Origin of the sequence: Streptomyces sp. NPDC086554 (assembly GCF_040686095.1) — a bacterium.
GTDB lineage: Bacteria > Actinomycetota > Actinomycetes > Streptomycetales > Streptomycetaceae > Streptomyces.
In genome coordinates, this window is sequence record NZ_JBFBJK010000033.1 from 1 (window position 1) to 90,852 (window position 90,852).

A 90,852-nucleotide genomic window follows, 5' to 3' on the forward strand; every position below is an offset into this window, starting at 1 on the left:
GGACTGTTTCTGGGGGGCCCGGTATTCGGCCTACCCGCCTCCCCCGGGGTTTTACGGGGGGGCCCGCGGGGGGGCCCCGGCGCCCCGCCGGGGGCGGGCCCGCCTCAACTCATTTGTATGGCGGGTTACTTCACCGGAGTGAAGTCCCGGGCCCCGATGTACTCGGGCCGCCGGATCGGCGCCGCGAACGGCTCCACCGCGGTGTTCTCCACACTGTTGAACACGATGAAGACGTTGCTGCGCGGGAACGGCGTGATGTTGTCCCCCGAGCCGTGCATGGCATTGCAGTCGAACCAGGTCGCGGAGCCCGCCTCACCGGTGAAGAGCCGGATGCCGTAGTCCGAGGCGAGGCTGGTCAGCGTCCCGTTCGAGGGAATGCCCGCGTCCTGCATCTGCAGGGACCGCTTGTAGTTGTCCTTCGGTGTGGCGCCCGCACAGCCGAGGAACGTCTTGTGCGACCCCGGCATGATCATGAGGCCGCCGTTGGTGTCGTGATTCTTGGTGAGCGCGATCGAGACCGAGACGGTCCGCATGTTCGCGAGCCCGTCCTCCGCGTGCCAGGTCTCGAAGTCCGAGTGCCAGTAGAAGCCGGACGCTCCGAATCCCGGCTTCACATTGATCCGGGACTGGTGGACGTAGACATCGGAACCCAGGATCTGCCGGGCCCGGCCCACCACCCGCGGGTCGGCGGCGAGCTTCGCGAACAGCTCGCTGATCTTGTGCACCTCGAAGATGGACCGGATCTCCTGGGAACGGGGCTCCACGATGGAGCGCTCGTTCTCCCGCATCGCGGGATCACCGATCAACCGTTCCAGCTCTGCGTGGTAGACGCTCACCTCTTCGGGGGTGATGAGCTGGTCGATCGCCAGGAAACCGTCCCGTTCGAACCCCGCCAGATCGTCGGCCGCGATGGGCCCCGGTGCACCCGGCTCGGACCACACGACGGGGTCCTTGCGCTCTATGAGGACCTCTTCGGCGCCTCGGGTCGGGTACAGATCGGCGGTGCGTTCGGGTGCGGTGGTCATGGTGTTGCCTGCCTCTCCTCTCGTACGGCCCTTTCCGGGATGTACACCCCCGCCGCCCAGAGGAAGGAGGGCGGCGGGGGAGTTCTGGGGGCTGCTCAGACCGCGTCCGGCTCCGGCTCGGTCAGCAGCGGGTACACGCCGTTCTCGTCGTGGTCCTCACGACCCGTGACGGGCGGGTTGAAGACACACAGGCAGTGGAAGTCTTCCTTGATCCGCATGGTGTGCTTCTCGTGCCCGTCCAACAGGTACATGGTCCCCGGCGTGATCGTGTACTTCTCGCCGGTCGTGTCGTCGGTCAGCTCGGCCTCGCCCTTCGTGCACACGACGGCCTCGATGTGGTTGGCGTACCACATCGACGTCTCCGTACCCGCGTACAGGATGGTCTCGTGGAGGGAGAAGCCGACCCGCTCCTTGGCGAGGACGATGCGCTTGCTCTCCCACGTGCCCGACTTGGCCTTGACGTGCCGGTCGGTGCCTTCAATGTCCTTGAACGAACGGACGATCACGGTGAGTTGGTTCCTTTTCTCTTACGGGGGTGAAGACGCGGGCGGCCGGGCCGCGACGGGGCGGCCCGGCGCACCGCTCAGGCGGTCTCGCGCACCGCGCGGGCGAGCGTGCGAAGGCCCTCGTCCAGCTCGTCGGCGGTGATCGTCAGCGCCGGAAGGAGCTTGACGACCTCGCCCTCGGGGCCCGACGTCTCGATGAGCAGGCCGAGTTCGAAGGCCCGCTTGGCGATGGCGCCCGCGCGCTCCTTGTCGAGGAACTCCATGCCCCAGACCAGGCCGCGGCCGCGGTACTCCTTGATCGCGCCGGGGTTCTCCTCGACGATGGCGGCGAACGCCTCCTCGATCTGCTCACCCTTGGCGCGGGTCTGCTTCTCCATCGCCGGGCCGTCGGTCCAGTACGTCTCCAGCGTGGCGGCAGCCGTGACGAACGCCGGGTTGTTGCCGCGGAAGGTGCCGTTGTGCTCGCCCGGCTCCCAGACGTCGAGCTCGGGCTTGAACAGGGTCAGCGCCATCGGCATGCCGTAGCCGCTGATGGACTTGGACACCGTCACGATGTCCGGCACGATGCCCGCCTCCTCGAAGGAGAAGAAGGCACCGGTGCGGCCGCAGCCCATCTGGATGTCGTCGACGATCAGGAGCATGTCCCAGCGCTCGCAGACCTCGGCGAGCTTGCGCAGCCACTCGGCGCGGGCGACGTTGATGCCGCCCTCGCCCTGCACCGTCTCGACGATCACGGCGGCGGGCTGGTTGAGGCCGGAGCCCTGGTCCTCCAGGAGCCGCTCGAACCAGATGAAGTCGGGGGTCTGGCCGTCGAGGTAGTTGTCGAACGGCATCGGCGTGCCGTGCACGAGCGGGATGCCGGCGCCGGCCCGCTTGAAGGCGTTGCCGGTTACGGCGAGCGAGCCGAGCGACATTCCGTGGAAGGCGTTGGTGAACGAGACGATCGACTCACGCCCCTTCACCTTGCGGGCCAGCTTCAGCGCGGACTCGACGGCGTTGGTGCCCGTCGGGCCCGGGAACATGACCTTGTAGGGCAGGTCACGCGGGCGCAGGATGATGTTCTGGAACGACTCGAGGAACGCGCGCTTGGCGGTCGTCGACATGTCGAGACCGTGGACGACGCCGTCGCGCTCCAGGTAGTCGATGAGGGCGCGTTTGAGGACGGGGTTGTTGTGGCCGTAGTTGAGCGAGCCGGCCCCGGCGAAGAAGTCGAGGTACGAGTGGCCGTCCTCGTCGAACATGCGGCTGCCCTGCGCACGGTCGAAGACAGTGGGCCAACCGCGGCAGTAGCTGCGCACCTCCGACTCCAGGGTCTCGAAGACGCTCAGGTCGGGCTGGGTGATGGTCACAGCAGATCTCCTGGGAGATGGAAAGGCGTGGGAGGTGGGGGGAGTTGACTGAAAGCGAGGGGGGACGCGGGCGACCCGGTGGTCAGCCGCGTGGCGTCGGCGAGGCGGGCGCGATCGGCGGTATCGGCTCGATGAGGAACAGGACCTCCGGCTCGTGGCCGCCGTCGGGGAAGAGCCCCGCGTCGAAGAGCACCGTGCGCTCGACGGACGCGCCGTGGCGCTGCGCGTACGAGGTGAAGAGCCGCTCGGACGCGGTGTTGTCCGGCGTGATGGTCGTCTCGACCGAGACCAGCTCGCGGTCGGCGGCGACCTTCGTGGTCAGCCCGTCGAGCAGCGCACCGGCGAGACCTCGGCCACGGTGCGCGTGGTCGACAGCGACTTGCCAGACCACCAGGGTGCGCGGCCGCTCGGGCCGGATGTAGCCGGTGATGAACCCCGCGAGCTGTCCGTCGGCGTCTCTGGCCACGACGGAGGTGGCCGCGAAGTCACGACACCACAGCAGATAGCTGTACGAGGAGTTGAGGTCGAGCACCTTCGAGTCGCGGGCGATCCGCCAGATCGCGGCGCCGTCGGCGACGGCGGGGGTGTCGAGCCGCAACCCCTCGGGCATTTTCAGGGAATTCGCTTGCAGGTCGGTCGGTAGATCGGCTTGTGCAGCGGTCATGCGTATTGAATTTACCGAGCAATTTCTTGGATTGCATCGCGAGGAGGGGTTACGCGAGAGCGCGTCATGTGTTATCACGCGGGGGTGCGCGCCCGCAGGAAGCTCCGGCGTTTTCGCCCATTTTGAGCGGGATGAAAGGTCTATACCGGACTCGATGTGGAGTACGTCACAGACGCGTAACTCCGACGAGACGTGCCCGAATTACGGCGGTTGGCGCTGTCGAAATCTTGGTGTTTAGGTCCCGGGAAAGCGGGCAGAAGAATACGGGAAGCTGCGCTGATAAAGCGGTTAAAGAAGCGATGAGAAGCGGGTGAGGCGCGGGTGAGAATGCGTCCGTGAATTTACGTAGAGTATTTACGGTGCGGACGCTACGTCGACCCCCCTCCCCGAGGAGATCGACGTACTCGTCGTGCCGCGTTGCGCCCGGCTGTTGCCCGCTGCCTCTGCTGTGGGTCGGCTCAGCCCCAGGCGGCCGTCACCGCGCGGCGGGCCGCTTCCAGGTCGACGGCGAGGCCTGCCTCGCTCATGGCCGCGCCCAGCGCCGCCAGCGACGCGTGCACGACGCCACGGGTCGCGTCCGGGCCGTAGTGATTGACCCGGATCATTTCCTTGGCGAGCGCGCCGCCGCCCGCGACCAGTGGAAGCACCGGATCCGCCGCGAGCGCCTTGGCGACGAGCTCCGCCGCGTCGATACCGGAGGGTGCACGCAGGGTGGTGGCGACCGGGGCCGAGTCCTGGGCCTCGTAAACATAAGGCTCCAGGCCCCCACCAAGCGCCAGCGCACCGGCGCGCGTGGCGGCCGCAGCGGTGGCATGCCGCGCCATCAGGGCGTCGAGCCCCTCCGCCTCGATCCGCTCCACGCACGCCTCGAGGGCGAGCATCTCCAACTGGGCGGGCGCGTGAAGGAGCGCCTTCCTGCCGCCGTCGATCCAGCGCTCCTTCCAGTCCAGGAGGGAGAGATACGAGCGGCGCGGCGCCCGAGGATTGGCCGCGAGCCGCGTCCAGGCGCGCTCGCTCACGGAGACCGCCGAGACGCCCGCGGGGCCGCCCATCGCCTTCTGCGCGCCGATCACGCACAGGTCCACGCCCCACGCATCCGGAAGCAGCGGCTCGGCAGCCACCGATGCGACGGCGTCGAGCATGAAGAGAGCGCCGTGCTCGCGTACGACCTCACCGATCGCGGCGACGGGATTGGTGTTGCCCGTCGCGGCCTCCGCGTGCACGAGTGAGACGAAGTCGATCTCGGGGTGCGCGGCGAGCGCCTCACGGACCTGCTCCGCCGTCACGGCGGTGTGGAACGGAACGGCGAGATCGACGACCGTCGCCCCGCAGTCCCGCAGCCAGTTCCCGAAGGTCTGCCCGTACGGCCCGGTGATGATGTTCAGCGCGGTCGTACCCGGCTGAGCCGCGCCCCGGATGCAGCCCTCCAGGGGCAGCAGCGCCTCGCCCTGCATGATCACGACGTCCTGCGAGGTGGAGAGGAGACCGGCGACGCGCTCCTCGATGGAGGCGAAGTGCCGGGCGCTCAAGGGGGCCAGGTCAAGGAATGGGTGCGTCGTCACAGTGCTGCTCACTTCGCTGCTCACTTCGCTCACGAGTTCGTTCGGGCTGCCGGACCGAGCGTACCGACAGGCTCCTAAGCTGCTGTACATGAGCGATCACACGGTGCTGCACGTGAAGGGGCGGGTGCTCGTCGGCCCGGACGAGGTCCGGGACGAGCTGTGGGTCGTGGGGGGCAGGGTGACGTACGACCGCCCGGCGGCGCCCACCACCACGGTGGAGGGCTGGGTCCTCCCCGGCCTGGTCGACGCGCACTGCCACGTGGGCCTCGACGCGCACGGCCCGGTGGAACCGGAGGTGGCGGAGAAGCAGGCGCTGACGGACCGCGAGATCGGCGCTCTCCTCATCCGCGACGCGGGCTCCCCGTCCGACACCCGCTGGATCGACGACCGCGAGGACCTCCCGAAGATCATCCGGGCGGGCCGTCACATCGCGCGCACGCGCCGCTACATCCGTAACTACGCCCACGAGATCGAGCCGTCCGACCTCGTGGCGTACGTCGCCCAGGAGGCCCGCCGCGGCGACGGCTGGGTCAAACTGGTCGGCGACTGGATCGACCGCGAGGCGGGGGACCTGACGGCGTGCTGGCCGCGGGCGGAGGTGGAGGCGGCGATCGCCGAGGCCCACCGGCTCGGGGCGCGGGTGACGGCCCACTGCTTCGCCGAGGATTCCCTGCGGGACCTGGTGGAGGCGGGCATCGACTGCATCGAGCACGCGACGGGCCTGACCGAGGACACGATCCCGCTGTTCGCGGAGAAGGGCGTGGCGATCGTCCCCACGCTGGTGAACATCGCGACGTTCCCGCAGCTCGCGGACGGCGGCGAGTCGAAGTTCCCGCGCTGGTCGCAGCACATGCGGCGGCTGTACGAGCGCCGCTACGACACGGTGCGGGCGGCGTACGACGCCGGGATCCCCGTGTACGCGGGCACGGACGCCGGTGGCTCCCTCGCACACGGCCTCGTGGCCGCGGAGGTGGCCGAGCTGAGGCTCGCGGGCATCCCGGCGGTGGACGCGTTGTCGGCGACGACGTGGGGGGCGAGGGCCTGGCTGGGGCGCCCCGGGCTCGTGGAGGGCGCCCCCGCGGACCTCGTGGTCTACGAGGGGGATCCACGGGAGGACGTGCGGGTGTTGGGGGCGCCGCGGAGGGTTGTGCTGAACGGGAGGGTGGTGGGTTGACATCCTCTGCCCCATGGATGAGGGCAGAATCCCCCTGAACGGGACTTCTCAGCGGCTGGGTGCCCTCGACCGCGCAGTCGCAGCGCACCGCGATATGGCAGGACGCCTCGTGCACGCCTCGGGAAGGACCCGGTAGCCCACGCCGCCGATGCGCTGCCTGGGGTTGGGCATGTTGAGGAAGATGCCGCCGAGGGGCGCGTCCGTCTTCCCGTCGGGGATGCAGTACGTGCCGAACTTTCCCTGTGGCCTCACGTGAAATTCGGCCTGCGCTGAAGTGCTACAGGCGGCGGAACCAGCCGGTGCCACATCACCCTCGTAAGTGAATCTTCAACTAGCTTGCACCGCAGGCGAGTTGGGGCACTCTCAAGGTGACTGCCGGCGTGCGCACATGGCATGATCCGCTTTCGCGTTACCCGCAGGTAACGCCCCCACCCCCCAAATCCAAAGGTCACACCTACGTGCGCACGCTCTCCAGACGCCTCCTGCTCCCCGGCCTGACCGCCCTCGCACTCGCCGCCACCGGCTGTTCCTCGACGCCGGACACGAATGCAGCCGAGCCCGAAAGCAGCAGCACCACCACCACGCCGACGGCTGACGGCACCCGGCGGCTCGACGTGGGCGCCGCGCCGCAGGCGTCGCCCGCGCCGACCGCCGTGGCCCGCGCCCGCACCGGCAAGGGCCGTCCCCAGAAGTCCTCGCTGAAGGTGGCCTCGTACGACAAGACGAGCCAACGGGCCGTCATATCCACGGCCCCGCAGCGGCACACCGCCACGCCGGGCCATTCCCCCGCGCCTGACAAGCCCGTCGCCGTCGGCGACATCATCGCCAGCGCGCCGGCGCACGGCGCTCCCAACGGCCTGCTCGCCAAGGTCACCGAGGTCGTGGGGAAGACCGACCGCGGCACCGAGGTGAAGACGGCCTCCACGACGCTGGCCTCCGTCCTCCAGGACGACAAGGCCGATGGCAAGGTCCCGGTCGACCCGTCGTCGGTCACGGTCGAGCCTCTGGTCAAGGGCGTCAGCTTCTCCTGGGCAAAGAGCCAGGGCGTGCGTTTCGGGCCCAAGGGCGCAAAGCTCCCCCTCGGTAATCTGCGGCTCGACGTGAACGCCTCGGTGGATACCGCCAAGGATGCCCCCGCATCGGCCGGTGCCTCCGTCTCCGGCTTCGTCCAGCTCGCCCCCGAGGTGGAGTTCTCCTACGAGGGCAACAAGGACGGCGGCTTCGCTCCGAGCTCCGCCTTCCTCGGCATGAGCGGTGACTGGTCCTCGCAGTGGGCGCTCAAGGGCCGCGCCGCCGCGAGCACCGGGGAGCCCAAGCGGATCCCGTTCGCCAAACTGCACAGCACCCCCGTCATCCAGGTCGGCCCGGTGCCCGTCGTCGTCAACCTCGACCTGACGTGCTACATCCAGGTGGAGGCCGACGGCCACGTCACGCTCGACGTCCAGCAGGACGTCAAGGGCGACTTCCGGGTCGGCGGCAGTTACGCCTCGGGCAAGGGCTGGGCCCCGGTCAGTACGTCGGCCGTGCACAGCACCCCGGTGAACGCGAGCGTCACCGCCGCCGGGCGCGTCAAGGGCGCTCTCGGCGCGGAGGCCTCCGTCGGCCTGTACGGGGCCGTGGGTGTCACCGCCGACTTCGCCCCGTATCTACGCGGCGAGGCCGACGCCGAGGCGACCGCGTCCAGCGACGGCAAGACCTCGGCAACCGGCGCCTGGGCGCTGTACGGCGGCTTCGACCTGAGCGGCCAACTCCACTTCCAGCTCTCCCTGTTCGGTACGCCGGTCATCGAGCGCCGCATCCCGCTGGGTACCCTCAACCGCGAGTGGCGCCTCGCGAGCGGGCACTCCGGGCGATAGCCGAGCCAGCAGCCTGTCGCGTCACGCGTGCGGTCAACTCGCAGCCGGAGGAGTCGTATGCCCCGCAATGTCGCCCTGATCACCGCCGACTGGTGGACCCAGGCCGGGTACGGGGTGCGGTTCGAGTGGGGGCCCGAAGGGGCGCGGCGACTGATGGCGGGCGGGGATGTGGCGTGCCTGGTCGTAGTGGACGTGCTGTCGTTCACGACCGCGGTGTCGGTCGCGGTGGACGCCGGGACACAGGTCTTCCCGTACGCGTGGCGGGACGAGAGCGCGGTGGTGTACGCGGCGGACCGGGGCGCCGTGCTTGCGGTGGGACGGCGCGCGGTGACGCCCGATACGCCGTGGTCGCTCTCCCCCGCCGCGCTGCGCCGGGCACCCTTCGCGTCCCGCCTGGTGCTGCCCTCGCCCAATGGGTCCGCGATCGCGGCGGCGGCGTCGGAGGCGGGCGGGGTGGTGGTCGCCGGATGCCTCAGGAACGCGGCGGCGGTGGGCGGTTGGCTGGCCCGGGAGGGCTTCGGTACCACTGACCGGCCGGTCGCGGTGGTCGCCTCCGGTGAGCGGTGGGAGGACGGGAGCCTGCGGCCCGCGCTGGAGGACGCGCTGGGGGCGGGGGCGGTGATCTCCGCTCTGGGCGGGGGGCGGCTGTCGCCGGAGGCGGAGGTGGCGGCGGGCGGGTATGCGTCGTGCGGGGACGTCGCGGTGGCGGTGGCGGAGTGTGCGTCGGGGCGGGAGCTGGCGGCGGGCGGCTTCGCCGGGGATGTGGCGGTGGCGGTGGAACGGGATGCGTCGAGGGTGGTGCCGGTGCTGGTGGACGGCGCCTTCTCTTCCCCGCTGTGTCCATGAGGGCGCTCCGCGCGCGGGCGCCCCTTCCCGAAATCTTCTGGCTTCGCCGGGCTCGAAGACCACCGAATGGGTGGCGGGCAACTGCGGGGTAATCGGGAAGGGGGGTGCCCACCCTGCCCCGCTGCCACCTACAGCATCGCCCCCAGCGCCCCCAGGAACCGATCCGTCGTCTCCCGGTCGCGGACCGCGACCCGCAGCCACTCCGGGCCCAGGCCGGGGAACGTATCGCCCCGCCGCACGGCGAAGCCCCGTTCCCGCAGGCGTTCGCGGAGGGGGAGGGCCTCCGGGGCCCTCAGGAGGATGAAGGGGGCCTCCGCCGCAGGGGGCACCCGGATCCCCGCGGGGGCGAACTCCGCGAGGCCGGCCAGGAGATGGGCGCGGTCCGTGGCGATCTGTTCCGCCGCCACCAGCGCCTCCGCCAGCGCCCGAGGCCGCACACACGCCTCCGCCGCCGCCAGCGCGGGGGAGGAGACGGGCCACAGCGGCTGCGCCCCGGACAGGGCCTCGATCGTCTCCGGGTCGGCGAGGACGTAACCGATCCGCAGGCCCGCGAGGCCCCACGTCTTGGTGAGGCTTCGCAGGACCACCAGGCCCGGCACGTCCGTGCGGCCCGCCAAGGCTTCCCGCTCGCCCGGCACCGCGTCCATGAACGCCTCGTCCACCACCAACACCCGCCCAGGGCGGGCGAGTTCGGCGATGGATGCGGCCGGGTGCAGCACCGACGTCGGGTTGGTCGGGTTGCCGATCACCACCAGATCGGCCGACTCCGGCACCGCGGCCGGGGTCAGCCGGAACCCTTCGGACTCCCGCAGCAGCACCCGACCCACCACATGCCCCGCATCCCGCAGCGCGGCCTCGGGTTCGGTGAACTGCGGGTGCACGACCACCGGCTGACGGATCTTCAGGGCCCGGGCGAGCAGCACGAACGCCTCCGCCGCGCCCGATGTGAGGAGCACCCGGTCCGGCGGGACGCCGTGCCGCGCCGCCACCGCGGCCCGCGCCGCCCGGCCGTCCGGATACGCGGCCAGGCCGTCGAGCGAGGCGGCGATGTGCCGCTTCAGCCAGTCGGGCGGGGTGTTCGCGCGGACGTTGACCGCCAGATCGGTGAGGCCGACGGCGCCCCGGACCTCGGCATCCCCGTGATGCCGCAGGTCCGGTTCGCCGTCGTACCCGGTCTCTTCGCCGTCGTACCCGGTCTCAGTGGGAGTGCGCATGGGATCCGTGGTGGTGACCGTGTCCGTGCCCATGGCCGTGCCCGTGCCCGTGGTCCCCGTCGTCGTCCGGGTGGAAGTGCGGCTGCTGCGGCAGACCCACCTTGTCCTCGAAGCCGGGCAGCGCGATGCGGTAGACGCAGGAGTCGCAGTTCATCCGCAGATCGCCCTGCACCGCCTCCCGGTAGCGCTCCATGACGAGGTCGAGCAACTCCTCCTCGGGGCCGATCACATCCGCCGAGCGCACCTCGATCTCGGGGTGTGCCGCCGCCCAGCCGTCCGTCTGCTGACGGACCCGGTCCGGCAGGATGCCGGTGAAGAGGAAGTAGGGGAGGACCACGACCCGCTTCGCACCCAGGCGTACGCAGCGGTCGAGGCCCGACGGCACGTCCGGCGCCGCGAGCGACACGAACGCCGTCTCCACGCCCGCGTAACCGCGCCCCTCCCACAGCAGCCGCGCCGCCTTGTGCACCTCGGCGTTGGCGTCCGGATCGGTCGAACCGCGGCCGACAAGCAGCACCGTCACGTCCGCGCGGTCCTCGGGCGTGCGCGCCGCGCCGCCGAGCGCCTCGTCCAGGCGGCGCTCCAGGACCTTCAGGAGCGAGGGGTGCGGGCCGAGCGGGCGGCCGTACGTGTAGGAGATGCCGGGGTGGCGCTCCTTCTCGCGGGTGAGCGCCGCGGGGATGTCACCCTTGGCGTGCCCGGCCGACACCAGCATCAGCGGGACGGCGGCGAAGCGTTTGACGCCCCGCTCCACCAGGTCGGTGACCGCGTCGCCCAGCGGCGGCGGCGACAGCTCGATGAAGCCGCCGGCGACCGGGAGTTCGGGGTTGCGGCGGGCGAGTTCCTGCACGAAGTCCCGGAACGCTGCGGCCCCGGCCTCGTCGCGGGTGCCGTGGCCGGCGATGAGCAGTGCGGGCGGGGTGGTCACTGGGACTCCTTGGTTGTTGCGGGTGTTTCGTTCGACGCCGACCTCGACTTCGACTTCGACTTCGGCGACGGCGCGGGGTGGTACAGGAGCGCGTTCAGCGCGGCCGCCGCCACCGCCGAACCGCCCTTCTCCGACACGTTGCTGACGGCGGGAAGGCCGCTCTCGCGCAGCGCTGCCTTGGACTCGGCGGCGCCGACGAAGCCGACGGGCAGGCCGATCACCAGGGCGGGCGCCGCGTCGAGCACGAGCAGCTCCTCCAGGGCGGTCGGCGCGCAGCCGATCACCCAGATCGCTCCGGGGCCCACCTGCTCGTACGCGAGACGGATCGCGTGGGCCGAACGGGTAAGCCCGGACGACGACTTGGCGTCCTTGAGACGGCAGACCGTCTCGCGCTTCGTGATGCCCGCCGCGACCATCTCCACGTCGGCGACGACGGGCGCGCCCGCGTGCAGCGCCGCGTGGGCCGCCACGAGGGTGTCCTCGTCGGTGACGAGGTCCGTCGCGTACTCCAGGTCGGCGGCGGAGTGGATGACCCGTTCCACGACCGCCCGGGTCAGCGGCGCGAAGTGCGAGGTGTCGAGGCGGGCCCTGAGCCGCCGGAACGACTCCTGCTCGATGGGGTGGACGACACGGGTCACTTGGACACCTCCGAAGGGTCCGTGTGCTGCCAGCGGTAGCCGCGCGGTGTCACCATGCGGCCCGCGATCTCACGGGTCGCGGTGTTGCCGACCGTCACGACCGTCATCATGTCGACCGTCGCCGGGTCGAGTTCGCCGATCGTGCTCAGGCGTGCGGACTCGTCCGGGCGGGATGCGTTGCGTACGACACCGACCGGCGTCGTCGGCTCCCGGTGCTCGGCGAGGATCGACAGGGCCTTCGGCAGTTGCCAGTCGCGGCCCCGGCTGCGCGGGTTGTAGAAGGTGACGATGATGTCCGCCTCGGCCGCCGCGCGCACCCGGCGCTCGATGACCTCCCACGGCGTGTGCAGGTCGGAGAGGCTGATGGACACGTGGTCGTGGCCGAGCGGTGCGCCAAGGATCGCCGCCGCCGCGAGCGCGGCCGTCACACCGGGTACGCCGATGACGTCGATGTCGTCGCTCGCCTCGGCGAGGGCGGGCGATGCCATGGCGTACACGCCCGCGTCGCCCGAACCGATCAGCGCGACAGCCTGCCCCTTCTGCGCCTCCGCGACAGCGGTACGCGCCCGCTCCTCCTCGGCGCCGAGGCCCGACTCGATGACCTTCGTGCCGGGGCGAAGGAGGTCCCGGATCTGGTCGACGTACTGGTCGAGACCGACCAGGACCGAGGCCCTGCGCAGCTCTTCGCGGGCGCGCGGCGTCAGCAGATCCCGCGCGCCGGGACCGAGTCCGACGACCGCGAGCCGCCCGCGCGGCGCCCGCCGCACGACGGCGCAGGTGGCCATGGGCGCACGGCCCTCGGGCGCCGACTTCCGCTTGGGCACGAGGAGTTCACCGCCACCGCGCAGCGCGGCGGCCTCCGCGACGGAGGGCGTACCGACGGCGGCGAGCGGCGCGTCGGAGGGGTTCGGCACGTCGACCGCGGCCAGCTCGTCGGCCGCGTACGTCACGACCGGCACGCCGAGCCGCGCGGCGGCCTCGACGATGCCGGGTTCATCGGCCTTCGCGTCGACGGTGGCCAGTGAGGCGACGGAGGCGGGGGAGAGCCCCGCGTCCCGCAGGGTGTCCTGGATGAGCCCGAGGACTTCTTCGGCGGGCGCGCCCTTGCTGGCGCCGACGCCCACGACGAGGGAGGGCGGCCGCAACACGACTTCGCCCTCGGCGAGTTCGAGTACCCGGTCGGTGATCCGGACGGCAGGCAGCTCCCGCTGCTCCCGCTGCTCCCGTGTGACGTTGGGAGGCAGCGCCGGCAACGGATAGTTCAACTCCGCGTCCAGGGCGACGGGTTCCCCGTCCAGAATGCTCCGGGTGACCCCCGCGACATCCCCCTCGACCGGCAGCCCCAGCATGTCGAGACCCGGCACATCCACCGCGTCGGTGGCCGTGGTCACAACAGGCAAGGCCCCCAGAACATCCCCCACCTCGTGGGCAAGGGCATTCGCACCCCCCTCATGCCCGCCCAGCAGGGCAACAGCAAAACGCCCGGCCTCATCGACGCACACGACCCCGGGGTCGACATCCTTGCCCTGGAGCAGCGGCGCGCAGAGCCGAACCACGGCGCCCGCGGCGAGAAAGCACACCACCTGCTCGCACTCCGCGAAGGCCCGCTCCACGGCGCCCCGCACGGGCCCCTCGTACACCCGCGTCCGCGAGGGCCACGCCGCGGCGAGACGGTCGCGTGCCGCGCCGCCCGCCGCCGTGGCGGAGATCAGGCCGATCACTGAACTACTCCTTCAGACAGCGGAGATGAGGGGCGGGTGCCCCACACCAGAAAGACCGGATTGGTCGCCGCGAGCCGCGACACCTCACCCGGCAGCGGCGCAAGACGCGACGACTGCAGCAGTACGCCGTCGCAGTCGAACCCGGCACCGCTCAGCGCGGCCCGCACCGCGGGCACCCGGTCGAGCGCCGCCATGGCGACGACGACGGACCGCCGGGCCCGCCGTGCGCACGCCGTCACGATGGCGGGCAGCTCGCGCCCGCCGCCGCCGATGAACACCGCGTCCGGGTCCGCGAGATCGGAGAGCACGGTGGGCGCCGCACCGTGCACAGCCCGCACGTCGACGCCGTGCGCCGCGGCGTTGGCGCGGATGCGCTCGATGCCGTCGGCGGTCTTCTCCACGGCCACGACGGCCGCGCCGAACCGCGCGCACTCCACGGCGACCGAGCCGGAGCCCGCGCCGATGTCCCACACCAGGTCGCCGAGGCGCGGTCCGAGCCGGGCGAGGGCGAGCGCGCGCACCTCGAACTTGCTGATCATCGAGTCGCGGTGGGTGAACTCGTCCTCGTCCAGGGCCCATTGGGACGGCCCCTGCCGGGGGCCTGCGACGGTGCGCAGCGGTGCAAGAGCGCGCTCTTCGTTCAGGCAGAGCACGACGCTCACCGAGGGCCCCCAGTCGCGGGCCGCGGCCTCGGTCGGCGTGACCCGTTCGACGCGCTCGTGCTCCGGGTCGCCCAGGGCGCTCGCCACGACGAGGGTGCGGGCGTCGGCGCGCCGTACCAGCTCGGCGCCGAGCTCGGCGGGGCCGCTGCCGGGGCCGGTCAGGATGGCCACCTTGGGGTGTGCGCGGCAGGCGTTCGCCGCGGTGCGCAGATCGCGCCCGTGCGCGCTCACCACGACCGCGTCGTCCCACGGGAGCCCGATCCGCGCGAAGGCGGTCGCGACGGACGAGACGCCGGGCCGGATGGCGAGCTCGGCGGGGCCGAACCGCTCGGCGAGCGCCCGCACGATCCCGAAGAACCCGGGGTCCCCGGAGGCGAGCACCACGACGCCGCTGCCCTCCGTCGCCCCGTCGGCCTTCGCCAGCTGCTTCTCGATGGCGTCGAGGGCGGGGGCGAGCGGCCCCATCACCACCCGGGCCGTCCCCGGCGGCAGCCCCGCGGACTCGATGTGCCGCCGGGCGCCCACGACGAGCCCCGCCGCACGCACCGCATCAAGCGCGGCGGCGTCGAGCGGCGCCCCCGTCCCCGTACCGACGACGGTGATCACGATTTCGCCCTCTCCGCGCGCAGAGCGGCCCGCGCCTCGGGGTCGGCCTTGCGGAAGCCGTGGAAGTGGCCCGGGTGGTAGAGGTGCGAGCGGGTGCCGTGCGCGGCGAGGGCCGGGCCGACCAGGAACAGCGTGTGCTTCCACAGGCGGTGTTCCTTGACGGTCTCCTCAAGGGTCTCGATGGTGCAGTTGAGCACCAACTCCTCGGGCCACGTCGCCTGGTACGCGATGACGACGGGCGTGGTCGTCGGGTAGCCGCCCTCCAGGAGCTCACGCACCAGCTGGCCGCTGCGTGCCGCCGAGAGGAACAGCGCCATCGTCGTGCCGTGCCGCGCGAACTCCCGCACCTCCTCGCCGGGCGGCATCGGCGTCTTGCCGCCGCCGAGCCGGGTGAGGATCACGGACTGCGCGACCTCGGGGATCGTCAGCTCGCGCTGCGCGATCGCCGCGACCGCCGAGAACGACGAGACGCCCGGCACGATCTCCGTCGCCACGCCGAGCCCGGCGCACCGGTCGACCTGCTCCTGCGTGCCGCCCCACAGGGCAGGGTCGCCGGAGTGGATACGGGCCACCTTCAATCCTTCGGCGGCGGCCCGCTCGTACACGGCGACGACGTCTTCGAGGGACATCGTCGCCGAGTCGAGGATCTCGGCGCCCTCGCGCGCGTGCTCCAGGACCTCCGCCTGCACCAGGCTGGCCGCCCAGATGACGACATCGGCGTCCGCGATGGCCCGTGCGGCACGGAACGTGAGCAGGTCGGCGGCGCCGGGCCCTGCCCCGACAAAGGTCACCTTGCCGGTGGTGGCTTCGGCGTCGGCCATGGGTGGGTTCCTCTCGTACGAAACAGAAACAGTCAAGGGGGTCAATCGGCTAGCAAGGGCGCATGGCTGTGTTCGTGGCGCTCGGCGCTTTTGTGATGACCCTGGGCATCGCGGACTGACGCCGCGGTGCGGACCGAGGTCACAGTTTCCCGCCCCGGCCGCCCTCGCGCCGCGCGGGGGCGATCAGCGTCGAGAGATAGGGCAGCGGCGTCTCGTCCAGCTCGGCGGCCGAGCGGATGGACTCCTCGGGAAGGCCGAGCGCCGACCCCCACACGGCGTCTTCGATGCGCCCGGTCTCCCGCAGCGCGGCCGCCACCTCAGGGGCAAGGCGCCCGAACTTGTACGCGACGACCGTGCCGGGCCCGGCGAGCGCGTCCTTGAGTACGGCGGCGCCCGCGGTCACCGGCACCAGCGTCAGCGGCTCGGTGCCCTCGGTGAGCACGGCGCCGCTGCGGGCGGCGAGGTCCTGCATGGCGGTGATGCCGGGCACGGTCTCGATGCCGGCCCCCGGCACGAGCTCCGCGATGGTCTGCGCGAGATAGGTGAACGTCGAGTACACATTGGGGTCGCCGATCGTCGCGAATGCCACCGAGCCGTGCTCCCGCAGCAGCTCGGCGACCCGCTCGCCCGCGGCGTCCCAGGCGGCCTCGCGGCGCTGCCGGTCGGTGCGCTCGTTGAGCGCGAACACGACACGTACGACCTTGTCCTCGGGGACGTAGTGCAGCACGGTCGCCTCGGCGCGGCCGCGCTCGCCAGTGTCCATCACGGGTACGACGACGACAGCGGCGGCGCGCAGCGCGTTGACACCCTTGACGGTCACCAGCTCCGGGTCACCGGGCCCGACACCGACTCCGACCAGCGTGTTGCTCATCCCCTGCACCTCTCTACGAACCGACGGGCGATACCGGGTTCGGCGGCCCAATGCGTGTGCAGATAACTCGCGTGCACACCGTGTTGTACGAAGCCTTCGACGCGCCGTTCAGGGGCGTGCAGACCCCAGGCGGGAGCCGCCCCGGCGCCCGGTTCGACGACGGTGCGGTGAAACTCGTGCCCGCGCATCCGGGTCCCGACGGCCGCGAGTGCGCTGTCGGACACGGCGACGGCCTCCCGGTACCCGAGCGTCAGCCGCTCCGACATCCGCGCGCGGGCGTCGAGCACGCCGCACATGGGCTTCCCGTCCAACTCCCGCGTCAGATAGAGCAGCCCGGCACACTCGGCGGCAACGGGCGCCCCACCGAGAGCAAGCTCGGCAACGGCTTTCCGCAACGGCTCATTGCCGGAGAGCTCGGGAGCGTACACCTCGGGAAACCCACCGCCGATGACGAGCCCGGCGGTGCCGGGCGGCAGTTGCTCGTCGTGCAGGGGATCAAACGTGACGACGTCGGCTCCGGCGGCGGCGAGCAGCTCGGCGTGCTCGGCGTAGGAGAACGAGAAGGCGGCACCACCGGCGATGGCGACGACGGGCCTGCGGCTTTCGGCAGGACCCGCACCCGGATCCCACGTGTCACCGGACAACGCAGGCGCACTCCGGGCAAGACCCAGAATCCCCTCCAGGTCACACCCTTCCCGCACCCGCGAGGCCAACGCCGCGACAGACTCCACAGCCTCGGCCCGCCGCTCGGCGACCGGCACAAGCCCCAAGTGCCGTGAAGGAGCCCGAACTTCCCCCACCCGGGCAAGCGCCCCGAGCACCGGCACTCCGGACTCGTCCAACGCCTCCCGCAGTAGCTCCTCGTGCCGCGCGGACCCCACCTTGTTCAAGATGACGCCCCCGATCCGCACCTCCGGGTCCCAGGAAGCGAACCCATGCACAAGAGCAGCCACAGACCGCGACTGCGAAGACGCATCCACGACCAGCACCACAGGCGCCCGCAGCAACTTCGCCACCTGCGCGGTGGAAGCAAGCTCACCCTGCCCGGAGGCCCCGTCGTAGAGCCCCATGACGCCCTCGACCACGGCAAGATCGCATCCACGCGCCCCGTGCGCGAACAGCGGCGCGACCATCTCAGGACCGCACAGATATGCGTCCAGGTTGCGGCCCGGCCGCCCCGTGGCCAGCGCGTGATACCCGGGATCGATGTAGTCCGGCCCCACCTTGTGCGGGGACACGGCAAGCCCGGCCGCCGAGAAGGCGGCCATCAACCCCGTGGCGACAGTCGTCTTCCCGCTCCCGGAGGACGGCGCGGCGACGACGAGCCGAGCTACCACTCGATGCCCCTCTGGCCCTTCTGCCCGGCGTCCATCGGATGCTTGACCTTGGACATGTCGGTGACGAGATCAGCGAATTCGACCAGCTCAGCAGGCGCGTTACGCCCCGTGATCACGACGTGCTGATTCCCGGGCCGATTCCGCAGCGTCTCGACGACCTCGTCCGTGTCGACCCACCCCCAGTGCATGGGATAGGCGAACTCGTCCAGGACGTACAGGCGGTACGTCTCGGCCGCGAGGTCACGCTTGACCTGCTCCCAGCCCTCGCGGGCCTTCTCCTCGTTGCTCAACTCGCCGTCGGCGGGCGCGCGCTGGATCCACGACCAGCCCTCGCCCATCTTGTGCCAGTCGACGGCCCCGCCCTCGCCGGATGCACCGAGCACCTTCAGGGCGTTCTCTTCCCCCACCTTCCACTTCGCGGACTTCACGAACTGGAAGACCCCGATCGGCCAGCCCTGATTCCAGGCCCGCAGCGCGAGCCCGAAGGCGGCGGTGGACTTCCCCTTGCCGATGCCGGTGTGTACGACGACGAGCGGGCGGTTGCGCCGCTGACGTGTGGTGAGTCCGTCGTCCGGCACGATGCTCGGCTGTCCCTGCGGCATTACGCGACGCTCCTCATGCGAGTCATACGAGATCCCGATCCCTGTACGTCCTTGACGAGCCCGGCGATGGACTCCGCCCGCAGCTCGTCGAGCGTCACGGCGGTACCGCCGAGCTCACCGGCAAGCTGCCCGGCGAGCCCGAGCCGCACGGGCCCCGACTCGCAGTCGACGACCACGGAAGCGACGCCCGCCGCCCCGAACAGCCGCGCCGCGCGCCCCGCCTGGGCCACCGGCTCGGGCCCGCCCGTGGCGCGCCCGTCCGTCACGACGACGACCAGCGGCCGCCGTGCCGGATCCCGCAGTCGCTCCACGCGCAGCACCTCGTGCGCCTTGAGCAGCCCGGCCGCGACGGGCGTACGCCCACCCGTGGGCAGCGACTCCAGGCGCGCGGCGGCGGCGTCGACGGACGAGGTCGGGGGCAGCGCCACGTCGGCACTCGTGCCCCGGAAGGTCACGAGCCCGACCTTGTCGCGCCGCTGGTAGGCGTCGAGCAGCAGCGAGAGGACGGCGCCCTTGACCGCGCTCATCCGCTGCCGGGCTGCCATGGACCCGGAGGCGTCCACGACGAACAGGACGAGGTTGCCCTCGCGCCCCTCCCGGGTGGCCTGCCGCAGATCGTCCCGCCGCACCACGAGACCCCGGCCCGACCGGCCGCGCGCCCGCTGATGCGGGGCCGCCGCCTGCACGGTGGCCGCCAAGTGCAGCTTGGTGAGGGCACCTTGGGGCCGCCGGGCTCCGGTGGTCCTGCCGTGCTCGGTCCGCGCCCGCGAGCGCCGCCCGGCGGCACCTTCGCCAAGGCCCGGCACGCTCAGCATCTTCGTACGGAACGGCTCGGCGGCCCGCACGGCCTGCTGCTCGCCGCCACCGCCCGCGGGAGCCTGCGCGGTGGACGACTCGTCCTCCTGCCCCGCCTCGTTCTGCGACCCCGGCGAGCTGGGCGCGTCGGGCCCGCTCTCCGGAGGCTTACCGCCCCCGCCGGGCCCGTCGGGATCCGGGTCGTCGTCGCCACGGTCGCCACCGTCGCCGTCGGACGACTGCTCCAGGGTGTCGTCGAGCTTGTCCTCGTCGAGCCCGGGCGCGTCGAAGGGGTTGCGCCGGCGCCGGTGGGGCAGCGCGAGCAGCGCGGCCTGCCGTACGTCCTCGGCGAGCACGTCCTCGCGCCCGGCCCAGGCGGCGAGCGCGGTCGCGGTACGGGCCATCACGATGTCGGCCCGCATCCCGTCGACCTCGAAGGCCGCGCAGGTGGCGGCGATCTGCCGCAACGCACCGTCGCCGAGCCGGACATGGGGGAGGAGCGCGCGGGCGGCGACGATCCGGCCGCGCACCGCGCTCTCCTCGTCACGCCACCGCGCGGCGAAGCCCTCCGCGTCGTCGTCGTACGCGAGCCGCCTGCGCACGACCTCCACGCGCTGGTCGGTCTCCCGCGACGCGGCCACCTCGACGGTGAGCCCGAAACGGTCGAGCAACTGCGGCCGCAGTTCGCCCTCTTCGGGGTTCATGGTCCCGACGAGCAGGAAGCGCGCGGCGTGCCGCACGGACACCCCCTCGCGCTCCACATAGGAGGCGCCCATGGCGGCGGCGTCGAGCAGCAGATCGACCAAGTGGTCGTGCAGCAGGTTGACTTCGTCGACGTAGAGGATGCCGCGGTGCGCGTCGGCGAGCAGTCCGGGCTCGAAGGCCTTGACCCCCTCGGCGAGCGCCCGCTCGATGTCCAGCGCTCCGACGAGCCGGTCCTCCGAGGCGCCGACGGGCAGTTCGACCATCCGGGCGTCTCGCACGCAGTCCCCGCCGATGTCGTGCGGACCGTCGGGGCAGGCGGGATCGGCCGCGGCCGGATCACAGGAGAACCGGCACCCGGCGACCACCGGCACCTGCGGAAGCAGCGCCGAAAGGGCGCGCACCGCGGTGGACTTGGCGGTGCCCTTCTCGCCGCGTACGAGCACACCGCCGACGGCGGGCGAGACGGCGTTGAGCAGCAGGGCGAGCCGCAGGTCGTCCTGTCCGACGAGCGCGGTGAACGGATAGGGGGTGCTCACAAGGCCTCCATGAGGTGATTCGGGGCGGGACGTGGGGCATCAGAACTCATCCGCACTCATCCGCACTCATCCGTCCCCCTCCAGCTCACCCTCAAGTTCGAGGTACGTGGCCCGCAGCCGCTCCAGCGTCTGAGCATCCGGCTCCGCCCACAGTCCCCGATCGGCCGCTTCGAGCAGCCGCTCGGAAATCCCGCGCAGGGCCCAGGGGTTGGACTTCTGCATGAACTCGCGGTTCTCGGGATCGAAGACGTACTCGGCGGAGAGCTTCTCGTACATCCAGTCGTCGACCACGCCCGCGGTCGCGTCGTACCCGAAGAGATAGTCCACGGTGGCGGCCATCTCGAAGGCGCCCTTGTAGCCGTGCCGGCGCATCGCCGCCATCCACCGGGGGTTGACGACGCGGGCCCGGAAGACCCGGTGGGTCTCCTCGCCCAGGGTGCGCGTCTTGACCTGGTCGGGGGTGGCGGAGTCCCCGACGTACGCCTCGGGCGATTCGCCGGTCAGGTGCCGCACCATGGCGACCATGCCGCCGTGGTACTGGAAGTAGTCGTCGGCGTCGACCAGGTCGTGCTCGCGGGTGTCGACGTTCTTCGCCGCGACCGCGATCCGCCGGAACGCCGTCTCCATGTCCCCGCGCGCGGCCTTGCCGTCGAGCCCACGCCCGTACGCATAGCCGCCCCACACCGCGTACACCTCGGCGAGGTCGGCGTCGCTGCGCCAGTTGCGCGCGTCGATCAGCGGAAGCAGACCCGCACCATAGGCTCCGGGCTTGGACCCGAAGATCCGGGACGTGGCCCGCCGCCGGTCGCCGTGCTCGGCGGTGTCCTCGTCCGCGTGCGCCCGTACGTAGTTGGCCTCCGGGGCCTCGTCCAGTTCCGCCACGGCCCGTACCGCGTCGTCGATCAGGCCGACGACATGCGGGAACGCGTCCCGGAAGAACCCGGAGATGCGCACCGTCACATCGATGCGCGGCCGCCCGAGCTCCGCCACCGGCACGATCTCGAAGCCGGTCACACGGCGCGACGCGTCGTCCCACACGGGGCGGCAGCCGAGCAGCGCCAGGATCTCCGCGATGTCGTCGCCCTGCGTACGCATCGCCGACGTGCCCCACACGGTCAGACCCACGGACTTCGGGTACTCACCCGTGTCCGCCAGGTACCGCGCGATCAGCGAGTCCGCGAGGGACTGGCCGACCTCCCAGGACAGGCGCGAAGGGATGGCCTTGGGGTCGACGGAGTAGAAGTTGCGGCCGGTCGGAAGGACGTTCACGAGACCGCGCGTGGGCGACCCGGAAGGACCGGCGGGAACGTACCCGCCGTCGAGCGCCCGCAGGATGTGCCCGATCTCGTCGGTCGTCCGCGCGAGCCGGGGCACGACCTCCTCGCAGGCGAAGCCCAACACGGCGACGGCGGGCGGGAGTTCGACCCCGAGCACGTCCCGCACGAGGCTGCGTACGGCTTCCAGCTTCCAGCCGCGCTCCTCCATGCCCTCGGCGAGACGTCGGCAGAGCTGCTCCAGAAGGTCAAGGGCGTCGGCGCCGGTCCGGGCGGGCCCGTCGACCAGCGACGTCAGACCGTCCGCCACCTTCACGGCCGCACCCGGCTCGGCGAGCAGCTCCTTCTCGCTGAGCCCGAAGTGCTCGGCGAGACAGGCCCGCAGACCGGGAAGGGCGTTCGCCTGACCGCCCCACACCTGGGAGGCCCGCAGCACGGCGAGCACGAGATTGACGCGCGCCTCGCCCTCGGGCCCGCCGCCGAGGATGTGCAGACCGTCGCGGATCTGTACGTCCTTGATCTCGCACAGATAGCCGTCGATGTGCATGACGAACTCGTCGAACTCGCCGTCGTCGGGCTGCTCGTCGACATGCAGGTCGTGGTGGAGCTCGGCGGCCTTCACCAGCGTCCAGATCTGCGCGCGTACGGCGGGGGCCTTCGTCGGGTCCAGGTCGCTGACGAGCGCGTACTCGTCGAGGAGCTGCTCCAGCTTCGCCAGGTCGCCGTACGTGTCGGCCCGCGCCATCGGCGGCACCAGGTGGTCCACCACCGTGGCGTGCCCGCGGCGCTTGGCCTGGGTGCCCTCGCCCGGGTCGTTCACGATGAACGGGTAGATCAGCGGCAGCTCGCCGAGCACCGCGTCCGGGGCACAACTCCCGCTCAGGCCCAGGCCCTTGCCCGGCAGCCACTCCATCGTGCCGTGCTTGCCCATGTGCACGACCGCGTCGGCGCCGAAGGACAGCTCCAGCCAGCGGTAGGCCGCCATGTAGTGGTGCGAGGGCGGCATGTCCGGGTCGTGGTAGATCGCGATCGGGTTCTCGCCGAAGCCGCGCGGCGGCTGGATCATCACGACGACGTTCCCGAACTGCAGGGAGGCGAGCACGATGTCGTCGCCGTCCACGTACAGGTTGCCGGGCGGCTCGCCCCACGCCTCCAGCATGCCGTCGCGCAGCTCGGGGGCCAGCTTGTCGAACCACGCCTGATAGTCGGCGAGCGGGACGCGCGCGGGCGCGGCGGCCAGCTGCTCCTCGGTGAGCCACTCGACGTCGTGGCCACCGGCGTTGATGAGCCGGTGGATCAGCTCGTCGCCGTTGTCCGGGTGGCCCTCGACGACGTATCCGGCATCGCGCAGGGAGTCGAGCACACGCACCGCCGATGCGGGGGTGTCGAGGCCGACCGCGTTGCCGACGCGCGAGTGCTTGGTGGGATAGGCCGTGAAGACCAGCGCGAGCTTCTTCTCGGCGTTCGGCTTGTGCTTCAACTGGGCGTGGCGCAGGGCGATTCCGGCGACGCGGGCGGCGCGCTCGGGGTCGGCGACGTACACGGGTACGTCGTCGGGGCCCTGCTCCTTGAAGGAGAACGGGACGGTGATGACCCGCCCGTCGAACTCGGGGATCGCGACCTGCATCGCGGCGTCCATGGGGGAGAGCGCGGCGTCCGACGCGTCCCACGTGGCACGCGACGACGTCAGGCAAAGCCCTTGCAGCACAGGGATGTTGAGGTCGGCGAGCGCGCCGATGTCCCAGGCCTCCTCGTCGCCGCCCGCGCTCGCGCCGGAGGCGTGCGTGCCGCCCGCGGCGAGGACGGTGGCGACCAGCGAGTCGGCCTGCCCGAGGATCTCGTACAGGCCCGCGTCCGCGCCGCGCAGCGAACCGCAGTACACGGCAAGGGCGTTGGCGCCCCGCGCCTCGATCGCGTCGCACAGCGTGTCCACGAAGCCGGTGTTCCCGGAGAGCTGGTGCGCCCGGTAGAACAGCACACCGACGGTGGGCCGCCCCTCGACGTGCTCCCGCGTGCCATGCACCCCGTACTCGGGCATCTTCTGCGGCTCGGTACTCTGCCGCTCCTGCGTGTCGCCCGTCGCCCGCCCGCGTCCCGCCGCGAGGACGTCCTCCTTGAGGAACCGCACCAGCTCGCGCAGATTGCCCGTGCCGCCCTCGACGAGATACCGCAGCGCCTCCGCCACGGACCCGGCGTGCACGGTCGACTCGGCCATCAGCTCCGCGTCCGGCACGGCCTCGCCGCCGAGCAGCACCGTCGGGATCCCGGCGGCCTTCAGCGCCGCGAGCCCGTCCTCCCAGGCGCGCTTGCCGCCGAGGAGGCGTACGACGGCGATGTCCGCGCCCTCGATCAGGGCGGGCAGCTCGTCCCGCACGTCGACCCGGGTCGGGTTGCCGATGCGGTATCCGGCCCCCGAGGCACGGGCGGCCAGCAGGTCCGTGTCGGCGGTGGACAGAAGCAGGACGGTCATGAGGGTGCCCCCGGTGCGATGAAGGGGAGACCGGACGGTGTGCCGGTCTCGATCAGGCTGAGCAGCGCGTCCGTGTCCGCGTGTTCTTCGATCAGGTCGCCGAGCAGGTCGAGCTGCTCCTCGCGCAGCGTGTTGAAGCTGGTGTCGGGCGCGGGCACGAAGCGGCGCCCGGCGGCGCGCGCGACCTCGGTGAGGAAGCGCCGCCGGAACGCGTCGCTCTCAAGCGACCCGTGCCAGTGCGTGCCCCACACCTCGCCGACCCGGCAGCCGTCCAGGAAGGACTCCCCGCCAAGCACTTCGGCCACGCCGTGATGGATCTCGTACCCCTCGACGGGCTCGCCGAGGGCCGTGCCGACGGGCCGCGCGAGGGTCTTCTCCCGCTCGAACCGCACGCGCACGGGCAGCAGCCCGAGCCCGTCCACGGCCCCCGCGCGCGACTCGACCTCGTCCTCGATGTGCTCGCCGAGCACCTGGAAGCCGCCGCAGATCCCGAGCACAGGACGCCCCTCGGCGGCACGCCGCGCGATGGCGTCCGCGAGCCCGCGCTCGCGCAGCCACTCCAGGGCACGCACGGTCCCGCGCGTCCCCGGCACGACCACGAGATCGGCGTCGACGAGCTCCTCGGCCCGGTCCACGAACCGCACGACGACACCGGGTTCGGCGGCGAGCGCGTCCACGTCCGTGAAGTTCGACATCAGCGGTACGGCACAGACGGCGACCCGCAGCACGTCCGCACCGACCGGGGGAGCGACGACGGACTCCCGCACGGCACCCCGCAGGGACACCCGGAGCCCGTCCTCCTCGTCGATGCCCAGACCGTGCTGGAACGGCAGCACACCGAACGTGCGCCGCCCGGTGAGTCCTTGCAGCATGTCGAGCCCGGGTTCGAGCAGCGAGACATCGCCCCGGAACTTGTTGACGAGATACCCGGCGACCAGTTCCTGGTCCTCGGCGCTGAGCAGCGCGGTCGTGCCGAAGAAGGAGGCGAAGACGCCACCACGGTCGATGTCGCCGACCACGACGACGGGGAAGCGGGCGGCCCGCGCGATCCCCATGTTCACTATGTCCGTACGCCGCAGATTGATCTCGGCGGGACTGCCCGCGCCTTCGCAGATCACGGCGTCATAGCTGCCCCGAAGTTCCTCAAGACATCCCACGACGGTGGAGAGCAGCGCTTCCTGCCGCCCACCGTGATAGCCCCGCGCACTCATCTCGCCCACGGGCTTGCCCATGAGCACGACCTGACTGCTGCGGTCGCTGCCCGGCTTGAGCAGTACGGGATTCATCAGCGCGGTCGGCTCGACGCGGGCGGCCTGCGCCTGCATGGCCTGCGCCCGCCCGATCTCGGCGCCCTCGCGCGTGACGAAGGAGTTGAGCGACATGTTCTGCGCCTTGAACGGCGCGACGGACACGCCTTTGCGGGTCAGCCACCGGCAGATCCCGGCGGTGACGACGCTCTTCCCGGCATCTGATGTGGTCCCGGCGACGAGCAGCCCGCCACTCATGAGCGTCCTCCCAGCTTGTGCTGCCCGTGCTGTCCTGGCTGTGGGCAGGCGTTCCGCAGGGCGGAACGGGTGGGCACAGCCCCAACTGCCGGGCTCCGCTTCCGACGGGCGGCAATGGCAACCCCCAGCGCCAGCAAGCCGACCCGCCGAGACAGCCGCACAGCCCGCTCGATGTCAGCCACGGCAACGTCCCGCCCACCCCGGTTCAGAACGGGCCGATGCTCAACCCGCCCCCCGTACGAGAGCGTCCCCCCGAGCCGCACCCCCAACGCCCCCGCAAAGGCCGCCTCTACAGGCCCCGCGTTAGGGCTCGGATGCGCAGCGGCATCCTCACGCCAGGCCCGCAGCGCCCCGGACGGCGAATCCCCCGCAGCAGCCGCCAGCAGGGCGGTAAGCCGAGCCCCCGGCCACCCCAGAACATCATCGAGCCGAGCAGACGCCCACCCGTACCGGAGGTACCTCGCGGACTTGTGCCCCACCATCGCGTCCAACGTGTTCACGGCCCGGAACCCCACGAGCCCCGGCACCCCGCCCAACGCCCCCCAGACCAGCGCCCCCACGACGGCGTCGGACGTGTTCTCGGCGACGGACTCGACCACGGCCCGCGCGATGCCGTCGGCATCCAGCGCCTGCGGATCCCGCCCGCACAGATGCGGCAGCCGCTCCCGCGCCACCTCGATGTCCCCGGCGGCGAGCGCACCGCCGACGGCCCGCGCCTCACGCCCGAGCGAGGTCCCGCCGACCACGGCCCAGGTCGCGGCGGCGGTCAGCGCGACCGATCCGGCACGCGAGCGACGACGTACAAGAGAAGAGGCAAGGGCGGCGGCACCCGCAGCCCCGCCGGCGCACACCACGGCATGCAGCGCACCCCACCCGCGGTGATCCCGCCACAGGACACGCTCGACGGCACCCGCCGCACGCCCGAACGCGGCGACCGGATGCCCGCGGCGGGGATCGCCGAGGAGCAGGTCACCGAGGAGCCCGGCGGCGGCGCCGTACGCGAAGTCGCGATCGGCACACATGGGTTCAGCCGACCGCTACGTGAAGGGGAGCGACGGGCCCGGCCCGGAAGGGCGGGGGCACAGGAACCGGCAACGGGCGGCCGCGCATGGCGATATGTCCTCACTCAGGGTGTCCGCGCCCTGGTTCGACGTGATCGGCGGGCGAGAGTTCCTGGCTCACGGGGGACGTCGTCTCCCCGGTGACAGTGGCGGGACCGCGCCGGATTCGCACCGGCTTCCTCTTCTGCCGCCGTAATGGCTCCGGCAGTCCACCACGCCCGCGAACGCCCGTCAACTCGCCGTTGACCTGCGACGGGAGAGTGTGCCAAGGCCCACATACGAAGGTGGGGTGCAAGGCGCCGAAGCGTCCCGCACCCCACCTCGAACTCCGGTCGTCAGGCGACGATCAGATAGATCCCGTACGCCACCGCGGCCGTGCACAGCGCGAAGCACAGGTACGCGCCGGCGCGCGCCGCCACCGCGTTGCCGCCCGTGGCGGAAGAGGCGCCGGAGGTGGCCGCCTCGTGCTTGGAGAGGCCGACGATGCCGAGGGTGAACAGGCCCACCAGGGCCACTGTCACCGCGAGGCTGACTCCGAAGACGGAGCCGAGAGCTGCCCAGTCGATGTCCATGCTGATCTGTCCTTACACCGTGGCGCGGGCGGGATCCGCCACAGGGCCGGTCGGGGCCGGGATGGTGGCCTTGACGTGGTCGTCGTCGGTGGCCGTCGCGGCGGCACCGGTGGGCGGCGGCGTGACGGCGGCGATCGCGGTGGTGACGACGCCCGCGGGCTCCGCGCCGGAGCCGCCGATCTCGTCGTCCGCGACGTTCGTGTGGTCGACGGCGTTGCGCCGGGAGAGCACCCAGATGACGGTCGCGCCGCCGACCAGGAGCGCGGCGGTCGCCCCGATGCCCCAGGGGCCCTGCTTGGTGAGGAACTCGGCCCCCGCGCCGACCAGACCGGCGGCCGGGAGGGTCAGACCCCAGGCGACGAACATGCGGGTCGCCGTGGACCAGCGGACCACACCGCCCTTGCGGCCGAGGCCCGCGCCCATCACGGCGCCGGAGCAGGACTGCGTGGTGGAGAGCGAGAAGCCGATGTTCGACGAGGCGAGGATGACCGTCGCGGCGCTGGTTTGGGCGGCGAAGCCCTGCTGCGGCTGCAGGTCGGTGAGGCCCTTGCCCATGGTGCGGATGATGCGCCAGCCGCCCAGGTAGGTGCCGAGCGCGATGGCCACACCGGCCGAGACGATGACCCACATCGGGGGGTTCGCGCCGGGGTTGAGGACGCCGCCGGTGACCAGGGCGAGCGTGATGATGCCCATGGTCTTCTGCGCGTCGTTCGTGCCGTGCGCCAGCGAGACGAGGCCGGCGGAGGCGATCTGGCCCGCGCGGTAGCCCTTGGCGGTGGCCTTGGTGTCGGTGTTGCGGCCGATCCGGTACGTCAGGCGCGTGGCCGCCATCGCGGCGAGACCCGCCACGAGCGGCGCGGCGATGGCCGGGATCAGGATCTTGGTGACGACGGTGCCGCCGTCGATCGACGACCAGCCCATCGACATGACAGCGGCGCCGATGAGGCCGCCGAAGAGTGCGTGGGAGGAACTGGAGGGCAGGCCCACCAGCCAGGTCAGCAGATTCCAGAGGATCGCGCCCACCAGGGCCGCGAATATGACCTCTGTCTTCAGTCCGTCCTCGTTGACGATGCCGCCGGAGATCGTCTTGGCGACTTCGACGGAGAGGAAAGCTCCGACGAGGTTCAGCACGGCGGACATGGCCACCGCCGTCTTGGGCTTGAGAGCGCCGGTCGAGATGGTGGTCGCCATCGCGTTGGCTGTGTCGTGGAAACCGTTCGTGAAATCGAACACGAGAGCGGTAACGATCACGATCCCGAGGAGAAGCGTGATGTGTTCCATTTACCCAGGCTTCTGTTGGACGTCAGTGGCATGTGGAACGTAGGCAACCTGAGTGAACGGAAAGTGAACTGGGCCGGGCCGTGCGGTGACTCGAACCGAAGTGCCGCCACTCCGCTTCCGTCGGAACCGTGACGGAGATCGTCAGGAGTGGCGGCACGAGGCCCGGAATCCGGGCTTCCAAGGGTGCTGGCTCCCCTCGGGCTACCCGCGGGCGAACCTCTTCAGCTGGCTCATCGAGCCGTTGAAGAGATTCTGATCACCCGGCAGCTTGCCGCTGTTGTCGTACTGCCAGAAGGTCAAGTACGACCAGCCCTTGGGCAGCGTCCCCGACGTCGACGACCAGCGCGCCAGCCACAGTGCGTGATTCACCCCGAAGGCGCGGCTGCCGCCCGTGCAATTGTTCCACCACTTGGTGGTCGTGTAGATCACGGGACGGCGCCCCGTCTGGCGCTGCACCTCGTTGCTGAACGACTTGATCCAGTTCACCATGCCGGTCTTGCTGAGGCCGTAGCACTTGCGTTTGCTGTAGGGGTTGTGCTCGATGTCGAGCGCGGGCGGCAGCGTCCAGCCGTCCGCCCGCCAGCGCCCGCCGTGATGCATGAAGTACGCGGCCTGCTTCTTGCCGGACGACTTGCTCGGTACGGCGAAGTGGTACGCCCCGCGGACGATGCCCGCGTTGCGGGAGTCGTTGTACTGCTGCTTGAAGTAGGGGTTGCGGTACGTGTGGGACTCGGTGGCCTTCACGTACACGAAGCGTGCGCCCTTGCTCTTGGCCTTCTGCCAGTTGACGTTCTTCTGGTGCGATGAGACGTCGTGGCCCTTCGGCTTGCCCGCCGCCGAAACCGGAATCTCGGCGAGGGCGGTCCCGCCCAAGGCCAGTGCTGCCACTGAGGCCGCGATGACGCGGGCACGGCGACGGGACGGTTTGTGATCACGAGCCATATTTCCCCCCGGATGGCGACGTGCACGACAAATCCCCCAGAGGTTACTGGAAGATCACCGCATGCCGGTCGATCGCCAGCCAATCATTGCCAGAGGGGGATGTATGCCCATTCATGCCGTTTCGGACTCCCCGACTCCGCACTGCGCCGACGCGACCCCGGCTGGCAGGATCACGGCATGACTGAGCAGCGGCAGGACGCGGTGGAACGGGCCTGGGGCGATCTCGTCGCGGCGGCTCGCAGGACCGTCTCGGACGGCCTGGTGGTCGGCACGTCGGGCAATGTCTCCGTACGCGTCGGCGGCACGATCCTGGTCACCCCGAGCGGAGTCCCCTACGGCCGCCTCACGCCGCGGGACGCGGTCGGCGTCGACCTCGACGGCGAGCGGCTCTTCGGCGACCTCGCCCCGACCAGCGAACTGCCGATGCACCTCGCGATCTACCGCAACACCTGCGCCGGAGCCGTGGTCCACACCCACGCGGTGCACGCCACCGCCGTCTCCACGCTGCTGCCGGAGCTGCCGCCGATCCACTACATGGCGGCCTCGATGGGCGGCCCCGCCCGCGTCGCCCGGTATGCGCCGTACGGCTCGGACGAGTTGGCCGAGAACATGCTGCACGCCCTGCGCGAGCGCACAGCTTGCCTGCTCCAGAACCACGGAACCATCACATACGGAGACACTCTGGACCAGGCGTACGACCGCACGGCACAACTGGAGTGGATGTGCCGCCTCTGGCTGACGGCAAGCGCGATCCCCGGGCGGGAGCCGACGCTGCTCTCGGGCCCCCAGCTACGGGAAGCGGAGGAGCGGCTGCGGGGGTATGGGCAGGGGTAGCCTGCCGCGGCACTACACCGCCGCTCCGCGGCGGATTTTTCCCGCCCACCCACCCGATTGCCCGGCGGCTGCCCACCCAGGCCGCCCCGTTTGTGGGCAGGCGTTCCGCACGGCGGAACGGGTGGGCACAAACGGCCCACGGCCCGCAGACGAACACCGGGGTCCGGGGCGGAGCCCCGGAGGTACAGGGGAGAGCCCCAGCCGCCAAGCCCCGCGGAGTCACCCCGCAGCCCCCGCCCACTGGCCGTACCAGCCCGCCCCACAGACACTGAAGAAGTGCGCCCAGCCAAAGCGACGGCAACGGCCGTCACCGCCGCAGCGACCGCCCTCCTGGCCGGCGCAGCCGCCATCGCGGCAGGCCGCTTCGCCAGCAACGCCGCCCTCAAGGCCCCGGCAGGCCGCCCCCTGCCGACCGAACCCCGGCTCACGGTCCACGCCACGGCGGCGGGCCAGATCACCCTGACCCGCGCCCTCGCGAGCCTCCGTCCCGGTACATACGGTCTCGGCGGCGACGGCAGCCACGCGGTGATCGGCCCGGTCGTCGACTCCGCACCGCACGAGGCCGACACCGTCGTACGCCGTCTGGAAGCCGTCACCCACGGCACCCTGGACGCCGGCGCACGGGTCCGGCTCACCCCGCAGGTGTACATCGGCGACCCGCACGCCGCGCTCGACATCGACCACGCGGACGTCGACATCCCCGGCGAACTCGGCGGCCTGCCCGCCTGGTTCGTGCCCGGCGCCCGCGACACCTGGGTGATCACCGTGCACGGCCTGGGCACCACCCGCGAGCACCCCATGGTCGTCATGGACTTCCTGCACCGCCTGCAGTTCCCGGTCCTCGACCTCGCCTACCGCGGCGACCTCGGCGCACCCCGCTCCCCGGACGGCCTCGGCCACCTCGGCGAGACCGAGTGGCGCGACCTGGACGCGGCCATCCGCTACGCCGTGCGCTACGGCGCCGAGAACGTGATCGTGCACGGCTGGTCCACCGGCGCCGCCATGGCCCTGCACGCCGCCGCGTACTCGGCCCTGCGCGACCGCATCAGCGGCCTCGTGCTCGACTCCCCGGTGCTCGACTGGGAGGTCACCCTGCGTGCGCTCGCCGCGGCCCGGCGCACGCCGGGCTTCCTGTTGCCGCTCGCGGTGCGCGCCGCCCAGGGGCGGACCGGTCTGCGCGGCGACCGCATCCTGGAGGCCGCGGACCCCGACGTGCTCAAGGTGCCGACCCTGCTTTTCCACGGCCCCGACGACGTCATCGCCCCCTGGGACCTGTCCCGCCAACTGGCCGCCCGGCGCCCGGAACTCGTCACTCTCCACACGGTTCCGGATGCGCCCCACAACGCCATGTGGAACGCGGACCCCGCCGGGTACGAAGAGGCGCTGCGGCGCTTCCTCACGCCTCTGATGTAGCGCCCCGCACACCCCGGACGTAGCGCTCCGGAGCCTCACGAAGGCATTCCGTTTGGGTTTTCGGACCGTCAACAGGAAGACTGCTCCCGTGACGTCCCGTATCCCGCGCGACTCAAGGCTCCGACTCGTCCGTGCTCAGTCCCCGATGGCCGAGAGGCGAGCGGCGGCGGATCGCGGCGCAGCGCGCCCCCTGGCCGCCCCCGGCGCAGTGACCGAGGCCCGTTCGCGCCGTCCCGCGCCCCGGCCGCCCGAGGGCACCCCGGCACCCGCCGAGCTGGCCCGCATGGCCCGCGCCGGTCTCGCCGACGCCGTACGGGTGGCCCGCTGGGCCGACACGTCGCTGCGCCCGGGAAGCGGTGGTGGCGAGCGCGACGGCAAAGGGACCCTCTCCACCGCCACCGCCGAACGGGCCGCGGCAGAGCTCGCGCTGACCGAGGATCAGGTCAGGTCCGACTGGGACACCGCACGCCTCGCGGGACTCATCGAGGTGCACGGCGACAGCGCGCGCCCCGGCTGGCGGCTGCGCGCCTGGGACCGCGACGACGCCGCCGTGCTGCGCGGCTGGGTCGCCCTGTTCGACGCCTGGTCGCTCGCGCACGCGGCATCGCGCGAACTGCCGCCCGCCGTCGTCGCCGAGACCGTCGAGGCCATGCCGCAGCTCCTCACCCTTCTTCAGCTCTCGGCGGGACCCGTCCCCGTGCCGCAGCTCCTGGACCTCCTGGACCAGCGCGTCACGGAACTGCGCACGGAACGCTGCGAGATCCCCTACGGCCCGCAGCCCGAGCCGTTGGACCCCGATGACACCCCCTCGCTGCCCACCCTCCTCGACTGGGCCCTGCGCGGCCTCGCCGCCGTCGGCGCGCTGACGTACGCCGACGGGCAGGCCACGCTCACGCCGCTCGGCAGCTGGGCGGTCTGGGTCAAGCTGGAGCAGATCTGCGTCGCGGCGCAGAGCCCGGCAGGGCACATCGAGCAGGCGGCCGCCGACATGCTGCGCGGCTGCGCACGGCTCCGCCCCAAAGCGGCCCGTTCCGAGTACCGCGCCTGGCTCGCCGCCCGCCCCGTCGGCAGCGCCGTCACCGAGCTCCTTGAGGCCGCGCGCGGCGAGGACGCCCTGCTGCGCGGCCTCGCCTTCGAGGCCCTGCGGGTGGTCGGCGCCCCGGCCGAGGCCGAGGTGCGGGCCGTCGTGGACGAGGCATCGCTGCGGCCGTACGCCCTGATCTGGCTGGCCGAGCAGGAGGGCGCCGACCCCGAGGACGTCCACCTGGTCCTGACCCGTGACGAGTCGACGTGGCTGTGGGTCGACACCGCGGCGGCCGTCGCCGATCACGGGGAGACCCATCTGCTCATCCGCCACCTGGAGTCCGCGGTCCAGCCCACGGTGCCCGCGCTCCTGGACGAGGTGCGCCGGATCGGCCACCCCCGCACCGTCCAGGTCCTGGTCGCGCTGGCCGCCGCGCACCCCGACCCGGCGCTGGCCAAGGCCGTCCGCCGGGCTGCTTTCCAGGTGCACACAGGAGGGGTGTAGCAGCTCATCCCGCTCACCGGAAGGTGTTGCACTGCCCCATGTCGCCGGTGCGGTAGCCCTCGTAGAACCACTGCTGCCGCTGCTCGGCCGAGCCGTGCGTCCAGGTCTCGGGGGTGACCCGGCCCTGGAACCGCTCCTGGATGCGGTCGTCGCCGACCGCGGCCGCCGCGTCCAGGCCCTCGTGGATGTCCGCTTCGGTGAGGCTGGTGATCAGCGGCCTGCCCGTCCGGTCGTCGGGGGTGCGGGTCGCGCGGCGCGCCCACACGCCCGCGTAGCAGTCGGCCTGCAGCTCGACCTTCACCGCGTTGCTGTTCCGTCCCGTGCGCCCGTCCTGGGAGCGCCGCAGCGTCCCCATGAGGTTCTGCACGTGATGCCCGTACTCGTGTGCCACGACGTACGCCTGCGCGAAGGGGCCACCGCTCGATCCGAACTTGGTCCGCAGCTCCTCGAAGAACCCCAGATCCAGATAGACCTTCCGGTCACCGGGGCAGTAGAAGGGGCCGACCGCCGATGACGCGGCGCCGCACGCGGTGCCGACCCGTCCGGTGAACAGGACGGTCTGCGCGGGGGAGTAGGTCCCGCCCCTGAGCTGGAACTCCGGACGCCAGTAGTCCTGCAGGCTGTTGACCACCGCCACGATGCGGCAGTCCTCCTTGGTGTTCGCGTCCTGTCCCGTACGGCAGCTCTGCTGCACCTGCGCGAGGGACGAGGAGGAGGAGGCGGCGGGCTCGTCACTGCCCGAGGAGAGGCCGAGCTGGTCCGGGCCGACCCCGAAGAGCAGCCCGAGCACCAGCGCGATGAGCCCCGCGATGCCGCCGCCGACAGTCGCCTTTCCCCCGGGGATCCGGCTGCCCCGCACGTCCCGCACCTCGGACGTGTCCAGATCGGCGTCGTCGTCGAACTGCATGGGCGCACCACCCTCAGCCTCGCATCCGGGCCGACGTCCGCCGCCCCGCGCGCCTTCATCCTGATACGCCCCTCTCCACCCGGCGCCGGACGGAGGTCCGAACGGGGGACGCCCGCCGAGCGGCGCGCCGGACGCCCGGGTCGCACGCTGCCACCGCCGCTACGCTCTGCGCCTGTTCCGTGGGCACGACCGGGCATGGGTACCAAGGGGGCGCGTCGTGAGGTGGGTACCAAAGGGGGGCGTCATGGCCGCCGCACCGATCAAGGCAGCTGGACCGAGGACGGTGGCGGCCTGCTCGCCGGTCGAGGCGGCTGGATTGGGGGCGGCGGCCTGTGTGTCGATTGAGGCGGCTGGATCGGGGGCGGCGGCCTGTGCGTCGATTGAGGTGACGGGATCGGGGGCGGAGGCCCGTGCGCCGGTCGAGGCGGCCGGATCGCGGGCGGTGGCGGCCTGCGCGCTGGTCGAGGCGGCCGGATCGGGGGCGGTGGTGGCCCGTGCGCTGGTCGAGGCGGCCGGAACGGGGTCGGTGGCCCGTGCGCCGATGGAGGCGGCCGGATCGCGGGCGGCGGTGGCCCGTGCGCCGGTCGAGGCGACCAGACCGCGGGCCGCGGCGGCCCGCCGTGGTTCCCGGCTTGCGCTCCCTGTGGGCCTCGCGCTTCTCGCCCTCCCGCTGATCACCGCCGCCCACCACTCGCGCCCGGCCCCCTACGGAGACCACATCACCGTCCACGCGCGCGTGGACGCCGACAGCGCCGACCCCGAGCTCCGCACGAAGGGGCACACCGTCGAGGCGTACGACCCGGCGACCGGCCGTGCTCGCTGGACCTACGGCCGTGCGGGACACCGGCCGCTCGCGCTGTTCCCCGCCCCCGGTCACGCCGTCGCGCTCTGGAGCGACGGTCTCGTCACCGACACCGCACGGGCCGACGGCAGCGCCGTCCGCTGGCACCGTGCCATCCCCGGCAGCGCCTCCTGGCTGCGCACCCCCGCCGCCCGCGGCGCCGCCGGAGTCCTGCAGTCGCTCGATCCGCGCGGCCGCATGATCGCGGTCGTCACCCCGCACCGCATCGCCGCCTACCGCAGCGCCGACGGCGACCTGCGCTGGGTGCTGCCCGCCCGCGGCGGCTGCGCCTTCGAGCCCGCCCGCTCCGTACGCCACGGCGCGGCCCTCCTGGTCGCCCAGCCCTGCCGCGACGCCGCAACTCCGTGGACCTCGCAGCTGATCGCGATGGACGACCTCGGCCGGATCGTGCCGCGCCGCACCCCGCTGGGCAACGAGCTGCCGGGGGCCGCCCCCGACGGCGTACCGAACCGGGCAGAAAAAGTGTTTGCGCGGCCCCGGTAGAATTGCCGTCATGGCCATTCTCCTCGTGCATTAGACGGCGTGATCGCCCTCCATCAACCCTTCCGCCGTCCTTCCCCCTGCCCTGGAGTCTGTCCGTGATCACCGCTTCCGGCATCGAGCTGCGCGCCGGCGCCCGCATCCTCATCGAGAACGCCACCTTCCGCATCGCCAAGGGCGACCGCATCGGTCTGGTGGGCCGCAACGGCGCGGGCAAGACCACGCTCACCAAGTGCCTGGCCGGTGAGGGCATCCCGGCCGGCGGCACCATCAGCCGCGGCGGCGAGGTCGGCTACCTCCCGCAGGACCCCCGCACCGGCGACCTCGACGTGCTGGCCCGCGACCGCATCCTCTCCGCCCGCGGACTCGACGTACTCATCCGCAAGATGCGCGAGAACGAGCAGCGCATCGCCAGCGGCTCGGGTGCAACGCGCGACAAGGCGATGCGGCAGTACGAGCGCCAGGAGACGGAGTTCCTCACCAAGGGCGGGTACGCCGCCGAGGCCGAGGCCGCCACCATCGCCGCCGCGCTCAACCTCCCCGACCGTGTGCTCGGCCAGCCCCTGCACACGCTCTCCGGTGGTCAGCGCCGCCGTATCGAGCTGGCCCGCATCCTCTTCTCGGACGCCGACACGCTCCTCCTCGACGAGCCCACGAACCACCTCGACGCCGACTCCATCGTCTGGCTGCGGGACTACCTGAAGACGTACCGCGGCGGCTTCATCGTGATCTCCCACGACGTCGACCTGGTCGAGACGGTCGTGAACAAGGTCTTCTATCTGGACGCCAACCGCGCCCAGATCGACGTCTACAACATGGGCTGGAAGCTCTACCAGCAGCAGCGCGAGTCCGACGAGAAGCGCCGCAAGCGCGAGCGCCAGAACGCCGAGAAGAAGGCCGCGACGCTCCACTCGCAGGCCGACAAGATGCGCGCCAAGGCCACCAAGACCGTCGCCGCGCAGAACATGGCCAAGCGCGCGGACAAGCTCCTCGCGGGCCTGGAGGCGGTGCGCCAGAACGACAAGGTCGCCAAGCTGCGCTTCCCGGAGCCCTCGCCGTGCGGCAAGACGCCGCTGATGGCGGAGGGCCTTTCGAAGTCGTACGGCTCGCTGGAGATCTTCACCGACGTCGACCTCGCCATCGACAAGGGATCCCGCGTCGTCATCCTGGGTCTGAACGGCGCGGGCAAGACCACCCTGCTCCGGCTGCTCGGCGGCGCCGAGAAGCCCGACACCGGACAGGTCATCGAGGGCCACGGCCTCAAGCTCGGCTACTACGCGCAGGAGCACGAGACCCTCGACCCGGAGCGCACGGTCCTGGAGAACATGCGCTCGGCCGCGCCCGACCTGGACCTCGTCGAGGTCCGCAAGACGCTCGGCTCGTTCCTCTTCTCCGGGGACGACGTCGACAAGCCGGCGGGCGTGCTCTCCGGCGGTGAGAAGACCCGCCTCGCCCTTGCGACGCTGGTCGTCTCGTCCGCCAACGTCCTGCTCCTCGACGAGCCCACCAACAACCTCGACCCGGCGAGCCGCGAGGAGATCCTCGGCGCCCTGCGCACATACAAGGGCGCGGTCGTCCTCGTCACGCACGACGAGGGCGCGGTGGACGCCCTCCAGCCGGAACGGATCATCCTGCTGCCCGACGGCGTCGAGGACCTGTGGGGCCAGGACTACGCGGATCTGGTCGCACTCGCCTGATCTCCTCTTGATCTCCTCTTCATCCACGGGCCCTCGCGCGAGGGGTCCACTTTGGTTGATCGAATGACTGATCCACTGCGTATGGATCATTCGGCCGATCCGTGATCCTTCATCTGTGTGAGGCCGCCTCGTACCGAGGTGCGGGATACACGGATTTCCCCTGTGCGGCGGGCGTGGACCGCGGTTCTCGCCCGCCACCGCGCTGACCTGGCACTTCTCTCGACAACCCATTCGGTCGTACGGAATTCAATGCGCGGAACCGTTAATTCCGCTCGTGGTGGCCCGTTCTGGAGCGGCAAACCTTGTCGTACGGACCTTGCCGAATGGGTGGCCAGGAAGCCCGGGAGGGGTGATCATGAGAAGTCCAGAGCGCACTTCCCATGAGGAGGCACGGGTGGCCGAGACTCTGAAGAAGGGCAGCCGGGTAACCGGCGCCGCGCGCGACAAGCTCGCGGCAGACCTGAAGAAGAAGTACGACGGCGGTGCGAGCATCCGGGCGTTGGCCGAGGAGACCGGTCGTTCGTACGGCTTTGTGCACCGGATGCTCAGCGAGTCCGGAGTCACGCTGCGGGGACGCGGCGGGGCGACGCGAGGCAAGAAGGCCGCGGCCGGCTGACGGCCGCGGGCAGTTCACCGGCTTCGACGGTGGCCACTCGGCCGATCGTCCCCCGGAGCCCTTAGGGGACCTGGGGGTGACCCCTGATCGGCCGGGTGGTTACTGTGCAGTCACTTACGGGCGCACGCGTGTGCCCGCACCGACCGCACACCACCATCGGAGGCCCCCATGGTTTCGCCCGGCAGTGAACTCGGCGGACCCGCACCGGTACTCGACAAGGACGGCGTACGCCTGACTGTCGACGAGGCCGTCGCCACGGTGACGCTGGCCAACCCGGCCAAGCGCAACGCCCAATCTCCCGCGCTGTGGAGGGCGTTGGCCGAGGCAGGCCGGATGTTGCCGGGCAGTGTCCGCGTCGTGGTGCTCCGAGGTGAGGGCAAGTCCTTCTCCGCGGGCCTCGACCGCCAGGCGTTCACGCCCGAGGGCTTCGACGGTGAGCCGTCCTTCATCGACCTCGCGCGTGGCGACGACGGCGTCCTCGACGCCACCATCGCCGAGTACCAGGAGGCGTTCACCTGGTGGCGGCGCAGCGACATCGTGTCCATCGCCGCCGTCCAGGGGCATGCTATCGGTGCGGGCTTCCAGCTCGCGCTCGCCTGTGATCTGCGGATCGTCGCGGACGACGTGCAGTTCGCCATGCGCGAGACCAGCCTGGGCCTGGTGCCCGACCTCACCGGCACGCACCCCCTCGTGGGTCTTGTCGGCTACGCCCGCGCGCTGGAGATCTGCGCCACCGGGCGGTTCGTCCACGCGCCCGAGGCCGAGCGTGTGGGCCTCGCCAACCTTGTCGTGTCCGCGGACCAGCTCGACGCGTCCGTACGCGACTTGGCGGCCGCGCTGCTCGCCGCGCCGCGCGACGCGGTCATCGAGACCAAGGCGCTGCTGCAGGGCGTCTCCGGTCGTACGTACGAGGAGCAGCGCACCGCCGAGCGGGCCTCGCAGGGGCGTCGGCTGCGGGACCTGGCGGGGCTTGGCGACTGACGCTCCGCTGGGCTGGGCAGATTCCGTCTGCGGGTGTGTTGTGGCTGGGCGCGCAGTTCCCCGCGCCCCTTCGGGGCGCTCACTCCTCGACGGCTGTGATCAGTACGGCCACCGAAGGGTGGTCCGGGAGTGCCTCGCCGACCGCCGTGCGGACCGCGAGTGCCACGTCCAGGGCGCGGTGCTCGCGGGCCGTCGCCAGTTCCACGCGTGCGTGGCGGCGCGGCAGGGCCGCTTCCGCCGCGGGTGACTCCTCGATGTGCACCGCGCGGCCGAGTCCGCCGAGCGCGCCGGTCAGCCTGCGTACGCCGGGCACGCCCAGGGCGGCCGCGGCCACTTGAGCCTCGTCCCCGCTGCCGGAGGGCGGCTGGGCCTCTGCCGGTGGCTGCTCCTGGCCGGGGGAGGCTGCCGCGGGGGCCTCGCCCTCGTCGAGCAGGGCCGTCACGCTGAGGTCCACCTCATCGACCGCAAGGCCGAGCCGGTCGCCGGCCGCCGCGAACAGCGCCTCGCGGAGTCTCGCCGCAGCCGCGGGAAGCGGCTCGGTCGCGGCGGCCGCGAACTCCGCCGTGATCCGCAGCGGCCCCGGCGGCAGCGCGCTCGGCGGCGCCGGCACCGAAGCGACGTACGCATCGGAAGGATCGGCCAGGGCCAGCCGCAGGCTGCCGAGCCGCACACCGCTGACCCCCTGTGCCGCACGGCGCAGCACTCCGCACGCCGCCGACTCCGTAACCCAGGCGCCGTCGCCCGGTCCGCCGAGCGGCAGCACCCGCCCCAGGCCGAGTTGCCGCCGTACCGCCTCAGTCCACCCGTCACCGGTCATTGCTCCAGCCTGCCGCATCCCTGGCGCGCGACGGCGCAACCGCACTTAGTGTGGGCGAAGGAGCACATCCCCTTTTGAAAGGGACGGCGATGACCGACACCGGACAGCGGAAGCGGCCCCAGGAGAGCCTGGAGAAGGAACCCTCGGTTGAGGCGGTGGGGAAGACCGGCGCGACCAGGCGCGGCGGCGGAGATCCCGCGACCAGGGGGCGCACCACCATCGCGGACGGCGTGGTCGAGAAGATCGCCGGGCTCGCGGCCCGCGACGTCGTCGGCGTGCACGCGATGGGCGGCGGCCTCGCCCGGACCTTCGGAGCCGTACGCGACCGGGTACCAGGCAGCTCCAAGTCCGTGTCGCGCGGCGTGAAGGCCGAGGTCGGCGAGGTGCAGACGGCACTCGACCTGGAGATCGTCGTCGAGTACGGGGTCTCGATCGCCGATGTCGCCCACGCCGTACGGGAGAACGTCATCGGTGCGGTCGAGCGCATGACCGGGCTCGAGGTCGTCGAGGTCAACATCGCGGTGAGCGATGTGAAGCTGCCGGACGAGGAAGACGATGAGCCGCAAGGCCGCCTTCAGTGACCCAGTCGGCTTGTTGAGGAGCGCGCGATGAGCATGGCCGTGATCGGCATGGTGGCCGGAATGGCGCTCGGCTTCGCCGGGTACTTCGGCGGGTTCGGGGCGTTCCTTCTGGTGGCGGCCCTCGGCGCCATAGGTTTTGTCGCCGGCCGGTTCCTCGAGGGCGACCTCGACCCGGGCGACTTCTTCCGTACCCGTGGCGACGACCGGCGGCGGTGAGCCGTGGCGGCACAGGTCGCGCCGGCGTGGCGCGGCGCCACCCGGATCGCCGACCGGGTCGTCGCGAAGATCGCCGCGCGGGCGGCGCGCGAGGCGCTGGGCGCGGTCCCCGCCGACGGCTCGCCGCCGCACGCGACGGTCACCGTGCGCCATGATGTCGCGCGCGTGCGCATCAGCGTGGAGCTGGACTACCCCTCGGACATCGGCGCGCAGTGCGAGGCGGTGCGTCGCCGAGTCGCCCAGCGGGTAAAGGCGTTGGCGGGGATGGAAGTGCCCGAGGTCGCGGTCCAGGTCGAGCGGCTGCACTCGGCACAGGTGCGCGCCGCGGCGCAGGGGAGGACGCGATGAGTGAGACCCAGGGGCCGGAGGGCGGGGGCGGTGGTGGCACACAGCCGGTGCCGGTCATCGAGCGGGCCGGCAGCGATCTCGACCAGTCGGCGTCCGCGGCCTCCTACGATCCGCCTCCCACGCTCGCCGACGACACCAAGGCGACCCGCTTCTGGTCGACCCGGCGCGCTCCCGCCACCGTCCTCGCACTGCTGATCCTCGGCGGTGCGGGGCTTCTGCTGTACGACATCGCGGCCGTGCGCGCCGGGCACTCGGCGATGGCGTGGCGGCGTGACCTCGCCCATGAGCTGGCCGAACGGCCGCTGGACAGTACGTCGGTGCTTGCCGGCGCGGGGGTCGCGGCGGCCGCCGGGGTGTGGCTGATCGTGCTCGCCGCGACGCCGGGGCTGCGGGCCGTGCTCGCCATGCGGCGCGAGGACGACGACGTACGGGCCGGTCTCGACCGCGGGGCCGCGGCGATGGTGCTGCGGGACCGGGCCATGGACGTGTCCGGGGTGCAGTCGGTGCGGGTCCGCATGACGCGCTCCAAGGTGGACGTCCGCGCGATCTCGCACTTCCGCGAACTGGACGACGTACGCGGCGACTTGGACGCCACGCTGGCCGACGGCATCAAGGACCTGGGCCTCGGCCGCGGTCCCGCGCTATCGGTACGGGTGGCACGGCCGGGCAGAAAGGGCTGAGCGCGATGCTGAGGACGGTCAACCGCGTGGTGCTCGGCCTGCTGGGACTCGCCCTGCTGGTGATCGGCGGTTCGGTGCTCGCCATCGGCCTCGGCGCGAGCCCGCCCTCGTGGTGGGTGCACGAGGGGAAGCACGATGTCCTGCTCAGCGACGCGGACCGGGAGCAGTGGCGGGACGACGGCTGGTTCTGGCCCACGGTCATCGGTGTGCTCGCGGTGTGCGTGCTGCTCGCCCTGTGGTGGCTCTCCGCGCAGTTGCGGCGGCGCCGCCTTGCGGAGGTGCTTGTGGAGACGGGGGACGGGGAGGGGGCGCTGCTTCGGGGCCGGGCCCTGGAGAGCGTCCTCGCGGGCGAGGCCGAGTCGCTGGAGGGTGTGCAGCGGGCCGCCGTCTCCCTGACGGGCCGTCGCAACGCTCCCGAGGCCCGGGTGTCCCTCCTCCTGGAGCCGCACGCGACACCGGGCGAGGCGCTCCATCGGCTCTCGGCGGAGGCGCTGGCGCATGCGCGCGACTCCGCGGGATTGGCGAGGCTGCCCGCGGTGGTGCAGCTGCGGGCGGTGAAGCACAGGGCGGAGCGGGTGAGCTGAGCGCTGCGCCGGCTTTGGGCACCGTCGATCACCGGCTCCGCCGCGTTCGTCGTCAGACTCCCCCAAGCTCTTAATGAGCAGGGGGACCCCCTCGACGGGCTGGATACTGCCCCGGCCCACCTGCCCGTCAGAACCCCCGCCGAGCCCCGCCATCCACCGGCAGCATGACCCCCGTCAGGTAGGACGCCGCGGGAGAGAGGAGGAACGCGGCCGTGTGGCCGAATTCCTCCGGAGTGCCGTAGCGGCGCAGTGGGATGCGGGACTCGTTCGCCGCCCGCGTCGCCTCGGGATCCGCCGAGAGACCGTCAAGCTCCCGCACCCGATCCGTGTCGATACGGGCCGGGAGGAGTCCGACGACGCGAATGCCCCGCGGCCCGAGCTCGTCGGCCAGCGACTTGGCGAAGCCGGCAAGGCCCGGCCGCAGCCCGTTGGAGATCGTGAGACCCGGAATCGGCTCGTGCACGGACGCGGAGAGGACGAAGCCGATGACACCCCCCTCACCGAGCTCGGCCGCGGCGGCCCGCGCAAGGCGCACCGCCCCGAGGAAGACGGACTCGAACGCCGACTCCCACTGCTCGTCCGTGTTGTCGGCGGCGAACCCCGGCGCGGGACCCCCGACACTGATCAGCACACCGTCGAACCGCCCGAACCGCTCCCGCGCGGCCTCGATCAGCCGCCCGGCGACGGCGGGGTCGCCGTTGTCCGCCGCGATGCCGACCGTATCGGGGCCCAGCGCTTCCGCGGCTTCGGCGACGGTCTTCTCGTCCCGCCCGGTGATGAGTACCTTCGCGCCGTCCGCGATCAGCTCACGCGCGGCGGCGTTGCCCAGGCCGCGGGTGGCGCCGGTGATGACGTAGACACGGTCCTTCAGTCCAAGATCCATGGCCCTATCCTGCCGCGTCACGGCCGGGGAACGCGAGGCCCGTCACACAGCCGCAGGCGTCGCCTCCGGCGCGGACTCATCGGCGGCCGCCGCGCGGTCCCGCACTTCGCGGCGGACCAGGATGACCCAGCCGATGGGGACGCCCGCGCAGAACAGCCACCACTGGACCGCGTACGCCATGTGCGGGCCGATGTCGCCGTGCTCGGGCTCGCCGATCGGCTGGGGGGTGCCGGACGCGGGCTCCGGCGCGGTCAGTTCGATGTAGCCGCCGAGGACCTGCTTGCCGAGGCTGTGCGCCTGCTGCCCGCTGCTGATCAGCATGATCTGACGGTCCGGAAGACCCTGGAGGTCCTTGATGCCGCTCTTCGCGGACGTCTCGTCGGCCATGAGCCTGCCGGTGACGGTCAGCTCGCCCTTGGGTGCCGGGGGAACCTTCGGGAACGCGGTCTGCGGCCCGTTCGCCGGGATCCAGCCCCGGTTGACGAGGAGCACCTTGCCGTCGTCGAGGACGAACGGCGTCAGGACGTGGAAGCCGATCTCGTCGTCGGAGTTCGTGCGGCGCCGCACGACGACCTCGTGCTCCGTGTCGTACGTCCCCTTCGCGCTCACCCGGCGATAGCGCTCGTCGTGCGAGACGGCGTGGCCGGGGGACGTGAGCCGCTCGGCCGGGACGGGCTCGGCGTCCAGCGCCTCGGAGATCTGCGCGTTCTGTGCGACGCGGTCCTCGTGACGGTGCAGCTGCCAGAAGCCCAGCTCGATCATCGTGGGGATGAGAACGAGGGCGATGAGGGTGAGGATCACCCACTGCCGGGACAACAGGAAGCGGTACACCCCACGACGGTACAACTCGGTCGTGGGGTGCACGGGGGTGGGGTACTCCGGAACGGAGCCGCGGAGGGCCGTGGGGGCGCAGGGGAGAGGCCCGGGTCACACCCTGTCGACGATGCCCACCTGCCCCTCCGCCCGCGAGCAGTGCGCACCGCAGTACCACTGCCCGTCGGCCTCCACGCCCTGGCCGATGATCCGGCACCGGCAGTGCTCACAGATGGGCGCCATGCGGTGAATGGCGCAGGAGAAGCAGTCGAAGACGTGCACCGCGCCTTGCGCGTGCACCTCGAAGGACATGCCGTAGTCGTTTCCGCAGACCTCGCAACGTGCCATGCGCCACAGGGTGGGATGCGCGGCGCCCGCATGCGAGCGGGCAGGCGGGGCGCGTCCCGACAATCACCCGTCTGACACCCGCCCGGCGGCTCAGCCCTCCGCCGCCGGAGCGACGTCCTGGAGGAGCTGGCCGAAGGCCGCCTCGTCGATGACCGGGGTGCCGAACGCCCGCGCCTTGGTGGTCTTGGACGTACCCGAATCCGGGTCGTTCGTGACGAGCAGGCTGGTCAGCCGCGACACGCTCGTCGCGATGTGCAGTCCGGCCTCCACCGCGCGGTCCTCGAGCAGCTCGCGCTCGATCGAGGTGTCCCCGGAGAACGCGACACGCATGCCCTGCTGGAGCGGCCTGCCCGGCTCGTACCGCCCCGGGTTGGGGTAGGGGCAGGCGGGCCGCTTGCGTGAGGGGCGCCAACTCCCTTGGCCGTACGAGGAGTACGAGGAGTATGAAGAGGATGACGAGGATGCTGAGCCGGGTCCCGTCGGCTGGCGGACGATGCGCGCCGGGCCGTCGGACCACTCGGTGAGCGGACGGCACTCCAGGAGCGGCAGCCGCACCCCGCCGTTCGCCGCGGCCCGCAGGCTCGGCCGGAAGGCCTCGGCGAGCACGCGCGCGTCGTCGAGCGCGTTGTGCGCGTTGCGCTGCTCGACCCCGAAGTGCGCGGCGAGCGACTCCAGCTTGTGGTTGGGCAGCGGGAGCCGCAGCTCCTTGGAGAGGGCGATCGTGCACAGGCGCTGGCGCACCGGGGCGGTGCGCTCCGCGCGTGCGTACTCCCTGGCGATCATCGACCAGTCGAAGACGGCGTTGTGCGCGACCAGGACGCGGTCGGCGAGGCGCGCGGCGAACTCGTCGGCGATGTCCTTGAAGAGCGGCGCGTCGGCCAGCATCGAACTGGTGAGTCCGTGGATCCAGACGGGGCCCGGATCGCGCTGCGGGTTGACCAGCGTGTACCAGTGGTCCTCCACCTCGCCCTGGGCGTCCACCCGGTAGACGGCAGCCGACACTATGCGGTCGTCGCGGGCAAGACCTGTGGTCTCCACGTCGACGACCGCGTATCCCGTGGGATACGCGGCCGGCCAGGGGGCTGCGGACGCTGCGGTCGTCTGGTCTTCGAGCATGGTCCATGAGGATACGGGCCACGACTGACAGTCAGGTCCCCGGTCCGAGCAGTCCGGCCACCAGCGCGCGCACGGATGTCGTGAACAAGGCCTCCGGGTCAACCGGTGCGGCGAGCGCGCCGGCGAGCTCGGGATCGTCCTCGGCGGTCTCCACCGTCCACAGCTCCTCCTCGCCGGGCCGCTGCACAGGCGCCCGTTCGCGGTTGCGCTCGACCAGGACGTGCCCGACGACATGGACCTGCACGGCGCGCACGGCGTCGGCCGCGCGTGTGCCCCGCAGGCCCGCGGCGTGCACCTCGTGCACCAGGACCCGCTGCGTGGGCAGGAACATCCGCTCGGTGAGGCCGCGTTCGTGGACCATCGCGACGAGGTGCGGATGGTCGCGCAGCTCGCGGCGCAGGGCGCGCGCCACGGAGACGATGCGCCGGTCCGGGGTCTTTCCGGAGGGGCGGATCTCGCGCAGGTCGGCGACGGTGCGCTCGACCAGGGCGTCCAGGAGCGACTCGCGGTTGCCCACGTGCCAGTAGATCGAGGTGACGGCCGTGCCGAGCTCGGCGGCGAGCTTGCGCATCGTCAGGCCCTGCGGGCCGTGCTTCTTGACGAGCGCGGTGGCGGCGGCGAGCACCTGCTCCCGGTTCAGATGCGTGCGCGTTCCTTCGTGACGCGGCTCTTCACTCTTCACGGGTCCTGTTGTAACTGTGTTACAGAACCTTCCGCAAGACCTCCCGCAAGTCCCCGTCGCGGGCCCGACTCCCGCGCTGACGAAGGGTGGTACGACATGGCACGCGTACGTTACGGAGCGCGCACCGAGGCGGAGATCGCCGCGACGCGCACCGCGAGCTCGAAGCTCCCCGACATCTGGTCCACCGGTGTGGTGGCCGTCTGGGAGAGCGACCCGGACGCGGTGGCCGCGGTCCTTCCGCCACCGCTCAAGCCCACGCACCGGCCCCTGGTGCGGGCCAACATCAGCAAGGTCGACCTGCCGGGCTATCCGCTGGGCGCGGGCTCGGTGGCGGTGGCCGCCGAGCACGGGGGAGTGGAGGGCTGGTATCCGCTCGTCATGCCGATGACCCACGAGCGGGCCCTGATCGGCGGGCGCGAGGTCTTCGGGGAGCCGAAGAAGCTCGGCGAGGTGGAGGTGGAGCGCGACGGCCTGGTCGTCGGCGCCCGGCTCGCCCGGCACGGCATCGCCTTCGTCGAGGTGCGTGGCGCGGTCAGCGGCCCGCTGCCGCTCCCGGAGCCGGCCCAGAAGACCGACTTCTACTTCAAGTTCCTTCCAGGAGTGGACGGTTCGGGCTTCGACGCGGACCCGGTGCTCGTGCACTGCGTACGCAACGAGAAGGTCCGCAAGCTGGAGGGCATCACCGGCGACATCGTGCTGCGCGAGTCCATGTACGACCCGATCGCGGACCTCCCCGTGCGCGCGGTCGTCGAGATCACCATCGGCGAGAAGACCACCGACCAGAAGGGCCGCGTCGTCGAGCGGGTCGGCGCGCAGGCCCTGCTGCCCTACATCCACCAGCGCTACGACGACCCGCAGCAGATCCTCGACGGCCCGCCCGAGGGGAGCGTCTGAGATGGAGTTGTGCGATGGGCAGGTCGCCGTCGTCACGGGCGCGGCGAGCGGCATCGGCCTCGCCATGGCACGGCGGTTCGCGGCGGACGGCCTGAAGGTGGTCCTCGCGGACGTCGAGGAGGGTGCCCTGGAGAAGGCGGCGGCCGGGCTGCGCGAGGACGGGGCGAGCGTGCACGCGCGCGTGGTCGACGTCGGCTCGCGCGAGCAGGTCTTCGCCCTCGCCGACGAGGCGTACGAGAAGTTCGGCGCCGTCCATGTGCTGTGCAACAACGCGGGTGTCGGCTCGGGCGCCGAGGGCCGCATGTGGGAGCACGAGCCGAACGACTGGAAATGGGCCTTCGAGGTCAACGTGTGGGGCGTCTTCCACGGCATCCAGGCCTTCGTGCCCCGGATGATCGCGGGCGGCGAGCCGGGCCATGTCGTCAACACCTCCTCCGGTGACGGCGGCATCGCGCCGCTGCCGACGGCGTCCGTGTACGCGGTCACCAAGGCCGCCGTGGTGACGATGACCGAGTCGCTGTACGCCCATTTGAAGGCGGAGCACGCGCGCGTGGGCGCCTCCGTGCTCTTCCCCGGGCCGCACATGCTGCGCACCGGGTTGTGGGAGTCGCACCGCAACCGCCCCGACCGGTACGCCAAGTCCCGCCCCCGCAGGACCCCTTACCGCAGCCTCGACCAGTGGGAGTCCGCGATGAAGGACGCGGGCCAGGAGGTGGAGTTCACCCCGGTCGAGGAGGTCGCCGACTTCGTGGCGGAGGGGATCGCGGCCGGGCGCTTCTGGCTGCTTCCGGAGAGCGAGCACAGCGACCGGCAGATCAAGGCGAGGTCACGGTCGATGCTGGACCGCGCCGATCCGTCGTACTTGGAAAGCTTCATCCTCGACTGAATGAGGGACGTGTGATGACGGCTCAGCAGAACGATCCGTACCTGATCATCTCCTCCGACTGCCACGCCGGGCTCCCCACCGAGGAGTACCGGCCCTATCTGGACAGCCGCTTCCACGACGAGTTCGACCGGTTCCTCGGCGAGCGCGACGCCCGCCGCCAGGAGGCGACCCGGCTCGGCATCCGCAACGACGCGTTCGCCGCCAAGTGGTTCCAGGACAACGAAGAGGGCCTGCGCGGCGGCTGGGACACCGCGCAGCGCCTCAAGGAGCTGGACGGCGACGGGGTGGCCGCCGAGGTCGTCTTCCCCGACGCGGACGCCGTCGACAGCCAGACGGCGGCGCCCTTCGGAGTGGGCCTCGGCCTCTCCGGCGACCAGGACCCCGAGCTCGGCATGGCGGGCGCGCAGGCGCACAACCGCTGGCTCGCCGACTTCGTCTCCGAACACCCCGAACGGCACTGCGGCGTCGCCCTGTTGCCCATCACCGGAGAGGCCGACCGGGTCGTCGCCGAGGTGCACCGGGCCAAGGAGTCGGGGCTCGGCGCGCTGATGATCCCCTCCATGTGGGTCGACAAGGCGCCTTACCACGACCGGCGTTACGACCCGGTGTGGGCGGCGGCGGCCGAGTGCGCGATGCCCGTGGTCACCCACTCCGGGGCTGCGCCCCGCCACGAGTACGGCGACCACCTCGGGATCTACGTCTCCGAAGTGACCTGGTGGCCCGCGCGGCCGCTGTGGTTCATGCTCTGGTCGGGCGTCTTCGAGCGCCACCCGGGGCTGAAGTTCGGTGTCGCGGAGTCCGGCTGCTGGTGGCTGCCGAACCTCCTGTGGTTCATGGACCGCCTCTACCTGGGCGCGCACGGCGGCAAGAAGCTCTCCCCGTTCGCGGAGCTCAAGCGGCCACCGCACGAGTACCTGGACCGGCAGATCTTCATCTGCGCCACCAACACCAAGCGCCGCGAACTCGCCCAGCGCTACGAGATCGGCGTCGACAACATCCTCTGGGGCAGCGACTTCCCGCACCCCGAAGGGACCTGGCCCGACACGCGCGCGTGGCTGAAGAAAACCTTCCACGACATCCCGGTGGGGGAGACCCGCCGGATGCTGGGCCTCGCGGCGGCGGAGGTCTTCGGCTTCGACACCGAGAAACTGGCACCGCTGGCCGCCCGCATCGGCCCGACGCCCGCCGATCTCGGCCAGGCCACCGATGGGGCGGCCCAGGCGGCGGTGGAGGCCTCCTGGGCGCGCTCGCGCGACGTGGGCCGCCACTGGCTGACGGAGAACGACTTCCCTGTACTGGGGGCGGACACATGAGTCAGCAGCGCATGACCGAAGAGCGCACGACCGAAAAGCGCATGACCGAAAAGCGCATGACCGAAGAGCGCTACACCGTCATCTCGGCCGACTGCCACGCAGGCGCCGATCTCCTCGACTACAAGCCCTACTTGGAGTCCCGCCACCACGACGCGTTCGACGCCTGGGCGGCCACCTACGTCAATCCGTACGAGGACCTGCTCGCCGACACCGCCGACCGCAACTGGAACTCGGACCGCCGCGTCGCCGACCTTGAGCAGGACGGCATCGTCGCCGAGGTCGTCTTCCCCAACACCATCCCGCCGTTCTTCCCGAGCGCGTCCCTGATGGCCCCGGCGCCCACGCGCGAGGAGTTCGAGCAGCGCTGGGCGGGCCTGCGGGCCCACAACCGCTGGCTCGCCGACTTCTGCGCCGCGGCTCCCGGCCGCAGGGCGGGCGTCTTCCAGATCCTCCTCAACGACGTCGACGAGGCCGTCAAGGAGATCAACTGGGCGGCCGACGCCGGGCTCAAGGGCGGCCTCCTGCTGCCCGGCACACCGCCGGGATCGGGACTCGCCGAGCTCTACTCGGCGACGTACGACCCCATCTGGGCGGCCTGCGCCGAGCGCGGTGCGCCGGTCAACCACCACGCGGGATCGGCATCGCCGCCGTTGGGCGAGGAACCGGCCGCGCGCGCCGTCTTCATGGTGGAGACGACGTGGTTCTCGCACCGGGCGCTGTGGCACCTCGTCTTCGGCGGCGCCTTCCGCCGTCACCCGGAGCTCAGGCTCGTCCTCACCGAGCAGGGCTCGGGCTGGATCCCGGGCGTGCTCGACATGCTGGACTACTACCACGGGCGCCTGGTCGCGGCGGCTTCGAAGGCGGACACGGCCGAGACCGCGGAGTCGAAGTTCGGTGCGGGCCTTGCCGATTCGATGGGCAAGGGGCCGTCCGAGGTGTGGCGCGAGAACTGTTTCGTGGGCGCGAGCTTCATGCGCCCGCACGAGGCGCAGATGCGGGACCGGATCGGCCTCGACAAGATCATGTGGGGCAGCGACTACCCGCACGACGAAGGCACGCACCCCTTCTCGCGCGAAGGCCTGCGCATCGCCTACGCGGGTCTTCCGAAGGAGGAGATCGCGGCCATGGTCGGCGGCAACGCGGCCCGCGTCTACGGCTTCGACCTGGAGCTCCTTGACGCGATCGCGGCGAAGGCAGGACCGACCGTCCAGGAACTGGACGAACCCCTCAAGGAGACACCCGCCGGCGCGACGAGCCCGGTGTTCGCCCCGGGAGGGTCGGTACGCGTCTGGTGACGGCGTGCCCCGCCGCCCTCGCTCACCCGGGGTGAGACCCTCCCCGGGTGAGCGATCAGGCACCGGAACACGACGAGGCGCACGGCGGCGCGCTCGCCTCCCGGCTCAACTGGCTGCGGGCCGCCGTGCTCGGGGCCAACGACGGCATCGTCTCCACGGCGGGCCTGGTCGTCGGCGTCGCGGGCGCCACCGGGGACCGCGGCACCCTGCTCACGGCAGGACTTGCCGGACTGCTCGCCGGGTCGATGTCGATGGCCGCCGGCGAGTACGTCTCCGTGTCCACCCAGCGCGACTCCGAGAAGGCCGCCCTGGCCATGGAGAAGCGCGAGCTGCGGGAGCAGCCCGAGGCCGAACTGGTCGAGCTGACCGGCCTTCTGGAAGAGCGCGGGCTCAGCCGTGATGTGGCCCGCGAGGCGGCGCAGCAGCTCACCGAGCGGGACGCGCTGCGGGCCCACGCGCGCGTGGAGCTCGGTATCGACCCCGACGCGCTCACCAACCCGTGGCACGCGGCCTGGGCCAGCTTTGTCGCCTTCACCGCGGGCGCGCTCCTTCCGCTTCTCGCGATCGTGCTGCCGCCCGCCGACTGGCGCCTCGCCGTCACCGTCGTCTCGGTTCTCGGCGCGCTCGCCCTCACGGGCTGGAGCGGCGCGCGCCTCGGCTCGGCGGCGGTGCGTCCTGCCGTGGTGCGGAACGTGGGAGGCGGAGCGATGGCCATGGCGGTCACCCACGGGGCGGGCGCACTGCTGGGGGCGGTCGGTGTCTGAGCGTCCGCTTTTGGCGGGGCCCGCCAACATACGCCGTCTTACCAGCGGTAATACTTGTCGGTAACTACGTCTAGCGGCGGCCCGTCAGGGGCCTTTACGGTGCACGCATGCCGCCGAACCTGCCCGATGTCGTGCTGTGGTCCATACCCGCCTTCGTGCTGCTCACCGTCGTGGAGATCGTGAGCCACCGGATCCATCCCGATGAGGACGCCGCCGGGTACGAGACGAAGGACGCCGCCACCTCCATCACCATGGGGCTCGGCAGCCTCGTCTTCGACTTCCTGTGGAAGATCCCGATCGTCGCCATCTACACGGCGATCTACACGCTGACGCCGCTGCACATCCCCGTGCTGTGGTGGACGATCCCGCTGATGCTGCTCGCGCAGGACTTCTTCTACTACTGGTCGCACCGCGGACACCACGTCATCCGCATCCTGTGGGCCTGCCACGTGGTGCACCACTCCAGCCGCAAGTTCAACCTCACCACGGCGCTGCGCCAGCCCTGGACGAGCCTGACGGTCTGGCCGTTCTACGTCCCGCTGATCGCACTCGGCGTGCACCCGGCGGCGCTCGCCTTCTGCTCCTCGGCGAACCTCGTCTACCAGTTCTGGATCCACACCGAACGCATCGACAAGCTGCCCCGGCCCTTCGAGTACGTCTTCAACACCCCGTCGCACCACCGCGTCCACCACGCGTCGCAGGGCGGCTACCTGGACCGCAACTTCGGCGGCATCCTCATCATCTGGGACCGCATGTTCGGCTCCTGGGTGGCGGAGACGGACCGCCCGGTCTACGGCCTCACGAAGAACATCACCACGTACAACCCGCTGCGGGTGGCGACGCATGAGTACGCGGCGATAGCGAAGGACCTGAGGACAGCAACAACTTGGCGCGAACGGGGCGGCAGGCTGTTCAGGGGCCCGGGCTGGCAACCGCAGACACAAACCCCCGCGAGCAAGGCCCCTGAGCCGGTCCCGGAGAGCGCCGCATGAGCCCGTCCTCAGCTGTGGGCAGGCGTTCCGCAGGGCGGAACGGGTGGGCACAGCCCTCACTGCCGGGCACCGGTGAAGCGGGGTCCAGGGCAAGGCTGCTCCTGGCCGCGTTCGCCTTGGCGGCGACAGGTGACCTGGCAGCACTGCTGGCGGACTCAGGCACGGTCCACACCATCTTCAAGCCCCTCCTCATGCCGCTCCTGGCGGCGTACGTAGCCACGGTCAAGGGCCCTCGCCTCCTGATCGCCGCCGTCCTCTTCGGCTGGGGCGGCGACGTCCTGCTCCTCTCCGACGCGGACCCCGCATTCCTCGCGGGCATGGGCTCCTTCGCGGCAGGCCACGTCTGTTACCTCGTGCTCTTCAAGAGGCACGGCAAGGGGTACGGCACGGCACGCGCGCGTGGAGCCGCACTCGTCACGGCGTACGCGGCAGCCCTCATCACGACCGTCGCGCTCCTCTGGCCCGACCTCCCGGCGGACATGCGCGGCCCGGTGGCGGGTTACAGCCTGCTGCTTACCGCGATGGCTTTCGGCGCGACCACGCTGGGCCTCACGGCAGCGGCGGGCGGCGCGCTCTTCCTCCTGTCGGACACCCTCATCGCGACCGGCGTCGCCGAGTGGCCGCAGGCTCCCAGGCCCGACTTCTGGATCATGCTCACGTATATCGCCGCGCAGTTCCTGCTGGTCAGAGGCGTTCTGGCGGCGCTGAACGCGCGGACTGCGCCGCCCCCGACGTACGGTGAAGGGTGGACAAGCACGCCCTGAGGGGGTTCCGGCGTACGACCTGTGGGCGTACTCACCAGCGAATCGGCAGCGGCAGCGCGGTGAGCAGCGCCGACACGACCACGACGAGGCCGAGCGCGATGACCTCCCCGCGCGCGGGGGCGTACGCGGAGACGGGATCGGCGGCCTTGCGCAGCCGGACGCGCGCGAGCAGCGCCATGACGGCGACGGCCACCACCAGGAGCAGCTTGGCGAGCAGCGTGCGTCCGTAGGCCGTGTCCGTCAGCTGGTCGAGCACGGTGCCCGGCGGCATCCGGCGCAGCGTGCTGCACACCCCCGTCACGGTGATCGCGGCGAGCAGGAAGGCGGCCACGCGCGCGTAGAGGCCGAGAAGCGCTCCGCCCTCCCGGGGAGCGGACCTCCGCCACAGCCGCAGCGTGCGCAGCACGTGCAGCAGGCCGCCCGCCCACAGCACCCCGCAGGTCAGATGGATCAGTGTCAGGCCGGACCCGACCAGCGGGGTGTCCTCCGTCGGAGGGTGCGCGCGCAGCGCCTCCGCGACGATCACCGCGGCGAGCGGCAGGGCGGCGGTCGACGGGCGGCGAGACCTCGAGCACAGCAGCGCCACGATGAAGGCGTTGACCTCCAGGAGCGCGAGCCTGCCGTCCCGCGTCTGATAGAGACCGCCGATATCCATGTCGGAGAGCTGATGCGGCACCAGATTGCCGGTGGCCACCACGGAGGCGAGCCCCAGCGTCGCGACGATGCCCGCGCACGCCGCGCAAGCCGCCCAGCTCCGTGGCTCGCGCTCCAGCGGCGCCCCCGGCACCCGGCGGGCAAGGCGGATCGCGTACAGCTCGCCCAACTGCACGCAGAGCGCGGCGAACACGACCGTCCGCAGGAACGTGATCCCCGGCGTGCCCGGCGCCTCGGCCTCCCCGGTGCCGTTCAGCGCGGCCGACGGGCCGAGCAGCGGGATCAGGGCTGCGACGGCCACCAGGACGAGGACGGCGACGGCACGCGCCGTCGACGGGCGGCCGCGCGGCGCGCGGTGGGACGCACGGGGCACGGAGGCGGCCGCTTCGGCGGCTGCCTCGCCCCCGGGTTCGGCGGACGGTTGGATGGGACTCACCACAAGATCTTCACCAGGTGCCCCCTTAACGGGCAAGTCCTGGCAAACAACTGGCGGAATCCCATTCCGCCCGACGGGGTCTCTTCATCGCCACTCGGGCGTATCCGTGCCCCAACGGCCGGGCGGCCGCGACCAGTTGTCAGGACCGCCCGCGAAGGACACCGGCGGCAGCGCGTACCGCAGCCGCCCCAGGGGACTGTCCGTCTCGGCCAGCCAGGGGGTGGGGTCGTACGTGGTGCCGGTGCTGTCCGGGCCTTCCTCGGGCCCGGTCCCGCCCCCGAGGGACGCCCCCGTCAGCCACCCCGCCGTCTGCGCGAGCGTCAGGCTCACACCCCACGCGCCCCCGCCCGCCATCGCCTCGGTGAGCGAACGCAGGACGGCGGCGGCCAGCAGATGGCCCGTGCCGTGGTCCAGGGCCTGGGCGGGCAGCGCGCCAGGCCGCTCGGGTGACCCCTCGACGGATGCGATCCCCGAAGCGACCTGCACCAGACTGTCGAAGCCGCGCCGCCCGGCCCACGGCCCGTAGTCACCCCACGCCGAGAGCTGCGCCACCACGATCCCGGGCCTGCGCTCGGCCAGCGCCCGTGGGGCGAGCCCGAACCGGTCAAGGGCCCCGGGGCGGTAGCCGGTGACGACCACGTCGGCCCCCGCGAGCAGCTCGTCGAACGTCCGCAGGTCCGCGCGCCGCGCCAGGTCCAGCGTCGCGGACCGCTTCCCGAAGCCGGTGTCCGCGTGCTGGTCCGGGAGTTCGGGCAGCCGGGGCGAGTCGATCCGCAGCACGTCCGCGCCGAGCAGCGCCAGCGTGCGGGTCGCGACGGGGCCCGCGATGACCCGGGTGAGGTCGAGGACGCGGAGCCCGGCAGCGGGCAGCAAGGGGTCGCCGGTGAGCGCCGGAAGGGACCGCGCGGGCCCCTCGCCGATCCGCTCGCGGCTCAGCAGCGGCCGCTCGGCGACCGCGGCGCCCTGCCGGTGCTTCGCCCACTCCTCGGGCGTACGCAGCGCCACGGCGAGCCCTCCGGCGGCGTACACGGCGTCCTCCACGTCCACGGCGGGCAGCTCGGCGAGCCGGGCGGCCACGGAGTCCACCGGGTCGGTGGAGTCGGCGGATTCGGCAGAGAGCCCGAGCGCGGCCAGCAGCGCCGCCCGGTGGTGCGGATAGTTGGCGTGCGTCCGCACCCAGCCGCCGTCGCCGGTGCGCCAGAAGCCGGACAGGGGAGCGAAGGTGACGGGCTCGCGGCCGTCCACGAGCAGCTGCCGCTCGCTGGTGAACGCGACGGCCACCGCCCCGTCATCTACCTGGACTTGGGGCACGGCCCGCCCGGTGCGCGCCGCCGTCAGTTCCGCCGCGGCGAGCGCGCAGGCGCCCACGCAGGCGCGGGCCAGCTCACGGACGGGCAGCCGCGCGGGCAACGCCCCCGCGCGTACGACGGGTTCGACACGGGAGAGGAGCGCGGCATCGCCCCCGAGCGCCGCCCAGGCCGCGCGCGTACCGGTCATCGGTGTCTGCGTCATGCATGCACTATGCCTGGCGGTGTCCAGGGTGTGCCCGTGGCCGTCCCACGGAAGTCGCGCCACAGCCACGCCCGATCGCCGCCCGCACCACGTAGGCGCCGCCGACCGCGCGGTAGAACCGTCGAGGCACCCAGCTTTCGATGTCGACCGAGCCGAATGCGGGGTTCCGATAGGCGTACATGGAGCGAGATCCTCTCGCGAAGGGCCGGGCGGTCCGCAACCGCCCGGCCCCTCTGCGCAAGTGAAGGCGAATCCGCTACTTCCGCACGGCGTCCAGCGCGTCGATCATGCCCACGCCGTAGAAGCCGTTCTTGTTCTTGCCGCCCGCGCACACCGCGTCGACCTTGCCGTCACCGTCGATGTCGTACGGATCGGTGCACTTCATGGCGTCGGCCTCGCCGTAGAGCAGCGCCTTCACCTTCGCCGAAGAGGCGTGCGGATGGGCCGACTTGATCAGCGCGGCCACGCCCGCGGCGTGCGGGGACGCCATCGACGTACCCGCCTTGTAGCCGAACTTGCCGCCCGGCAGCGTCGACAGGATGCGCCCGTCGGTGGCCGGCGCGTCCGGCGTCTGGAACTTCGTCGAGTCGCCGCCGGGTGCGGCGATGTCGATGACGCCCTTGCCGTAGTTCGAGAACGAGGACTTGATGCCCTTCGCGCCCGTGGACGAGACGGTCACGACACCCGGAAGCTGCGACGGCAGGTCGAAGCAGTCCGCGGTCTTGATGGTCCGCTCCGTGGGCGTCGTGTCGTCCGGGCTGGAGTCGTCGACGATCTCGTCCTGCGCGAGGTCCGTCTTGGCGTTTCCGGCCGCCGCGACATTCACCGCACCCTTGCGCTCCGCGTACCGGGTGGCCCGCCCGACGGCGTCGACCAGGGCCTTCTGGTCGTCGTCCGTCTTGCAGTTGAACAGCCACGGGTCCGTGTAGTAGCTGGAGTTGGTGACGTCGACTCCGTGATCGGCAGCCCACATGAAGCCGCAGACCACGGCCTCCGTGTAGTACATGCCGGTCGCAGGCTCGGCCACCTTCAGGCTCGCCACCTTCACGCCAGGAGCGACACCGGTGACGCCGGTGCCGTTCTTCGCGGCGGCGATCGTGCCCGCCACGTGCATGCCGTGGTCGCTCTCCTTGGCCACCGGACGCCACGCGTTGTCCTTCTGCACGGGCACACCGCCCAGGCAGCTCGCGGACGCCTTCGCGTCGAAGTTCGGCGCGATGTCCGGGTGCGTGTCGTCCACGCCGGAGTCCAGGACGCCGACGGTGACATCGGCGCTGCCGAGCGACTCCTTGTGGGCCTTGTCCGCCTTGATGGCGGGCAGGTCCCACTGGAGCGGCTCGAGCTCGTCCTGGCCCGCGCCCGCCTGCCCTGCGGCCTTCTCGGCCTCGTCGGCGGTCAGCGGCCGGTCGGCCTCGAGCGCGTCGTCGGACTGCGCGGACAGCGGCGCCGTCCGCGTGGCGCCCGCCGACTGGACGCCCTTGGCCTTGCGGATCTCCTTGGCGAAGTCCGCGTTCGACGAGTGGACGACGATCACGCCGATCCTGTCGTACGCGATGACGACGGTGCCGCCCGCCTTGGCGATGGCCTTCTTCACGTACGCCGATGTCTTGGCGGACGGTGAACTGCCGGGACCCGAGCGGACATTGACGACGTAGCTCATCGACGTGCCGTCCGCGAGGGAAGCGCCCAGGGCGTCCACGACGGACGAGACCGGGCCGCCGGTCCGGGACACGGCGTCCGGCTGGGCCGACGCCGTCCCCGGCAGGAAGGCGACGGCCGAGGCCACCGCCATGCCGAGGGGGAGTGCGAGCACGCGGCGGGAGCGCGTGAAGGGTGCGGTCATGGTGCGGGAGCCCCTCACTTCTTCACGGCGTCGAGCGCGTCGACGATCCCGCTGCCGTAGAAGCCGTTCTTGTTCGTGTCGCCCTCGCAGACCGCGTCGACATCGCCGTCACCGTCCGGGTCGTACGGCTCCGTCGGGCAGCCCGGGTTGTCGGCCTGCTTCTTAAGAAGGCGCTGGAGTTCGGCGGGGCTCGCCTTGGGGTGCGTCGACTTCAGGAGCGCGGCGACGCCAGAGGCGTGCGGCGATGCCATCGACGTGCCCTGCAGCCAGCCGTACTCGCCGCCCGGCATCGTGGAGAGGATGCGGCCGTTCTTCGACGGGGTGTCGCCCGGGATCTGGTACTTGTCGCCGCCGGGGGCCGCGACGTCGATGACACCCTTGCCGTACGTGGAGTAGTACGACTTGAGGTCCTTCACGCCCGTCGCGCTGACCGTGACCACGCCCGGCAGCTGCGTCGGGACGTCGAAGCACTCGGAGGGGTCGATGGTGCGCGGCACCGGCGTCGAGTCGTCCGGGCTTGAGTCGTCCAGGATCTCGTCGGAGGCGAGGTCATGGTTGGAGTTGCCCGCGGACGCCAGGTTCAGGGTGCCCTTGCGCTGTGCGTACAGCTGGGCCCGGTTGACCGCGTCCACGATGGCCCGCTGGTCCGGGTCGTCCATGCAGTTGTAGAGCCACGGGTCCACGTAGTAGCTGTTGTTCGTGATCTCGATGCCCTTGTCGGCGGCGAACACGAAGGCGCAGACCACGCTCTCCGGGAAGAACAGCTCGCTGACCGGGTCGGCCACCTTGATGCCCGCGACCTTCACGCCGGGCGCGACACCCGCGACGCCCACGCCGTTGCGCGCGGCGGCGATCTCGCCGGCCACGTGCGTGCCGTGGTAGTGCTCCTTCTTCTCCGGACGCCAGGCGCCGGGCGAGGTGTCCGCCTTGCCGCCGACACAGCTCGCCGACTGCGAGGCCGAGAAGCTGGGAGCGAGGTCCGGGTGGGTGTCGTCGACTCCGGTGTCGATGACGCCGACGGTGACCTTGCCGCTGCCGGGGTTGATCTTCGCTGCCTTGTCGGCGCCTATCGCGCGCAGGTCCCACTGGTCGGCTTCCATCGGCTCGGCGTCCGGACCGGCCTGCTTCTGGAGCGACTTGGCCTCGGCCTTCGACACGAAGGTCGGGGCGCCCTCCTCCGTGGTGCCCGCGGCGGTGAGGGGCGATGTGCGCGTCGCGCCCGCCGACTGGACCCCCTTGACCTTGCGCATCTGCTTGCCGAACTCGGGGTTGGCCGAGTGCGCGACGATGACGCCGATCTTCTCGTAGGCGACGACGACGGAACCGTCCGCCTTGGCGATCGCCTTCTTGACGTACTCGATCGTCGCGTGGTCCGGGCGGGTGTTGACGACGTACGCGAGCTTCGGGGCCTCGGCGTTCGCCGATGCGCCTGCGGTCACGGGGGCGTCGGCGGGGACCGCGGTCGCGACGCCGGGGGCGAAGCCGACCGATGCCGCGAGTGCGATACCGAGCGGCACGGTGAGCGCGACGCGGCGTCTGGAGCGCAGATGAGCCATGGGATCTCCACATCATCCGGATACGTGAACTGCCCGAACACAAAAGGTGGTCGGGCAGGTACATGACGGGTATTGCAGAGTGAAGCTATCCCCAGAACTCCCAGGCCAGCAACGGGTTCTTGAAGAAATCGGGGAGTGTGGCCGGGTCGACGTCGCCGTGATGACGTTGAAAAGGAAACGGAAGCAACATCAACCCCCCTGTCGGATCACGTCCCGTGGCCTTAGCATCGCCATCCGTGGCTCACGTGATCCGCGTCACGCGGGATCAGAACGCAGGATCAGAGAGGGCCCATGGATCAGCTGAATGTCCCCACCGCACCCGCACCACGAGGAGACTCCGTGGCCACCGATGCACCGCCGCCTTCGAAGGGCGGCGCAGACACTCCCCATGCCCCTTCCACGGAGGAGTTCATCCAGGAGCAGGAGAGCCCGGAGTTCGGTGAACTCCGCCGGGCGCACCGCTCCTTCGCCTTCCCGCTGACCGTCGCGTTCATCGTCTGGTACCTGGCTTACGTGCTGCTCTCGAACTACGCGGGCGACTTCATGGGCACCAAGCTGTTCGGCAACATCAATGTCGCCCTGGTGCTCGGCCTCGCGCAGTTCCTGACCACGTTCCTCATCGCCTGGTGGTACTCCCACCACGCGGCCACCAAGCTCGACCCCAAGGCCGAGGCGATCAAGTCCCGTATGGAGGGCGGCGCATGAGCCCCGCGCTGAACACCACAGTCCTGGCCGCGGGTGAGGCGAGCGAGCACCGGCCGCTGATCATCTCCCTGTTCGCCGTCTTTGTCGTCGCCACCCTGTTCATCACCGTCTGGGCAGGACGCCAGACCAAGAGCGCCGCCGACTTCTACGCGGGCGGCCGCCAGTTCACCGGCTTCCAGAACGGCCTCGCGGTCTCCGGCGACTACATGTCGGCGGCGTCCTTCCTCGGCATCGCGGGCGCGATCGCCCTCTTCGGGTACGACGGCTTCCTCTACTCCATCGGCTTCCTGGTCGCCTGGCTCGTGGCACTGCTCCTGGTCGCCGAGCCGCTGCGCAACTCCGGGCGCTACACGATGGGCGACGTGCTCGCCTACCGGATGCGCCAGCGCCCGGTGCGCACGGCCGCGGGCACCTCCACGATCATCGTGTCGATCTTCTACCTCCTTGCGCAGATGGCGGGCGCGGGCGTCCTCGTCTCGCTGCTGCTCGGCATCACCTCCGACGCGGGCAAGATCGGCATCGTCGCCCTCGTCGGCGTACTGATGATCGTGTACGTCACCATCGGCGGCATGAAGGGCACCACCTGGGTGCAGATGGTCAAGGCCGTCCTGCTCATCGCGGGCACACTCCTGCTGACCTTCCTGGTGCTGCTCAAGTTCAACTTCAACGTCTCCGACCTGCTCGGATCGGCCGCGTCCAACAGCGGCAAGGGCACGTCGTTCCTGGAGCCGGGCCTGAAGTACGGCGCCACGTCCACCTCGAAGCTGGACTTCATCTCGCTCGGCATCGCCCTGGTCCTGGGCACCGCCGGATTGCCGCACATCCTGATCCGCTTCTACACGGTGCCGACCTCCAAGGCCGCGCGTAAGTCCGTGAACTGGGCGATCGGCATCATCGGTTCCTTCTACCTGATGACGATCGCGCTCGGCTTCGGCGCCGCGGCGCTCATCAAGCCGGCCGAGATCATCGAGTCCAACCCGGCGGGCAATACGGCGGCACCGCTGCTCGCGCTGCATCTGGGCGGCGTCGACTCCTCGTGGGGCGCGATCCTGCTCGCCACGATCTCGGCGGTCGCGTTCGCCACGATCCTCGCGGTCGTCGCGGGTCTGACGCTGGCCTCGTCCTCGTCGTTCGCGCACGACATCTACGCCAACGTCATCAAGAAGGGCAAGGCGTCGGAGAAGGAGGAGATGAAGGCGGCCCGCTGGGCGACGGTCTTCATCGGCATCATCTCCATCGCGCTCGGCGCGCTCGCCCGCGACCTGAACGTGGCCGGTCTGGTCGCGCTCGCCTTCGCGGTCGCCGCGTCCGCCAACCTGCCGACGATCCTCTACAGCCTCTTCTGGAAGAGGTTCACCACCCAGGGCGCGCTGTGGTCGATCTACGGCGGCCTCTTCACCGCGGTCTTCCTGGTCCTCTTCTCGCCCGTCGTCTCCGGCAATCCGAAGACCTCGATGTTCAAGGGCGTCGACTTCCACTGGTTCCCGCTGGAGAACCCGGGCCTCATCTCGATCCCCGTCGGCTTCCTGCTCGGCTGGCTCGGCACGATGCTGTCGAAGGAGGAGCCCGACAAGGGCAAGTACGCGGAGCTGGAGGTACGGTCCCTGACCGGCACCGGAGCCCACTGATTCCGGCTCATTCCGCCCGAACACGCACGTCAGCGGCCGCGTCGTAGATCGTTTGGTAGATCTCTACGACGCGGCCGCGCCGCTCCTCGTGGGATCGGGCCCGCCTCGATGTCGGTCCCGTCACGTAGGCTCGTCAACATCTGAACCGGATTGGCCGAACAGGATCAGGGAGGGGGCCCACGTGCTCATCGACACCTACGGCCGAGTGGCCACCGATCTGCGGGTTTCACTGACCGACAAGTGCAATCTTCGGTGCACGTACTGCATGCCCGAAGAGGGCCTGCAGTGGCTGTCCAAGTCCGAGCTCCTCAGCGACGACGAGATCGTCCGCCTCATCCGGATCGCCGTGACACAGCTCGGCATCAAGGAGATCCGTTTCACCGGCGGCGAGCCCCTCCTGCGCCCCGGCCTCGTCGGCATCGTCGAGCGCTGCGCCCAGCTGGAGCCGCGCCCCAAGATGTCCCTGACGACGAACGGCATCGGCCTCAAGCGCACCGCGAAGGCCCTCAAGGCCGCGGGCCTGGACCGGGTCAACGTCTCCCTGGACACGCTGCGGCCCGACGTCTTCAAGACCCTCACCCGCCGCGACCGGCACAAGGACGTCCTCGAAGGCCTCGAGGCCGCGCGCGACGCGGGCCTCACCCCGGTCAAGGTCAACACGGTCCTGATGCCGGGCCTGAACGACGACGAGGCCCCCGACCTCCTCGCCTGGGCCGTCGAGAACGAGTACGAGCTGCGCTTCATCGAGCAGATGCCCCTCGACGCCCAGCACGGCTGGAAGCGCGACGGCATGATCACCGCAGGTGACATCCTGCAGTCGCTGCGTACGCGCTTCGAGCTCACCGACGAGGGCTCCGGCGAGCGCGGCTCGGCGCCCGCCGAGCGCTGGATCGTGGACGGCGGCCCGCATCGCGTAGGCGTCATCGCCTCGGTCACCCGCCCCTTCTGCTCGGCCTGCGACCGTACGCGGCTCACGGCCGACGGCCAGGTCCGCACCTGCCTCTTCGCCACCGAGGAGACGGACCTGCGGGCGGCCCTGCGCTCCGACGGCGAGGACGGCTCGGACGAGAACATCGCCCGGATATGGAAGCTCGCCATGTGGGGCAAGAAGGCGGGTTCGGGCCTCGACGACCCGACGTTCCTGCAGCCCGACCGCCCGATGTCGGCGATCGGCGGCTAGGCGGCCGCAGCCGCCGCTAGCCCTCCCGCGCTTCCCACTCGGCCAGCGTGACGACGTCCTTCAACATGCCGCGTACGCCCAGGAATTGGGAGAGGTGCTCGCGGTGCTCGTCACACGCGAGCCAGGTCTTGCGACGCTCCGGCGTGTGGATCTTCGGGTTGTTCCAGGCGAGCACCCAGACCGCGTCGGCGCGGCAGCCCTTGGCGGAACAGATCGGTGTTTCGTCGCTCACAGGTAACGTCCAAGTGCGTTCAAAACAAGGCGACGCCGAGCAGCCACGGGGGGAGCTGCCCGGCGTCGGTCTGTCGCTCCGACGGGGGATGCGGAGCGCGTACGAAGTATGTCACGGGGGACCCGGTGCCTGGCACCGGAACTACATGATTGATCTGAGCTTTTCTTGAGCTTGGCGCAACGTCGACGGTCAGTTCTGGTGGCCGGAAGGTGCGTCGGGCTCACCGGACTTGGGGCCCGTGCCGGCTTCCGGGAAGGGTTCCGCGGACTCGGTCCTGGCGGCCGGTGGAGCGATCATCGGCCGTGACGGCGCCGGTACGAAGGTCGACGGCAGCGAGGGCGCGTTCTCCCGGCCGGCGTTGGCGATCACGACGGAGATGTACGGGAGGAGGATCCCGAGCACCAGAGCAACGAAAGCGACATGCCGCTCGACGTTCCACAGGACGGCGGCGGCAATGACCGAAAGAGTACGGACCGACATCGAGATCACGTAGCGTCGCTGCCTGCCGCGCACGTCCTCCGCGAGGCCCTGCCGGGCTCCGGTGATCCGGAAGACCTGGGCACTGCTCTGCTTCCGCATCACATTCCACCGCCTGCTCACAAGACGCCGGACTCTCCCCGGCCCGGACCCGTTCAACGTTACGCCGGGGCTGCGCAGGCTACGAGACCGGGGCCTGTCCCATCTCGGCGCACTTCCTGCGCCATGCCACGTATGGGGGTTCCCGACATGCGCCGTATGGCGGACAGGCCGACACTGACCGTAACGCTCATGTTGAGCCGTATGAGGAGGCAGCTATGGGCTGGTTGTGGGCCATCATCGTGGGGTTCGTGCTGGGGCTGATCGCCAAGGGGATCCTGCCCGGAAAGCAGCACAGCCCGCTCTGGCTGACCACGATCTTCGGCATCATCGGCGCGATCATCGGCAACTCACTGGCCGCCGGCTTCGGCATCGACGAGACCAGAGGCATCGACTGGGGGCGGCACGCCCTGCAGCTGGGGGCCGCGCTGGTCGTCGTGGGTCTCGGCGACATGGCGTACAAGATGGTCAAGGGAAGCAAACAGTCGGCGTAGGCGCCCTGCCTCGCCGCATGCCGAAGGGGCCGGTCCACGCGGACCGGCCCCTTCGACGTGCGTACGGTTCAGCGGGTCAGCCCGCGGTGACCTCGACCGCGGCCAGGTTCTTCTTGCCACGTCGAAGGACGAGCCAGCGACCGTGAAGCAGCTCGTCGCGGGACGGCACGGCGTCCTCGGCGGCGACCTTCACGTTGTTCACGTAGGCACCGCCCTCCTTGACCGTGCGCCGGGCCGCGGACTTGCTGGCCACCAGGCCGACCTCGGCGAAGAGGTCCACCACCGGGCCGAGCTCGGCGACCTCGACGCGCGGCAGCTCCGAGAGCGCCGCGCCTAGCGTCGCCTCGTCAAGATCGGCGAGATCGCCCTGGCCGAAGAGCGCCTTGGACGCTGCGATGACCGCGGCGCACTGGTCGGCGCCGTGCACCAGCGTCGTCAGCTCCTCGGCGAGCGCACGCTGCGCGGCGCGCGCCTGCGGACGCTCCTCGGTCTGCTTCTCGATCTCCTCGAGCTCCGCGCGGGGCTTGAAGGACAGGATCCGCATGTACGTCGAGATGTCCCGGTCGTCCACATTCAGCCAGAACTGGTAGAACGCGTACGGCGTGGTCATCTCCGGGTCGAGCCAGACGGCGCCGCCCTCGGTCTTGCCGAACTTGGTGCCGTCCGCCTTGACCATCAGCGGCGTGCCCATGGCGTGCACCGTGGTGTCCGGCTCCAGGCGGTGGATCAGGTCGATGCCCGCCGTGAGGTTGCCCCACTGGTCGCTGCCGCCGGTCTGGAGCGTGCAGCCGTACCGCCGGTAGAGCTCCAGGAAGTCCATGCCCTGCAGGAGCTGGTAGCTGAACTCCGTGTAGGAGATGCCCTCCTGGGACTCCAGGCGACGGGCGACGGACTCCTTGGTGAGCATCTTGTTCACCCGGAAGTGCTTGCCGATGTCGCGCAGGAACTCGATGGCGGAGAGCCCCGCGGTCCAGTCCAGGTTGTTGACCATCGTCGCGGCGTTCTCGCCCTCGAAGGACAGGAACGGCTCGATCTGGGTGCGCAGCCTGCCCACCCAGTTCGCGACCGTCTCCGGGTCGTTCAGGGTGCGCTCGGCGGTCGGCCTGGGGTCACCGATCTGACCCGTCGCGCCGCCGACCAGGGCGAGCGGGCGGTGCCCCGCCTGCTGGAGCCGGCGCAGGGTGAGGACCTGCACGAGGTGCCCCACGTGCAGGCTCGCCGCGGTCGGGTCGAACCCGCAATAGAACGTGACGGGACCGTCCGCGAGCGACTTGCGCAGTGCATCTTCGTCAGTGGACAGGGCGAAAAGTCCCCGCCACTTCAGCTCGTCGACGATGTCCGTCACGGTCCTGTGTCTCCTTGAAAGGTTCGAATGGGTACGCGTCACTCTTACGCGTCAGTCTATGGGCGTCACACGCCCTGGCTGACCGAGCTCATGTTGAAGTCGGGGATGCGCAGGGCGGGCATCGCAGCCCTGGTGAACCAGTCGCCCCACTCCCTGGGCAGCGTCTTTTCCGTGCGCCCGGCCTCGGCGGCCCGCGACAACAGGTCGACCGGCGACTCGTTGAAACGGAAGTTGTTCACCTCGCCCACGACCTCGCCGTTCTCGACGAGATAGACGCCGTCCCGGGTGAGCCCGGTGAGCAGCAGCGTCGCCGGGTCGACCTCGCGGATGTACCAGAGGCAGGTGAGCAGCAGGCCCCGCTCGGTGCCCGCGACCATCTCCTGAAGGGAGCGGTCGGAGCCGCCGTCGAGGACGAGGTTGTCGATCGCCGGGGCGACCGGAAGCCCGGTCAGGGCCGCGCTGTGCCGGGTGCTCGTCAGATGTGTGAGTTCGCCCGCCCGCACCCAGTCGGTCGCGGCCAGCGGAAGCCCGTTGTCGAAGACCGACGAGTCGCCGCCGGACGCGTGCGCGAGCACGAACGGCGCGGACTCCAGGCCCGGCTCGTTCGGGTCGCTGCGCAGGGTCAGCGGCAGCTCGGCGAGCCGGTCGCCGACGCGGGTGCCGCCGCCCGGCTTGGAGAACACCGTGCGGCCCTCGGCCGCGTCCCGGGCCGATGCCGACCACAGCTGGTAGATCAGCAGGTCGGCGACGGCGGTCGGCGGAAGCAGCGTCTCGTACCGGCCCGCCGGCAGATCGATACGCCGCTGGGCCCACCCCAGGCGCTGCGCGAGCTCCGCGTCGAGCGCCGCCGGATCGACGTCCTTGAAGTCCCGGGTGGCCCGCCCGGCCCACGCCGACTTCGTCCGGTCCGGGCTCTTGGCGTTGAGCTCAAGCGTCCCGTTGGGCTGGTCGTGCCGCAGCCTCAGCCCCGTCGACGTACCGAGATAACTCGATACGAGCTCGTGGTTCGCGAAGCCGTACAGCTCGCGCCCGCCCGTGCGGGCCCGTGCGAAGGCCTCGCCGAGCGCGGGGGCGAAGTCGGCGAAGACCGCGGACGAGGTCTCGGCGGGGGCGTCCCTGAAGTCCGCGGACTCCTCGCCGCCGGTCACCAGCGGCTGCGCGTCCTCGGCGGGCCCGGCCCCGCGCGCGGCATGCTCGGCGGCACGCACCAGCGGCTCGAGATCGTCCGCGGTCACGGCCGAGCGCGAGACGACTCCGGATGCGGTGCCCTCCTTGCCGTCGACGGTGGCGATGACGGTGAGGGTGCGGCCGCGGGTGACGCCGTTGGTGGTCAGGGCGTTGCCCGCCCAGCGCAGATTCGCCGTCGACGCCTCGTCGGCGATCACGACGCAGCCGTCGGCGGTGGACAGTTCGAGGGCGCGCTCGACGATCTCGTGCGGCTTGGTGCTGCGACTCGACGAGCTCATCGCCCCGCCTCCTGGGTGGTGTTGAGGATGTTCACGCCCCGGAACAGGGCGGACGGGCAGCCGTGCGACACCGCGGCGACCTGTCCGGGCTGGGCCTTGCCGCAGTTGAACGCGCCCCCGAGGACATAGGTCTGCGGACCGCCGACCGCCGCCATCGAACCCCAGAAGTCGGTGGTCGTCGCCTGGTACGCGACATCGCGCAACTGGCCGGTGATGCGGCCGTTCTCGATGCGATAGAAGCGTTGCCCAGTGAACTGGAAGTTATACCTTTGCATGTCAATTGACCATGAACGGTCACCAACGACGTAAATGCCCCGGTCGACGCCCGAGATCAGGTCCTCGGTCGAGAGCCCGCCCGGATCCGGCCGCAGCGACACGTTCGCCATCCGCTGCACCGGTACATGTCCGGGGGAGTCCGCGTAGGCGCAGCCGTTGGAGCGCTCGAAGCCGGTGAGCTTCGCGATGCGGCGGTCCAGTTGGTAGCCGACCAGCGTGCCGTCCTTCACCAGGTCCCAGGACTGCGCGGCCACGCCCTCGTCGTCGTACCCGATGGTGGCCAGGCCGTGCTCGGCGGTCCTGTCGCCCGTCACGTTCATCAGCGACGAGCCGTAGGCGAGCTTGCCGAGCTGGTCGAAGGTGGCGAAGGAGGTGCCCGCGTACGCCGCCTCGTAGCCGAGCGCGCGGTCGAGCTCGGTGGCGTGGCCGATGGACTCGTGGATCGTCAGCCAGAGGTTCGAGGGGTCGACGATCAGGTCGTACAAGCCCGCTTCCACGCTCGGCGCCCGCATCTTCTCGGCGAGGTGCTCCGGGATGCGCGCGAGCTCCGCGTCCCAGTCCCAGCCGGTCCCAGTCAGGTACTCCCAGCCGCGGCCGACCGGCGGCGCGATCGTCCGCATCGAGTCGAACTCGCCGCTCGTCTCGTCCACGGCGACCGCGGTGAGCTGCGGGTGGAGGCGCACCCGCTGCTGCGTGGTCACCGTCCCCGCCGTGTCCGCGTAGAACTTGTTCTCGTGCACCGTGAGCAGCGAGGCGTCGACGTGCGAGACCCCGTCGGCGGCGAGCAGCCGGGAGCTCCACTCGGCGAGCAGCCCGCTCTTCTCCTCGTCCGGCACGGAGAAGGGGTCGATCTCGTACGAGGAGATCCAGGTCTTGTCCGCGTGCACCGGCTCGGCCGCGAGCTCGACCCGCTCGTCCGACCCCGCGGCCTTGATGACCTGCGCCGACAGCTTCGCCATCGCCACGGCCTGGGACGCGACCTTCGCCGCCGCGTCCATCGTCAGATCGACGCCCGATGCGAACCCCCAGGTCCCGCCGTGCACCACACGGACCGCGTAACCGAGGTCCGTGGTGTCCGACGAGCCGGACGGCTTGGCATCCCGCAGCCGCCAGGACGCGCTGCGCACCCGCTCCAGGCGGAAGTCCGCGTGGTCGGCGCCCAGCGCACGCGCGCGGGCAAGCGCGGCGTCCGCGAGGGCCCGCAGCGGCAGCGCAGCGAAGGCTGCATCGATGGAATGAGGCACGGAATGTCTCCCTGCTGTCGGCACCGGTCAGGTCAGATCATGTCGCGCGTGTGGGCCCGTGGGCCACAGTTTTCTGTAGGGACCCGACAGCGAGTCCGGTACGCCACTGTCGGTCGCCGATTCTCCGTATGGAGCACCGTACCGATAGGTTTTCGAGGTACCAGACAGCTATCGAAAGGGTGATCCGTTGAGCCGCTCGGTTCTCGTCACCGGAGGAAACCGGGGCATCGGCCTCGCCATCGCCCGCGCCTTCGCCGATGCCGGTGACAAGGTCGCGATCACCTGCCGCTCGGGTGAGCCGCCCCAGGCACTCGCGGAGCTCGGTGTCCTCGCCGTCAAGTGCGACATCACCGACGCGGAGCAGGTGGAGCAGGCCTACAAGGAGATCGAGGAGAAGCACGGTCCGGTGGAGGTCCTGGTCGCCAACGCCGGGATCACCAAGGACCAGCTCCTCATGCGCATGTCCGAGGAGGACTTCACGTCCGTCCTCGACACCAACCTCACCGGCACCTTCCGTGTCGTGAAGCGCGCCAACCGCGGCATGCTGCGCGCCAAGAAGGGCCGTGTCGTACTGATCTCCTCGGTCGTCGGCCTGATGGGCGGCCCCGGGCAGGCGAACTACGCCGCCTCGAAGGCTGGTCTGGTCGGCTTCGCGCGCTCGCTCGCCCGTGAGCTCGGGTCGCGCAATCTCACTTTCAACGTCGTGGCGCCCGGGTTTGTCGACACCGACATGACCAAGGCGCTGACGGACGAGCAGCGCGCGAGCATCATGGCGCAGGTACCGCTCAACCGTTACGCGCAGCCCGAGGAAGTCGCCGCCGCGGTGAAGTTCCTCGCCTCGGACGACGCCTCGTACATCACTGGAGCCGTCATTCCCGTTGACGGCGGATTGGGCATGGGTCACTGATCACCATGAGCGGAATTCTCGACGGCAAGAAGATCCTGATCACGGGCGTTCTGATGGAGTCCTCCATCGCGTTCCACGCGGCCAAGGTCGCGCAGGAGCAGGGCGCCGAGGTCATCCTCACTGCCTTCCCGCGGCCCACGCTCACCGAGCGCATCGCCAAGAAGCTGCCCAAGCCGGCCAAGGTCATCGAGCTCGACGTGACCAACCAGGAGCACCTGGACCGGCTCGCGGGCCTGGTCAAGGACGAGCTCGGCGGCCTGGACGGCGTCGTCCACTCCATCGGCTTCGCGCCGCAGGACGCGCTCGGCGGCAACTTCCTGAACACGCCCTTCGAGTCGGTCTCCACGGCCATGCACGTCTCGGCGTTCTCCCTGAAGTCGCTGACCATGGCCTGCCGTCCGCTGATGAACGACGGCGGCTCGGTCGTCGGCCTCACCTTCGACGCGCAGTTCGCCTGGCCGCAGTACGACTGGATGGGCCCGGCCAAGGCCGCGCTCGAGGCCACCTCGCGCTACCTCGGGCGTGACCTCGGCAAGGACAACATCCGCTGCAACCTCATCTCGGCGGGCCCGCTCGCCTCGATGGCCGCGAAGTCCATCCCGGGCTTCTCGGAGCTGGCCGACGTGTGGAACACCCGCTCCCCGCTGGAGTGGAACATGGCCGACCCGGAGCCCGCGGGCCGCGGCATCGTCGCGCTGCTCTCGGACTTCTTCCCGAAGACGACGGGCGAGATCATCCACGTCGACGGCGGCGTGCACATGATGGGTGCCTGACCTTCTGATCAGGTCTTTCGTACGTTCTCGACGCCCCGTTTCCCGCTTTGTGCGGGGAGCGGGGCGTCACCCGTTCGGCCCACCGGCCGGGCGGCGGCGCGGCGGGGCGGCACACCCTGAGGTGTGCGCCCGTCTCCTGCGGTGCTCGCCGCTCTCACTCTGCTGATCGCCCTGCCGTACGGCGCCGCGTCGCATGCCGTCGGAGAGGCGAAGCACCCCCACGCGCGCGTGCAGGCGGTCGAGCCCCGGCCGTTCGGCGCGGAGTGCCGCACCAGCGTCGAGGGTTCGGACGCCGTCGCGTACTGCCACAACCCGTACCCGGAGACCGACCGGATGCGGCTGCACGTGGAGTGCGACCGGTGGTGGGACATCGATAGCGACGGCGTCCTGGTCGAGGCGGGGCCCGCCATGACCGTGCGGCTCACCGGTCGGTGTTGGAAGGAGATCCGGTCGGTCTGGGTCAGCCACCAGAGGTGAGAGCCGGGCTTGGGCTCGGGCTCAGGCGGGATTGCGGGGGGTGTCCAGCCGCTCCGGGCGGCACATGAAGGGGTAGCCGGCGGCCTCCTTCGCCGCGGCCTCCTCGTCGTGCCCGCGGATCGCTTCGACGAGCCGGGCGTGGTCCATGTGGCTCTCGGGGGTCAGCTCCTCGCCGACGTCCTCGCGCAGCCAGTCACGCAGCACCTCGCCCAGGTCCGCGTACATCGCCATCATCACGTCGTTGTGAGACGCGGCCACGACGGCCAGGTGGAACGTCGCGTCGGCCGTCACGAACGCCTCCGCGTCACCGGAAGCCCAGGCCTCCTCGCGGCGCTTCAACAGGGCGTCGAGCTGCTTGAGGTCGCGCTCCGTGCGCCGCTGCGCGGCCAGCCGCGCCGCGCTCGACTCCAGGGTGCTGCGCAGCTCCGCGATGTGCCGGGGCTCCGCGTCGGCGAACCTGCGCTGCATGACGCCGGCGAGCTCGCTCGTCGCGACCACATAGGTGCCCGAGCCCTGCCGGATGTCGAGGAGGCCGTTGTGCGCGAGGGCGCGGACGGCCTCCCGGACGGTGTTGCGGGCCACGCCCAGCTGCTCGACCAGTTCGGGCTCGGTGGGGATGCGGGAGCCCACCGGCCACTCTCCGGAGGAGATCTGGTTGCGCAGCTCGGCGATGACCTGCTCGGAGAGCGCTGAGCGGCGAGGGGTGGTCAGCGGCATGACGTTCCTTCGTACGCGGGATGACGGGAGGGCTGAGGGCAGAGGTTACGGGCGGTGTGTGAGCCAGAGATTAAGGGTGGTGTGACGGAATCGGATTGGACAGCCAATCATCCCATGATTCTATGATGGCTCCATGGCTAGTGAGGAAACCAGCGCGATGACGTCTGCGCAGACGCAGACGCAGACGCAGACGCAGACGCAGACGCGGACGCGGACGCGGACGCCGGCACCGATACGCACCGACGCGACGGACGGGGCGGGCGGCGCGGGCGGCGCGGCGGCGAAACAGCCCGCCACGCGCGCGTGGGCGACGCGTCTCGTCATCGTCGGCATCGTCCTCGCCGCGCTCAACCTCCGCCCGGCCATCACCAGCCTCGGCTCCCTCCTGGAGGAGGTGCGCGACGGGCTCGGCATGAGCGGCACGCTCGCCGGCCTGCTCACCTCCGTCCCGCCGCTCTGCTTCGCGATCTTCGGCGTGATGGCCCCGCGCCTGGCCCGCCGCTTCGGTCCCAGTGCGGTGGTCTGCGCGGGCATGGTCGCGATCGCCACGGGCCTGGCGATCCGTCCCTTCCTGGGCGGCACGGCCGGCTTCCTCGCCGCGACCGCGCTGGCCCTCATGGGCATCGCGGTCAGCAACGTCCTGATGCCGGTGATCGTCAAGCGCTGGTTCCCCGAGAAGGTCGGCTCGATGACCGGCCTGTACTCGATGGCCCTCGCACTGGGTACGTCGATGGCGGCCGCCGTCACGGTGCCCATGACCGGTGCGCTGGGCGGCAGTTGGCAGACCGGGCTCGCCGTGTGGGCGGTGCTCGCGGTCGTCGCCGTCGTGCCGTGGGTGCCGCTCGTGCGCGACCGGGGCGCGGGCTCTTCCGCTTCCGCCTCCGCCTCTGCCTCTGCCGAGCATGTCTCGGCCGCCGTGCGGCGGGAGGACGCCGGTCTGCGCATCACCCGGAGCCGTACGGCATGGGCGCTCGCCTGCTTCTTCGGACTCCAGGCCACCGCCGCGTACATCACGATGGGCTGGATGCCGCAGATCTTCCGTGACGCGGGCGTCCCGGCCGGGGAGGCGGGCGTGCTGCTCGCCGTCACCATGGCGATGGGCGTACCGCTGGCCTTCGTCATCCCCCGGGTCGCAACGCGGCTGCCCAACCAGGGCCCCGTGGTGATGGTCCTCGGCGCGTGCGGTCTCGCCGGGTACGCGGGTCTCTACCTCGCCCCGGCGGGCGGCGCCTGGGTCTGGGCACTGCTGCTCGGCGTCTCCAACTGCGCCTTCCCGCTGGCCCTGACGATGGTCGGGATGCGGGCCAAGAGCAGTGTGGGCGTCGCCAAGCTCTCCGCCTTCGCCCAGAGCACGGGCTACCTGATCTCGATCCCGGGCCCGCTCCTGGTCGGCGTCCTCTACCAGCACAGCGGCGGCTGGGAGCTGCCGATCGTGCTCATGGCCGCCCTGATGGTGCCCCAGATCGTGGTGGGCATCCTGGCGGGCCGCAACCGCACGGTCGAGGACGAGGTCGCCGCGGCGTCCTGATCCGGAGGGGGCGGTGCGACCCCGTCGGACAAAGGGTGCGAGACTCGTCGTATGCCAGTGCTTGACCCGAACCCCCAGAACGGCCAGAAGAAGCTGCTCATCGTGCTCGGCGCGATGCTGGCCATCACCGTGATCATCGGGATCGTCGCCTCCGTCGCCTCGCCGTGAACTGCCCCCGGCGGGGCGGATGGTGGGGCTAGCCCCACCATCCCCTAGGGGGTCAGTGTCAGGGTCAAGTGGGTGGATCACCGGATGTGCTGAGGGTCGCCGAGTCCGTAGTTTCGAGATGTGGCCGCGAAGACGCGGCACGGGAGACTCGAAGACCACGGAGGCGGCATGTCGGCCCGCTCGCACACCCGGCGCGACCTGGGAGCCCCCAAGGACTCAGCGAGCGTGGAGACCCAGCTTCCCTGGTGGGCCATCGCCCTCCCGGCCATCGCCTTCGCGGCACTGCTCCTGCTGATACTGAACCCGGCCGACGCGCACGCGGCGAGCGGCGACCCGGTGGTCACCCATCTGCTCGAGCGCGTCCAGGAGACGGTCTTCGGCGCAACGTCGTGACCTGCCCCCGGCAGGGGCCGTCACCCGTGCCGGGGGAGCGCGTCAACTCCCTGCGCCCGGCCGCGCGTTTCATGCGAAGCTGGGACGCATGAGCGTCGCAGAACCCCGCAGGATTGTCCTTTTCCGGCATGCGAAGGCCGATTGGCCTCAGGTGTCCGACCATGATCGGCCGCTCGCGGAGCGAGGCCGCAAGGATGCCCCTGTCGCCGGGCGCAAGCTCGCCGACAGCGGCATCCCCTTCGATCTGGCCCTCTGCTCGACCGCGGCCAGGACCCGCGAGACATGGAAGCTCGCCGTCCACGAGTTGCCCCACAGGCCCAGGACGGTCTACGAGGACCGGCTGTACGAGGCCTCTCCGGGCGAGCTGATCGCCGTGCTCAACGAAACCCCGGACGACGCGCAGAACGTCGTCCTGATCGGCCACAACCCCGGAGTCCAGGGCCTCGCCGACATCCTCGCCGGGGAGACCGAGGGCGATGCGCGTACGCGGATGGACCGCCGCGGCTTCCCGACGTCGGCCTTCGCCGTCCTGACGTACTCCGGCTCGTGGAAGGCCCTGGAGCCGGGGGTCGGCACGCTGGTCGACTACTGGGCGCCTTCCGAGTGACCCTCGCTCTCCGTACGACGAAAGGCCCGGTACCGCAGGTGGTACCGGGCCCCTTCTCGTAGACGGGGGAGGTGCGGGAGTCGTCAGTCGGCGTGCGTGTCCGCCGCCTCGACCTCTTCGCGGGTGACGCCGAGGAGATAGAGCACGGTGTCGAGGAAGGGGACGTTCACGGCGGTGTGCGCGGCCTCGCGGACGACGGGCTTGGCGTTGAAGGCGACGCCGAGACCGGCCGCGTTCAGCATGTCGAGGTCGTTGGCGCCGTCGCCGATCGCGACGGTCTGCTCCAGCGGGACCCCGGCCTCCGTGGCGAAGCGGCGAAGCAGCCGGGCCTTGCCCGCGCGGTCCACGATCATCCCGGTCACCTTGCCGGTGAGCTTGCCGTCGACGATCTCCAGGGTGTTGGCCTGGGCGAAGTCGAGGCCGAGACGTTCCTTCAGGTCATCGGTGACCTGGGTGAACCCGCCCGAGACGACGCCCACTTGGTAGCCGAGGCGCTTGAGCGTACGGATGAGGGTGCGGGCGCCGGGGGTGAGGCGGACCTCGGAGCGGACCTTGTCGACGACCGAGGCGTCGAGCCCGGCAAGCAGCTCCACGCGGGCGTGCAGCGACTGCTCGAAGTCCAGCTCTCCGGCCATCGCGGCGGCCGTCACCTCGGCGACCTTGTCCTCGCAGCCCGCGTGCGCCGCGAAGAGCTCGATGACCTCGTCCTGGATGAGGGTCGAGTCGACGTCCATCACGATGAGCCGCTGGGCGCGGCGGTGCAGGCCCGCCGCGACGACGGCGACGTCCACGCCGAGCTTCGCCGCCTCCAGGGCCAGGGCGGTGCGCAGCGGCTCGGTCTCCGTGCCGGACACGGCGAACTCGACTGCGGTGACCGGGTACTTGGCGAGCCGGAAGATGCGGTCGATGTTGCCGCCGGTCGCCGTGATGCTCGCGGCGATCGCGGCGGTCGACTCCGCCGTGAGGGGGTGCCCGAGCACGGTCACGTGGGAACGGCCGAGGCCGCGCGGGCGGTTGTCGCCGATGCCCGAGATGATCTCGGCCTGCATCTTCAGGGAGTCGGCCCAGCTGTGCACGGTGGACCGCAGGTCGCCCTCCAGGCCGGGCGGCGGCGCGGTCACGAGCGCGCACAGCACTATGCGGCCGCGGGTGACGACCTGCTCGATGTCGACCACGTCGACGGAGTAGGCGGCGAGGGTGTCGAAGAGGCCGGCGGTGATGCCAGGGCGGTCCTTGCCGAAGATCTTGACGAGGAGCGTCGGGGTGTCGGCGGGAGAGGTCTCTTGGGGCTGCGAAGCACTCATGGTGTTCCCACCGTATCCGCAGGCCGCGGCTTGCCGCGGGGGTGGTCCGCTTGCCGGACACCTGCACCTTGGCGGTGGGGGGCGGGTTCTTCGTCTGCCGGCCGGGGGCTTCCTGTTCCGCCCGCTTCGCGGCGGATCTCTCCCACCCACCCACCCGATTACCCAGCAGCACCGGGTTTCGGGCGGGTGGGCGGGAAAGGCTTGTTCGGCGGGCGATGCCCGCCGGGTGCCCGGCAGCGTGGCGTCCGTTACCGCCCCCGTGGGCCCGGCTTCGGTGGCGGTGGCGGTGGCGGTGGCGGTGGGGGCGGAGGCGGTGGCCAGTCTCCGTTGCCCGAGGAGCGGGGGCGAGGCTTCGGCCTTGGTGACGGGGGAGGGGTGATCGGTCCCACCACCGTCGGCGCACCGTACACATCCCCCGGCGGCCGCAGGTAAGGGTTCGTGTCCGGGTTCGCGGGCCGGTAGGGCTCGCTCGGACTGTACGGCCCCGAAGCCCCCGCCTCGGGCGAGGCCGAAGCGGAAACCGGAGCCGAGGCCGGCACCTCGGAAGCCGCCCCGCCCCCGGCGACCAGCACCGAAACCCTCCCACCCGCAGCCCCCGTGGCCACGGCAAGCAGCGCCCCCACCGCCCCCGCCCCGGCGCCCCACGCCGCGCCCAGCAGCACCGCCACCCCCAGCTGCCCATGCAGTTCGATCCCCGCCCCGAACGCGTCGAAGCCGAGGACGGAGAGCGAGGCATCGGCGGACACCCCGGTCAGCCACACCATCAGCGGAAGCGCCAGCGCCGTCACGACCCCCAGCCGCACCGCACAGACGCCGGCGAACCGCAGAGCGCCCACCTCGCCCCGTACGAAGGGCGAACGCACGGCGGCAAGCACCCCCGCGAACAGCATCATCAGCGCCGCCGCAACCCCGAGCAGCCACACCCGGCCGTCGAGCTCGGCAAGTCGTCCCAGCGTCACCGCCTCGTTCCCCGAGGCCCCCGGCCCCGTCAGGAGATCGTCCAGCGGGTCGGGAAGCAGCTTCGCCAGCTCACCCGTGGCCTCGCCGTCCCACGGCACGAAGAGCCCGATGGGCACCCCGAGCCACACCCCGTTCGGCGCCCCGAGCAGCGCGGCACCCGCGATCCGCTTCGGATGGGCGTCGCCGACCATCGCGTACAGAGCCGCCGCGAGCCCGGCGAGCACCGCCACGAGCACCACCGTGACCAGCGCGGACACGGCAGGCCGCACCGCCCGGTGCACGACGTCCCACCCGCGCGGCAGCGGCGTGCGCCGCGAGGCGAGCAGCGCGATCAGGAGCACACCGATCACCCACACCGCGCCCCCGAGCAGCGTCGGTCCCGTGTCCACGGTGAAGCCGACGGCCGCCTTCGCCTGGGCGAGATCGCCGAGCCGGTCGGGCAGCAGACCGCCGATGTCGCCGAGACCGTCGGGCAGTTTGTCGGTGATGTCGTCGGGGAGTTGATCGATCCCTTTGTCGATTCCCTTGTCGATGCCCAGTTGCTCGCCGTCGATCGTGATGATGTCGTGACCGGCCCAGGCGAGCCCGGCGAGCATCGCGAGGAACAGGGCGACCACCGAGCCCACGCGCGCGGCCAGTTCGGCGGGCGTGATGGTGACTCCCGCCGTACGTAAGGAACGCAGGAAGAAGTACGCGAGGAGGAGCGCGCCCGCGAGCCCGACGCCCAGTGGTGCGATGTCGATCGCGGTGGTCGCCTCCGCGCCTTCGAGGCCGAACGCCGACACATCGCCGGACGGCGTGACCGCACCGCCCGCGCCAAGCGCCACCACGGCCGCCGTCATCGGCCCGAGCGACGCGACGGCGTCCGCGCCGAGCAGATGGAGCCCCAAGGCCGCCGTACCGACCATGCCGATCAGGGCCCAGCTGACCGAGGCGATCGCGGAGAGCAGTACGTCGCCCCACCGCACACCCCGGCCGTCGACCTCTTTGCCGCCGGTCTCCATCAGGCCCCCCTGATTTGCACAGCCCTCACACGGCGTCGCCCCGTTCATGCGAGATGTGCGCAATGCGCATGATCCGTATGCACTGATGGGCGGTTACTACTCTCCGGGCGGATTTCTGCCCCGTCAACGGGGCAACCAAAGAGGCCCGTACGCAGTCTTCACAAGGCCCGACTTTCGGTCAGAGGCCTCCGCCTGAAATAGTTCCTCCCGATGTTCGACATCCCTAGACTCCCCATCGATGGGGGCTAGCTCGGGGGACAACTCAGTGGGGCTGGAGTGCCGGAACTCGTACTGGAATTGAATGGAAGGACCTGGACGCTCGATCCGTCCAGGTCGTACACCCTCGGACGTGATCCGCAGGGAGATCTCTCGCTTGACGACGCCAGAGTGTCCTGGCGTCATGCCACGATCAGCTGGAGCGGCCGCAGTTGGGTCATTGAGGACCACGGCAGCACCAACGGCACCTTTGTGCAGGGCCAGCGGATCCACCAGATGGAAATCGGCCCGGGCTCGGCCGTGAACCTCGGCAACGCGACCGACGGTCCGCGGCTCAACGTGTCCGGCAGCGCGTCGGGCGCCGCCGCTGCCGCCGTTTCCGCGCCGCAGCAGCACGCCCAGCAGCAGGCCGCGCCGCAGCAGGCGCCCCAGCAGGAGGCTCCCGGCTGGGCCGCCCAGCAGCAGGCTCCGCACCAGGCACCCCAGCAGCAGGGCTGGCAGCAACAGCAGCCCCAGCAGCACCAGCCGCAGCAGCAGCCGCATGTGCCCCCGCAGCAGGGTGGCTACGCGCAGCAGCCCCCCGGTTCCGGCGGCGTCGCGGGGGCCCCGCCGGTCTACGGCGACCGCAGCCCGACGACGTTCCACCAGCTCTCGCTCGGTCGCAAGATGCGCATCGGTCGTGCCCTGGAGAACGAGCTGGTCGTCTCCGACCTGCAGGTCTCGCGGCACCACGCCGAGTTCACGGCCACTCCGGACGGCCGCTTCGAGATCCACGATCTCGGCTCGCACAACGGCACGTACGTCAACGGTCAGCCGGTCGCGAAGTCGGGCTCGGCCCTCATCGGCCCGAACGACATCGTCAGCGTCGGTCACTCGACCTTCCGTCTGGTCGGCGACCGGCTCGAGGAGTTCGTCGACACCGGTGAGGTCTCCTTCTCCGCCCGCCACCTGACGGTGACGGTCGACGGCGGCAAGCAGATCCTCAAGGACGTCTCCTTCGGCGTCCCGGAGAAGTCGCTCATCGCGGTCATCGGCCCCTCGGGCTCCGGCAAGTCCACCCTGCTCAAGGCGCTCACCGGCTACCGGCCCGCCAACCAGGGCGACGTCCTCTACGACAACCGGAACCTGTACAAGCAGTTCGCCGAGCTGCGTCAGCGCATCGGTCTGGTCCCGCAGGACGACATCCTGCACAAGGAGCTGACCGTCAAGAAGGCCCTCAAGTACGCGGCCAAGCTCCGCTTCCCCGGTGACACCGCGGAGGCCGAGCGCGAGGCCCGTATCGACGAGGTCCTGCGCGAGCTCAAGCTGGACATCCACAAGGAGAAGAAGGTCACCTCCCTCTCCGGTGGCCAGCGCAAGCGTGTCTCGGTGGCTCTGGAGCTGCTGACCAAGCCGTCGCTGATCTTCCTGGACGAGCCGACCTCCGGCCTCGACCCGGGCATGGACCGCGACGTCATGCAGCTGCTCCGCGGCCTGGCCGACGACGGCCGTACGGTCCTCGTCGTCACGCACTCGGTCGCCGAGCTGGCGATCTGCGACAAGCTCCTGGTGATGGCGCCGGGCGGTTCGGTGGCGTACTTCGGTCCGCCGGAGGAAGCGCTGAACTTCTTCGGCTACACCACCTGGGCCGACGTCTTCTCGGCGTTCGAGAACTACCGCGACTACGACTGGGCGGGCCGCTGGAAGGGTTCGCAGCACTACCAGATGTACGCCGCGGACATCGACGCCGTCGCCGCACAGTCCGTACAGATGCCGCCGCCGCAGGCGGTCCGGCCGCCCAAGCCGCAGGGCTGGGGCTCGCAGCTGTGGACGCTGATCCGCCGCTACTCCGCGGTGATCGCCTCCGACAAGGGCTTCCTGGGCCTGATGGTGATCCTGCCCGCGGTCCTCGGCATCGTCAGTGTCGTCATCCCGGCCGACTTCGGGCTCGGCCCGCCCAAGCCGCCGTCGAAGTTCAACGGCGACGCGGGCACGATCATGCTGATCCTCGCGGTCGGTATGTGCTTCTCGGGCGCGGCCAACTCCGTGCGTGAGCTGATCAAGGAGCGGGTCATCTACGAACGGGAACGGGCCACCGGCCTGTCCCGCTCGGCGTACCTGATGTCCAAGGTCATCGTGCTCGGCGTGATCACGGCCTTCCAGGGCGTCATCATCTGCGGCATCGGCTTCGCGACGCGCGACATGCCGGAAGAGGGCCTGATCATGCCCCCGGCCGTCGAGATCTGCCTGGTCATCATCGCTCTGGGCTTCACCTCGATGATGTTCGGTCTGGTCATCTCCTCGCTGGTGAAGACCGCCGAGAAGACCATGCCGCTCCTGGTGATGTTCGCGATCGTCCAGGTCGTCTTCACCGGCGTGCTCTTCCAGGTCTACGGCTCGCCGGGCCTTGAGCAGTTCGCCTGGCTGATGCCGTCGCGCTGGGCCATCGCCGGCGCGGGCTCCACGCTGGACCTCGCGCACCTGATGCCGCCGTGGGACCCGAAGAACCCCACCGATCTCGACCCGCTGTGGGAGCACTCGGCCGGGCAGTGGGGTCTGAACATCACGATCCTGCTCCTGATCGGTATCGCCTGCGGCTTCGCGGTCGCGCGACTGCTGCGCCGCCACGAGCCGGAGGTCATGCGCAAGTAAGCGCGTCCCGGAATCGAGTCCCGGAACGCGGAGAAGGGCGGCACCCCCTGGGGGGTGCCGCCCTTCGGCGTCCGCCGAGCCTCGGTGAAGAGGTCCGTTGATCAGGCGATCAGGCTCAGTAGGCGCCGTTCACGTTGTCCATCGAGCCGTACTTGTCGGCCGCGTAGTTGCAGGCGGCGACGATGTTGGCGACCGGGTCGTAGATGTTCGTGGACGTGCCCGCGACGTGGTACGCGTCGAAGGTCGGCTTGATGACCTGGAGCAGGCCGATCGACGGGGTGCCGTTGATCGCGTTGATGTCCCAGCCGTTGACGGCGTTCGGGTTGCCCGTGGACTCACGCATGATGTTGCGGTGCAGGCCCTCGTAGGAGCCGGGTATGCCCTTGGACTTCATGATGTCCAGGGACTGGCGGATCCAGCCGTCGAGGTTGTTGGCGTAGACCGGCTTGCGCGCGGCAGCACGGCTCGCGGCTTCCTTGGCCTTGCGCGCGTCCTCGGCCTTCTTCTTGGCCGCGGCCTCTTCGGCCGCCTTCTTCTTCGCGGCGGCGTCGGCATCGGCCTTCTGCTTCGCCGCGACGGCGTCCTTGGCCTGCTTGCCGGCGGCGGTGTGCTGCTTGATGACACCGGCCTCGACGGCCTGCTGGGCGTCGACGTTCTGCTTGAAGGCCACCGGGGCGGCCGCGACGCTCTGGGTTCCGGCATCGGCGCTGCCCGGCACGAGGGAGAAGGCGAGGGCGGCGGCGCCGAGCGTGGCGACACCGGCGATCGAGAACTTCTGGGTCTTGGTCAGCGCGGGGCGACTATGACCAGGAGTGTTGTGCTTGGGCATGACTGATGGACCTCTTCAAATCGCGGAGGTCGCTCTGGTCCGGTGGGGGACATTGCTTCTCCGGCACAAACGCCGCGGTGCGAGACCGCGGCGCCGAGCGACGGGAGCAATTCTTAGCGGCCGCAAAATTCTGTGGCAAAGCAGTGACGTACGATGCCGGGTAGTGGATCAGGGGGTGCGCCGACGGCCCTGGCGACCATGTACCCCGTGTCCCTAAAGGTCCCTCTTATCCACTAGGGACCTTCGTACGTGACGTGCGTCCTATGCGCGGCCTCACATCGGACACGTAACGGTCTTACCAACAGTTGCCGGAGCAACTCTCAGCGTGAGGACCGTCCTCCCGGAGGAGGAGATGGACGTCGCCGAACTCATGCCAGAGGTAGAGACGGCGTACCGCCTCGGTGTATCCGCGGTCCACGGCCGCCCGGCCTGCGACCGCCTCCAGCATCAGCAGATGCGAAGCCCCCGGCTCGTGCAGCCCGGTGAGCAGACGGTCCACCACGCGTACGCCGCGCTCCGGCATCACCACGAGCTCCGTACGCCCCTCGGCCGCCCCGATGGCGCGGCGCCCGTCGGCCTTGGCCGCGTTGATGAGCCGCGCCGACGTCCCGGGCACCGCGAAGCGCTCCGGTACGGCGGCTCGTGCGCCTCGGGCGAAGCGACCCCCGTGTGCAGGGTGACCGCCGCGAACTGCACACCCCGGCTCACCAGGTGCGCCACCAGGTGCTCGGTGAACGGCCGGGCCGCGTACAGGAGTAACGGATGGGGCGCCCGTGCCGGTGCAGCAGCGTGGGCACGTCGCCGGACACCCGCGCCCACCACGGCCGCCCGCTCCCCGGGGGCAGCGGCTCCTCGCATGCGAGGTGTACGTCGCCGGGGAGCTGTACGTATGAATCTGCAGACCCACCCGCACACACGCGCGTAGTGCACCAATTGTCCGGATCGCGCAACTCGGCGGCCGCACGATAGAGGTCCGTCTGCAGGTCACCGGGGTCCACGGCCCACACCCGGATCCCCGACTCCTCCATGGCGAGGACCGCCGAGAGCTGATCGAGGGCGGCCTTGGATGCGCCGTACCCGCCCCACGTCTCGTACGCCTCTGCGGCGGCGTCGGAGCTGACGTTCAGGACCGCACCGCCGGACGCCCGCAGCAAGGGCAGTGCTTCTTGCGCGAGCCCGAGCGCCGCCGCCACTCCGTAAGACCGTCCCTCACCGGAAGGCAGGGGTCGGTGAAGCAGGAACTCAAGGTGGTACCGCGTGGCGGTACGGACCGGAATCGCCGCCCCTCGGGGTGTCGAGGGGACGCGGCCGCAACGGCGCAGGGCCCTTGGGCCTACGCCCACGGTCCTAGGCGGGGGCCGCCACAGGTCCGATACGCACTGTCACACCCCGCCGGTACGGTGAGGCCATGAGTCAAGGTCCACGGTCCGGCCTGAACGCGGTGAGCTCCGCGCTCCTCGCCATGAGCAGGCAGCTTGAGGTGCGCGACGTCCTCAAGACGATCGTCGCCTCGGCCCGCGAGCTGCTCGACGCCGAGTACGCGGCGCTGGGCGTCCCCGACGACCACGGCGGCTTCGCCCAGTTCGTCGTCGACGGCGTCAGCGAGGAGCAGTGGCGCGCCATCGGCCCGCTGCCCCGTCAGCACGGCATTCTCGCCTCGATGCTGCACAGGGCCGAGCCCGAGCGCCTCGGCGACGTGCGCGAGGACCCCCGCTTCGAGGGCTGGCCGTCCGCCCACCCGGAGATGTCCGACTTCCTGGGCCTGCCGATCCGGTACGGCGACGAGACGCTGGGCGCGCTCTTCCTCGCGAACAAGCAGTGCCCCAAGCCGGCGGGCGGCTGCGGCTTCACCGCCGACGACGAGGAGCTCCTGTCGCTCCTGGCCCAGCACGCCGCGATCGCCCTCAACAACGCCCGGCTCTATGAACGCAGCCGCGAGCTGACCATCGCCGAGGAGCGCTCGCGCCTGGCCCATGAACTGCACGACGCCGTAAGCCAGAAGCTGTTCTCCCTGCGCCTGACGGCCCAGGCAGCGGCCGCTCTGGTGGACCGCGACCCCTCCCGGGCCAAGGGTGAACTCCAGCAGGTGGCCGTGCTCGCGGCCGAGGCGGCGGACGAACTGCGCGCCGCTGTCGTGGAGTTGCGCCCCGCCGCCCTGGATGAGGACGGCCTGGTGGCCACCCTGCGGACCCACACCCAGGTCCTTGACCGCGCGCACTCCGCCGAAGTCACCTTCGACAGCTGCGGAGTCCGGGCGCTGCCCGCCGCCCAGGAGGAGGCGATGCTGCGGGTCGCCCAGGAGGCCCTGCACAACGCCCTGCGCCACTCGGGGGCGGCCCGCGTCGACGTGACCCTCGCACGGCGCGGTGCGGGCGCGGTGCTGCGCGTCAGCGACGACGGCAGCGGCTTCGACCCGCGCGGAGTCCGGCGCGCGGGGCGGCACTTGGGCCTGGTCTCCATGCGGGACCGGGCCGGCGGGGTCGGCGGACGGCTGACCGTGGAATCGGAGCCCGGAAAGGGCACGACGATCGAGATGGAGGTTCCCGGTGGCTGACGCCGCGTCACAGAAGGCAGGGATCCGGGTGCTGCTGGTCGACGACCACCAGGTCGTCCGCCGCGGTCTGCGTACGTTCCTGGAGGTGCAGGACGACATCGAGGTCGTGGGCGAGGCGTCGGACGGCGCCGAAGGTGTCGCGCAGGCCGAGGAGTTGAAGCCGGACGTCGTCCTGATGGACGTCAAGATGCCCGGCATGGACGGCGTCGAGGCGCTGCGCAAGCTCCGCGAACTGGCCAACCCCGCGCGCGTGCTCATCGTCACCAGTTTCACCGAGCAGCGCACCGTCGTCCCGGCCCTGCGCGCGGGCGCCGCGGGGTACGTCTACAAGGACGTCGACCCGGACGCACTCGCCGGAGCCATCCGCTCGGTGCACGCCGGTCATGTGCTCCTGCAGCCCGAGGTGGCGGGGGCGCTGCTCTCCCAGGAGGAGGCCAACACCGGGCAGGGGAGGGGCGGTTCGCTCACCGAGCGGGAGCGCGAGGTCCTCGGCCTGATCGCCGACGGCCGCTCGAACCGCGAGATCGCCCGCGCCCTGGTCCTCTCCGAGAAGACCGTCAAGACCCACGTCTCGAACATCCTGATGAAACTGGACCTCGCCGACCGCACGCAGGCGGCGCTGTGGGCCGTAAGACACGGCGTGACCGGCTGATTCCACACGCCGGCGCACACCGTCAACGGTCAGAGCGGACCGTCGCGTTCCGGGCTGAGATTCATACCGTCGTGTGGATGTCCCCCGAATGGCGCAACCTACGGGCCGCCCCGCCGTTTTCCAGTGCGTGCTGCGGCGGCTGGCCGCGGCGATCGCTAGGAGGGTCCAGAAGTGAAGAACCTGAAGAAGGCCGCGGCTGTCACGATGGTGGCGGGTGGCCTCGTCGCCGCCGGCGCCGGTCTCGCCTCCGCCACGGACGGTGCGCACGCCGACGGCAAGGCCGTGAAGTCCCCGGGCGTCGGCTCGGGCAACCTCGTCCAGGCGCCGGTACACATCCCGGTGAACGCCGTGGGCAACACCGCGACCATCATCGGCGCCCTCAACCCGGCCTTCGCGAACGACGGCCTGAACGCCTGACGCTGGCACTAGGCCCAGCGCGACCACCGGCCCCCCGGGTATCCCGGGGGGCCTCGCGGTTTGCGCTGCCGGGACTGGTCGTTTCGCGGCTGCCGACGCGTCGTGGCTTGTCGCGCCCACGCGGCGGAGCCGCACATGTCACAGCCCCGCGCCCCTTCGGGGGCGCTCCAGCGCCCCCGAGCTACATCAGCCCCGTTCCCGCTCCTCGACGTACGAGTTGTACGCAGCCACCTGTGCCCGCCGAGCCGTCTGCTCCACCGGACGCAGCGCCGCGCCCCGCGCCGCCATCTCCGAGGCGCTCACGGCCCCGCCATGGCCGTTCTCGTACGCCACCGAAATCAGCAGCCCGACCCGCTGAGCCAGCTCCAACACCCGTACCGCCCGCGGCGGATACCCGGGTGCGAGCGCCTCACGCCCCCGCTCCGCCCGCGCCCGGTAGGCGTCCACCGCGGCCTCGGCGACCGGCCCCGAGCCCGCGACGTCGAGCCGCGACAGCACCGCCGTCGCCTCCCGCAGCGCCTCCGCCAGCTCACGCTCCGCCTCACCCAGCGAGGGCACATCGGCGGGCGGCGCCTCCCGCACCGGAAGGCAGTGCCAGACGACCTCCACATGAAGGTCGCCGTCGGGCCCGGCCTCGCACACCTCGGGAACGAGCCCGTACGGCGCGCCGAACGCGACGACGGCCTCCTCCGCGTCGAGGGCACGCGCGTTGAACTCCGGCGGCCCGCTCAGCCCGAGCGGATGCCCGGGCGCGGGCAGCGCGACCCGGAACCCGGTCACCCCGAGCGAGCGCAATCGTCCGAGGGCGAGCGTGAGTCCGACGGGCCCCGACTCGCCGGGGAGACCTTCGACCCGGTGCACGGCGTCGTCGCCGACCACCGCGAGCACCGCGTCATCCGGTGAGACAAGTCCGGCAAGAAGGGCATTTCCCCATGCTGCCAAGCGTCCTGAGCGTGGTTCCGAGAGCATGCCTACAGCCTAAGGACCGGGCTAACGGCTGGACCGCCCGACCGGTGGCGTAGGTTTTCTCCAGGGGACTGCGTCCACAGACGCAAGCGACAGCCGAGACTGCAATGGGAGACAACGCGCTCATGAGCGATGTACTGGAGCTGGAGGACGTATCCGTGGTCCGCGAGGGCCGGGCTCTGGTGGACCAGGTCTCCTGGTCGGTCAAGGAGGGGGAGCGCTGGGTCATCCTCGGCCCGAACGGCGCGGGTAAGACCACCCTCCTGAACGTCGCGTCGAGCTACCTCCACCCGAGCTCCGGCTCCGCCACCATCCTCGGCGAGACCCTCGGCAAGCCCGGCACGGACGTCTTCGAACTCCGCCCCCGCATCGGCGTCGCCGGTATCGCGATGGCCGAGAAGCTCCCCAAGCGCCAGACCGTCCTCCAGACGGTCCTCACGGCCGCGTACGGCATGACCGCCGGCTGGCACGAGGACTACGAGGACGTCGACGAGCAGCGCGCCCGCGCCTTCCTCGACCGCCTCGGCATGAGCGACTACCTGGACCGCAAGTTCGGCACCCTCTCCGAGGGGGAGCGCAAGCGCACTCTGATCGCCCGCGCCTTGATGACCGACCCCGAGCTGCTGCTCCTGGACGAGCCCGCCGCGGGCCTCGACCTGGGCGGCCGCGAGGACCTCGTGCGCCGTCTCGGCCGCCTCGCCCGCGACCCGATCGCCCCCTCGATGATCATGGTCACGCACCATGTCGAGGAGATCGCCCCCGGCTTCACCCACGTCCTGATGATCCGCCAGGGCAAGGTCATGGCCGCGGGCCCGCTGGAGCTCGAGCTCACATCCCGCAACCTCTCCCTCTGCTTCGGCCTGCCCCTGGTGGTCGAGGAGCGCGGCGAGCGCTGGAGCGCCCAGGGCCTGCCGCTCGGCTGACGCACTCCAACCCGCCCCCGGGCGGGAGATCGCGGGGCCCTGTCCGGGACGGGCCCGCGGTCCTACCATGACCATGTGGAGAACATCGACGCATGGGTGTGGTGGCTGATCGGCGCGGTCGCACTCGGAATCCCGCTCGTAATGACCGCCATGCCGGAGTTCGGCATGCTCTCCGTGGGCGCAGTGGCCGGCGCCGTGACCGCCGGACTCGGCGGCGGCACGGTGCTCCAAGTCGTCGTCTTCGCCGCCGTTTCGGTCGCGCTCATCGCGGTCGTACGCCCTGTCGCGGCCCGGCATCGCGCCCAGCGCCCCGAACTGGTCACGGGCATCGAGGCGTTGAAGGGGAGGACGGCCGTCGTCCTGGAACGGGTCGACGGGTCCGGTGGACGGATCAAGCTCGCGGGCGAGACCTGGTCGGCGCGCTCACTGGACAAGGACCAGAGCTACGAGGCGGGGCGCGAGGTCGATGTGGTCGAGATCGACGGAGCGACGGCCATCGTCATGTGAATGCCCCACGGCGCGCGCAGCGGTCTGACAGACTCGACCAGCAAGATCTTCAACAGCTCAGCAGAGTCCGCAGAGATCTTCCGGAAACGCCGAGGCAAGAGGGGTACGGGGAACAACGATGGAACCAATCATCATCGTCCTGATCATTCTGGTGGTGCTGGTCTTCATCGCCCTGATCAAGACGATCCAGGTCATCCCGCAGGCCAGCGCCGCGATCGTCGAGCGCTTCGGCCGTTACACCCGCACGCTGAACGCGGGCCTGAACATCGTCGTCCCGTTCATCGACTCGATCCGCAACCGCATCGACCTCCGTGAACAGGTCGTCCCCTTCCCACCCCAGCCGGTGATCACCCAGGACAACCTGGTGGTCAACATCGACACGGTCATCTATTACCAGGTGACCGACGCGCGGGCAGCGACGTACGAAGTCGCCAGCTACATCCAGGCGATCGAGCAGCTCACCGTCACCACGCTCCGCAACATCATCGGTGGCATGGACCTCGAGCGGACCCTGACCTCCCGCGAGGAGATCAACGCGGCGCTCCGCGGCGTCCTCGACGAGGCCACCGGCAAATGGGGCATCCGCGTCAACCGCGTAGAGCTCAAGGCCATCGAGCCGCCGACCTCCATCCAGGACTCGATGGAGAAGCAGATGCGCGCCGACCGTGACAAGCGCGCCGCGATCCTCCAGGCCGAAGGTGTCCGGCAGTCCGAGATCCTGCGCGCCGAAGGTGAGAAGCAGTCCGCGATCCTGCGCGCCGAAGGTGAGGCCAAGGCCGCGGCCCTGCGCGCCGAGGGCGAGGCCCAGGCGATCCGTACGGTCTTCGAGTCCATCCACGCGGGCGACCCGGACCAGAAGCTGCTCTCCTACCAGTACCTCCAGATGCTCCCGAAGATCGCCGAGGGCGACGCGAACAAGCTCTGGATCGTGCCCAGCGAGATCGGCGACGCCCTCAAGGGCCTCGGTGGCGCGCTCGGCAACTTCGGCCCCCTGGGCAGCGGTTCGAGCGGCTCGGCACCCACAGAGCGCCGCGAGCAGCCCCCGATCGACTGAAGCGCCCCGTAAGGGGCGCGGGGAACTGCGCGACAAGCCCGATAGAGCCCGCAGCCAGACACGAAACGTCTGACTGCGGGCTCTATCGGGTGCGGGGCTAGGCCGCAGGCTGCGCCAGCCAGCCAGGCAGCGAGGCCAACTCATCCCGCCCAAGCGACAAGAGCATCGCGTCCGCCGGCGTCGGCTCGAACGGCTGCCGCAACAACGGCATTCCCGCCTCCTCCGGCGTACGGTCCGCTTTGCGGTGATTGTCCATCGCGCAGGAAGCGACCGTGTTCAGCCACGAGTCCGCACCGCCCTGCGCCCGGGGCACCACGTGGTCGACCGTCGTCGCGCGCCTGCCGCAGTAGGCGCACCGGTGCTGGTCCCGGACCAGCACACCCCGCCTGGACCACGGAGCCTGTCTTCGGAAGGGCACCCGTACATACCTGCAGAGTCTGATCACCCGAGGCACGGGTATGTCGACCGCCGCCGCGCGCACACGGAGTCCGGGGTGGGCGTGCTCGACCACGGCCTTGTCCTGGAGCACCAGAACGACGGCTCGGTTGAGCGTCACCGTAGAGAGCGGCTCGAAGCTAGCGTTCAGCACCAGCGTGTCCCGCATCAACCTGCCCACCTCCCGTATGCACCGGCCCACCGCCTGGCGGGCTGGGATCAACTCTGGCCGGGCACGCCGAGATGGACAACGCAATAAAAAATGCCCGTCTCTGATCACTTCCATGACCAGAGACGGGCAAACAATCGATGAACGCTCAGTTCTCCGCGGGAGCGGCGTACTGGGCGAGCACCTGCGCACGCGCGAGCGTGTGGAACCGGAGATTGAAGCCGACAACAGCGGGCGAAGCATCCGAATCCGGACCCAGCTTCTCCTGGTCGACGGCGTACACGGTGAACACATACCGGTGGGCCGGGTCCCCGGGCGGCGGCGCAGCGCCTCCGAAGTCCTTCGTCCCGTAGTCGTTGCGCACCTGCACCGCACCCTCGGGCAGCCCTTCGAACTTGCCGCTGCCCGCACCACCCGGCAGCTCGGTGACCGAGGCCGGGATGTCGAAGACGGTCCAGTGCCAGAATCCGCTGCCCGTAGGGGCGTCCGGGTCGAAGCACGTCACGGCGAAGCTCTTGGTCCGGGTCGGGAACCCCTCCCACCGCAGCTGCGGCGAGGTGTTCCCGGCCGCGTAGACCTGAGCGTCCTTGAGGACCGCACCCGGCTCGAAGTCCTCGCTCACGACCGTGAACGACGGCACGGACGGGTGGAAGTCATGGGGAAGCGGCGGCCTCTTGAGCTCGGTCACGTCGGCACCTCCTGGTTGATGGCTGATCCGCTCCGAGCCTAGAACCAGTTGCGCTTGCTGCCGACCTGGGACAGCCACTCGTTCAGGTACGCAGCCCAGTCCGTGCCCTGGAAGTCGTTCAGACCCACCTTGAACGAACGGAACGAGTCGCTGCCCTCACTGAAGAGCCCGGGCTTCTTGTCCATCTCCAGGATGACGTCCATCTCGCGGTCGTCCGCCACGAAGCTCAACTCGACCTGGTTCAGGCCGCGGTACTGCTGCGGCGGCAGGAACTCGATCTCCTGGTAGAACGGCAGCTTCTGACGCGTCCCGCGGATGTGACCGCGCTCCATGTCGGCGCTCTTGAAGCGGAAGCCCAGCTGGATGAAGGCGTCCAGGATCGCCTGCTGCGCCGGCAGCGGGTGCACGTTGATCGGGTCCAGGTCGCCCGAGTCCACGGCGCGCGCGATCTCCAGCTCGGTGGTCACACCGATGTTCATGCCGCGCAGCTGCTGCCCGTCGATGCTGGTGACCGGCGTCTCCCACGGAATCTCGAGCCCGAAGGGCACCGCGTGCACCTGGCCGGCCTGCAGCGTGAAGGCACCGCCGAGCTTCAGCTTGGTGAACTCGATGTCCTGCTTCGTCTCCTGGTCCTGGCCCTCGACCTCGACCCGTGCCTGCAGACCGACGGAGAGACCCTCGATCTCCTGGTCCACGGACCCGCCCTGGATCCGCACCTCACCCTGGACGACACCGCCGGGTACGACATTGACCTCGGTCAGCACCGTCTCCACCGAAGCACCGCCGGCACCCAGGCTCGCAAGCAGCTTCTTGAACCCCATGACTCTCCTCCCCAGGCCCCGCCTGTGGCTCGACTCGACTTGAATCCTTGATCCATACAAACGCGATGGACGCACGTCCGGTTCCGCGTCTTCACCCTGGCAACAGGTACGAGCGGTGACCACCCACCCGTACGGACCGTCTCCACTAAGCTCGGACGCCATGATCGCGGCCCCTGACCGTACGCCTCTCCCACGCGACTTCTTCGACCGCCCTGTCCTGGAGGTCGCCCCGGATCTCCTGGGCCGCGTCCTCGTGCGCACTTCACCGGACGGTCCGATCGAGCTGCGCCTGACAGAGGTGGAGGCGTACGCGGGCGAGGTCGACCCCGGGTCGCACGCCTATCGCGGCCCCACCGCCCGCAACAGCGTGATGTTCGGTCCGCCCGGACACGCGTACGTCTACTTCACCTACGGCATGTGGCACTGCCTCAATGTGGTGTGCGGCCCCGAGGGCACCGCGAGCGGTGTCCTGCTCCGCGCCGGTGAGATCACGACGGGCGCCGAGCTCGCCCGCAAACGTCGACTCTCGGCCCGCAACGACAAGGAACTGGCCAAAGGCCCTGCCCGCCTGGCCACGGCCCTGGATGTGGACCGCGACCTCAACGGCACGGACCTCTGCGTCGGCCATGGCGCCCCGCTGACCCTCCTGACCGGCACCCCCGTCGACCCCGACCAGGTCAAGAGCGGCCCTCGCACAGGAGTGGGCGGAGACGGTGCCGTCCACCCCTGGCGCTTCTGGACCCCCAACGACCCGACGGTGAGCCCTTATCGGGCCCATACGCCGAGACGCCGTTCAACTTGACGCAGCCTTGAGGTCTCCGTAATGTAGCCCGAGCCGCTTGACCCGGGTACGGCAATCTGCCAGCAGCCGGAAGCGGCCAACCACTACCTACGACTTCCCCTCGGCGGGGTCTTATTTCGCATGCCTGCATGCCGAAATTCGAACTCGCAGAACTCGATTATGAGTTGCGGAGGGAATCCGCTAACGTAGTGAACACGCCGAAAGGCAAAGGCCCTTCAACGGCCACCGGAAATGAAATCCGAACCGGGAACGGAACGGAAAACGGATCTGGTAAGGTTGGAAACACGAAATACCGAAGGGAAGCGCCCGGAGGAAAGCCCGAGAGGGTGAGTACAAAGGAAGCGTCCGTTCCTTGAGAACTCAACAGCGTGCCAAAAGTCAACGCC

The 90,852-nt window shown here is 70.9% G+C and carries 88 protein-coding genes, 1 pseudogene and 1 riboswitch; of the genes and pseudogenes, 41 read left to right on the forward strand and 48 right to left on the reverse strand.

The features are described from left to right. Positions 1-125: 125 nt before the first annotated feature. From thpD to AB0O76_RS37740, 5 genes are all read right to left on the reverse strand, one after another. Entirely contained in the window at positions 126-1,025 is a 900-nt protein-coding gene (gene thpD / locus AB0O76_RS37720) for an ectoine hydroxylase (protein WP_360763733.1), read from the reverse strand. 95 nt (positions 1,026-1,120) lie between these two features. Continuing rightward, on the reverse strand, positions 1,121-1,531 hold the full coding sequence (locus AB0O76_RS37725; RefSeq protein WP_365501162.1) for an ectoine synthase: 411 nt from the start codon (positions 1,529-1,531) through the stop codon (positions 1,121-1,123). A gap of 77 nt (positions 1,532-1,608) precedes the next feature. Then, positions 1,609-2,880 (reverse strand): diaminobutyrate--2-oxoglutarate transaminase, encoded by a 1,272-nt coding sequence (gene ectB, locus AB0O76_RS37730; RefSeq protein WP_365501164.1) that lies wholly within the window; start codon positions 2,878-2,880, stop codon positions 1,609-1,611. Positions 2,881-2,962: 82 nt separating this feature from the next. Beyond that, positions 2,963-3,544 (reverse strand): diaminobutyrate acetyltransferase, encoded by a 582-nt coding sequence (gene ectA, locus AB0O76_RS37735; protein ID WP_365501166.1) that lies wholly within the window; start codon positions 3,542-3,544, stop codon positions 2,963-2,965. 458 nt (positions 3,545-4,002) lie between these two features. Then, positions 4,003-5,118, reverse strand: coding sequence for an aminotransferase class V-fold PLP-dependent enzyme (locus tag AB0O76_RS37740; RefSeq protein ID WP_365501168.1), 1,116 nt, complete (start codon positions 5,116-5,118; stop codon positions 4,003-4,005). A 76-nt stretch (positions 5,119-5,194) separates the two neighbouring features. Here AB0O76_RS37740 and AB0O76_RS37745 point away from each other — a divergent pair, with 76 nt between their 5' ends. From AB0O76_RS37745 to AB0O76_RS37755, 3 genes are all read left to right on the forward strand, one after another. Next, positions 5,195-6,280: an amidohydrolase family protein gene (locus tag AB0O76_RS37745; protein ID WP_365501170.1), complete on the forward strand. Its 1,086-nt coding sequence runs from the start codon at positions 5,195-5,197 to the stop codon at positions 6,278-6,280. Between the two features lie 458 nt (positions 6,281-6,738). Further along, positions 6,739-8,136, forward strand: coding sequence for a hypothetical protein (locus AB0O76_RS37750; RefSeq protein WP_365501172.1), 1,398 nt, complete (start codon positions 6,739-6,741; stop codon positions 8,134-8,136). Between the two features lie 57 nt (positions 8,137-8,193). Next, on the forward strand, positions 8,194-8,982 hold the full coding sequence (locus AB0O76_RS37755; RefSeq protein ID WP_365501174.1) for a 2-phosphosulfolactate phosphatase: 789 nt from the start codon (positions 8,194-8,196) through the stop codon (positions 8,980-8,982). 128 nt (positions 8,983-9,110) lie between these two features. Here the strand turns inward: AB0O76_RS37755 and cobC are convergent, their stop codons facing one another. The 16 genes from cobC to AB0O76_RS37835 form a co-directional block, all read right to left on the reverse strand. Then, positions 9,111-10,196, reverse strand: coding sequence for an Rv2231c family pyridoxal phosphate-dependent protein CobC (gene cobC, locus AB0O76_RS37760; RefSeq protein ID WP_365501176.1), 1,086 nt, complete (start codon positions 10,194-10,196; stop codon positions 9,111-9,113). Further along, positions 10,180-11,124, reverse strand: a complete 945-nt coding sequence (locus AB0O76_RS37765) for a sirohydrochlorin chelatase (protein WP_365501177.1) — start codon at positions 11,122-11,124, stop codon at positions 10,180-10,182. The genes cobC and AB0O76_RS37765 overlap by 17 nt, the downstream gene beginning before the upstream one ends. Continuing rightward, positions 11,121-11,762 carry a precorrin-8X methylmutase gene (locus tag AB0O76_RS37770; protein ID WP_365501179.1) on the reverse strand — a complete coding sequence of 214 codons (642 nt, stop codon included), beginning with the start codon at positions 11,760-11,762 and terminating at the stop codon, positions 11,121-11,123. The genes AB0O76_RS37765 and AB0O76_RS37770 overlap by 4 nt, the downstream gene beginning before the upstream one ends. Beyond that, positions 11,759-13,483 carry a precorrin-3B C(17)-methyltransferase gene (cobJ, locus tag AB0O76_RS37775; protein ID WP_365501181.1) on the reverse strand — a complete coding sequence of 575 codons (1,725 nt, stop codon included), beginning with the start codon at positions 13,481-13,483 and terminating at the stop codon, positions 11,759-11,761. Before cobJ ends, AB0O76_RS37770 begins: the two co-directional genes overlap by 4 nt. Next, on the reverse strand, positions 13,480-14,751 hold the full coding sequence (gene cbiE, locus AB0O76_RS37780) for a precorrin-6y C5,15-methyltransferase (decarboxylating) subunit CbiE (protein WP_365501183.1): 1,272 nt from the start codon (positions 14,749-14,751) through the stop codon (positions 13,480-13,482). Before cbiE ends, cobJ begins: the two co-directional genes overlap by 4 nt. After that, on the reverse strand, positions 14,748-15,572 hold the full coding sequence (gene cobM, locus AB0O76_RS37785) for a precorrin-4 C(11)-methyltransferase (RefSeq protein ID WP_365501185.1): 825 nt from the start codon (positions 15,570-15,572) through the stop codon (positions 14,748-14,750). Before cobM ends, cbiE begins: the two co-directional genes overlap by 4 nt. Positions 15,573-15,711: 139 nt before the next feature. Further along, positions 15,712-16,443, reverse strand: coding sequence for a precorrin-2 C(20)-methyltransferase (gene cobI, locus AB0O76_RS37790; protein WP_365501187.1), 732 nt, complete (start codon positions 16,441-16,443; stop codon positions 15,712-15,714). Beyond that, the gene (locus tag AB0O76_RS37795) at positions 16,440-17,780 is read right to left on the reverse strand and encodes a cobyrinate a,c-diamide synthase (protein ID WP_365501189.1); all 1,341 of its coding nucleotides are present in this window, start codon (positions 17,778-17,780) and stop codon (positions 16,440-16,442) included. The genes cobI and AB0O76_RS37795 overlap by 4 nt, the downstream gene beginning before the upstream one ends. Next, a complete protein-coding gene (gene cobO, locus AB0O76_RS37800) occupies positions 17,774-18,382 on the reverse strand; it encodes a cob(I)yrinic acid a,c-diamide adenosyltransferase (protein ID WP_365501191.1) in 609 nt (202 codons plus the stop codon). Before cobO ends, AB0O76_RS37795 begins: the two co-directional genes overlap by 7 nt. Then, positions 18,382-20,418 carry a putative cobaltochelatase gene (locus tag AB0O76_RS37805; protein ID WP_365501193.1) on the reverse strand — a complete coding sequence of 679 codons (2,037 nt, stop codon included), beginning with the start codon at positions 20,416-20,418 and terminating at the stop codon, positions 18,382-18,384. The genes cobO and AB0O76_RS37805 overlap by 1 nt, the downstream gene beginning before the upstream one ends. Positions 20,419-20,484: 66 nt before the next feature. Further along, complete coding sequence (cobN, locus tag AB0O76_RS37810; RefSeq protein ID WP_365501195.1) at positions 20,485-24,162, reverse strand: cobaltochelatase subunit CobN; 3,678 nt, start codon at positions 24,160-24,162, stop codon at positions 20,485-20,487. Continuing rightward, positions 24,159-25,667 carry a cobyric acid synthase gene (locus tag AB0O76_RS37815; RefSeq protein WP_365501197.1) on the reverse strand — a complete coding sequence of 503 codons (1,509 nt, stop codon included), beginning with the start codon at positions 25,665-25,667 and terminating at the stop codon, positions 24,159-24,161. The genes cobN and AB0O76_RS37815 overlap by 4 nt, the downstream gene beginning before the upstream one ends. Further along, positions 25,664-26,689 (reverse strand): cobalamin biosynthesis protein, encoded by a 1,026-nt coding sequence (locus AB0O76_RS37820; protein ID WP_365501199.1) that lies wholly within the window; start codon positions 26,687-26,689, stop codon positions 25,664-25,666. The genes AB0O76_RS37815 and AB0O76_RS37820 overlap by 4 nt, the downstream gene beginning before the upstream one ends. A gap of 122 nt (positions 26,690-26,811) precedes the next feature. Continuing rightward, positions 26,812-26,965, reverse strand: a riboswitch (cobalamin riboswitch). Between the two features lie 98 nt (positions 26,966-27,063). Next, positions 27,064-27,300 carry a hypothetical protein gene (locus AB0O76_RS37825; protein ID WP_365501200.1) on the reverse strand — a complete coding sequence of 79 codons (237 nt, stop codon included), beginning with the start codon at positions 27,298-27,300 and terminating at the stop codon, positions 27,064-27,066. A gap of 12 nt (positions 27,301-27,312) precedes the next feature. Continuing rightward, on the reverse strand, positions 27,313-28,581 hold the full coding sequence (locus AB0O76_RS37830; RefSeq protein WP_365501201.1) for an inorganic phosphate transporter: 1,269 nt from the start codon (positions 28,579-28,581) through the stop codon (positions 27,313-27,315). A gap of 201 nt (positions 28,582-28,782) precedes the next feature. After that, positions 28,783-29,523, reverse strand: coding sequence for a lysozyme (locus AB0O76_RS37835; RefSeq protein WP_365501203.1), 741 nt, complete (start codon positions 29,521-29,523; stop codon positions 28,783-28,785). Between the two features lie 177 nt (positions 29,524-29,700). Here AB0O76_RS37835 and AB0O76_RS37840 point away from each other — a divergent pair, with 177 nt between their 5' ends. The 3 genes from AB0O76_RS37840 to AB0O76_RS37850 all read left to right on the forward strand — a co-directional run bounded on the left by AB0O76_RS37840 (position 29,701) and on the right by AB0O76_RS37850 (position 33,298). Beyond that, positions 29,701-30,357, forward strand: coding sequence for a class II aldolase/adducin family protein (locus AB0O76_RS37840; RefSeq protein WP_365501205.1), 657 nt, complete (start codon positions 29,701-29,703; stop codon positions 30,355-30,357). 276 nt (positions 30,358-30,633) lie between these two features. Continuing rightward, complete coding sequence (locus AB0O76_RS37845) at positions 30,634-31,770, forward strand: hypothetical protein (protein ID WP_365501207.1); 1,137 nt, start codon at positions 30,634-30,636, stop codon at positions 31,768-31,770. Positions 31,771-31,858: 88 nt separating this feature from the next. Beyond that, entirely contained in the window at positions 31,859-33,298 is a 1,440-nt protein-coding gene (locus AB0O76_RS37850) for a hypothetical protein (RefSeq protein WP_365501209.1), read from the forward strand. Between the two features lie 13 nt (positions 33,299-33,311). Here AB0O76_RS37850 and AB0O76_RS37855 read toward each other — a convergent pair whose 3' ends face one another. After that, entirely contained in the window at positions 33,312-34,205 is an 894-nt protein-coding gene (locus AB0O76_RS37855) for a neutral zinc metallopeptidase (RefSeq protein ID WP_365501211.1), read from the reverse strand. A 244-nt stretch (positions 34,206-34,449) separates the two neighbouring features. On the opposite strand from AB0O76_RS37855, the gene AB0O76_RS37860 reads away from it, so the two are divergent. The 4 genes from AB0O76_RS37860 (at position 34,450) to AB0O76_RS37875 (ending at position 38,841) form a co-directional block, all read left to right on the forward strand. Beyond that, entirely contained in the window at positions 34,450-35,550 is a 1,101-nt protein-coding gene (locus AB0O76_RS37860; protein WP_365501213.1) for a hypothetical protein, read from the forward strand. Between the two features lie 95 nt (positions 35,551-35,645). After that, positions 35,646-37,244 carry a ribosomal protection-like ABC-F family protein gene (gene abc-f / locus AB0O76_RS37865; RefSeq protein ID WP_365501215.1) on the forward strand — a complete coding sequence of 533 codons (1,599 nt, stop codon included), beginning with the start codon at positions 35,646-35,648 and terminating at the stop codon, positions 37,242-37,244. Between the two features lie 394 nt (positions 37,245-37,638). Beyond that, positions 37,639-37,860 (forward strand): helix-turn-helix domain-containing protein, encoded by a 222-nt coding sequence (locus AB0O76_RS37870; protein ID WP_055550175.1) that lies wholly within the window; start codon positions 37,639-37,641, stop codon positions 37,858-37,860. Between the two features lie 168 nt (positions 37,861-38,028). After that, positions 38,029-38,841, forward strand: a complete 813-nt coding sequence (locus tag AB0O76_RS37875; protein ID WP_365501217.1) for an enoyl-CoA hydratase/isomerase family protein — start codon at positions 38,029-38,031, stop codon at positions 38,839-38,841. A 79-nt stretch (positions 38,842-38,920) separates the two neighbouring features. Here AB0O76_RS37875 and AB0O76_RS37880 read toward each other — a convergent pair whose 3' ends face one another. Then, positions 38,921-39,658, reverse strand: coding sequence for a nucleopolyhedrovirus P10 family protein (locus AB0O76_RS37880; protein ID WP_365501219.1), 738 nt, complete (start codon positions 39,656-39,658; stop codon positions 38,921-38,923). Positions 39,659-39,747: 89 nt separating this feature from the next. On the opposite strand from AB0O76_RS37880, the gene AB0O76_RS37885 reads away from it, so the two are divergent. From AB0O76_RS37885 to amaP, 5 genes are read left to right on the forward strand one after another with little or no spacing between them, the layout of a single operon-like run. Beyond that, the gene (locus tag AB0O76_RS37885) at positions 39,748-40,239 is read left to right on the forward strand and encodes an Asp23/Gls24 family envelope stress response protein (RefSeq protein ID WP_365501221.1); all 492 of its coding nucleotides are present in this window, start codon (positions 39,748-39,750) and stop codon (positions 40,237-40,239) included. A 27-nt stretch (positions 40,240-40,266) separates the two neighbouring features. Next, the gene (locus tag AB0O76_RS37890; protein ID WP_135335341.1) at positions 40,267-40,455 is read left to right on the forward strand and encodes a hypothetical protein; all 189 of its coding nucleotides are present in this window, start codon (positions 40,267-40,269) and stop codon (positions 40,453-40,455) included. 3 nt (positions 40,456-40,458) lie between these two features. Continuing rightward, on the forward strand, positions 40,459-40,803 hold the full coding sequence (locus tag AB0O76_RS37895; protein WP_365501223.1) for a hypothetical protein: 345 nt from the start codon (positions 40,459-40,461) through the stop codon (positions 40,801-40,803). Beyond that, positions 40,800-41,483 (forward strand): DUF6286 domain-containing protein, encoded by a 684-nt coding sequence (locus AB0O76_RS37900; protein ID WP_365501225.1) that lies wholly within the window; start codon positions 40,800-40,802, stop codon positions 41,481-41,483. Before AB0O76_RS37895 ends, AB0O76_RS37900 begins: the two co-directional genes overlap by 4 nt. A gap of 5 nt (positions 41,484-41,488) precedes the next feature. After that, positions 41,489-42,067 carry an alkaline shock response membrane anchor protein AmaP gene (gene amaP, locus AB0O76_RS37905; protein ID WP_365501227.1) on the forward strand — a complete coding sequence of 193 codons (579 nt, stop codon included), beginning with the start codon at positions 41,489-41,491 and terminating at the stop codon, positions 42,065-42,067. A gap of 127 nt (positions 42,068-42,194) precedes the next feature. Here the strand turns inward: amaP and AB0O76_RS37910 are convergent, their stop codons facing one another. The 5 genes from AB0O76_RS37910 to AB0O76_RS37930 all read right to left on the reverse strand — a co-directional run bounded on the left by AB0O76_RS37910 (position 42,195) and on the right by AB0O76_RS37930 (position 45,909). Further along, positions 42,195-42,950 (reverse strand): SDR family oxidoreductase, encoded by a 756-nt coding sequence (locus tag AB0O76_RS37910; protein ID WP_365501229.1) that lies wholly within the window; start codon positions 42,948-42,950, stop codon positions 42,195-42,197. Positions 42,951-42,992: 42 nt separating this feature from the next. After that, on the reverse strand, positions 42,993-43,781 hold the full coding sequence (locus AB0O76_RS37915; RefSeq protein WP_365501311.1) for an SURF1 family protein: 789 nt from the start codon (positions 43,779-43,781) through the stop codon (positions 42,993-42,995). Between the two features lie 96 nt (positions 43,782-43,877). Continuing rightward, positions 43,878-44,111 (reverse strand): hypothetical protein, encoded by a 234-nt coding sequence (locus AB0O76_RS37920; protein WP_135331724.1) that lies wholly within the window; start codon positions 44,109-44,111, stop codon positions 43,878-43,880. Positions 44,112-44,201: 90 nt separating this feature from the next. Continuing rightward, positions 44,202-45,227: a DEDDh family exonuclease gene (locus AB0O76_RS37925; RefSeq protein ID WP_365501231.1), complete on the reverse strand. Its 1,026-nt coding sequence runs from the start codon at positions 45,225-45,227 to the stop codon at positions 44,202-44,204. Positions 45,228-45,258: 31 nt separating this feature from the next. Beyond that, entirely contained in the window at positions 45,259-45,909 is a 651-nt protein-coding gene (locus AB0O76_RS37930; RefSeq protein WP_365501233.1) for a TetR family transcriptional regulator, read from the reverse strand. 96 nt (positions 45,910-46,005) lie between these two features. Here AB0O76_RS37930 and AB0O76_RS37935 point away from each other — a divergent pair, with 96 nt between their 5' ends. The 7 genes from AB0O76_RS37935 (at position 46,006) to AB0O76_RS37965 (ending at position 52,817) form a co-directional block, all read left to right on the forward strand. Beyond that, on the forward strand, positions 46,006-46,803 hold the full coding sequence (locus AB0O76_RS37935; protein WP_365501235.1) for an acetoacetate decarboxylase family protein: 798 nt from the start codon (positions 46,006-46,008) through the stop codon (positions 46,801-46,803). Position 46,804: 1 nt separating this feature from the next. Then, entirely contained in the window at positions 46,805-47,689 is an 885-nt protein-coding gene (locus AB0O76_RS37940) for an SDR family NAD(P)-dependent oxidoreductase (protein WP_365501237.1), read from the forward strand. A gap of 14 nt (positions 47,690-47,703) precedes the next feature. Then, the gene (locus tag AB0O76_RS37945; protein WP_365501239.1) at positions 47,704-49,002 is read left to right on the forward strand and encodes an amidohydrolase family protein; all 1,299 of its coding nucleotides are present in this window, start codon (positions 47,704-47,706) and stop codon (positions 49,000-49,002) included. Between the two features lie 56 nt (positions 49,003-49,058). Next, positions 49,059-50,297, forward strand: a complete 1,239-nt coding sequence (locus tag AB0O76_RS37950; RefSeq protein ID WP_365501313.1) for an amidohydrolase family protein — start codon at positions 49,059-49,061, stop codon at positions 50,295-50,297. Between the two features lie 47 nt (positions 50,298-50,344). Further along, on the forward strand, positions 50,345-51,061 hold the full coding sequence (locus AB0O76_RS37955) for a VIT family protein (RefSeq protein WP_365501241.1): 717 nt from the start codon (positions 50,345-50,347) through the stop codon (positions 51,059-51,061). A 107-nt stretch (positions 51,062-51,168) separates the two neighbouring features. Then, positions 51,169-52,053, forward strand: a complete 885-nt coding sequence (locus AB0O76_RS37960; RefSeq protein ID WP_365501243.1) for a sterol desaturase family protein — start codon at positions 51,169-51,171, stop codon at positions 52,051-52,053. Beyond that, the gene (locus tag AB0O76_RS37965; protein ID WP_365501245.1) at positions 52,050-52,817 is read left to right on the forward strand and encodes a lysoplasmalogenase; all 768 of its coding nucleotides are present in this window, start codon (positions 52,050-52,052) and stop codon (positions 52,815-52,817) included. Before AB0O76_RS37960 ends, AB0O76_RS37965 begins: the two co-directional genes overlap by 4 nt. 31 nt (positions 52,818-52,848) lie before the next feature. Here the strand turns inward: AB0O76_RS37965 and AB0O76_RS37970 are convergent, their stop codons facing one another. The 4 genes from AB0O76_RS37970 to AB0O76_RS37985 form a co-directional block, all read right to left on the reverse strand. Beyond that, positions 52,849-53,844 carry a CopD family protein gene (locus AB0O76_RS37970; protein ID WP_365501315.1) on the reverse strand — a complete coding sequence of 332 codons (996 nt, stop codon included), beginning with the start codon at positions 53,842-53,844 and terminating at the stop codon, positions 52,849-52,851. A gap of 147 nt (positions 53,845-53,991) precedes the next feature. Further along, positions 53,992-55,419 (reverse strand): CoA transferase, encoded by a 1,428-nt coding sequence (locus tag AB0O76_RS37975; RefSeq protein WP_365501247.1) that lies wholly within the window; start codon positions 55,417-55,419, stop codon positions 53,992-53,994. 256 nt (positions 55,420-55,675) lie between these two features. Then, complete coding sequence (locus AB0O76_RS37980; RefSeq protein ID WP_365501249.1) at positions 55,676-57,262, reverse strand: S8 family serine peptidase; 1,587 nt, start codon at positions 57,260-57,262, stop codon at positions 55,676-55,678. A gap of 14 nt (positions 57,263-57,276) precedes the next feature. Next, entirely contained in the window at positions 57,277-58,818 is a 1,542-nt protein-coding gene (locus AB0O76_RS37985; protein WP_365501251.1) for a S8 family serine peptidase, read from the reverse strand. A gap of 339 nt (positions 58,819-59,157) precedes the next feature. Here AB0O76_RS37985 and AB0O76_RS37990 point away from each other — a divergent pair, with 339 nt between their 5' ends. The 3 genes from AB0O76_RS37990 to moaA all read left to right on the forward strand — a co-directional run bounded on the left by AB0O76_RS37990 (position 59,158) and on the right by moaA (position 62,331). Continuing rightward, on the forward strand, positions 59,158-59,523 hold the full coding sequence (locus AB0O76_RS37990; protein ID WP_365501253.1) for a DUF485 domain-containing protein: 366 nt from the start codon (positions 59,158-59,160) through the stop codon (positions 59,521-59,523). Continuing rightward, positions 59,520-61,151, forward strand: coding sequence for a cation acetate symporter (locus AB0O76_RS37995; protein ID WP_365501255.1), 1,632 nt, complete (start codon positions 59,520-59,522; stop codon positions 61,149-61,151). Before AB0O76_RS37990 ends, AB0O76_RS37995 begins: the two co-directional genes overlap by 4 nt. A 181-nt stretch (positions 61,152-61,332) precedes the next feature. Further along, complete coding sequence (gene moaA, locus AB0O76_RS38000) at positions 61,333-62,331, forward strand: GTP 3',8-cyclase MoaA (protein ID WP_365501257.1); 999 nt, start codon at positions 61,333-61,335, stop codon at positions 62,329-62,331. A 16-nt stretch (positions 62,332-62,347) separates the two neighbouring features. On the opposite strand, the gene AB0O76_RS38005 is transcribed toward moaA, so the two are convergent. Together AB0O76_RS38005 and AB0O76_RS38010 are read right to left on the reverse strand one after the other, a co-directional pair. Next, positions 62,348-62,563 (reverse strand): hypothetical protein, encoded by a 216-nt coding sequence (locus AB0O76_RS38005; protein WP_365501259.1) that lies wholly within the window; start codon positions 62,561-62,563, stop codon positions 62,348-62,350. Positions 62,564-62,752: 189 nt separating this feature from the next. Then, positions 62,753-63,142, reverse strand: coding sequence for a DUF3099 domain-containing protein (locus AB0O76_RS38010; RefSeq protein WP_365501261.1), 390 nt, complete (start codon positions 63,140-63,142; stop codon positions 62,753-62,755). A 215-nt stretch (positions 63,143-63,357) separates the two neighbouring features. On the opposite strand from AB0O76_RS38010, the gene AB0O76_RS38015 reads away from it, so the two are divergent. Next, the gene (locus tag AB0O76_RS38015) at positions 63,358-63,633 is read left to right on the forward strand and encodes a GlsB/YeaQ/YmgE family stress response membrane protein (protein ID WP_365501263.1); all 276 of its coding nucleotides are present in this window, start codon (positions 63,358-63,360) and stop codon (positions 63,631-63,633) included. 76 nt (positions 63,634-63,709) lie between these two features. Here AB0O76_RS38015 and tyrS read toward each other — a convergent pair whose 3' ends face one another. The 3 genes from tyrS to AB0O76_RS38030 all read right to left on the reverse strand — a co-directional run bounded on the left by tyrS (position 63,710) and on the right by AB0O76_RS38030 (position 67,964). Next, complete coding sequence (gene tyrS / locus AB0O76_RS38020; protein WP_365501265.1) at positions 63,710-64,978, reverse strand: tyrosine--tRNA ligase; 1,269 nt, start codon at positions 64,976-64,978, stop codon at positions 63,710-63,712. A gap of 65 nt (positions 64,979-65,043) precedes the next feature. After that, positions 65,044-66,444: a TldD/PmbA family protein gene (locus tag AB0O76_RS38025; protein ID WP_365501267.1), complete on the reverse strand. Its 1,401-nt coding sequence runs from the start codon at positions 66,442-66,444 to the stop codon at positions 65,044-65,046. Next, a complete protein-coding gene (locus AB0O76_RS38030) occupies positions 66,441-67,964 on the reverse strand; it encodes a TldD/PmbA family protein (RefSeq protein ID WP_365501269.1) in 1,524 nt (507 codons plus the stop codon). The genes AB0O76_RS38025 and AB0O76_RS38030 overlap by 4 nt, the downstream gene beginning before the upstream one ends. A 187-nt stretch (positions 67,965-68,151) precedes the next feature. Between AB0O76_RS38030 and fabG the strand changes: the two genes are divergently transcribed. The 3 genes from fabG to AB0O76_RS38045 all read left to right on the forward strand — a co-directional run bounded on the left by fabG (position 68,152) and on the right by AB0O76_RS38045 (position 70,121). Next, complete coding sequence (gene fabG / locus AB0O76_RS38035; RefSeq protein ID WP_360763827.1) at positions 68,152-68,871, forward strand: 3-oxoacyl-[acyl-carrier-protein] reductase; 720 nt, start codon at positions 68,152-68,154, stop codon at positions 68,869-68,871. A gap of 5 nt (positions 68,872-68,876) precedes the next feature. Continuing rightward, a complete protein-coding gene (gene fabI / locus AB0O76_RS38040) occupies positions 68,877-69,644 on the forward strand; it encodes an enoyl-ACP reductase FabI (protein ID WP_365501272.1) in 768 nt (255 codons plus the stop codon). A 123-nt stretch (positions 69,645-69,767) separates the two neighbouring features. Next, entirely contained in the window at positions 69,768-70,121 is a 354-nt protein-coding gene (locus tag AB0O76_RS38045) for a hypothetical protein (RefSeq protein WP_365501274.1), read from the forward strand. A gap of 21 nt (positions 70,122-70,142) precedes the next feature. Here AB0O76_RS38045 and AB0O76_RS38050 read toward each other — a convergent pair whose 3' ends face one another. Further along, positions 70,143-70,838 (reverse strand): FadR/GntR family transcriptional regulator, encoded by a 696-nt coding sequence (locus AB0O76_RS38050; protein WP_365501276.1) that lies wholly within the window; start codon positions 70,836-70,838, stop codon positions 70,143-70,145. Between the two features lie 133 nt (positions 70,839-70,971). Here AB0O76_RS38050 and AB0O76_RS38055 point away from each other — a divergent pair, with 133 nt between their 5' ends. The 4 genes from AB0O76_RS38055 (at position 70,972) to AB0O76_RS38070 (ending at position 73,534) form a co-directional block, all read left to right on the forward strand. Beyond that, complete coding sequence (locus tag AB0O76_RS38055; RefSeq protein WP_365501278.1) at positions 70,972-72,366, forward strand: CynX/NimT family MFS transporter; 1,395 nt, start codon at positions 70,972-70,974, stop codon at positions 72,364-72,366. A gap of 51 nt (positions 72,367-72,417) precedes the next feature. Next, a complete protein-coding gene (locus tag AB0O76_RS38060) occupies positions 72,418-72,534 on the forward strand; it encodes an SGM_5486 family transporter-associated protein (RefSeq protein ID WP_107102012.1) in 117 nt (38 codons plus the stop codon). A gap of 168 nt (positions 72,535-72,702) precedes the next feature. Then, entirely contained in the window at positions 72,703-72,927 is a 225-nt protein-coding gene (locus AB0O76_RS38065; protein WP_365501317.1) for a hypothetical protein, read from the forward strand. An 88-nt stretch (positions 72,928-73,015) separates the two neighbouring features. Further along, positions 73,016-73,534 carry a histidine phosphatase family protein gene (locus AB0O76_RS38070; protein ID WP_365501280.1) on the forward strand — a complete coding sequence of 173 codons (519 nt, stop codon included), beginning with the start codon at positions 73,016-73,018 and terminating at the stop codon, positions 73,532-73,534. Positions 73,535-73,617: 83 nt separating this feature from the next. Here the strand turns inward: AB0O76_RS38070 and serB are convergent, their stop codons facing one another. Then, positions 73,618-74,838 (reverse strand): phosphoserine phosphatase SerB, encoded by a 1,221-nt coding sequence (gene serB / locus AB0O76_RS38075; protein ID WP_365501282.1) that lies wholly within the window; start codon positions 74,836-74,838, stop codon positions 73,618-73,620. Positions 74,839-75,086: 248 nt separating this feature from the next. Further along, positions 75,087-76,802, reverse strand: a complete 1,716-nt coding sequence (locus AB0O76_RS38080; RefSeq protein WP_365501284.1) for a streptophobe family protein — start codon at positions 76,800-76,802, stop codon at positions 75,087-75,089. Between the two features lie 276 nt (positions 76,803-77,078). Between AB0O76_RS38080 and AB0O76_RS38085 the strand changes: the two genes are divergently transcribed. Then, a complete protein-coding gene (locus AB0O76_RS38085) occupies positions 77,079-79,649 on the forward strand; it encodes an FHA domain-containing protein (protein WP_365501286.1) in 2,571 nt (856 codons plus the stop codon). Positions 79,650-79,764: 115 nt separating this feature from the next. Here the strand turns inward: AB0O76_RS38085 and AB0O76_RS38090 are convergent, their stop codons facing one another. From AB0O76_RS38090 to AB0O76_RS38100, 3 genes and pseudogenes are all read right to left on the reverse strand, one after another. Then, a complete protein-coding gene (locus tag AB0O76_RS38090) occupies positions 79,765-80,478 on the reverse strand; it encodes a transglycosylase SLT domain-containing protein (RefSeq protein WP_365501288.1) in 714 nt (237 codons plus the stop codon). 295 nt (positions 80,479-80,773) lie between these two features. Continuing rightward, positions 80,774-81,094, reverse strand: coding sequence for an S-adenosylmethionine:tRNA ribosyltransferase-isomerase (locus AB0O76_RS38095; protein ID WP_365501290.1), 321 nt, complete (start codon positions 81,092-81,094; stop codon positions 80,774-80,776). A gap of 340 nt (positions 81,095-81,434) precedes the next feature. Further along, positions 81,435-81,665: pseudogene (locus tag AB0O76_RS38100) on the reverse strand (SDR family NAD(P)-dependent oxidoreductase); the annotation flags it as partial. 221 nt (positions 81,666-81,886) lie between these two features. Between AB0O76_RS38100 and AB0O76_RS38105 the strand changes: the two are divergent. From AB0O76_RS38105 to AB0O76_RS38115, 3 genes are all read left to right on the forward strand, one after another. Then, positions 81,887-83,032 carry a GAF domain-containing sensor histidine kinase gene (locus AB0O76_RS38105; RefSeq protein WP_365501291.1) on the forward strand — a complete coding sequence of 382 codons (1,146 nt, stop codon included), beginning with the start codon at positions 81,887-81,889 and terminating at the stop codon, positions 83,030-83,032. Further along, complete coding sequence (locus AB0O76_RS38110) at positions 83,025-83,684, forward strand: response regulator transcription factor (RefSeq protein WP_365501293.1); 660 nt, start codon at positions 83,025-83,027, stop codon at positions 83,682-83,684. The genes AB0O76_RS38105 and AB0O76_RS38110 overlap by 8 nt, the downstream gene beginning before the upstream one ends. Before the next feature lie 171 nt (positions 83,685-83,855). Then, a complete protein-coding gene (locus AB0O76_RS38115; protein ID WP_365501295.1) occupies positions 83,856-84,101 on the forward strand; it encodes a chaplin in 246 nt (81 codons plus the stop codon). 186 nt (positions 84,102-84,287) lie between these two features. Here AB0O76_RS38115 and AB0O76_RS38120 read toward each other — a convergent pair whose 3' ends face one another. Next, on the reverse strand, positions 84,288-85,070 hold the full coding sequence (locus AB0O76_RS38120) for a hypothetical protein (RefSeq protein ID WP_365501297.1): 783 nt from the start codon (positions 85,068-85,070) through the stop codon (positions 84,288-84,290). 122 nt (positions 85,071-85,192) lie between these two features. Here AB0O76_RS38120 and AB0O76_RS38125 point away from each other — a divergent pair, with 122 nt between their 5' ends. The 3 genes from AB0O76_RS38125 (at position 85,193) to AB0O76_RS38135 (ending at position 87,551) form a co-directional block, all read left to right on the forward strand. Beyond that, a complete protein-coding gene (locus AB0O76_RS38125) occupies positions 85,193-85,990 on the forward strand; it encodes an ABC transporter ATP-binding protein (protein ID WP_363275277.1) in 798 nt (265 codons plus the stop codon). 75 nt (positions 85,991-86,065) lie between these two features. Continuing rightward, positions 86,066-86,497, forward strand: a complete 432-nt coding sequence (locus AB0O76_RS38130) for an NfeD family protein (protein WP_365501299.1) — start codon at positions 86,066-86,068, stop codon at positions 86,495-86,497. Positions 86,498-86,615: 118 nt separating this feature from the next. Continuing rightward, entirely contained in the window at positions 86,616-87,551 is a 936-nt protein-coding gene (locus AB0O76_RS38135; protein ID WP_365501301.1) for an SPFH domain-containing protein, read from the forward strand. Positions 87,552-87,648: 97 nt separating this feature from the next. Here the strand turns inward: AB0O76_RS38135 and AB0O76_RS38140 are convergent, their stop codons facing one another. The 3 genes from AB0O76_RS38140 to AB0O76_RS38150 all read right to left on the reverse strand — a co-directional run bounded on the left by AB0O76_RS38140 (position 87,649) and on the right by AB0O76_RS38150 (position 89,664). Continuing rightward, a complete protein-coding gene (locus tag AB0O76_RS38140) occupies positions 87,649-88,155 on the reverse strand; it encodes an HNH endonuclease (protein WP_365501303.1) in 507 nt (168 codons plus the stop codon). 148 nt (positions 88,156-88,303) lie between these two features. Further along, on the reverse strand, positions 88,304-88,843 hold the full coding sequence (locus tag AB0O76_RS38145; RefSeq protein ID WP_365501305.1) for a YbhB/YbcL family Raf kinase inhibitor-like protein: 540 nt from the start codon (positions 88,841-88,843) through the stop codon (positions 88,304-88,306). A 38-nt stretch (positions 88,844-88,881) separates the two neighbouring features. Further along, on the reverse strand, positions 88,882-89,664 hold the full coding sequence (locus AB0O76_RS38150) for a sporulation protein (RefSeq protein WP_266868579.1): 783 nt from the start codon (positions 89,662-89,664) through the stop codon (positions 88,882-88,884). 160 nt (positions 89,665-89,824) lie between these two features. Between AB0O76_RS38150 and AB0O76_RS38155 the strand changes: the two genes are divergently transcribed. Further along, positions 89,825-90,466 (forward strand): DNA-3-methyladenine glycosylase, encoded by a 642-nt coding sequence (locus tag AB0O76_RS38155; RefSeq protein ID WP_365501307.1) that lies wholly within the window; start codon positions 89,825-89,827, stop codon positions 90,464-90,466. Positions 90,467-90,623: 157 nt separating this feature from the next. On the opposite strand, the gene AB0O76_RS38160 is transcribed toward AB0O76_RS38155, so the two are convergent. After that, the coding region (locus AB0O76_RS38160; protein WP_365501309.1) for a hypothetical protein at positions 90,624-90,852 on the reverse strand (229 nt) is incomplete at its 5' end.

Excerpts from the sequence above, each read along its gene's own strand:
- thpD (WP_360763733.1), bottom strand. The coding sequence starts at position 1,025 with ATGACCACCGCACCCGAACGCACCGCCGATCTGTACCCGACCCGAGGC.
- ectA (WP_365501166.1), bottom strand. The coding sequence starts at position 3,544 with ATGACCGCTGCACAAGCCGATCTACCGACCGACCTGCAAGCGAATTCC.
- AB0O76_RS37745 (WP_365501170.1), top strand. The coding sequence starts at position 5,195 with ATGAGCGATCACACGGTGCTGCACGTGAAGGGGCGGGTGCTCGTCGGC.
- AB0O76_RS37755 (WP_365501174.1), top strand. The coding sequence starts at position 8,194 with ATGCCCCGCAATGTCGCCCTGATCACCGCCGACTGGTGGACCCAGGCC.
- cobC (WP_365501176.1), bottom strand. The coding sequence starts at position 10,196 with ATGCGCACTCCCACTGAGACCGGGTACGACGGCGAAGAGACCGGGTAC.
- cobM (WP_365501185.1), bottom strand. The coding sequence starts at position 15,572 with ATGGCCGACGCCGAAGCCACCACCGGCAAGGTGACCTTTGTCGGGGCA.
- cobI (WP_365501187.1), bottom strand. The coding sequence starts at position 16,443 with ATGAGCAACACGCTGGTCGGAGTCGGTGTCGGGCCCGGTGACCCGGAG.
- cobO (WP_365501191.1), bottom strand. The coding sequence starts at position 18,382 with ATGCCGCAGGGACAGCCGAGCATCGTGCCGGACGACGGACTCACCACA.
- cobN (WP_365501195.1), bottom strand. The coding sequence starts at position 24,162 with ATGACCGTCCTGCTTCTGTCCACCGCCGACACGGACCTGCTGGCCGCC.
- AB0O76_RS37815 (WP_365501197.1), bottom strand. The coding sequence starts at position 25,667 with ATGAGTGGCGGGCTGCTCGTCGCCGGGACCACATCAGATGCCGGGAAG.
- AB0O76_RS37820 (WP_365501199.1), bottom strand. The coding sequence starts at position 26,689 with ATGTGTGCCGATCGCGACTTCGCGTACGGCGCCGCCGCCGGGCTCCTC.
- AB0O76_RS37825 (WP_365501200.1), bottom strand. The coding sequence starts at position 27,300 with ATGGACATCGACTGGGCAGCTCTCGGCTCCGTCTTCGGAGTCAGCCTC.
- AB0O76_RS37830 (WP_365501201.1), bottom strand. The coding sequence starts at position 28,581 with ATGGAACACATCACGCTTCTCCTCGGGATCGTGATCGTTACCGCTCTC.
- AB0O76_RS37835 (WP_365501203.1), bottom strand. The coding sequence starts at position 29,523 with ATGGCTCGTGATCACAAACCGTCCCGTCGCCGTGCCCGCGTCATCGCG.
- AB0O76_RS37840 (WP_365501205.1), top strand. The coding sequence starts at position 29,701 with ATGACTGAGCAGCGGCAGGACGCGGTGGAACGGGCCTGGGGCGATCTC.
- AB0O76_RS37855 (WP_365501211.1), bottom strand. The coding sequence starts at position 34,205 with ATGCAGTTCGACGACGACGCCGATCTGGACACGTCCGAGGTGCGGGAC.
- AB0O76_RS37860 (WP_365501213.1), top strand. The coding sequence starts at position 34,450 with ATGGCCGCCGCACCGATCAAGGCAGCTGGACCGAGGACGGTGGCGGCC.
- AB0O76_RS37875 (WP_365501217.1), top strand. The coding sequence starts at position 38,029 with ATGGTTTCGCCCGGCAGTGAACTCGGCGGACCCGCACCGGTACTCGAC.
- AB0O76_RS37880 (WP_365501219.1), bottom strand. The coding sequence starts at position 39,658 with ATGACCGGTGACGGGTGGACTGAGGCGGTACGGCGGCAACTCGGCCTG.
- AB0O76_RS37885 (WP_365501221.1), top strand. The coding sequence starts at position 39,748 with ATGACCGACACCGGACAGCGGAAGCGGCCCCAGGAGAGCCTGGAGAAG.
- AB0O76_RS37890 (WP_135335341.1), top strand. The coding sequence starts at position 40,267 with ATGAGCATGGCCGTGATCGGCATGGTGGCCGGAATGGCGCTCGGCTTC.
- AB0O76_RS37900 (WP_365501225.1), top strand. The coding sequence starts at position 40,800 with ATGAGTGAGACCCAGGGGCCGGAGGGCGGGGGCGGTGGTGGCACACAG.
- amaP (WP_365501227.1), top strand. The coding sequence starts at position 41,489 with ATGCTGAGGACGGTCAACCGCGTGGTGCTCGGCCTGCTGGGACTCGCC.
- AB0O76_RS37910 (WP_365501229.1), bottom strand. The coding sequence starts at position 42,950 with ATGGATCTTGGACTGAAGGACCGTGTCTACGTCATCACCGGCGCCACC.
- AB0O76_RS37920 (WP_135331724.1), bottom strand. The coding sequence starts at position 44,111 with ATGGCACGTTGCGAGGTCTGCGGAAACGACTACGGCATGTCCTTCGAG.
- AB0O76_RS37925 (WP_365501231.1), bottom strand. The coding sequence starts at position 45,227 with ATGCTCGAAGACCAGACGACCGCAGCGTCCGCAGCCCCCTGGCCGGCC.
- AB0O76_RS37935 (WP_365501235.1), top strand. The coding sequence starts at position 46,006 with ATGGCACGCGTACGTTACGGAGCGCGCACCGAGGCGGAGATCGCCGCG.
- AB0O76_RS37940 (WP_365501237.1), top strand. The coding sequence starts at position 46,805 with ATGGAGTTGTGCGATGGGCAGGTCGCCGTCGTCACGGGCGCGGCGAGC.
- AB0O76_RS37945 (WP_365501239.1), top strand. The coding sequence starts at position 47,704 with ATGACGGCTCAGCAGAACGATCCGTACCTGATCATCTCCTCCGACTGC.
- AB0O76_RS37950 (WP_365501313.1), top strand. The coding sequence starts at position 49,059 with ATGACCGAAGAGCGCTACACCGTCATCTCGGCCGACTGCCACGCAGGC.
- AB0O76_RS37960 (WP_365501243.1), top strand. The coding sequence starts at position 51,169 with ATGCCGCCGAACCTGCCCGATGTCGTGCTGTGGTCCATACCCGCCTTC.
- AB0O76_RS37965 (WP_365501245.1), top strand. The coding sequence starts at position 52,050 with ATGAGCCCGTCCTCAGCTGTGGGCAGGCGTTCCGCAGGGCGGAACGGG.
- AB0O76_RS37975 (WP_365501247.1), bottom strand. The coding sequence starts at position 55,419 with ATGACGCAGACACCGATGACCGGTACGCGCGCGGCCTGGGCGGCGCTC.
- AB0O76_RS37980 (WP_365501249.1), bottom strand. The coding sequence starts at position 57,262 with ATGACCGCACCCTTCACGCGCTCCCGCCGCGTGCTCGCACTCCCCCTC.
- AB0O76_RS37985 (WP_365501251.1), bottom strand. The coding sequence starts at position 58,818 with ATGGCTCATCTGCGCTCCAGACGCCGCGTCGCGCTCACCGTGCCGCTC.
- AB0O76_RS37995 (WP_365501255.1), top strand. The coding sequence starts at position 59,520 with ATGAGCCCCGCGCTGAACACCACAGTCCTGGCCGCGGGTGAGGCGAGC.
- AB0O76_RS38010 (WP_365501261.1), bottom strand. The coding sequence starts at position 63,142 with ATGCGGAAGCAGAGCAGTGCCCAGGTCTTCCGGATCACCGGAGCCCGG.
- AB0O76_RS38015 (WP_365501263.1), top strand. The coding sequence starts at position 63,358 with ATGGGCTGGTTGTGGGCCATCATCGTGGGGTTCGTGCTGGGGCTGATC.
- AB0O76_RS38025 (WP_365501267.1), bottom strand. The coding sequence starts at position 66,444 with ATGAGCTCGTCGAGTCGCAGCACCAAGCCGCACGAGATCGTCGAGCGC.
- fabI (WP_365501272.1), top strand. The coding sequence starts at position 68,877 with ATGAGCGGAATTCTCGACGGCAAGAAGATCCTGATCACGGGCGTTCTG.
- AB0O76_RS38050 (WP_365501276.1), bottom strand. The coding sequence starts at position 70,838 with ATGCCGCTGACCACCCCTCGCCGCTCAGCGCTCTCCGAGCAGGTCATC.
- AB0O76_RS38055 (WP_365501278.1), top strand. The coding sequence starts at position 70,972 with ATGGCTAGTGAGGAAACCAGCGCGATGACGTCTGCGCAGACGCAGACG.
- AB0O76_RS38060 (WP_107102012.1), top strand. The coding sequence starts at position 72,418 with ATGCCAGTGCTTGACCCGAACCCCCAGAACGGCCAGAAGAAGCTGCTC.
- AB0O76_RS38065 (WP_365501317.1), top strand. The coding sequence starts at position 72,703 with ATGTCGGCCCGCTCGCACACCCGGCGCGACCTGGGAGCCCCCAAGGAC.
- AB0O76_RS38070 (WP_365501280.1), top strand. The coding sequence starts at position 73,016 with ATGAGCGTCGCAGAACCCCGCAGGATTGTCCTTTTCCGGCATGCGAAG.
- serB (WP_365501282.1), bottom strand. The coding sequence starts at position 74,838 with ATGAGTGCTTCGCAGCCCCAAGAGACCTCTCCCGCCGACACCCCGACG.
- AB0O76_RS38080 (WP_365501284.1), bottom strand. The coding sequence starts at position 76,802 with ATGGAGACCGGCGGCAAAGAGGTCGACGGCCGGGGTGTGCGGTGGGGC.
- AB0O76_RS38090 (WP_365501288.1), bottom strand. The coding sequence starts at position 80,478 with ATGCCCAAGCACAACACTCCTGGTCATAGTCGCCCCGCGCTGACCAAG.
- AB0O76_RS38105 (WP_365501291.1), top strand. The coding sequence starts at position 81,887 with ATGAGTCAAGGTCCACGGTCCGGCCTGAACGCGGTGAGCTCCGCGCTC.
- AB0O76_RS38120 (WP_365501297.1), bottom strand. The coding sequence starts at position 85,070 with ATGCTCTCGGAACCACGCTCAGGACGCTTGGCAGCATGGGGAAATGCC.
- AB0O76_RS38125 (WP_363275277.1), top strand. The coding sequence starts at position 85,193 with ATGAGCGATGTACTGGAGCTGGAGGACGTATCCGTGGTCCGCGAGGGC.
- AB0O76_RS38135 (WP_365501301.1), top strand. The coding sequence starts at position 86,616 with ATGGAACCAATCATCATCGTCCTGATCATTCTGGTGGTGCTGGTCTTC.
- AB0O76_RS38140 (WP_365501303.1), bottom strand. The coding sequence starts at position 88,155 with ATGCGGGACACGCTGGTGCTGAACGCTAGCTTCGAGCCGCTCTCTACG.
- AB0O76_RS38150 (WP_266868579.1), bottom strand. The coding sequence starts at position 89,664 with ATGGGGTTCAAGAAGCTGCTTGCGAGCCTGGGTGCCGGCGGTGCTTCG.
- AB0O76_RS38155 (WP_365501307.1), top strand. The coding sequence starts at position 89,825 with ATGATCGCGGCCCCTGACCGTACGCCTCTCCCACGCGACTTCTTCGAC.